Genomic DNA, 115,343 nt, shown 5'->3' on the forward strand with positions numbered 1-115,343 from the left:
CGGCGATGGCGGTGAGGAAAGCGGCGCGCTCGGCCCGGCTCGCGTAGCCATAGGACCAGAACGCCTCCTCCGCCGCCTCCGCCGCCCGCTCGACCAACTCCACCGTCCCCATCGAGAACCGATGCGCAGGACCGAACGCCGGCTCGTTCTCGAAGAACTCCTCGCCGCCGACCCAGTCGCCTGCGATCAGATGCCTGCCATGCGGGGTGAATGTCATGGGATGTCCTTTCAAAGATCAGCCGAAATAGCGCACGCGGAAGGCGTCGATCGCCACGGCGATGAAGATCATCACGCCTCCGATCATGCCGACATAGAAGGACGGCACGTTGATGATGGCGAGGCCGACCTGAATCACCGTCAGCAGCAGCACCCCGCCAAGCACGCCCAGCACGTTGCCCCGGCCGCCGAAGACGCTGACGCCCCCGATGATCGGCGCCGCGATCGCGTAGAGCAGATAGCTCGACCCCTGGTTCGAGGTGATCGCCATCTGCCACGAGGCCAGCAGCACCCCCGCCAGCGCCGCCAGAAAGCCCGAGATGGTATAGGCGATGACCTTGACCCGATCGACCCGGATACCGGCCGAATTCGACGCCACCGGATTGCCGCCCACCGCATAGATCGACCGGCCGAGCACGGTGCGTTGCAGCACCACCCCCATCGCGATCAGCGCGATCAGGAACACCACCGGCATCAGGGGCCAGCCGCCGATCGTCGCCTGCCCGATCCAGACATAGCCGTCGGACAGGTTGGTCAGCGTCTTGCCCTGCGTCAGCGCCAGCAGCGCGCCTTGCAGGATGATCATCATCGCCAGCGTCTCGATCAGCGACACCATCTTGAGCCGGGTGATGCAGATCCCGTTGAAGAAGCCGATGAAGGTCCCCACCGCCAGCCCGACGAGCATCGCGATGAACCACGGCAGGCCGAGGTCGGAATAGGCCAGCGCCCCCACCGCCGCCGAAAACCCGGCATTCGCGGGGATCGACAGGTCGATCTCGGCTACCAGCAGCGGCAGCGCCACCGCAAGGCCGAGCATTCCCAGCACGGTCGCCTGCACCATCACGTTTTGCAGGTTGAACACGGTCAGGAAGAATTCGTTGAAGGCGCCGAACAGGATCACCAGCGCGATCAGCCAGATCCAGACGACGTTGTGCAGCACCCAGCCCAGAATGGCGGTGCCGTTCACCCGGGCCGCGGCCGGGGCGGTTGTGCTGTTGACGGTTGCATTGCTCATGCCCGACTCTCCTGTCTTGTGCGGATGCGTCATGCCTGCACCGAGGCGCGCAGACGCTCGACGGTGATGTCCTCTCCCGTCAGGGTTTCCTTGATGTCGCCCTGCCCGAAGACGCAGACGCGATCGACGGCGCGGACGAGTTCGTCGGTGTCGGTCGACACGATGATGACCGCCACGCCGGTGTTGCTGAGCGCGTCGATGATGCGCAGCACGTCCTGTTTCACGCCGACGTCGATGCCGCGCGTGGGTTCATCGACGATCAGCAGGCGCGGATCGGTGGCCAGCACCCGGCCAAGGCAGACCTTCTGCTGGTTCCCGCCGCTGAGCGTGTCGACGGCATATTCCGGGCCGGGGGATTTGACCCCCATCGCGCCGAAGTAGCGCGAAACGACGGCGGCCTCGGCCGCGCGGTCGATGAAACCGAAGCGCGCCCGCGACGGCAGCGAGGACAGCGCGATGTTCTGCCCGATCGACATCTGCCCCACCGCGCCGTCCCGGCGCCGGTCATCGGACAGAAAGGCGATCCCGGCGTCGAGCGCCATGCGCGGATCGCCCGGCAGGCCGGTTTCCACGCCGTTCATCGTCAGCCGTCCGCGCGCCGGATAAAGGCCGAAGATCGCCCGGGCGAGCTCCTTGGCCCCCGCCCCGGGCAGGCCGGTGAAGCCCACGATCTCCCCCGGTGCGATGTCAAGCGCCGACAGCGCCAGATGCCGCCCCCGCACCTCGCGCAGGCTGATCGCCGGCGCCTTGCCCGCATGGTCGCGCCGCGCGCGCTGGAACAGCGTCAACCCGCGCCCGAGCACGAGTTCGGACAGCTGTTCAGAGGTCATGGCGCGCACATCCTCGGACCCGCCGGCAAGGCTGCCGTCGCGCAGGACGGATACCGCGTCGCAGATCTCCAGAATCTCGTCGTTGTAATGCGAGATGAAGATGAAGGTCACGCCTTCCGCCTTCAGCCGCCGCATGAAGTCGAAAAGCTGGCGACGGTCGGCGACGGTCAGCGCTGCGGTGGGTTCGTCGAGGATGATGACCGTGCCGCCGGAAAACATCGCGCGCAGGATGTTCAGCTTGCGCCGCGCCACCGCGTCGAGCCGCCCCGCCAGCGCCGCCGGATCGATCCCCGATCCGTCGAGCATCCGCGCCGCATCCGCCCGCAGGGCCTTCCAGTCGACAAGCCCGTTGCGCACCGGCCAGATGCCCAGCATCAGGTTTTCCGCCGCCGTCATGTTGTCGATGATCATCGGTTCCTGCGTCACCAGGAACACGCCCGCCTCTTCCATCGCCTTGACGTCCACCCGCTCAAGCGGCCGGCCGTTCATGACGATCCGCCCCGAGGTCGGCGTGCGCTGGCCGGAGATGACCCCCACCAGCGTCGATTTGCCGGCGCCGTTCTCGCCCAGAAGCCCGTGGATCGTGCCGCGGCGGATGTCGAGCGTCACGCCCCGCAGCGCCTTGACCGGGCCGTAGCTTTTGGCCACGTCGTCGATCCGCAGGATCACGTCATCCGTGGCGGTCCAGCCGCCTGTGTCGTGTATCGTCATGTCGGTCCTCCCCTACCGATGGGCGAAACTGCCGGAGCGGTGCCGCTCCGGCGATGCCGATGCGGCGATCAGGTGTAGGGAATGCCCCAGTCCTTTTCCGCGACCGCCCCCCAGTGGCGCGGATCCCCCGCATTGTCGGCATTGATGACGAAGGGCGGGATGATCAGGGTCGGGCCGGTCTTGCCCTCGACGATCTCGCCCCTTTCCCAGAAGTATTTCGGGTTCTCATAGGTGCCGAGCGGCACCGCCTCGCCGTTCAGCGCGTGCTTCACGATCATCTCGACCGCGATCTCGCCATAGGCGATCGGGTCCTGCGACACGCATGCATCCATGAAGCCGTCCTGAATCCATTTCAGCGCGACCGGCTCGCCGTCGATATCGACGAAGATGACATGGCCATCCTCGCCCACCTTCTTCCAGCGGCCGCGCTGCTGAAGCGCCGTGGCGATGCCGCGCGCGGGCGAATCCGAAGGCGCGTGCACCGCGTCGAGATCCGGAAATTCCGACAGGGTGGACAGCGTGACCGACAGCATCTGGTCGAGCTGGCCCTCGGTCGGGCGTTGCAGGTAGCGGATCTCGGGATACTGGGCGAAGACGGAATCCATCCCCTCCTTGCGCAGCCGCCATGCGACCGAGGCGAGCGCGCCATAGCAGTTCAGCACCGTGCCCTTCGGGCTGCCGTATTTCTGCGTCAGGCGATCGACGATCTCCTGCGCCGCCATCACGCCGCCCAGAAAGTTGTCGAAGCTGACGGTGATCGCCACCTCGCCGCCATCGGCCGGGGTGTCGATGATCCCCACCGGGATGTTCTGCTGGTTGTAGCGGCGGATGGCCGAGACGATCGCCTGACTGTCGATCGGGTCCGAGATGATCGCCGAGGGCCGCGACAGCAGCAGGCTCTGCCATTGCTCAAGCTGCCGGGTATTGTCGAAATTGGCGTTGGTCGCCTGAAAGGCGCCCGAATTGGCCTGAACGGCGCGCTTCACCGCCTCTTCCTGAATGACGAAGAAATAGTAGTCGAGGCTCTTGTTCGAATAGGGGATCGACAGGCGAGACTGCGCGAACGCGCCCTGCCCCATCATCACCCCAAGACCAAGCGCCGCGCCCCCTGCCAGCACACCGCGCCGGTTCACTCCCTTACGCATCTCCATGGCATCCTCCCTGATGCGACTGCATATGTAGTAATACTAGATTATAAGTGATTCTGTCAAGAGATTGCGGCGGACCGGCCTGTCTGAAATCGCGGATCTAGTGCGGCGATTTCATCGGGTGACCTGATTTTTATCCCGTAATCATAGCCGATTACGCCGAGATCCTGAGAGGGAGCACGGCCTGACGGCGCAGGCCATGCCCTTACGGAATGAAGTTTTACTATATTATCGCATCCGGACGTAGGACGTGCCGTCGAAACAGCCCACCACCATGCCCGCCGCCTCGCGCGTGAAGAGGCCGTTTTCCACCACGCCCGGAATGCGGTTCAACTCGATCTCCAGCGGTGCGGGATCGGCGATCACCGGGCCGCAATGGCAATCGAGGATGAAGTTCCCGCTATCGGTCACCACCGGCTGGCCGTCGCGCATCCGGCGCTCGATCCGGATGTCGCGGATGCCGTGATCGGCAAGGCATCCGGTCACCATGCGCTCGGTCTGTTTCCAGGCGAACTGCACCACCTCGACCGGCAGTGGAAACCGGCCCAGACAATCGACGATCTTGGTTTCGTCGCAGATGCAGATCATCCGTTTCGAGGCATGGGCGACGATCTTTTCCCACAGGAGGCAGGCGCCCCCGCCCTTGATCATGTTGAAGCGGCGGTCGATTTCATCCGGCCCGTCGATGGTCAGGTCGATCTCGCCGATCTCGTTCGGGTCGGTGATCCCGATCCCCACCTCGCGGGCCACGTCGATGGTGGACCGCGAGGTCGTGGTGCAGGTCAGCTTCAGCCCCTCGGCCACATGCCGGCCCAGTTCGCGCACGAAGAAATGCGACGTCGTGCCCGAGCCGAGCCCGAGCTTCATCCCGTCGCGCACGAAATCCTGAATCACGCGCCGCCCGGCGACCCGTTTGGCCTCGTCTTGCTGGCTCATTCCTTCCTCCTCCCGCGCGGTCCCTGCCGCGCCTCTTCCGGTTTCAGATCTTGTCGGTCTGCCAACTGTCCAGCGCGGGCAGCTGGTCCGGGAACTGGCTGCCGCTTGCGATGGCGATGGCGGTTACCAGCATGTTGGTGACCAGATGGTGGTTCAGCCGCGACGCGAGCGGCGTCATCAGCTCGGTCCGGTCGTAGGGCAGCACCGCGATCACCGCGTCCGACACCTGCGCAAGCGGGCTGTCCCCGGCGGCGACCGACACCACCCGCGCGCCCCCCGCCCGCGCGGCGACGGCGACCTCGACCGTCTGTTTCGTATGCCCCGACTGGGAAAAGATCAGCGCGACCTCCCCCGGACGGGCGCTTTCGGCGTGCATCCATTGCACCTGCCGGCCAAGCAGCGCCTGACAGCGCATCCCCAACCGCTGGAACTTGTGTTCCGCATCCAGCGCGTTGACCTCGGAAATCCCGGTGGCGTAGATCCCGGTCCAGCTTGCCGCCTGCAACAGCCGCGCCCCCTCGGCCACCTGCGCGGGATCCAGATCCTCGGCCAGCCGCTGGATCGCGTTCAGCGAATTGCGGCAGGTCTTGCGCACGATGTTGTCGATGCTGTCCTGCGGCCCGATCTGTTCATAGACGAACGGCGCCGAGGGCACGAGGCTCTGCGCCAGATGCAGCTTGAAATCCTGATAGCCGTCAAAGCCGAACCGGCGGCAGAACCGCATGATCGTCGGATCGCTGACCGAGCAGGTCTCGGACAGGCGCGCCATGCTCATATGGATCACCTTCGAGGGCGCGGAGCCGACGAAATCGGCGACGCGCCGTTCGGCGGGGCGCATGTCCTCGCGCTCCTGAAGGATCCTTTGCAGCAGGCTGGCGGCGGTCATGGTCTCTCCTTGGGCTATTCGGCGGCGCTGGCTTTCCGCCCGTGCTGCAACAGATCGGCCAGACGGGTCAACCGATGACCGGCGGGAACCGCGACTTCGGCGCCGCCGCCCCATGGCACGACGTAGAAAGGCACCCCCGCCGCCGCCGCCGTCGCCTGATCGACGCGGGTGTCGCCGACATAGGCCCATGTGCCCGGAGTCAGGTCCATCGCCGCCGCCACGGCGCGCAGATGCCCGGGGTCCGGCTTGCACGCCGGCACCGCATCGGCGCCGATCGCCGCCTCGAACAGCCCGTCCAGTCCAAGCTGCGACAGCACCTTGCCCGTCACCGCATGGTTCTTGTTGGTGCAGATGCCAAGCCGCACCCCGGCCGCGTGCAGCGCGCCCAGATCCTCGCGCACATGATCGAAGAAGCGCGTCCGCCCGGCCGGATCGTCCAGATAGGCCCGCAGATAGCCGTCGAAGGCCCGCGCCACGGCGGCTTCGTCATGCGCGATGCCCTTGTCGTCGAGGATGTCGCGGATCAGCCGGTGCGGGCCGTTGCCGATGAAACGTTCGACATAGGTGGGATCCAGCTCCGGCCAGCCGTTGCGCGCGAAACCCGCGTTCAGGGCCGCCGCGATATCGGGGGCGCTGTCGATCAGCGTGCCGTCGAGGTCGAAGATCAGGGCTGAATAGGCTGGCATCGGGCGGGCTCCTAATGGTCAAGAACGGGATCGCCGAGCGCGGCGAAGCTGTCGCGCAGCAGCGGATAGAGGCTGCGGTAGATCGGATGGGCACGGGCATAGAGGCGCACGGCCCCGGGCTCCGGGCTTTCGCGGGTCAGGGCGCGGCAGCGCGCGGCGGCGACACCGGCATCGGGCCAGACGCCCACCGCCATCCCGGCCACCAACGCGGCGCCGAAGGCCGCGCCCTCCGCCGCGCCTTCGGTGGTGACCACGTCGCAATCGAAGAGATCGGCCTGCATCTGCCGCCACAGGGGCGCCCGCGCCCCGCCGCCCGAAGCCTTGACGATATGCCCGTCGATCCCCATCGGCCGCATCAGGGCGTGCATGTCGGCAAAGGCATGGACCACGCCCTCCATCAGCGCGCGGGCGGCATCGCCCCGGCCATGCCGCGCGGTCAGCCCGACAAAGGCGCCGCGTGCCTCGGTATCCGGATGCGGGCAGCGCTCGCCGTTCAGATAGGGCAGGAACAGCAGCCCCCGCGCACCCGGCGGGCTTGCCGCCGCCTCGGCGACGATCGCCTCGAAGGACAGCGCGGCACCGTCCGCCCCCCGGCAGAACGTCTCGCGGAACCAGCTCATCGCCCCGCCGGCGTTCAGCGACACGCCCATGCAGTGCCATTTGTCCGGCGCGACATTGCAGAACACCTGCAATCTGCCATCCGGGTTTTCCTGTGGCGCGTCGAGCGCGGCGGCAAGTATCCCCGCCGTGCCGATGGTGGTCTGCAATTCGCCCGGCGCGATCACGCCCGAGCCGATGGTCTGGATCACGCTGTCGCCGCCACCGCCCGCGACGGGTACGCCCTCGGGCAGGCCGAACAGCGCCGCACCGCGGGCCGAGACCCGCCCGGTGACCACCTGCGATTCAAACACCGGCGGCAGAATGTCCGGGTCGATCCCCGCAAGTTCGATCAGCCCCGTCGCCCATCGCCGGGCGCGGACGTCGAACAGCCCGGTGCCCGAGGCGTCCGAGACCTCGGACGCCACCTCCCCCGTCAGGCGCAGGCGCAGATAGTCCTTGGGGTTCAGCATCAGGGCCATGCGCGCGAACAGATCGGGCTCGTGATTGCGCATCCACATGATCTTGCCGCCGGTATAGCCGACCAGCATCCGGTTGTTCGTCAGCGACAGCAGCCCCTCAACCCCGCCCGCCGCCTCGGTCAGGGCGGCGCATTCCGGGCCGTTGCGCTGATCGTTCCACAGGATCGCCGGGCGCAGCACCCGGTGCCCCGCGTCCAGCGGCGTCAGCCCGTGCATCTGCCCCGACAGGCCGATGCACAGGATCTCGACCCCCGGCGCCCGGGCAAGCGCCCCGGCCACCGCCTTGCGCGCGCCGATGACCCACAGTTCGGGGTCCTGTTCCGTCCAGCCGGGATGCGGCTGCGACAGCGGATAGGTCGCGGTATCCGCCGCGATCACCGCGCCATCGGTGCCGATCAGCAGCGCCTTGCACCCCGAGGTGCCGATGTCGATGCCCAGAAGCGCCTGCATGGCTCAGGCTCCGACGCCGTGATGCAGCCGGACATGCTTGAAGTTGAAATACTCAAGCAGCCCCTCGCGCCCGTGTTCATAGCCGATGCCGCTTTGCTTGCGGCCGCCATAGGGGGCGTTCATGATCCCGGCATCGACATTGTTGATCGCCACATTGCCGTAATCGAGGCCCGCCGACAGGCTCTGAATCTCGGTCAGGTCGCGCGCATAGACATAGGAGGCCAGCCCATAGGGCGTATCGTTCGCATGCCGGATCGCCTCAGACAGATCGTCATAGGGGGCGACGCCGACGAGGGGGCCAAAAGTCTCCTCCGTCATCACCAGCATTTCATGCGTGCAATCGGCCAGAACCGTCGGGCGGAAGAAATGCCCGCCCGCATATTCCGCCCCCTCGGGCGCATGACCCCCGGCGATCAGCCGCGCCCCTTTGGCCAGCGCATCCGCCAGATGCGCCCGTGTCTTCGCCAGCGGCTCGGCCAAGGCCATGGCCCCAAGATCGGCATCCGGGTGCGCAAGTCCGTCTTGCACGCTCAGCGCCTCCGCCGCGCGGCCGAGGCCCGCCAGAAATTCCTCATAGACCCCACGCTGCACGTAGATGCGGTTGATCGCGATGCAGATCTGCCCGCAATTGCGAAAGCTGCGCCGGGCCGCGCCCTTGACCGCCGCCGCGATATCGGCGCTTGCGGTCACCACCATCGGGCAATTGCCGCCGAGTTCGAGCGACATCCGCTTCACCTGCGGGCAGCTTTGCTGGATATGCAGGCCGACGGCGCTTGACCCGGTGAAGGCGATCTTGTCGACCTGCGGATGGTCGACCAGCGCCTGCCCGACCTGCGAGCCCCTGCCCGTCAGCACGTTGACGACGCCGGGCGGGATCCCCGCCTCGGCGCATTTCGCGGCGATGGCCAGCGCGGTGAAGGGCGTGATCTCGGCCGGCTTGATGACGATGGCGCAGCCCGCCGCAAGGCTCGCGCAGAGCTTCCAGCCTACCAGTTCCGCCGGATAGTTCCACGGCGTGATCGCGCAGACGACGCCGATCGGTTCGCGCACCACGAGGCTTTGAAATCCCGGCTGATCGTTCGGGATGATCTCGCCATGCACGCGGGTGGCCTCTTCGGCATAGAAATGGCTGGCCTCGGCGAGCTTGAGGATCTCGCCTTTCGCCTCGTTCACGGGCTTGCCCTGCTCCACGGTCATGATCCGCGCCATCTCCGCCGCATCCGCCGCGATCAGGTCGCCCAGCCGGTGCAGCGCCGCCGCCCGCGCCTTGGGCACCTGCGCCGCCCAGGGACGGAACGCGCGGCGGGCGGCGGTGACGGCCTCGTCGACCTCCGCCGGGGTCGCCGCCGCGATATGGCCGATGACCGCGCCGGTCGCCGGGTTCTCGACGGCAAGCCGCGCCCCTTCGCCGGGCCGGAACGCGCCGCCGATGAAAAGCATGCCGTCCATGCGCGCAATCGATTGGAATGGAGTCTGATCTGTCATGAGCCTCGCCGCCTCCCCCTGCGGGTGATCCCTGTGATTCAGGAATATAGCATAACTACATTCTGGCAAGGGGAATTTTCTGGTGCCGCGAGGGAATGCCGATGGGGCGGCGTTCAAGATCAGGCCATATTCACATGATTTCCATCCATAATATCGGAATTCTGGCTGTCACTGTGGAAAAATCACCCCGCGCCATCACCGATCCCGCTTGACCAGAATCAATTGGTATATGTAGTTTTGCTATATACCGAGGAGGAGACCCAAAAATGCTACCCACCACCCCCGACAAGGCAAAGCTCGTCGGCCGCGTCTGGCGTCCGGGCATCGGCCCGTCCGTCGTGATCCTGCGCGACGGCGTGCTGATCGACGTGACCGATTCGGTCACATCCATGGCCGATTTCCTTGACAACGATCCGGCCGGGCGCTTCGACGCGCTGACGGGCGAGGTCGTCGGCACGCCCCAGGACCTCGTGCTGGAGACCGCGGAAATGGGGTATCATTCCGACCGTCCCTGCCTGCTGGCGCCCTGCGATTTTCAGGCGCTGAAGGCCTGCGGCGTGACCTTCGCGCGCAGCATGGTGGAACGGGTGATCGACGAACGCACCTCGGGCGATCCGGCCCGCGCCGACGCGCTGCGCCAGCGCATCGGCACGCTGATCGGCGGCAGCCTGTCGAACATTCAGGCGGGGTCGGAGCGCGCCGCCGGGGTCAAGGCCGCGCTGATCGCCGAGGGGCTGTGGTCGCAATACCTAGAGGTCGGCATCGGCCCCGACGCCGAGGTCTTCACCAAGTCCCAGCCGATGTCCTCGGTGGGACCGGGCGCGCAGATCGGGGTGAACCGGATTTCGTCGTGGAACAACCCCGAGCCCGAGGTCGTGCTGGCCGTCGACAGCCGGGGCACCATCCGCGGCGCCACGCTTGGCAATGACGTCAACCTGCGCGATGTCGAGGGGCGTTCGGCCCTGCTTCTGGGCAAGGCCAAGGACAACAACGCCTCCTGCGCCATCGGGCCGTTCATCCGGCTTTTCGACGAAGGCTTCACGCTGGCCGATGTCGAAACCGCGACGCTGACCATGGCGGTCACCGGGCTGGACGGGTTCCGCATGTCGGGCGAGTCGAACATGGCCGAGATCAGCCGCAAGCCCGCCGATCTGGTCGCGCAGACGATCAACCCCTCGCACCAGTATCCGGACGGTTTCATGCTGTTCCTCGGCACGATGTTCGCGCCCACGCAGGACCGGGAGGAGAAGGGCTCGGGCTTCACCCACAAGCCGGGCGACGTGGTGGAAATCTCCACCCCGCTGCTTGGCACCCTGCGCAATACCGTCGTCACCTCGGACGAGGCCGCGCCCTGGACCTTTGGCACCCGGGCGCTGATGCGCAATCTTGCCGGGCGGGGGCTGCTGTGACCGGATGCCCCTTGAAACTGGTCGTCACCGATCAGGCCTTCGGCAACACCCGCCACGAACGCGCGGCCGCCGAGGCCGTGGGCGCGCGCTTTGCCGAATATCAGTGCCGCAGCGAGGATGAGGCGCTGGCCGCCGTTGCCGGCGCGCAGGCCGTGCTGAACAATTTCGCCCCGATGACCCGCAAGGTGATGGCGGCGATGGCGCCGGGCGCGGTGATCGTGCGCTATGGCGTGGGTGTGGACAATGTGGACCTTGCGGCGGCGCGGGATCTGGGCGTGCGGGTGTGCAACGTGCCCGATTACGGCGTCGATGAGGTGGCGGACCATGCGGCGGCGATGACCCTCGCGCTCGCGCGCAAGCTTGGCCGCTATGACGCGGGTATCCGCGCGAGGGAATGGAAGATCGACCGGATGGTCGACGGGCTGCGCTCGCTCCGCGACACGACGGTGGGGCTGATCGGGCTTGGCCGCATCGCGCGGGCCTATGCGGCGCGGATGGCGGTCTTCGGCTGCCGGATCACCGGGTTCGACCCCTTCGTGACCGAGGATCAGGCCCGCGCCATCGGCATCACGCCCCTGCCCCGCGAAGAGGTGATCGCCAACGCCGATGTCCTGTCGCTGCATGTGCCGCTGACGCCGGAAACGCGCCATCTGCTCGACGCGGACGCCATCGCCCGGATGCCCGCGGGCGCGATCCTGATCAACTGCTCGCGCGGGGGGTTGGTGGATGAAGCAGCGCTCGCCGCGGCGCTGGCCTCGGGGCATCTGTCGGGCGCCGGGCTCGACGTGTTCGAGAAGGAACCCCTGCCCGCCGGCTCGCCCCTGCGGGCCGCGCCGAACATCCTTATGTCGCCGCATGCGGCGTTCTTTTCCGATGCCTCGGTCGATACGCTGCAACGGCTGGCCTCGGAAGAGGCGCTGCGGGCCCTGCGCGGCGAACCGCTGCGCTGTCCGCTGACCTGAAGGAGGAGCAGATGGACTACAGGACGAAACAGGATCTGACGGGCCGGCTCGCGCTGGTCACCGGCGCGGGTCAGGGCATCGGCGCGGCGATCGCCGAGGCCCTTGCCGCGACCGGGGCCGAGGTGATCTGCACCGACATCCTGCGCGAGAGGGCCGAGGCCACGGCCCGCGACCTGACGGACAGGGGCCTGAAGGCACGGGGTGAGGTGCTGGACGTCACCGACAGCGCCGGGATCGACGCGCTGGCCGGGCGGCTGCCGCCGCTCGACGTGCTGGTGTGCAATGCGGGCATCGTCACCAACACCCCGGCCGAGGACATGACCGACGCGGAATGGGACCGGGTCATCGCGGTGAACCTGACCGGCGTGTTCCGCACCTGTCGCGGCTTCGGGCGGCGGATGATCGCGGCGGGGCGCGGGTCGATCGTCAACATCGGCTCGATGTCGGCGCAGATCGTCAACACACCGCAGCCGCAATGCCATTACAACGCCTCCAAGGCCGGGGTGCATCACCTGACGAAATCGTTGGCCGTCGAATGGGCAAAGCACGGCGTGCGGGTGAATGCCGTCGCGCCGACCTATGTGGAAACGCCGCTGCTGCATGGGCTGGAAAGCCAGCCGGGGCTGATCGCGCGCTGGCTCGACCTGACGCCCGCCGGGCGGATGGGCCAACCGCATGAGATCGCCTCGGTCGTGCAGTTCCTCGCTTCGGACGCGGCCAGCCTGCTGACCGGATCCATCGTCACCGCCGACGCGGGCTATACCTGTATCTGAGGGGGTATCACGGCAATCGCGCGGGTTCTGAAATGCCCGCGCGGGATCGACCTGCCCGCACGGCGCGCGCGCCATCGCGTCAGGCCATGCCGGGCGCCCCATTTCTGCGGTTGCAATTCCGCGCCGTCCCATTAGGGTCCGTGGCAGATTGCCGCACCCTTCGCGGGGGCGGGGCCAGCGTTCATGCCGCGCCGGAACAGGATCCGGCCGGACTGCGAGCCTGTTTCCCTTCAGAGCCGGAGCCGATGTTGACCAGTCCTGTTTCCGCCGACCACCATGCCGGGATGATCCGCCGCGTCGCGATGTCCTCCGCTCCGTCGCGGTCGGCGCTGGCGGCCTCGTGGAGCCGTTCCCTGCTGCATCACGGGCTTGAACCCGAATGCCGGCGGAGGCCCGAGCGCCTGTCCTCCGCCGCGCTGCGGGACCGGCGCGAGGCGGCCCGGACGCTTCTGCGGGTGGCGACGCCGATCCTCGACCGGCTGGCGGGCGTAGTGACGGAAACCGGCAGCGCGCTGATGCTGGGCCTTGCCGACGGCCTGATCGTCGAGGAACGCCTGCGCGACGCGGACCGCCCGATGTTCGGCGAGGTCGGCCTGACGACCGGCGCCCGATGGTCCGAGGCGGACGAGGGCACGAACGGCATCGGCACCGCGCTGGCGGAACGTCGCGCGATGGTGATCTGGCGCGACCAGCATTTCCACAACCGCAACCTCGCCCTGACCTGCATGAGCGCTCCGATCGAGGCGCCCGATGGCGGCAACGCGGGCGTGATCGACATTTCCTCTTGCCGCCGCGATCTGAGCGAGGGGCAGGCCCGGCTGATCGCCCTGACCGTGCAGGACGCGGCGATCCGCATCGGCAGCGAGCTGTTCCGCCTCGCGCATCCCGATGCGCGGCTGGTGACGCTGGCGACGGACCCGCATTCCGGCCCCTGCCTGATCGCCGTGGATGACAGCGACCTGATCGTTTCGTGCAACCGCGCCGCGCGCCGGATGCTGCGCCTGTCGGCCGAGGACATCGCCCGCCATCCGCCCTTCGCCGATCTGATGCGCCAGGGCCGCGCCCGTGGCGACATCGCCGGGGCGGTCCGGTCCGAGGTGGTGCGGGCGCTGAAACGGTCCGGCGGCAATGTGACCCTTGCCGCGCGCGATCTGCGGATCGGCCGCTCGACGCTGTATCGCAAGATCAAATCCCTCGGCCTGACCGGGCATCTCAAAAGCTGAGTCTCAGAGTCCCGTTTTCGGGACAAACGGGCTGCGGCACCTTCTCCGCCGGGGTTTCCACGGGTCCCCGTTTGCGCAAGGTTTCGGCATACCACGGTATCCCGAAAGCCGCAGCCGGCCCCGGATACCTCCATGCCACAGGAGGAAACATGCCCGAAGATCAGATCCTCGCGGAAACCGCGTTCAAATCCTCGCCCTTCAAGGCACGCTATGAAAACTACATCGGCGGCAAATGGATGGCGCCGAAATCCGGGCGTTACATGCAGAACATCTCGCCGGTGACGGGCCATGTGGTCTGCGAGGTTCCGCGTTCCGACGCGGCGGATGTCGAGGCCGCGCTGGATGCCGCCCATGCCGCCCGCCGCGCCTGGGGCCGGGCCTCGAACGCCGAACGCGCCGGGATCCTGAACAGGGTGGCCGACCGGCTTGAACAGAACCTGTCCGCCATCGCGCTGGCCGAGACATGGGACAACGGCAAGCCGCTGCGCGAGACGATGAACGCCGACATCCCGCTTGCGATCGACCATTTCCGCTATTTCGCCGGGGTGATCCGCGCCGAGGAAGGCTCGATCGGCGAGATCGACCACGACACGGTGGCCTATCACTACAAGGAACCGCTTGGCGTCGTCGGCCAGATCATCCCGTGGAACTTCCCCATCCTGATGGCCGCGTGGAAGATCGCGCCTGCGCTGGCGGCGGGCAACTGCATCGTGATGAAACCCGCCGAACAGACCCCGGCCTCGATCCTCGTGCTGCTGGAATTCATCGAGGACCTGCTGCCGCCGGGCGTGCTGAACATCGTCAACGGCACCGGGATCGAGGTCGGCGCCCCCCTCGCCTCCAGCAACCGCATCGCCAAGATCGCCTTCACCGGATCGACCCCGGTGGGCAAGTCGATCATGAAGGCGGCCTCCGAGCACGTCACCAACATCACGCTGGAACTGGGCGGCAAGTCGCCCAACATCTTCTTTGCCGATGTGATGGCGGAGGAGGACGATTTCCTCGACAAGGCGCTGGAAGGTTTCAGCTTCTTTGCCCTGAACCAGGGCGAGATCTGCACCTGTCCGAGCCGCGCGCTGGTGCAGGAATCGATCTACGACCGCTTCATGGAAAAGGCGCTCAAGCGGGTCGAGGCGATTCAGGCGGGCGATCCGCGTGCCGCCGGCACGATGATCGGCGCGCAGGCCTCGAAACAGCAGTTCGACAAGATCCTCAGCTACATGGAGATCGGCCTGAACGAGGGCGCCAAAATCCTGACCGGCGGCACGGCGCAGAGCTTTTCCGGCGACATCGAAGGCGGCTATTACATCAAGCCGACGATCTTCGAGGGCAACAACAGGATGCGGGTTTTCCAGGAGGAAATCTTTGGCCCGGTCGTTTCCGTCACCACCTTCAAGACGCTGGAAGACGCGCTCGAGATCGCCAATGACACGGTTTTCGGCCTTGGCGCCGGGGTCTGGTCGCGCGACATGAACACCGCCTATCGTGCCGGCCGGGGGATCGAGGCCGGCCGCGTCTGGACCAACTGCTATCACCTCTACCCCGCCGGGGCGGCCTTCGGCGGCTACAAGCAATCGGGGATCGGGCGTGAGAACCACAAGATGATGCTCGACCACTATCAGGAAACCAAGAACGTGCTGGTCAGCTATTCGCCGAAGAAGCTCGGATTCTTCTGAGGCGGCGCGGGCGCGTCGGCTGCCGATGCGCCCGTTGGACAGCCCTAACGCGGGCTGTCCATGACCTGCAGGAACAACACCTCGCCCCCACCGCCTCATAGGAATGGGGCGCATCGCCAATAGTCCCCGCGCCGATTTCCGCCGTCCCCGGCGGATGCGGATCGAACCATTTCAGGCCAGCCGCGTTGGCAAGGCAGAGTTCAGCCAGTCGGGGGCGATCATGACCGGAACGCCGGATCCGAATTCCCGCGCGGCCTTGCAGGATCGTCGCGCGCGGCACCTGTTGCTGTGGAGCGGCCCCCTCCTCTTCCTGTTCGCTCGGCCGGCCTTCGCTGTCGTCGCGCAGGGACTGGTGGCGGCGATCTGTGCGGCGCGCGGCTCGGCCTCCGCCTGGCAGGACGCGGGGGCGTGGTTTTCGGTCTACGGGACGCTGATCGACGCGGGCTGCCTTGCGCTGCTCTGGTGGCTGACCCGCAAAGAGGGCCTTTCGCTGCGCGATCTGATCGGGTTCGAGCGGCGGAAACTGGGGCGCGATATCCTGCTCGGCTTCGCGCTGATCCCGCCCGGCCTGCTGTTCATTCTCGGGGGCATCGCCGCCAGCAGCCTGTTGATCTTTGGCCGCGTTGAAGGCCCGCAGCTCAGCGAACCCCTGCCGTTCGTCGCCGCGCTTCATGCCGTGCTGGTCTGGCCGCTGATCTGGGGCTTCACCGAGCAGATGGGCTATAACGGCTATCTGGTGCCACGGCTGCAGGTGCTTGCGGGCCGCACATGGGTTGCGGTGGCCGTGGTGGCGTTCGTCTGGTCGTTCCAGCATGCGGTCATGCCGCTGACCTTCGATCCCGCGTTCATGCTGCACCGGGCCCTGTCGTCGATTCCGAATGCGCTGTTCATGATCATGGTCTATCTGCGCCTCCGCCGCCTCCTGCCGCTGGCGATCGCCCATTGGCTGATGGACGGCGCCTCGGCCCTGTCCGCATTCTGACAAACGGCCGGATGGACCTCACGCCAGACTGTCCGCATCCTCGCCATGGTCGAACGCAGGCGCCGCCAGCCGCCGTGCATAGTCCCGCAACTCGGCCGGCCAGGGATCGCTCAGCGCAAGGAAGCGGGCGCGGTCACCGGCGTAAAGCGCGCGCGCCGCCTCTTCGTAGCCCGTCTGGTTTCCCAGCATCGCCATCATGAACCGGTCCGAGGCCTGCTGCGCCTCGCGTGCGACCTGCTTGTGCTCTTCCAGCTTGCGGGCCGTATCCACCAGCCGGCGCAGCGTCGCGGACGCGCCCCCGGACTGACGGGAAAGCCAGTCCCAATGGCGGGGCAGCAAGGTGACCTCGCGCGCGACAACCCCGAGTTTGGGGCGCCCCGGCGATCTGGGGGCGTCTTGCTGCGGCTCCTCCGACTGGCCAAGCCGGGCCGCGATCTCTTCCTCCGTGCCGCGCAGATCGAAATCGACCTGTCGCCCGGTCTGGTCGTCGAAGATCAGGATCGCATCCGGAATACCACGATCCAGAGCCTTCCGGACCGCGATCCCGACGTTGCGCGAAGCACCGGCCATCAGAAGGCGCTGGCCGGCAAAGGCGGTGTATGAATTGGGCATGGGATTCTCGCACAGGATATCTACAGTTGCGCCCCTTTTACCCGGATAAAATGAAATGTCAATAATACCCGGGTAAATTTATGACGCACCGCGGCTGAAGAGCGGCGACAAGAGTTTGCAAAGGGTGTTTTCCCGGGATTTGGCGCGCAGGCGATGCGGTGACCGCGGACCTCAGCCAGACGACAGCGGCGCGGCATGCCCGGCGATGCAAAGCGCGACGGCGATATAGAACAGCACGCAGCCGGCCAGAACGAACACATGCCAGATCGTGTTGTGAAAGCGCAGCCGCTCGGACAGGAAGAAGCCCACACCCACGGTATAAACGACCCCGCCCGCGATCATCAGCGTGATGGTCGGCCCCGACAATGCCGCGAAAACCGGCCCGCCGACGACAAGGACGGCCCAGCCCATCCCCAGATACAGCGCCAGCCCGAGCCACCGGAACCGTTCCGGATTGACCAGCTTCAGGATCGAGCCGATCGCCGCCGACCCCCACAGCCCCGCAAGCATGGCCGAGATCTGCGCCCCGGACATGAGCAGGAAGGGCGTATAGGTCCCGGCGATCTTGATATAGATCGCCGAGTGGTCCAGACGCCGCAGCAGGCCCGCCCATCTTTGCGCGGTGACCATGTTGTTGAGCGCCGAGAAGGTCAGCAGCAGCAGCAACGCCCCGCCGTAGATCGAAACGCCCCAGATCGCGTGACTGCCGGGACGGGACATGGCCGTGGCGATGATCAGGGCGGGCACGGCGGCGACAGCCAGCACCAGACCCAGCACGTGAACGATCCCGTCGCTGACGCGCTCGGCCTTGCTGTAGGAGGGGCGACTCGGCTGAAGCTGCTGCATGCGCGGATGCTAGGTCCGATCGTCCGGCCGCACAACGAAAGACAACGGCAAATCGCGGGACCTCCCGCGATCGTCAGCGGACGGCCATTGACCCGACGGGCTCGGGGTCTGCGTGGATATTCCGGATGTGCCCGGTCATCTGGCTTGCGTCAGCCCGACAGGCGACGGCGCAGGAGGCGTTCGCCCGTTTCGCGGGGCGCAGGATATGGCCGGGCCGTCTGACGCGCCGATGCGAATCCCTGTTCAGGGGCTGAGGGCGCGCAGGAAAATGCGTCGCCACCGTGCATGCCACGGACCCGCTCCATGTGCCCCGATCGGTATGGACTTTATTTTCCATTTTGCGTTAGGTGCGACATTATGTCCGCGGGAGTCGTGCTGGCTCCGGGCAACCGACAAAGGAGCATGACGTGGAAACGAAAGGGTGGCGGCCTTCTCCGGTTGCCAGAATCTGGCTCTGGCTGCTGGCAATCGTGTTGCTGGCGGCGGGGCTGTTTTTCGTGATCGGTGGCGGCAGGCTGATCACGCTTGGCGGCAGCTGGTATTTCCTGATCGCCGGGATCGCGATCCTTGCCGCGGCGGTCCAGATCGCCCGCGGCCGGGTGTCCGGTGTGGTGATCTTCGGCCTCACCTTCGTGGGGACCGCCCTGTGGTCTCTGGCCGAGGTCGGGCTGGACTACTGGGGGCTGGTCTCGCGCCTGCTGGCGCTGACCGTCGGCACCGGCGTCGTGGCGCTTTCGGCGCCGCTGATGCGCGCGGGCGGGCGCGGGGTCCGCGCGCGCTGGCCGGTGGCCGCGGGGATCGTGCTGCTGCTGATCGGCGCTGCGGGCTTCGCCTCGATGTTCCGTCCCCATCCGACGGTGACGGCCGAGGCGCCAGTCGCCGGTCGGGTTCCGGTCGAACCGGGCACCGAGCAGAAGCACTGGGCGCATTACGGCAACGATGCCGGCAGCAACCGCTTTGCCGCGCTCGACCAGATCAACACCGGCAATGTGCAGGATCTTCGGGTCGCATGGACCTATCACACCGGCGATATCCCGATCTCGAACGGCTCGGGGGCGGAAGACCAGCTCACCCCGCTGCAGATCGGCGACCGGGTGTTTCTGTGCACGCCCAAGAACAACGTGATCGCGCTGGATGCCGATACCGGCGAACAGATCTGGCGCCATGACGTGAACGCCAGTGTCGGCGGCGTCTGGGAACGCTGCCGGGGTCTGGCCTATTTCGACATCAACGCACCGCTGGCGCAACCCAGCGTTCCCGGCTCCACCCCGGTCCCGCCCGCCACCCTGCCCGCGGGCGCGACGTGCGAGCGGCGCATCCTGATGAACTCGATCGACGCCAGACTTTTCGCCTTCGACGCCGATACCGGCGAAAGCTGCGGCGAGTTCGGCACCGGCGGCGTGGTCGATCTGAAGGACGGCATCGGCGAGGTGGCGAACCCCGCCTATTACACCCAGACATCGGCCCCGACGGTGGCGGGAACGACGGTGGTGGTGGGCGGCCGCATCGCCGACAATGTGCAGGTCGACATGCCGGGCGGCGTGATGCGCGGCTTCGACGTGATCACCGGACAGTTGCGCTGGTCCTTCGATCCGGGCACCGAGGATCCGAACCGCATCCTTTCCCCGGGCGAGCATTACGCCCGCTCCACCCCCAACGTCTGGGCGGGCATGTCCTACGATCCGGCGATGAACACCGTCTTCATGCCGGTCGGCAGCCCGTCGGTCGATCTCTGGGGCGCCACGCGCTCGACGCTCGACCTGACCTATGGCGCCTCGGTCCTTGCGGTGGATGCCACCACCGGGCAGAGGAAATGGGTCTATCAGACCGTCCACAACGATCTGTGGGATTTCGACGTGCCGATGGCGCCGACGCTGCTCGATTTCCCCACGGCAGACGGCAGCACCGTTCCGGCGCTGGTGGTGGGCACCAAGGCGGGGCAGATCTTCGTGCTCGACCGGCTGACCGGTCAGCCGCTGACCCGGGTCGAGGAACGCCCGGTCAGGCCCGGCACCATCCCCGACGAACCCTATGCGCCCACGCAGCCCTTCTCGGTCGGCATGCCGCAGATCGGCGCTGAGACCCTGACCGAGGCCGACATGTGGGGCGCCACCCCGTTCGACCAGCTCATCTGCCGCATCCAGTTCAGGCAGATGCGCTATGACGGTCTGTTCACCGTGCCCGATACGGATCTGTCGCTCAGCTTTCCCGGCTCGCTCGGTGGGATGAACTGGGGCGGCATATCCGCCGATCCGCACAGCCACGTGATCTTCGTCAACGACATGCGGCTTGGCCTCTGGATCCAGATGTATCCGCAGGAACCGCAGGCCGGTCTCAGCGATGGCGGCGAGGCGCCGAATGCAGGCATGGGTCTGGTCCCGCTGGGGGGCACGCCCTATGCGGTGGTCAAGAACCGCTTCCTCTCGCCGCTCGGCATTCCCTGCCAGAAGCCGCCCTTCGGCACGATGACGGCGATCGATCTCAAGACCCAGCAGATCCTGTGGCAGGTGCCCGTCGGCACGGTCGAGGACACCGGCCCCCTTGGCATCAGGATGGGCCTGCCGATCCCGATCGGCCTGCCGACGCTGGGGGGATCGCTGGCCACGCAGGGCGGGCTGCTGTTCTTCGCCGGCACGCAGGACTATTATCTGCGCGCCTTCGACATGGCGACCGGCAAGGAAATCTGGAAGGAACGCCTGCCGGTCGGCAGCCAGGGGGGACCGATGACCTATCAGTCGCCCAGAACCGGCAAGCAATATGTGGTGATCTCGGCGGGCGGCGCGCGGCAATCGCCGGATCGGGGCGATTATGTCATCGCCTACGCGCTGCCGGACTGACAATCCCGTCAATGTGATACGGAAAAGCCCCGGCCCGCAGGTGCCGGGGCTTTCTTTTCGGTTGCAAGGCCGCGCGAAAACCGCCCCATCTGTGGAAACCCGGACCGAGCGCATAGCCAATGACCCACCAGCCACCGCTAACCTCCCTTGCCGCCCCCACGCCGCAGCCCACCGATACTGATGCCGATGCCGAACTGCGCGACACGCTGCTTGCCGCCGGTCTGGCGGAATTCGCGCGCTACGGGCTGGACGGCGCGCGGCTCGAACGGATCGCCGAGCGGGCGGGCTGTGCGAAGCGCATGGTCTACTACTATTTCGGCGACAAGAAGGCCTTCTACCTCGCCGTGCTGGACGATGCCTATCAGGGGATCCGCGCGTCCGAGGAAAAGCTCAACCTCGACGCGCTGGAACCGCGCGCGGCGCTGCATCTGCTGGCGCGCAACAGCTTTCACTACCACGAGGCGCATGCCGACTTCACCCGTCTGGTGCTGGTCGAGAACCTGCAAGGCGGTGCCATGTTGCAGCGGATGCAGGAAGGCGACCGGCTGCGGCAGGCCGCGCTGGCGCCGCTGGAGCGGCTGTTGCTGCGCGGCGCAGAAACCGGCGCGTTCCGGCAGGGACTGAAGGCCGAGGATGTGCATTACCTCATCAGCGCGCTGTCCGCCTTTCGGGTGGACCATGCCGAGACATGGGAAAAACTGCTGCGGATCAATCTGTTGTCGGAACCGGACCGGACGCGGCATCTGGACCTGCTGCTGCAGACGCTCGACGCTTTCGTCTGCCCTCCCGCCTGACAGGCGCCGCGCGCCCCGGGCGATCCGGGCCTCCTTTCCGGCGCGGCAACCCGGCGGCGCGGAACCGGACCAGAGCTGCAACGTTGATCTGCGGCATATCAGGAGAGATCAGACATGGCCGACATGACCGATGACATTCGCGACGCGCTTGAAAAACAGATCGCCGATCTGAAGACGGAAATGGCCGGGCTCCGCAAATCCGTGGCCTCGCGCGTGAATGATGCCGAAGACACCTTCGTGGAGGTGAAGGACCGCGCCAAAGATGCGGCGCATCACATGCGGCACAAGGCGCATGCCGCCGCCGATACGATCCGCGACAATCCCGGCACCTCGGCAACCGTGCTTTCCGCCACCGTGATCCTCGGCTTTCTGGCCGGGCTGGTGGTCGCGGGGATGAGGGAACCCGGATCGCACCACCGTCGCTGACCGGACCGCAAGGACGCTCCGGCGCGCTGCCGGGGACATTTCGCCAAGACCCACCTCCCCGAACCCACCTCAATGGAAGGCAGGAACGATGGCCGAAAAGACATATCAGACCGAACACGGCGCCGCGGGCGAAACGCAGCAACGGGGTGGCGAGGTTCTGACCACGAACCACGGCATTCCGGTTTCCGACAACCAGAACAGCCTGCGGGCGGGGGCGCGCGGTCCGACATTGCTGGAAGATTTCCTCCTGCGCGAGAAGATCTTTCACTTCGACCATGAACGCATCCCCGAGCGCATCGTCCATGCCCGCGGCTCGGTCGCGCATGGGGTGTTCGAATGCACCGATCCGATCCCCGATCTGTCCCGCGCCGGGCTGTTCGCCGAAAAGGGCAAACAGACGCCGGTCATCGTCCGTTTCTCGACCGTCGCGGGCGGGGCGGGTTCTGTCGACACCCCGCGCGACGTGCGCGGCTTTGCGGTGAAGTTCTACACCGAGGAGGGCAACTGGGATCTGGTCGGCAACAACATCCCCGTCTTCTTCATTCAGGACGCGATCAAGTTTCCCGACCTGATCCATTCGGTGAAGATGGAGGCCGACAAGGGCTATCCGCAGGCGGCCTCGGCCCATGACACGTTCTGGGACTTCGTCTCGCTGATGCCCGAAAGCCTGCATACGGTGATCTGGGCGATGTCCGACCGCGCCATTCCGCGCAGCTACCGGATGATGCAGGGCTTCGGCGTCCATACCTTCAAGCTGGTGAATGACGCAGGGCAGGAGATATTCGTCAAGTTCCACTGGATTCCCCGTCTGGGGATGCAGTCGCTGGTCTGGGACGAAAGCGCCAAGCTGCAGGGGGCCGACAACGACTACCACCGGCGCGACCTGCATGAGGCGATCGCCGCCGGCGATTACCCGGAATGGGATTTCGCCGTGCAGATCTTCGATCAGGATCTGGCCGACAGCCTGCCCTATGACGTGCTCGACGCGACCAAGATCATCCCCGAAGAGGTCGTGCCCCTGCGCGTGATCGGCCGGATGGTGCTGAACCGCAATCCCGACAACCATTTCGCGGAAAACGAGCAGGTGGCCTTCCTGCCCTCGAACGTCGTGCCGGGGATCGACTTTTCCGACGATCCACTGTTGCAGGGCCGGCTGTTCAGCTATCTCGACACGCAGAAATCGCGGCTCGGCACGACGAATTTCCATCAGATCCCGGTGAATGCGCCGAAATGCCCCTATGCGAACATGATGCGCGACGGGCTGATGCAGACGCAGGTGCCGAAGGGCCGGGCGAATTACGAACCGAACAGCCTCGATCAGGCGGGCGAGGATCCCGGTCCGCGCGCCTCGGCCTCGGGGTTCGCCACCGCGAAACAGCCGGTCGCGGGTGAAAAGCTGCGCATCCGGTCCGAAAGTTTCGGCGATCATTACAGCCAGCCGCGGCTGTTCTGGCGCTCGCAGACCGGGAACGAACAGGCGCATATCGCCTCGGCCTTCGTGTTCGAGCTGTCGAAGGTCGGGCTCGACCATGTGCGCACGCGGGTGCTGAGCCATCTGCGCAACATCGACGAGGATCTGGCGCAGCGCGTGGCCGACGGGCTGGCGATCGACCTGCCCGAGGCGGCGGTGCCGTTCCGCGATCCTTTGGACCTCGATCCCTCGGACGCGCTGTCGATCCAGAAGAACTGGCACGAGACGCTGGCGGGCCGCAAGATCGGCATCCTTTTCGCCGAAGGGTCGGACAAGGCCGAGATCGACGCGCTGGTGAAGGCCGTCACCGATGCCGGCGGCACCCCCTTCACCGTCGCGCCGAAGGTGGGCGGCATCAAGCTGAACGGCGGCGAGATGAAGGCCGACGGGCAGCTGGCCGGGTCGCCCTCGGTCATTTTCGACGCGGTGGCGCTGGTGCTGACGGAAGAGGCGGCGAAGAAGCTTGCGAAGGACGGCGCAGCGGTCGGGTTCGTGCTGGATGCCTTCGGCCATCTGAAGGCGATCGGGCATACCGCCGGGGCGCGGCCGCTGCTGGACCGCACGGGTATCCAGCCGGACGACGGGGTCACCGATCTCGCCCATCTGCCCGATGCCGCGATGCGCCGCTACTGGGCGCGCGAGCCATCGGTCCGCGATCTGGCCTGACTGTCCGGAAAGAGAACGGCCCATCCCGCGAGGGGTGGGCCGTGTTTTGTAATCGGGTCCGGGGCGCTGGCGGTGGGGGCGCAGGGGGCCAGCCCCCTCGGCCGTTCCGGCCTCACCCCCGGGATATTTATGGAAACACGAAAGGGGGAAGGGCGCGGGCTGGTCTGGCTGTGCTTTCATCCGTTCCGGAGGCGCGCCGGTGGGTCAGTCGCGGTCGGAGTCCTTCAGGAAGAAGCGCACCATTTCACGTGAGGCGTCCGGTCCTTCGGCATCGGCGAAGGAGCCTGCGGGCGATCCGCCGGACCAGGCGTGCCCGGCGCCTGCAACCGTCCAGACCTCGGACCGCACCGCGCCATCCGGGGTCGCATGGCGCGCCGTGCGATAGGGGCGCCCGCCCGCCGTTCCGTCCTGTTCCTCCGCCACGCGCAGCGCCTCGCCCGAGAGGGCCGCGGCGTTCGACAGATGCACCGTCGTATCCGCGCTGCCGTGGAAGACGATCACCCGCGGTCCGTCTTCCGTCACCGCCGGGCGACCCCGGCCGCCGTGCCCGCCCATCGCCGCGAAGGCCGAGGGCACGTCATGCGCCGCGCCGGCGGGCAGGCCGGAATGGATGCCGATCGCGCCGAACAGGTCCGGATAGCTTTCGCCCAGGATCGCCGCCATCGCGCCCCCCGCCGAAAGCCCGGCGACGAAGGTCCGCTCGGGGCCGAAGCCGAATTCCGAGCCCACCTGCCGCGCGATCGCCGCGAGGATCGCCGGCTCGCCCTGCCCCGCCGCCTGATGCGCCGGCTCGAACCAGTTCCAGCAGCACAGCATGTTCGCGGCGCGCGGCTGTTCGGGCCAGATCACGATCAGGCCGGCCTCGGTGGCGACCTCGTTCATCCGGGTGCCGCGGGCGAAATCCTCGGGCGTCTGCTTGCAGCCGTGCAGCATCATCAGCACGCCCTGACAGGTCCCCGCCGGGATGAAGATCCGGTAGTCGCGGTGCCCCTCGGCCCCGTCATACTGGCGCGCGACCATCCCTTCCATCTGGCGCACGGGGCCATCCGCAAGGCGGCGCAGATCGCCAAGGCCGGGCGGCCGCACGACAAGGCGGGAGAGCAGCCCGTCGCGCGGAGTGGCCTGTGGTTCCGTCCGCGGGGCCGCGTCCTGCGGCGTTCCGGACAGGGCGGCGCGGATCACCCGCGTGGCATCGCCAAGATCGCCACGGCGAACGGCATCGGTCGCGCGACGCATCGCCGCGCGGAAATCATGTTTCATCTGACTGCCTTTCTGTTACCGGATTGCTACGTCATCAGGTCGGCCAGCGCCGCCTTGATCTCGGGAGAGGCCTGAACAGCACCCAGAACCGTCAGCGAGGCGATGACCCTGCGCACCGCCTCGGGCCGCACGTCGGGGGCGAAACGCGCCAACCCCAGCACCTTGACATGCAGCCGTTCCCCCGCCGCCGCGAGCGCATCGAGGTCGGCGGCGGTGAATTCACGCAGCCCGATCTCGAGCGTGTGCCGCTCGATGCTTTGCGCCATTTCCGGCGCATGCGCGGTGAGCTGGTTGCGGATCGCGGTGCGGATGAAATCGGAACGGTTCGAGTAGAACCCCTCCTGCACCAGAAGGTCGATCCGGCCCAGATCCACGTAGCCAAGGTTGATCGTGATCTTTTCGCTGTCGGGAATTCGTTCTCTTGCTGCCATTGCCATCTCCTTACCATCCATATGGATGGTGTATGGCGTATAGTCAAGGGTCATGCCGATTTCCGACGATCTTTCCGGGCGGGAGGCGGAGGCGCAGCACATGCGCGCCGCCATCAAGGGGAACGCGGGCATCCTCCCCACCCCGCTCCGCGCCGTCGAGCAGGATGCGGGGGCCTTCGGCCACCTGTGTCACGCGGATGTCGATCCGGGTGCCCTCCACCCGCAATCTGGCCGAGAATCCGGGCCAGCCGCCGGGCAGGCAGGGATCGACGCGCAGATGGCCCCCCTCGCGCCGCAGGCCCAGAATGCCCTCCACCCCGGCGCGATACATCCACGCCGCCGAACCGGTATACCAGGTCCAGCCACCCCGGCCCGCGTGCGGCGCGACCGAATAGACATCGGCCGCCACGACAAAGGGCTCGACCTTGTAGCGCCGCACGGCGGCGGGCGTCAGGGCGTGATTGATGGGGTTCAGCATCGCGAAGAGCCGCGCGGCCCCGTCGCCATCCCCCATCCGGGTTCGCGCGAGGATCGCCCACATCGCGGCATGGCTGTATTGGCCGCCATTCTCGCGCAGGCCGGGCGGGTAGCCGGCGATATAGCCCGGATCGGGGCCGAACTCCGGGGCCGCATTGTCGAAGGCCGGGGTGAACAGCAGCGCGATCCCCGGTTCGGGGCGGATCAGTTCCCGCGTCATCGAGCGCATCGCCTGTGCGGCGCGGGCGGGATCGGCCTGCCCGGACAGGACGGCCCAGGATTGCGGGATGGAATCGATCCGGCAGGCCTTCCCCGCCGCCGTGCCGAGCCATGTGCTGTCATCGAAGGTCGCGCGGCGATACCAGGCGCCGTCCCAGGCCTCGCGCTCCAGTGCAGCGCGCAGATCCCCGGCCTGCGCCCGCCAGCGCGCGGCGCGGGCGGGATCGCGCGTTTCGGCTAGCGGCGCGAACAGCGCCAGCGTCCGCAGCAGCAGCCAGCCGAGCCAGACGCTTTCGCCCCGACCGCCCTCGCCCACCCGGTTCATCCCGTCGTTCCAGTCGCCGGTGCCGATCAGCGGCAGACCCAGCGGGCCGGTCAGCGCGAGACAGCGATCAAGCCCGCGTGCGCAATGCTCGAACAACGGCGCCTCGCGCCCCGAGGGATCGGGCAGGAAAAAGGCGTCGTGCTGCCCGGGCGCGAGCGGCGGACCTTCGAGGAAGGGCGCGGGTTCGTCCAGCACCGCCGCATCGCCGGTCGCCGCCACGTAATCGGCGACCGCGAAGCCCAGCCAGACGCAATCGTCCGAGATCCGCGTCCGCACTCCCTGCCCGGAATGCGGCAGCCACCAGTGCTGCACGTCGCCTTCGGGGAACTGCCGCCCGGCGGCGCGCAGCAGATGCGCCCGCACCCGGCCCGGCGTGGCCAGCGTCAGCGCCATACCATCCTGCAACTGATCGCGGAAACCATAGGCGCCGCTGGCCTGATAGAACCCGGCCCGCGCCTGCACCCGGCAGGCCAGCGTCTGATATTGCAGCCAGCCGTTCAGCATGATGTCCATGGCGCGGTCGGGCGTCTCGACCTGCACGGTGCCCAGAACCTCTCGCCAATGCGCCCCGACATCAGCGAAGATCCGGTCAAGATCCGCCACCCGCAGCCGCGCGATCAGGGCGCGGGCTGCCCCGGCCGAGGCGGTCTGGCCAAGGAAATGCACGACCTCGATACCGGCGCCCGGCGCCAGCGTGACCGAGCGCGCCAGCACCATGCAGGGATCCAGCCCCGCGCCCGCCTCCCCTTCCGCAGCCAGCCCCGAGGTCAGCGCGAAGGGCGCGGACAGATCGCCGCCATGGCCCAGAAACCCGGTCCGGTCGGTGGTGAACCCGGTCTGCAGGCCGCGCATGTCGGAAAACATCACCCGGTCGGGAAAGGCCATGTTCCACGGATTGCGGGCAAAGATCGCGCCCGTTTCCGCATCCCGTTCGGTGATGACGAAGGGCGCCGAGGCGGCGCGCGACGGCCCCATCACCGGCTCGGCATAGCTCAGCACGGTCAGCCGCCGACGCCGCCCGGACAGGTTGCGTAGCGTCAGGCGCGAGATCTTGACCGGATCGTCCAGAGGCACGTATTGCAGCAGGTCGAAGGCGATCTCGCCCGCCTCGTGTTCGAACCGGCTGTAGCCGAAACCGTGGCGCGCAACATGGCGGCCCCGGCGGCGCAGAGGCCGGGCGGTGGGGGAAAACACCTCGCCGGTCATCTCGTCGCGGATGTAGAACGCCTCGCCCGTCGGATCCGCCACCGGGTCGTTCGACCAGGGCGTCAGCCGGTTGTCCCGGCTGTTTTCGGCCCAGGTGCTGGCGCTGCCGCTGGCCGAGACGTGAAAGCCGAAGCCGTCATTGGCGATCACGTTGACCCAGGGCGCGGGGGTCGAGGTGCCGGGTTCGAGGATCGTGACATATTCCCGCCCGTCGCGGTCGAACCCGCCGGTGCCGTTGAAAAATTCCAGCCGCGGCGGCGCGGGCGGCTCCGGGGTGGCGGACACATGTTGCCGCCACGCGCCCGCCGCGAACGGGGGCGGGCTGCGGTCGGTCTCCGCGGCCAGCATCGCGGTGATCTGCCCCTCCAGCGGCCCGCGCCGCGCCATCAGCACCACACGCGCGCTGGCCACCAGCAAGGCCCGCGTCTGGGGCTGCATCAGATCGGCGCGCAGCGCATGGACCGTGCCGCGGTCCTCGCCCTCGCCCGCACGGCCGCTGCGCACCGCCGCCTCGATCCCGGTCTGAAGGCTCTGGACGTAGGAGGACGGATGTTCGTTCAGCACCACCAGATCGACATCCAACCGCTTCATCCGCCAGTATTCCTGCGCCAGCAGCAGTTCCTGCACCTGCGCCATGTCGGCCTGATCGTCGATGCGCAGCAGCACGATCGGCAGATCGCCCGAAATCGCCAGCGGCCACAGCCCCGACTGCTTGCCCGCGCCATGCGCGATCGCCCCCCGTCCCGCACGGAACCGCGCATCGGGATACAGAAGCGGCGCCGCCAGCCGCTGGAATTCCGCCGCCCGCGCCGCATCGACGCCCAGATGGCGCAACTGCACCTGCGCCTGCGTCCAGGCAAGCGTCTTGGCCCGGTCGAAGGCGCTGCGGTCGTGATGGCGGTCGATCAGGTCCAAAAGCTCTTCGCGCGTCGGCGCGACCACCGTCCAGAACGCCAGTCGGGCCACGCCCCCCGGTGCGATCCGCATCCGCTGGCGCAGGGCGAACACCGGATCCAGCACCGTGCCCACGCTGTCTGTCAGCCGCATGCCGGGGGCAAGGGCGCGGGCCGTCGTGACATCGTTGTCGCGACCCAGAAACGCCGCGCGGTCGGTTTCGTATTCCATCGGGGCCGAGGGCTCGCCCTCCACCACCAGAAAATGCGCGGCCCAGATGCCGGGCTCGTCCGGGCCGCGCCGCCGGCGCGTGGCGATCAGGGCGCCGAATTCCGGCAGATATTCAGTCTGCACGAACATCTTGGCGAAAGCGGGATGGGCCTCGTCGGTGGCGGGCGTGGTCAGCACCAGCTCGGCGAAGGAGGTGATCTCGACCTCGCGCGCCCGACGCGAGGTCGAGGTGACCGAGATCCGGCGCACCTCGGCGTCATCCTCGCCCGAGACCAGCACATCCAGCATCGTCGAGAGCGCGCCGTCGCGCCGCGTGAACGTGGCGCGATCCTCGAAGAACTGCACCTCGCCGTGATCGGTATCCGCGCCGGGCACAGGGTGGAGCACCCCCTCCCGCAGGTCGCGCAGCCAGAACCGCGTGCCACCCGTGTCGCGCGTCGCATCCGCCTGCCAGCGGGTGACCGCGATCCCGTCCCAACGGCTGTAACCGCCGCCGCGCGCCGTCAGCATCACCGAATAGCGCCCGTTCGACAGGATATGCGTGACCGGCGGCCCCTGCGGCACACCCTCGATCAGCACCATGCGCTGCATGTCGACCGCCGAGGGGATGACGGGCGCGGTGATGCCTTCGGCGCGGGGGCTGGCGTTGACGATGTCGCGGGGGATGCGCTCCTGCAACAGGAGTTCGGCCGCGCGGATCATCGGTTCCGCGTGAAAGCGCGCCCGCATCCGCCCGTCCTGCAACGCATTGGCGATGGCGACGATGGTCATGCCCTGATGGTGGGCCATGTAGCTGCGCACCACCGCCACCGTTTCGCCATCGGGCACGCGCGTCGGGGTGAAATCCAGCGCCTCGACAAAGCCGAACCGCCCCAGCCCGCCCAAGGCGGCCAGCGCCGCATAGTTCCGCCGCGCCGCCGCCGGGTCGATCATCGCCGCCAGCCCGGTTGCATAGGGCGCGATCACCAGATCCGCCGCCAGCCCGCGCTTCAGCCCCAGACCGGGGATGCCGAAGGTGGAATACTGGTAGTTCAGCTCGATATCCCGCGCGTTGAAGCCGGATTCCGACACGCCCCAGGGCACGCCCCGCTTGCGGCCATAGGCCTGCTGGCGCGCCACCACCAGACGGTCGGTCTGCGCCAGAAGGCTGTCCTCGGGTTCCGCCATCACCAGCGCGGGCATCAGATATTCGAACATCGAGCCGGACCAAGACACCAGCATCGCCCCGCCCGGACAGGGCATCGCCGTGCGGCCGAGCCGGAACCAGTGACGCGCCGGCGCATCCCCCTTGGCGATGGCAAACAGGCTCGCCAGCCGCGCTTCGGAGGCCAGAAGGTCGTAGCAGCCGGGGTCGAGCGCGTTCTGCGCCACGGAATAGCCGATGGACAGCAGCTTGCGGTCCGGGTCGAGCAGGAAGCCGAAGTCCATCTCCAGCGCCATGGCCCGCGCCTGCGCGGCCAGCGCGGTCAGCCGCCGGGGCAGATCGCGGCGGGCCTCGGGGTCCGCGTCGCGGGCGTGTTCGCCGATCTCGCCGCTCAGGGCGTCGAGCCAGTTCCGCAGATCCGTCCGCTCGCCGGGCGGCAACGCGGCCTCGGCCTTGGCGGCAAGGCGCAGGAGCGCGGGCCATGCCGGATCGCCGGGCAGGGTGATCCCGGCTTCGAGGTCATCGAGCAGGCCGGACGCCTCGGCCCCCTCCGCCGCCAGCCGCGCCAGATGCAGCGTGTCCAGAAGCCCCGCGCGGACGTCGCCGGGTTCGGGATCCGCGGCCCAGCCCTCGCAGGCATTGGCCAGCGCGATCAGATGCCCGGCCAGATTGCCGCTGTCGACCGAGGACACATACATCGGTTCCAGCACCCGGCCGTCCGCCGTGCCATACCAGTTGAAGAAATGCCCGCGCAGTCTGGGCAGCGCCTGCATCGCGGCCAGCGTCGCCTCGATCCTCTCGGTGGTGCGCAGAAGCCCGGCCCAGCCGAAGTCCCGCGCGGCGACGGCGGACAGCAGGTAAAGCCCCATGTTGGTGGGCGAGGTGCGCCGCGCGACCAGAGGCGCCGGGTCTTCCTGATAATTGTCGGGCGGCAGGTGGCTGTCGGCGGCGGTGACGAAGGTCTCGAAATAGCGCCATGTGCGCCGGGCGATCAGCCGCAGGTCGCGGGCCGCATCGGGCGAGAGAGCCGCGCCCCGCGCCGCGCGCTGCGGGCGGCTGATGCGATAGGTGATCAGGGGTGCGGCCAGCCACAACAGCGCGAAGGGCAGGATCAGCGGCACCGCCCCCGGCGCCAGCGCCGCCGCCCCCGCGGCGATGCCCGCGCCCAGAACCACGCCCCCCGCCATGCCGCGCGCCTCGCGGGCCAGACCGGGGCGCGGACCGCCCGCGGATTGCGCGGCCGTCGTCCATTCCAGCAGATGCCGGCGCGAGACGGCAAGCCGCCAGAAGCTGCGCCCGATCGCATCCGCCATCCGCCACGCGGCATCGGCCAGAAGCGTGACCGCCAGAAAGACCTGCACCGCCACCATGCTCAGATCGCGGCCGGACTGGCGCAGGTGGCTGGTCAGGTGCAGGTCCCTGCGCCCCGGGATCAGCCCCGGCAGCGCGGGCAGGACTACCGGCAACGCCACCGCGCCCAGCACCAGCGCCGTCGCGACCGCCGCCCCCTGCCCCGGCATCAGCCAGCCGAGGGCCAGCGCAGCCAGCGTGAACGGCGCCACCAGCGACCGGCGCAGGTTGTCGAGCATCTTGAACCGGCCAAGCACCGGCGTATCACGCCGCCGGATCCACGGCAGCAACTGCCAGTCGCCCCGCGTCCAGCGATGCTGACGGCGGGCGGCGACGTCGTGACGGTCGGGGAAAGCCTCGACCACCTCGACATCCGACACCAGCCCCGCGCGGGCAAAGATCCCCTCCAGCAGGTCATGGCTCAGGAGCGTATTCTCCGGCACCCGGCCGGTCATCGCCGCCTCGAAGGCATCGACATGATAGATGCCCTTGCCGGTAAAGGAGCCTTCGCCGAACAGGTCCTGATAGACATCCGACGACGCCGAGGCATAGGGGTCCATCCCCCCGGGGCCCGAGGTGGCGCGGCGAAACAGCGTGGCGGGATGGCCGCTTTCCAGCGCGGGCGTCACGCGCGGCTGCAAGATGGCATAGCCCTCCGTCACCCGGCCCTGCGCCGGGTCCAGTTCCGGGCGGTTCAGCGGATGGGCGATCTTGCCGATCAGCCGCGCGGCGGTATCGCGCGGCATCCGGGTATCGGCATCGAGCGTGATGACATGGCGCACATCGGCGGGCACCTGCGGCACCTGTCCGTCAGCGGTCACATAGCCGGTATCGCGCGCGCCGCGCAGCAGGCGGTTGAATTCATGCAGCTTGCCGCGCTTGCGTTCCCAGCCCATCCAGACGCCCTCGGCCGGATTGTGGCGCCGGGCGCGGTGCAGATGCAGGAAGCGCGGTCCCGCCAGACCGGGCGGATGGCGGTGGTTCAGGGCCGCGATCTCAGCGTCCACAAGGGCGATCAGCGCGGCATCGCCCGGCATCACCTCGCGCGGGGCGTCCAGCCCGTCGGTCAGCAAGGCAAAGCTCAGATCGCCGCCCGCGCCGGACAGGTGGTGGACCTCCAGCCGCTCGATCAGGCTTCGCATGTCCTCCGCATCGGTCAGCAGCACCGGCACCGCCACGACCGTGCGCAGCGCCGTCGGCACGCCGTCCTTCAGCTCCAGCCCCGGCAGGAGCGACGCCCCCACGATCGCGGTGACGCCCCGGTCGATCACCGTCACGGCCACGGCGCTGGCGGGCAGCAGCGCGACCAGCGCCCAGATCCATGCCCAAGGCCCGGCCGCCGCCGCCATCAGCGCCCCGACCGACAGGGCGGTCAGCACGACCGTCAGGCCAAGGATCGCGCCGCCATATCCGCCAAGTCCCGCCGCGATCCCCCATCGGCTCAGGCGCAGGCGGACCGGAGGGTGAAAGCCGATCTCCGCCTCGAACGCCCGCCGCCCGGCGGCGATCAGGTGCCAGCCCGGATCGCCGCTGCGCGGATCGGGGCTGGCCAGCGCCATCGCCACCGCCCGCGTGGCCACCGCGACCTCGGTCAGGTCCGAGCCGCGCGCCAGATCCTCGACCGCGCTGCGATAGAGGTTCCGGCTGGGGAAATCCATCGCGCCATAGCCCGGATGATCGCGCAGCCGCGCCTCGACCAGACTGACGCTTTCAAAGAGATCGGACCAGTCCGTTTCGGATATGGCGCGCATGCTGGTGATGATGTTGCGCAAGGTGACGTTCGAGGCGCCCTGCCGTTCCTGCGCATGGCGCACCACGCTGTCGATCGAGGCGCCCTGAACGGCCAGCCGTTCCTCAAGCCAGCCGAGCGCGGGATTGGTGCGCGGGTCGCGGTCGCGCAGGCGCTTGGCAAGCTGGGCGGCAAAGACCTCGGACAGCGGCCCGGTCGAGCGGCGCTCGACCTCCGCGAAGAGCGCCACATGCGCCTGACCCGGGGCACAGATGCGGTCGGCCAGCAGGTCGGCCTCAAGCCGCCGGATGCCGCCCAGTGTCATCTGATCGGCCAGCCGGCGCAGGTTTTCCACCAGAACGATGCGCAGGGTGATGGCGACGGCCCACAGCTCGCCGATCGTCAGCGGCTGGACGGTCTGGTAGGCGGTCAGGAAGCGGCGCAGCATGTCAGGGTCGAAATGGCTGTCGGTATGGGCGACGAAGGCCCAGGCGATGCCGAAGACGCGCGGATAGCCGGCGAAAGGCCCGCCATCCAGCTTGGGCAGCAGGCGATAATATCCGGGCGGCAGGTCGATGCGGATCTCGCGGATCTGCGCCTCGACCAGATGGTAGTTGTCCAAGAGCCAGTCCGCCGCCGGGACGATCTGCCGCCCCGCCGCCAGTTCGCGCGCATTCGCCCGATAGGCCAGCAGAAGCTGCGCGGCATTGTCGTCCAGACGGCGTTGCAGGGGTGGCACCCGGCGCGGACGCACCGCGATGGCCTGCGCCGCGGCAAGGGTGACGGCATGCTGTTCAAGCCGCTCGACCCCGAAAAGCTCGGCGCGGACGGGGGTCCTGTCGGACCACGGCAGGTCGTCGGACACGGGCGCGGGGCGCGCCATGCCGAACCCGGAACGCAGGTGCCGCGCGAATGTCATGGGATCCTTTCCGCCCGGCGGGGCCCGGAGGCGATCGCGGCAGCCGCCGAAAGGCATCGCCGCCACGGATCGCGCTGCACGACCGGCGCCGGCCACAAATGTTTCGGAACGCGCCGGAGAAGGATGTTCTCAGGCAAGGGCCAGAGGGCGCCAGACGCCGGACCGGCATCGGACGGCGCCCCCGGCGAAAGGCTCAGCCCTTCTTCTTCGGACTTGTGGAAAAGACGGTCAGCCCCTTTTCAAAGCTCGCCGCCGGCGCGGGCACCGGCTTTTTCTGCTTCGGCTTCTTGATTTCCTTGTTGCTGCGTTTCTGCCCTTTGGCCATGAGATCGTCCCCTGATATGTCCGGACCGGATGGCCGGATCTGGCGTCGTGGATGCGTCGGATCACCACGAGCCGAGGGCACATGCGCGCCTCTCGCCGCGGGAAGCTGCGATACATCGATGTCGTCTGACGATATGGCCGGCGGAGATCCCCTCGACGCCCGGCCGCGGATCGCGTGATGCGTTACCTGAAGATGGGGCGGAGCCGGGAAATTGCAAGCAAAGGCTGAAATCTCCGTCAGGGGGCGCCGGGAACCCGAGGCGATCTTTTCACGGGGCCGGAAACGATCCGGCCTCGACTAACGCCGTCAGGCGGCGCGGGAGCGATGATCCTCCGCGCCGATGAAGGGATTGTAAATCCCTGACAGCGATGGCGATGACCCGGACTGACCGGAATCCGAAATGATAGGCCGCACCCCGGCGGGATGCGGCCCTTTAATGTTCGCGCGTGATGTTCAACCGCGCTCTCGGGAACGTTCCCGGGCGGGCAATTCCCCCGCGTGATCCAGCGCACCCGAGGGCGCGGTGCGGCGCGCGGTCCCGGCGAGGGACGCCTTGCCACGATCCGCCTCGGGGTCCTGCGGATGCAGGGGGCCGCCCTCTTCGAGCATCGGCGAGGCCGCCTGCCCCTGCTCTTTCAGCGCCAGAGCCTTGCGCGCCAGATCGGCCTGATCCTCCTCATCCGCCGATCCGCGCCTGTCGCGTTCGGCAACGGCCCGGTCAAGCGCCTCGTTCAGAAAGTCGAGCTTGCTCCGCATCCCGATATTGCCGGCTGCCGGGGCGGTGCCGGCGGGACCGGCCTTGCCGCGCGCCTCCCGGCCCTGACGGTCGCCGATGTCGCGCGCGCGGTTGCGGCGTTCCCGCAGAAGGGCGACGAGATCGGACAGCGCGCGGTCCGAAAGCGCGCCCAGACCCGGCTGGCGGGCCTGATCGGCCAGCGCCAGCTCGTCCTTGTTCAGGGCACGTTTTTCGTCGTTGCCTGCGGGTGCGTCTTGCCTGCTCATCTCATCCTCCTGTTCCTGCTTGCCCGTTCTCAACCCGCGCGGCGGAGGGAGGTTCCTGACAGACGCGAGGGCGCCCGATCACATTTCATCGGCGGGCCTTACAGTTCCGCGTGCATGTCGCGGAACAGGCGCGGCGCGATGCCGAAGCGGCGCTCGAAGGCCTCCGCCAGCCGCGCGGGCGGAAACAGCCCCACCTGCGCCGCGACCGATTTCAGCGAAAGCCCGCGCGACAGAAGCAGCCGCGCCGCATCCAGCCGGGCGATCTCGACGAACCGGGCCGGCGTCTCGCCCGTCGCCGCGACGAATTTGCGGTGGAAGGTGCGTTCCGTCATCCCCGCCCGCGCCGCCAGCGACGGCACGTCGAGCGCCGCGTCGAGATGCGCCTGCATCCAGCCGATCAGGTCGGCGAAGGGGCTGTCCGCCCTGACTTGCGCCCTCAGGATCGGGCTGAACTGCGACTGGGACCCGGGGCGCCGCGCATAGAGCACCAGCCGCCCCGCGACCTCGCCCGCGATTGCCGCACCGATGTCGCGCGCCACCATCGCCAGCGCCATGTCGATGCCGGTCGTCACCCCCGCCGATGTCCAGAGCCTGCCCTCGACCACATAGAGCGCGTCGGGATCGACGGTGACCTCGGGAAAGGCCGCCGCGAAGGGCTTGCAGGCCTCCCAATGGGTCGCGATGCGGTGCCCGTCGAACAGCCCCAATGCCGCAAGCAAGAAGCCCCCGGAACAGACCGAACCGAACCGCTCCGCCTGCGCCGTCAGTGCCGGCAGGGCGGCGCGCAGCACCGGGTCCGCCATCGCCTGCAAGAGCGGCTCGCGTTCCGCCCCGACCACCAGCACGGTCTGCGCCTCTCCGGGATGCAGCGCGCCGATCGGCCGGGTTTCCAGCGTGACACCGGCGTTGCTCTCGACGCCGCCGCCTTCGGCCGAGGCAAGCACGACCTTGTAGGCGGCAGGCTGGCCGCGCTGGCGCAGGGCGCGATTGGCGCCGTTGAACACCGATGCGGGCCCGGACACGTCCAGCAGTTCAAACCCCGGATAGACGATGAAGACGACGCGATGCATTGGCGGAAATTACCATGTATTTGTCATTCCTGCCATCCGCTCGCGGCTCTATCCTGTCCGTTATCCCAAAGAGGGAACAGCCGACATGAGCGATCCTGCGATACGGCGGCGCCACGGTCGGGCAAGCGGGGGAAGACCCATGAACCGTCGCCACGTCATATGGGGCATTCTGGGGCTGGCGGCCCTTTCCGCGTCGGGCTTCGGCGCGTGGATCGCCACGCTGCCGCCCGCCACGGCGGCGGAGCCACCGCCGGTGCCGCCGCAGGAGGCGGAGGCGATGCTGCGATCGCTCGCGCCACCACGCGAACGGCCGCTGATCGCCATTCCCGGCCTCAACGACGCGACCGAGACGACCGATTACCTGATGCCCGCCGGCATCCTGCGCCGCGCCGATGTGGCGGAGGTGTGGATGCTGGCGACCGGGCCGGGTCCGGTGCGGCTCTATCCCGCGCTGATCGTGGAGCCCGACGCCACCATCGCGGCCTTCGATGCGGCGCATCCCGAAGGCGCGGATTACGTGATCGTGCCCGCCATGCGCCGGGATGACGATCCGGCGGTGCTCGGCTGGCTCAGGGATCAGGCGGCAAAGGGGGCGAGGATCATCGGCATCTGCGCCGGGGCCAAGGTCGTCGCGGCGGCCGGCTTGCTGGACGGCAGGCGCGCGACGACGCATTGGTATTCCCTCGGCCAGATGCTGCGCCGCCATCCGACGATCGAGCATGTCGCGGACCGGCGCATGGTCTCGGACGGCGGCGTGACGACGACGACGGGCATCACCGCCTCCATGCCGATGATGCTGACGCTGATCGAGGCGATCGCCGGACGGCCGAAGGCCGGGGCGGTCGCGCGCGACCTTGGCGTGCCGCGGTGGGACGCTCGGCACGCCAGCGGCGCGTTCCGGATGACCCGGCCCTTCGCGCTGACGGTGCTGGCCAACCGGCTGGCCTTCTGGAAACGCGAGGAGCTTGGCCTTCGCCTCGACCCCGGCATGGATGAGGTCTCGCTTGCCCTCGTGGCCGATGCCTGGTCGCGGACCTTTCGGGCACGGGTGACGACCTGCGCCGTGGCGGGCGCGGTGGAAAGCCGGAACGGCCTGCGTATCCTTGCCGACCGGCCGGGCACCGACTGGCCCGAAGACCGCCGCCTGCCCGCCTGTCCCGACTGCAAGCCGGCCGGAGCGCTCGACCATGCGCTCGCCCGGATCGCGGCGCGCTATGGGGCGCGGACCGCCGATATCGTCGCCATGCAGCTTGAATACCCGATGACGGGGTAGCGCCCTACATCTGACCAAACAGGAGGAGAAGACCATGCCCAACACCATCCACCTTCACCGCGTGATCGCCACCCGCCCGGACAAGATCTATCGCGCCTTTCTGGAAAGCGATGCCGTGGCAAGCTGGCTGCCGCCCTACGGATACCTCTGCACGGTCCATGAACTGGACCCGCGCGTGGGCGGCAGCCACAGGATGTCGTTCCGGAACTTCACCACGGGCAAGAGCGGTGGCTTTGGCGGCACCTATCTCGACCTCGTGCCCGGGGAGCGTCTTGTCTACACCGACAGGCTGGATGATCCGAACCTGCCGGGCGAGATGCGCGTCACCGTGACCCTGAAGGCCGTATCGGTCGGCACCGACGTCACCATCGAACAGGAAGGCGTGCCCGACGCGATCCCGCCCGAGGCGTGTTACCTTGGCTGGCAGGATTCGCTGCGCAAGCTCGCCCTGCTCGTAGAGCCCGAGATCGACCAATAGCCCGCATGCGGCGTCCTTTCGGGCGCAGTCCGGCCTGCACGGATGGCGATCATGTCACCATTCGTGCAGCCTACAGACTTGCGATCGAGGCGTCGCTGGCGGTGTTCACGGCCACGAACGGCTGGGGCGAAGATGGCGCGACGACCTGCCAGGCCCGGTGCGCCGCCAGCACCAGACGCATCTGCGCCTCGTGGCCGGCGACATAGGCGGCGCCCTGCAGGGTTTCATCGGGATATTCCGCCGTCAGCCGCATGGGCGTCGCGCAGTGGTCATCCTCTGTCACGAAACAGGCGAAGCCGTTGAGCCAGAGGCATCCCATGTCTTCGGCATGCACGCGATACCAGCGAAGCTGGGCCTCGTTGAAGGCGACGAGGTCGGGAAACCGTGCAAGTTCCCCCGTCACATGACCGAGCAGGGCCGACGCGGTATAGCCCCAGCCGGCGTGGTGCCGGAGGAGCAGGAAGAGGCCCTTCGGGATCGTCCATTGCGCGAAACCGCGCGGCACATAGCCCGACAGCGGCCTTGTCCATTCATGCGCGGGATAGCCGTGCAGGTCGATATGCAGCCCCGCACCCGTGCGGGCCAGGGCCTGCCGCCGGATGTCCAGCTCCTCGCCGGGGACCGACGCATCCCGATGGGCGAAATCGTCCCCGTGGACGGTATAGCGCGCGGCGTGGTGCATGTGGCGGGGATTTTCCCTGACTAAACGGCCGTGCAGGGCATAGCCGTCGGGGTTTTCGAGGGGCGATATGGTGAAATGCGCCCCCTCCCGGCGCAGCCGCATCGCCGCCCTGAGCGCCCCCATGACCGGCGTCGTTTCGTTCGCGTGCTGCCCGGCCGTGATCATCACCGGCGCGCCGCGCCCCTGCACATGGCGCGCCCGCACGATCCGCCCCGCCCCGGACCGCGCGGTGAACTCATCCCCGCCGATCGCCTCCAGAATGCGCCCGATCCGGGTGACGGACGGGGCGCGGGTGACGGCGGCAAGGGCGGCCTCATCCGTTCCCGCCTGCTGATCGCCCGCATCGTCGCGGTCCCGCCGCGACCATGGCCGCAGGGAAATCTTCAGCCCCGGCTGGCCCCGCCGCAATTCGGGCACGATCTGCCCGGGCCGCAGGCGCCTGTCCCCCGCCGCGCGCCCGGTGAGATGGCCGAAATATTCCAGAAGCGAGAAATAGAGATCCTCGTGCATCGCCTCGGACAGGCTCAGCACCTCATCCCCATGACCCAGAGGCTCGTCCCGCGCGGGCAGGGTGACGGCGAGGTTGAGTTCCTCGAAAAACGGCTCCTGCGCGCCCCAGTCGCGGCGGGCGACGGCATTCAGGGCGGCGTCGAAGATCCGTTCGTAATCGGTCCGCAGCGGGCGGGAGAGGGCCGGATCCTCGCACCGGATCCAGCCGCAGGGCGACCATTGCGGCGCGCCCGTCGCATCCCTGCGCAGGCGGTTGGGGGCAAGGACGCGGTGCTGCTGGATCCGGTCGGGATAGGTCAGGCTGACGGTGTAGTGATCGTCCTGCGGGGCGGGCGCGAAATCGACGGGCACCGGGGACAGGAGCGCGGGCAGCGGATAGGCTTCCAGCAGGAACCGGCGGGGCGATGCCGCCGGATGGACGGGATAGCCGATGCTGACGGCGGTGAATCCGGGGGCCACCTCTTCGCGGAAGAAGGTCACGAGCGGCTTGTAGGCCGAGCGGAACCGCGCCCGGATGCCCCGCGCGGCCAGAAGCGCCTGCGCGGCACGGCGGGCCGCCTGATCGTCAAAGGTCCAGAAGCTCACCTCACCGGCGGGCGGCTGCCGCGTCAGCCGCGCCACGATCCGGTCGAGCGTGCGCGCCGGACGGAAGCTGAAGATCCCCTGCCCCATGCCCGGCGCCCGCGCGGCCCGCTACCGGCCGCGGATCCGCGGGTCCAGCGCATCGCGCAGCCCGTCGCCGATATAGTTGACCGACAGCACCGTCAGCGAGATCGCCACCCCCGGCAGGATCACCCGGATCGGATAAAGCTGGATCTGGTCGACCGCATCGAACAGCAGCCGCCCCCATGTCGGGAAGTCCGGCGGAAAGCCGAGCCCGAGGAACGACAGCGAGCTTTCGGTGATGATCGCGCTGGCGATGCCCAGTGTCGCCGAAACGAGGATCGGCGACAGGACGTTGGGCAGGATATGCCGCCAGACCATCTTGGAGGGCTTGGTCCCGATCGAGCGCGCCGCCAGCATGAATTCCCGCTCCTTCAGCGTCAGCACGTCGCCGCGCACGATCCGCGCCGTGTGCATCCAGCTTGTCACGCCGATGGCGATGACGATCAGGATGAACACGCCGGTTTCCGGCCCGAAGGCGCGCGAGAGCGTTTCGCGGAACAGCATCACCATCACCAGCAGCAGCGGCAGAAGCGGCAACGCAAGGAACAGATCGGTGACCCGCATCAAGAGCCCGTCGAGCCGGCGCGAATAGCCCGCGCAGACGCCGACGAAGGTGCCCAGAACCAGCGACAGCAGCATCGCCAGCATACCGACCGCGAGGGACACCCGCCCCCCGGCCAGAAGCCGCGCCAGCAGGTCGCGCCCCAGTTGGTCGGTGCCGAAGGGATGGGCGGCGGACATGCCCTGATTGCGCATCCGCATGTTCACCTGCGTCGGGTCGATCTGCCACAGATACGGGCCGAAGATCACCGCGAGCAGGATCACCGTAAAGACCACCAGCCCGAACATCGCCCCCTTGTGGTGGCGGAACTGCCGCCAGACGTCGCGCCACTGGCTGGAGGGCGCCTCACTGATTTCGGAAACGGTCACGGTCGCTTCAGTCATAGCGGATCCTCGGGTCGAGGATGCCGTAAAGGACATCCGCGATCAGGTTGAACAGGACGATCAGCACAGCAAAGATGAAGGTCAGCGTCTGCACCATCGGCACGTCATTCGCCTGAATGGCCGAGATCAGCAGTTGCCCGATGCCGTTCACCTTGAACACCTGCTCGGTGATGATGGCGCCGCCGAAGATCGTCGGCACGCCAAGCGCGATGACGGTGATCACCGGGATCATCGAATTGCGCAGCACATGGACCAGCACCACGACCTTTTCCGACAGGCCCTTGGCGCGGGCGGTGCGCACGTAATCCTGCCGCAGGTTGTCGAGCATCGAGGCCCGCATGAACCGGCTGATCTGGCTGGCGTTGAACAGCGCCAGCACCATGACCGGCAGCACCATCTGCCGGATCTGCTTCATCAGGCTGTCCCAGTCGTCGACGACGAGCGTGGTGTCGTAGATCGACGGGAACCATTGCAGCTTGACCGAGAACAGGATGATCAGCACCACGCCGGTGAAGAAGGTCGGCACCGAAAAGCCGATCATCGACACGAAGGTGCCGATCTGGTCGAACCAGCTGTATTGGCGATAGGCGGAAATGATCCCGATCGGCAGCGCGATCAGCACCCCGATGACATAGGCGAGCCCGACCACCCAGAGCGTCTGCGGCAGGCGCTGCGCGATGATGTCGGCCACCGGCGACCGGGTCTGCCATGAGATGATCCGCTGCGCATCACCCACCAGATTCCAGCCGAACAGGCTGTCGAGGACGTTGAGCGGCTCGATCCAGAAGAACTGCTTGATCCAGAGGAAATAGCGCACGAGCAGCGGCTGATCGAGGCCAAGCGCCTGCCGCATCCGTTCCTTGACCTCGGGCGGCACGGTCAGCGGCATCTGCGCCATCGGATCGCCGGGGGCGAGGTCGAGCAGCAGGAAAATGATCAGGCTGATGATCAGCAGCGTCGGGATCGCGATCAGCAGCCTTCGGATTGTGTAGTGGAACATGTCATTCCCGGTTGTGACGGGTGGCCGGCCCCGGCGGATGCCGGAGCCGGTGGATGCTGGCGGGCGGTCTTACTTCTCGCGATACCAGTCGGCGACGTTCCACAGCTGGCTGTCCCAGGCGTTGATGTCGACACCGCCGAGCGTGTTCGAGGCCGCCGACAGCGTGCCGCGATACACCAGCGGCAGGATCGTCATGCTGTCGCGGGTCAGCATGTCGTTCATCTTGCGCGCGATTTCGCCGCGCTTTTCCAGATCGCCCGTCTGGCCGAGCTGGACCGCCAGATCGTCATATTCCGGCACGCAGAAACGGCCGACGTTCTGGCCCTGCCACTGCGTCTGCGGGCTGGGGATCTTGGAACAGATGCGCTCGGCCAGATAGGCCTCGGGGTCGGCGCCGTTGAAGTTGTTCGCATACATCTCGACATCCGCCCAGAACTTGGGGAAGGTGTCGGGCGAACCGGGATCGCTGCCGAAGAAGACCGAGCCGTCGACGTTCTTCAGTTCCGTCTGCACGCCGATCTCGTTCCACCATTCCTTGATGATCGACTGGAAATCCTGACGCACGGCATTGGTCGAGGTCTGGAACAGCAGGCTGAGCTTTTTGCCGTCCTTTTCGCGCACGCCGCCGGCGCCCACGGTCCAGCCGGCTTCCTCGAGCAGCGCCTTCGCCCCCTCGATGTCCTGCGTCAGGCAGCCGGTGTTGGTGTCGTCCGCATAGGCCGCCGGCGCGGGGACGAGGTTGCAGGTCGGCTTGCCGGCATCGCCATAGCCCACCTCGGCCAGCAGCGCCCGGTCGATCGCCATGGACAGCGCCTGACGCACCTTGATGTCGGTCAGGATCGGATGCGGATGCTTCACCGTTCCCCGTTCGTCGGCAGGCAGCGAGGGCGAAGCGTCGGTCAGGTTGATCTCGAGCCGTTCCACCAGCGAGCCGAAGGCAAAGACCATGCGGCCCTTGCCGCCCTTGAGCATCTCGTCCAGCACCTCGGGGGCAAGCTGGGTGTTCCAGGCGTAGTCGAATTCGCCGGTTTCCAGAACCGAACGCGCCGCCGAGGCCGCGTCGCCGCCGCCTTTCAGCGTCATCTTGGCAAAGGCGGGCTTCGCCGGGTCGCGGTAGTTCGGATTGGCCGACAGGGTAATGACGTCGTTCGGGCGGAATTCGTCGACCTTGAACGGGCCGGTGCCGATCGGATTGAAGTTCTGCTGGGTGCAGGTCGGGGCCTTTTCGCCAAGGCAATCGGCGAATTGCTGCTTTTGCAGGATCGGCCCCTGCGCGCCCGCGAACGCCACATAGGGCACGGGCTTCGGCTCGGTGAACAGGATCCTGACGGTCGAGGCATCGACGGCCTCCACCTTGTCGATCCCCTCGTAGATCGAGGCCTGCGCGCAGCCGCCGCCCGGCGCGGTGCAGTATTCATAGGTGAAAACCACGTCCTCGGCGGTGACGGGCGTGCCGTCCGACCATTTCAGATCGGGCTTCAGCTTGTAGGTGATGGACTTCATGTCCTCCGCGACGCCGCCGTTTTCCAGCGTCGGGATCTCGGTCACCAGCCACGGCACCATCTCGCCCGCCGGGTTGAAGCGGATCAGCGGTTCAAGGATGAGCGAGGAAGCTTCTTCGTCCTTGGTGCCCGCCGACAGATAGGGATTGAGGATCGAGGGCGCCTGATAATAGATCACCCGAACCTCGCCGTCGGAGCCGCGCTCGGCTTGCGCAACCTGTGCGAAAGCAAGCGACGCGGTCGCGCCCAACAGAAGTGTCTTCCAGGTCATTCCAGTCTCCTTGTTGAAATAAGGCCGCGCATTCTGTGTGCAACTGACCTGCATCCTGAATGTCCGACCGCATCCACGGTGGATATGATGAATCACCGTCGACACGGTAAATTCCGGGAAAATTCAAACCAAGCGGACAAAAAAGGCAAGCGCCCGAAGATTTGGCGCATGATTAGGCGCACTTTGCCTGATTCATTGGCAGTTGTCCCGCGCGATGTTTGACTTTTGGGCCATATCCTCCTTAGCCTACCCAAAACAGCCCATCCGGATGCGCGCCGGACGGCTTGCGGAAATCCGACGCGCATCAGACAGGAAGACCAGATGTTCGACACGCCGGGCAAACCGCCGACCTCCCCTTCCCCCGCGGCAGGGGATGCGCTGGTTTCGATCGAACATCTGCGGGTGCAGTTCCAGACCCATGACGGGCCGGTCCTTGGGGTCGAGGATGTCAGCTTTTCCATCGCGCCGGGCGAATGCGTCTGCGTGGTCGGGGAAAGCGGCTCGGGCAAGTCGGTGTCGTCGCTGTCGCTGATGCGGCTGGTCGAATTCGGCGGGGGCGAGATCGCCGGCGGCCGGCTGCTGTTCGAGCGCGGCGACGGCAGCGAGATCGACATCGCCAAGGCCGACCAGAACACCATGCGCAGCATCCGCGGCAACGAGATCGGCATGATCTTTCAGGAGCCGATGACCTCGCTCAACCCCGTCTTCACCGTCGGCCGGCAATTGACCGAGGGGCTGCGCGTCCACCGGGGCATGAACCGCGCGCAGGCCGAGGCGCGGGCGCTGGAACTGCTGCGGCTGGTGCGGATCAACGAACCCGAACGCCGGTTGCAGCAATATCCGCATGAACTGTCGGGCGGCATGCGGCAGCGGATCGTCATCGCCATGGCGATGGCCTGCGAACCGCGGCTGCTGATCTGCGACGAGCCGACGACCGCGCTCGACGTCACCATTCAGGCCGAGATCCTGTCGCTGATCGACCAGTTGAAGCGTGAAAAGAACACTGCGGTGATGTTCATCACCCATGACATGGCGGTGGTGGCGCAGATGGCCGATCGCGTCGTCGTCATGTTCCGCGGCAACAAGGTCGAGGAAGGCCCGGTGGCCGAGATCTTCGCCGCGCCGAAGCATCCCTATACCCGCGCCCTTCTGGCCGCCGTCCCCCGTCTGGGCGAGATGAAGGGCAAGGACGCGCCCGAACCGATGCGCCTTCTGGACCGCACCAGCGGCAAGGACATCTCTCCGCCGGCGCGCCCGCGCGATCCGGTGGCCGAGGCGGCGGCGCAGGTCCTGCTCGATGTCAAGCATCTGACCACCCGATTTGCGGTGAAACGCGGGCTGACGCGCAAGACCGTCGCCAATGTCCATGCGGTCGAGGATGTCAGCTTCAGCCTGCGCAAGGGGCAGACGCTCAGCCTCGTCGGGGAATCGGGTTGCGGGAAATCCACCTGCGGGCGATCGCTCATGCGGTTGGTGCCGCCCGAGTCGGGTCAGGTCTGGCTCGACGGCAAGGACGTGCTGATGATGACCGAGGCCGAGGTCCATCACGCCCGCCGCGACATGCAGATGGTGTTTCAGGATCCCTTCGCCAGCCTCAATCCGCAGATGCGGCTGTTCGATCAGGTGGCGGAACCCCTGCGCAACTACGACATCTGTTCGGGCAATGCGCTTCAGACGCGGGTGGCGGAACTGTTCGACCGGGTGGAGCTGCCGCGCGGCTTCATGCGCCGCTATCCGCATGAACTTTCCGGCGGTCAGCGCCAGCGCATCGCCATCGCCCGCGCGCTCGCGCTCAACCCCAAGCTGATCGTCGCGGATGAGGCGGTCTCGGCGCTGGATGTTTCGGTGCAGGCGCAGGTGCTGAACCTGATGATGGAATTGCAGGCGGATCTGGGCCTGTCCTTCCTGTTCATCAGCCATGACATGGCGGTGGTCGAGCGCATCAGCCATCATGTCGCCGTCATGTATCTGGGCCGCATCGTCGAAATCGGGCCGCGCGCCAAGGTGTTCGGGAACCCCCGCCATCCCTATACGCGCGCGCTGCTGTCGGCGGTGCCGATCGCCGATCCGTCCCGCCGCGTGCTGCGCGGCGAGGTCGAATACAAACCCATCCCCTCGCCGATCTATCCGGTCGGCCATGTCCCGCCGATGTCGGTCTACGACGAGGTGGAGCCGGATCATTTCGTATTGAAAGACCTCTGAAGAATGCCCGTGGAACTGTCTCCGAGGGAGATCCTCGAAAAACTCGTGTCCTTTCCCACCGTCAGCCGCGACAGCAACCTGCCGCTGATCGACTGGGTCGAGGACTATCTGACGGGCTGGGGTATCGAATGCCACCGCGTGCCGAATGACGAAGGCGACAAGGCCAGCCTTTATGCCGTGGCGGGACCGGCGGTCGAGGGCGGCATCGCCCTTTCGGGTCATACCGATGTGGTGCCGGTCGACGGGCAGGACTGGACGGTCTGCCCGCCGTTCGAGCTGACGGAACGGGATGGCCGCCTTTACGGGCGTGGCGCGGCGGACATGAAGGGGTTCGACGCCCTTGCCATCGCCGCGACGGTTCTGGCGCACAGATCGGGCGTCAGACGGCCCCTTTATCTGGCGCTGTCCTATGACGAAGAGGTCGGCTGCACCGGCTGCGTGCCGATGGTCGCGGAAATGGCCCGCCTGCTGCCCAAACCCGGGGCGGTGATCGTCGGCGAGCCCAGCCTGTTGCAGGTGATCGACGGGCACAAGGGCGGCAGCTCCTTCCACATCCATGTGAAGGGGGTCGAGGTGCATTCCTCGATCATGCACACGGGCGTCAGCGCGGTGATGGAGGCGGCGAAGATCGTCGACTGGGCGAACCGGATGAACGCGCAGAACAGCGCCCGGCCGCCCGGCCCGCTGTCCGAGGGCTTCGTGCCGCATTGGACGACGGTGCATACCGGCATGATCCGCGGCGGCACCGCCCATAACATCACGGCGGGCGACTGCTGGCTGGATATCAGCTTCCGCGTCGTTCCGGATGAGGATTACCGGGCATGGAACGCCGCCCTGACCGAATTCGTCGATGACCTGCGCACGCAGATGCAGGCCGTGTCCCCCGCCGCCGACATCACGATGGAACAGGTGTTCACCGTGCCGCCCCTTGCGCCGGAACATGGCGGCGCGGCCGAAACCCTCGCCAAGGCCCTGACCGGCCGCAACAGCTGCGAGGTCGTCAGCTATGGCACCGAGGCCGGCCATTTCCAGCACCACGGCTGGTCCGCCATCGTCTGCGGGCCGGGCAATATCGCACAGGCCCACAAGCCCGACGAATATATCGAGATCGCACAATTCAATGCCGGGTGGGACATGCTGCAACGCGCCGTCCGAAGCCTGACCGACTGACCGAAAGACTACCGCCATGCCCGTCAAGAACCGTTTCGCCGAACTGCTGCCCGACATCACCGCATGGCGGCACGATTTCCACGAACATCCCGAACTGCTGTATGAGGTGCACCGGACGGCCGGGACGGTCGCGCGGCTCTTGCGCGAATTCGGCTGCGACGAGGTGGTCGAGGGCATCGGCCGCACCGGCGTCGTCGGTGTGATCCGTGGCCGGCAGACCGGATCGGGCCGGGTGATCGGCCTGCGCGCCGATATGGATGCGCTGCCGATCCTTGAGGCGACGGGGCGCGACTATGCCTCGAAAACCGCGGGGGTGATGCACGCCTGCGGCCATGACGGGCATACCTCGATGCTGCTTGGCGCCGCGCGCTATCTGGCCGAGACCCGCAATTTCGACGGAACTGTGGTGGTCATGTTCCAGCCCGCCGAGGAAGGCGGGCGCGGCGCCAGAGCGATGGTGCAGGACGGCGTGCTGGACCGTTTCGGCGTGCAGGAGGTCTATGGCCTGCACAACATGCCGGGCTATCCGGTCGGCGGTTTCGCGATCCGCGCCGGATCCCTGATGGCCAGCGCCGACAAGTTCGACATCGTGGTGACGGGTCACGGCGGTCATGCGGGCCGCCCGCATCTGACGGTGGATCCGGTGCTGATCGCCTCGCAGATCGTGGTGGGGTTGCAGACGATCGTGGCGCGCAACGTCGATCCGCTGGCGCAGGCGGTCGTTTCGGTCACCAGCTTCCGCACCGACTCGGACGCCCACAACGTCATCCCCGGAACGGTGCGCCTGCGCGGCACGGTGCGCGCGCTCGATACCGAGGTGCAGGACATGATCGAGCGCCGCATCGGCGAGGTCGCGGCCAGCATCGCCGCGGCCCACGGCGGGCAGGCCGAGTTCCTCTACGACCGCGGCTGCCCCGTCACCGTGAACGAGACCGACGCGACCGCCCATGCCGTCGCGGTCGCGCGCGGCATATCCGCCACCGTCGCCGAAGACATCGCGCCGATCATGGCGGCCGAGGATTTCAGCTTCATGCTGAACGAACGGCCCGGCGCCTATATCTTCCTCGGCAACGGCGAATCCGCCCCGCTGCATCACGCCGGTTACGACTTCGACGACGAGGCCATCCCCTTCGGCTGCAGCTGGCTTGCCGGCATGGCCGAAGCCCGCATGCCGGCAGGCTGAGCCGCGTCACCGGCCCCGTCACATCGCCTGACGGGAAAGGATGTCGGTCGCGCGGTGATCGCTCCCGACCCCGTCGATCAGGATGACGTCGCCCTGCGAATTACGGCTGCGCAGCGGCAGGATCGCCTGATAGGCCGGCGAGGCATACCATCGCCCGGCGGCCGCGCGGTCGGGAAAGCCGATGACGATCAGGTCCCCTTCCCACGCGCCTTCCAGATGTTCCTTGTCGCCGCCGTGGATCACGAACCTGCCTCCGAAAGGCGCAAGCGTGGCGTCGATGGCTTCGAGATAGGCAACGATATCGGGCCCCATCCCGACATGGCGCAGAAGCGCGACGGCATAGCTGGTCATGGTGATCCTCCTTGCAAGATCAGATGAAAAACCCCGGTGTCAGATCGGCGCCCGGATTTCCTGCCCCGCTCCGATTTCGAGCCTTGCCTTCAAGGCCATGTTCATCCTGTCGAAATCGGCACGGAACTGCCGCGCGTCGATGAACCAGAGCAACAGGCCCCGGAACCTTTCGCCATGGACAAGGCGGGTGCCGCCGTCGCGCTGTTCGAGCAGGAAATAATGCTCGCCGTCCAGAATGCGCGGCAGCAGCAGGCGGCCGCGCCAGCGCAGCTCCCGTTCCGGCGCGACCTTCAGGACGGTCGGGCGAAAGGTCATCTCGCGGCCCGCCTGCGGCCGCATCGTGGCGGTAAGCCGCGCGCCCTCGGCCAGCTCGCCCTGCAATGAGACGATGAAGGGGTTCCAGTCCCGATAGCTTTCGGGATCGCCGAGCAGCGCCCACGCCTGCGCGGGCGGGGCGTCGATCCCGACCTCGGTGACGATCGCGGCGCGCGGGGCGAAGACGAAGACACAGGCGACGATGACGGTAGCTACAAGCAGGATGCTCATCGGGTTCCCCCCTGGGTGTTTCCTGCGAAAGAGATAGTCCACTGCCGGAAGAACGGAAATTGACGAATATTCTTGCGATGATATACGGAAATGTATGACTGATGCGATGCAAAGCTGGGATCACTGGCGCAGCTTCCTTGCCGTGGTGGCCGAAGGCAGCCTTTCGGGCGCCGCGCGGGCGCTGATGCTGACCCAGCCAACGGTCGGACGCCATGTCGATGCGCTTGAGGCGGGGCTCGGGGCGGCGCTCTTCACCCGGTCGCGGGGCGGTCTCAACCCGACGGAGCTTGCCCTCTCGCTGGTGCCCGAGGCGCAGGCCATGGCGATGGCGGCGGACAATCTGCTGCGCACGGCATCGGGGGAGAGAAACGCGCCGCGCGGCACGGTGCGCCTGACGGCGAATGACATCGTCGGCACCTTCATCCTGCCACCGATGCTGGCCGCCTTCCGCGAAAGCCATCCGGCGATCACGATCGAGCTGTCTCTGTCCACCCGCAACGAAAACCTTCTGCGCCGCGAGGCCGATATCGCGGTGCGCATGGTCCGACCGGCGCAGGAGGCCATCGTCGCGCGTCATCTGGGCGCCGTCCGGATCGGGCTCTTCGCACATCGCCGTTACGCGGCCACCCATGGCCTGCCGCAGAGCGCGGAGGAGCTGTTTTCCCACCCGATCGTCGGCATCGATCAGGAGGAAGCCCTGATCGCCGGCCTGTCCTTCGGCGGGCACGCCCTGTCGCGGGACGATTTCGCCTTTCGCTGCGACAGCGCGGTGGCGCAGCTCATGGCGGTGAAGGCGGGTTTCGGCATCGGCGCCTGCCATCTGGGGCTGGCGGCCGGTGAGCCGGAACTGGTGCGGGTGCTGCCCAAGACCGTGGAATTCGGATATGAGATGTGGCTCGCCATGCACGAGGATCTGCGCGACACCCGCCGGGTGCGGCTGCTGTTCGACCATCTGGCCGAGGGTCTGCGTGCCTATGCCGGACGGCGGTAGGGAGCCCGGGGCCAAAGCCTCCGGCGGCGGTTCGCCGTGCACCGCGATCTCATCGAACGGGTTCATCGACATCTTGCCGTTTGCCAGATCGATCCCCGTTCCATCCGCCTTGACGCGCGCCTTCACATTGTAGTCGGGCACCCGGGGTCAGGCCATGACCCCTGATCGCTGCGGCCGAGGCAACGATCAGCGCCGCCGTGCCGTCATTCACGCCGCTGGCATTGCCCGCAGTGATCGGCCGAAGGCCCGCCAGTTCCGCCAGCGTGGTCGCGCGGGGATGTTCGTCCTGCACGACCTCGGCCGCCCGGCCGCGGCCGAGCGGCACCGTCACCGGCAATATTTCCCCGGCAAGCCGGCCGCTGGCCTGTGCCGCCGCCGACCACGCCTGCGAACGCAGCGCGAAACTGTCCTGATCGGCGCGGCTGATCGCATGCTCGCGGGCCAGAGTCTGCGCCGTCCCGGGCATGGAATCGGTGCCGTAGCGCGTCTGCATCTGTGGATTGATGAAACGCCAGCCGATGGTGGTGTCATGCGGGACCATGCGGCGCCCGTCTTGGGCATCACGAAGGGGGCGCGGGTCATGCTTTCCACTCCGCCCCCGAGGGTCAGATCCATCTCCTCCGCCTGTCGCGGGCGCGGCCACAGCCTCCTTCCCCGAGCCGCACAGCCGGTTCGACACTCCCCAACGATCTGAGCCCGGGTTTGCGACGGTTCAGGCGCCGACCCGGCTGAGACGACCGGGCGGCGCAACGCCTTTTGCCAACAGGATCAACCACATTCGCCCGGAGGCAGGAGGCGCACACCGAGGATATCCGACTTGTGCATCGCCTCGCGGGAAACTCCACCGCGGCCTCGGGCCCGGCAACCGGATTTCAGCCCAGACCCCCGGTTTTCCGTCACTTCCCGGCATTCGCCTATAACCGCCGATTATCGAAGGCGGCACATTTTTATTTTTACCCGGCACCGCCCTGTGATGACCTGATCCTGTTTTCTAACAGCGAGGCAGGCCATGACTTTCTCGATCATCGCGCGGGATACGCGGACCGGCGCCTTTGGCGCGGCGATCACCACCTCCGATCTTGCCGTCGGGTCGCGCTGCGTGCGGCTGTGCCACGGCAAGGGGGCCTTCCTGTCCCAGCACCGCACCGACAGCCGGCTGGGCGATCTCGGGATCAGTCTGCTTGCCGAGGGACGCAGTGCGGAGGAGGCGGTGGCCGAGGTCAGCCGGTCGATCGCCGACATCGGCTGGCGTCAGTTGGGCGCGATCGATGCGGCGGGGCCGGGCGCGGCCTTCCACGGGCAGCGGATGTATTCGATCTACACCCACAGCATCGGCCGGGACTGCCTTGCGCTCGGCAATATCCTCGCCAATGAGAATGTAACCCAGGCGATGGCCGCGGCCTTCGAGGCGGCGCCGGACGCGCCGCTCGCCGAGCGGCTGATGCGCGCGCTGGAGGCAGGCGAGGTCGCCGGTGGCGAAATCCTCGGGCCGTTGCGGTCCGCGGCGCTGCGGGTGACGGGTGAGGCCGGCATCGACGCCTATGACCTGCGCATCGACATTTCCGACGGGCGGGCGATCGCCGACCTGCGGAGGCTGTTCACCGCCTATGGCGACCGGCAGGCGGCGCTGCGCAAGGTGGCGCTGACGCCCGATGACGTGCCGGTGCAGCGCGCGCTCTTCGACGCGAGCCTCGCACGGATCCGCGAACGGGGCCTGACCGACCGCTTCACCTCTCCCCTCCACCCCGGGGACTGGAGCGTCGCTCCCTGATCCGGGACCAATGACCGCAAGACCTGACAATACAAACCAGACGACAGGGAAACAGATGAAAAAACTTCTTCTCTCCACCGGCCTTGCCGTGTTCGCGGCCATCGGTGCGCAGGCCGCCGACCTGCCCAAGGCCATCGCCGAACGCGGCACGCTGCAACTGACGGTCAACGGCACCTACGCGCCGATGGAATATGTCGATGTCGCCACGGGCAAGCTGACCGGCCTCGACATCGAACTGGGCACCGCGATCGCCGACAAGCTCGGGCTGACGGTCGAATGGTCGGATACCGCCTTCGCGCAGCTCATCACCTCGCTGACCACCGGGCGTTCCGACTTCATCATCAGCGGGCTGAGCGATCGTCCCTCGCGCCGCGAGACGATGGATTTCGTCGATTATCTGGCCACCGGGGCACAGTTCCTTGTCAGCGCCGACAGCACCGCCGCGGAGATGACCGACCTGTGCGGCAAGAAGGTGGGGACCACGCGCTCGACCTCCTTCCCCGACGAGATCAAAAAGTGGAGCGAGGCGAACTGCGTCGCCGCCGGCAAGCCCGCCATCGACTATGTGCCGGCCGAGAATTCGATCGACGCGCGCAACCAGTTGAAACAGGGCCGGCTCGACGCGGTGGTGCAGGGCAGCGAGACCCTGCCCTATGCGATGGAGAACGAGCCGGGCCTCTACCGGATGCTGGGCGCGCCCTTCACCGTCGGCTATCAGGGTATCGCCTTCCGCAAGGAGGACACGCAGCTGCGTGAGGCCGTCACCGAGGCGCTGAGCGCGCTCATCGCCGATGGGACCTATGGGGCGATCCTGGCGAAATACGACCTGTCGGCGAATGCCGTCGAGAAACCGCTCCTCAACGCGGCGCCCTGATGACAGATCGCAGCAAACTTGCCCCCGGCTACGACGACCTGCACGGCAAGCCCGTCGCCAAGCGGCTCCATTGGGGCCGCTGGATGGCGGCGGGGATTCTCGTCATCCTGCTGGGCCTTCTGGTCCGGGCCTTCGCACGCGGCCAGATCGAATGGTCCGTGGTGGGCCAGTTCTTCACCGCGCAGGCGATCCTCGCCGGTATCGTCAACACCATGTTCATGGCCGTGCTGGCCATGTTCCTTGGCATCGTGCTGGGCATCATCGTGGCGATCATGCGGCTGTCGTCCAACCCGGTCCTCGTCTCGGTCGCCGCGGGCTATACCTGGCTGTTCCGCGGCACCCCGCTGATCCTGCAACTGCTGTTGTGGTTCAACATCGCGCTGGTCTTTCCGACGATCGGCATTCCCGGGCTGTGGGAAGGGCGCGCGGTCGACATCATGACACCCTTCGTCGCCGCGTTGCTGGGCCTGTCGCTGAATCAGGGGGCCTATACCTCCGAAGTGATCCGCGCGGGCATCATCTCGGTCGACGAGGGCCAGCATGACGCCGCCAGCGCCATCGGCATGAGCAGGATGCGCGCATTGCGCCGGATCGTGCTGCCGCAGGCGATGAAGGTGGTGCTGCCGCCGCTTGGCAACGAGTTCATCTCGATGATCAAGACCACCTCGCTCGCCAGTGTCATCCAGTATCCCGAGGTGCTGCACAGCGCCGAGAACATCTACTTTGCGAATTCGCGGGTGATCGAGCTGCTGATCGTGGCGGGGCTGTGGTATCTGATCGTGGTGTCGGCCCTGACGCCGCTGCAGATGCTGCTGGAACGGCATTTCTCGCGCGGAACGGCAAGGAGGGCGAAATGACGATCCGTCCCATGGTTGCGATCCGCAACGTCGACAAGACCTTCGGCAGCTATCAGGCGCTCGACGGCGTATCGCTCGACGTCATGCCCGGCGAGGTGACCTGCCTGATCGGCGCGTCGGGTTCGGGCAAGACGACGCTGCTGCGCTCGGTCAACCAGCTCCATCCGATCGACGCGGGGGCGATCTGGCTCGACGGCGAGCTTCTGGGCAAGCGTCAGGTCGGACAACACCTGCATCTGCTCAGCGACAGGGAGATCGCCCGCCAGCGCCGCGCCACCGGCATGGTGTTCCAGCGCTTCAACCTGTTCCCGCACATGACCGCGGTGCAGAACATCATGGAAGGCCCGATACAGGTGCAGGGCCGCCCCGCCCGCGAGGTGCGCGCCGAGGCGATGGATCTGCTGGCGCGCGTCGGACTGGCGGACAAGGCGGGCAACTACCCGTCCGAGCTGTCGGGCGGGCAGCAGCAGCGCGTCGCCATCGCCCGGGCGCTGGCGATGAAGCCGAAGCTGATGCTGTTCGACGAACCGACCTCGGCGCTGGACCCGGAACTGGTGGGCGAGGTGCTCGCCGTGATGCAGGAACTTGCGCGCAGCGGCATGACGATGATGGTCGTCACGCACGAGCTGGGCTTCGCGCGCGAAGTGGCCGACACGGTCGTCTACATGGATGCCGGCCGCATCGTCGAGTGCGGCGCCCCGACGCAGGTGCTGGCCGATCCGCGCGAGGAACGCACCCGGAATTTCATCTCCAAGGTCCTCAAGTGATCCTCTCCGGAGGGACGACAGCCCCTCCTCATTTCCCTCTTGCGAAAGTTTCAGACCATGAAAACCTTCCTGACGGCTGCACTGATCTGTGGAACTGCCTTCGGCGCGATGGCCCAGACCCTTCCCGAAACCGTGCAGCAAAGCGGCGTGCTGCGCATCGCCAATACGCCGAATTATCCGCCGCTCGAATTCCGCGATCCGGCGACGAACACGCTGACCGGTTTCGACATCGATCTGGCGACGGCGCTGGCCGAGAAGCTCGGCGTGAAGATCGAATGGCAGGAACTCGCCTTTGCGACGATGCTGCCCGCGCTGGAAACCGGGCGGATCGACGTGATCATGTCGGGGATGAGCGATCTGCCGACGCGGCATGAAACGGCGACCTTCGTCGATTACCTGCGCAGCGGGCCGCAATTCTTCGTCCTTTCCACCAATGCAGACGCCTTTACGGACGAGAAGTCGGTCTGCGGCAAGTCGGTCGGCGCCAGCCGCCGCACCTCCTACCCGCAGGAGATCGCCGCCTGGAGCGAGGCGAATTGCGGCGACAATCCGGTGAAATTCGTCGGCACCGACGGTTCGGCCGACGCGCGCACGCAGCTCAAGCAGGGGCGCATCGACGTCGCCGTGCAGGGCAATGAAACGCTGCCCTATGTGATGGATCAGGAAGAAGGCACCTATCACACGATCGGCAAGCCGATTTCGTTCCAGTTGATGGGCATTGCCGTGCCGGTGAAGGAAACCGCCTTCCAGCAGACGCTGGCAGACGCGCTTGACGCGGTGATCGCCGACGGCACCTACGGCGCGTTGCTGGAAAAATGGCAGTTGCAGGAAAGCGGCGTGGAAAAGGCGACGATCAATGGCGCGCATTGAGTCCTTTGACGACCTGCCCCGGCGGGCGCCCAATGCGGCGCCCCCTGCGCCGCTCTATCCCTGGCCCGAAGGCTATGGCGCAGCGATGTTCCTGTCCTTCGACGTCGATGCGGAATCGGCCTGGACGGCGAAGGATCCGGACAACTTCAACCGTCTGGTGACGATGAGTTATGGCGGCTACGAGGCGCGCGTCGGCACGCCGAAACTGCTTGAGCTGCTCGATCAGCTTGGCCTGAAGGCGACGTTCTTCATCACCGGATGGACGCTCGACGCCCATCCCGCGATGTGTGAGGCGATCCTCAAGGCGGGGCATGAGATCGGCCACCACGGCTATCACCACCTGCTGCCCGATCCCGGCAGCCCGCGGCTGATCGAGGAAGTGGATGCCGGTCTCGACGCGCTGAAACGCCGGCTGGGCGTGGTGCCCAAGGGCTATCGCGCGCCCTCGGGCGAGTTCTGCGAAGAGCTGCGCGTCGCGCTGGCGGAACGGGGTTTCGTCTATACCTCATCCTTCCGCGACGATGTCCGGCCCTATCGTCACATCCTGGACGACGGCCGCCCCGGCACCATCGAACTGCCGCCGACGGCAAGCTACGACGACTGGATGCTGGGTCTTTCGGCGCGGTTCAGCCCCCGGCCGATCTTTCCGAAGGAACATGTGCTTTCGATCTGGAAGGATGAGCTGGACGAGACCCGCGACTGGGGCGCGATGGTGACGACGGTGCTGCATCCGCAATGCTCGGGGCGGCCGATGCGGCTGCGGCTTTTGCGGGAGTTCCTGACCTACGCCCAGTCCTTCCCCGATCTCTGGATCACCACGGGCGAGGAGATCGCCGCGAACTACCTGCGCCACGAACAGGCGGAAGCACGCTGAAACCCAAAAGGCCGCGATTGTGTCGCGGCCTTTTTCATTCATCCGGCCTCAGGGCTCACCTGTTCCGCCCGAAAAATCGCCCGGCACGAGGCCGGGCGCAGGCGGGGGAAGACCTATCGGCAATATTTCCGATACAGGAACTCGGTCAGCACGGCGCAGCCTTCAAGGAAATCGTCGATCTCCATCGCCTCGAGCGGGTTGTGGCTGCCGTTTTCATTGCGGATGAACAGCATCGCCATCGGAACGCCGGCGGCGGCGAAGGCGGCGGCGTCATGCGAGGCGGGCGAGCCGAGATCGATGAACCCCGTGCCAAGCGCCCGCGCCGCAGCGACCAGCCCGCCGCGCAGATCCGGGTCCACCGGGCCGACGGGCGCGCTCTTGCGCGGGCCAAGCTCGACGCGCACGGAATGGTTGGCCTCGGCCCGGGCGACGATGCGCAGGAATTCCTGCTCGATCTCGGCGAGCGTCTTTTCGTCATAGGCCCGCACGTCGATCGAGAAATGGAACAGCCCCGGCACCGTGGTCAGCCCGTGAAAGGCCGCGTCGGTGTGGAAACGGCCGAAGGTGACGGCAAGCGGCGTGCCCTCGGCCTCCCGCGCGGTCCAGAGCTTTTCCATCTCGGTCGCGATCTCGGCCCCGGCGATGGCGGCATCGTGGCGGAAGCGGTGCGGCGTGCCGACATGGCCGTGACGGCCGACGATCTTCGCATCGGGATAGCGGAAGTTGCCGGGAATGCCGGTGCAGATCCCGATCGGCCTGCCTTCCTCGACCAGCGAGGGCGCCTGCTCGATATGCAGTTCGATATAGGCTTCGAGGGTCGCCGGGTCGAGCGGGCGGGCGCCGTTGCGCAGCGCCTCGACATCGCAGCCGCAGGCCGCCATGTGGTCGGCCAGAGTGCGCCCGGTGTCGATCCGGCGGGCGGTGTCGTAGGTTTCCACCGGCAGCGTGCCAAGCGCCGCGCGCGAGCCGACATAGGAGGTCTGGAACCAGACGCTCTCTTCGGCGCGGATCCCCATTGCGCAAAGGTTGATCCGCGGCCGCGCGTCAAGCGCGCGCAAGGCGCGGATCGCGACGAGCCCTGCCAGCGCGCCCGCCGCGCCGTCGAAATTGCCGCCGCGCGGCACACTGTCGAGATGCGAGCCCATCATCACCGTGCGCAGATCGTCCGCGGCGGTCCAGCGCGCATAGGTGTTGCCCGCCGCATCGACCGAGAGGCCAAGACCGCTTGCCTCGGCCGCCCGGGCCATCACCTCGTGACCGCGGTTCTCGCCGGGGCCATAGGTGTCGCGGGTGATCCCGCCGGCGGGATCGGTGCCGATCGCGGCCAGATCGTCGAAGAAGCCAGCCGCAAAGTCGCGCTGGCCGAACACCGCCATGCGAACCGTCTGGGCCATTGTGTCATCCTGTGCGGGGATCATCGTTCGCTGTTTCCTGCTGCGTGCCCGTGAAACGACAGGCTGCCGCGTCCGGGAAGGGTCGAGGCCCGGCCCGGACGATGCGCCGGTCCTGCCGCCGCCGATACTGCGGCCGGTTCCGTTTCCGGACAATGCCATGCGGCCACCCGCGCCTATTGCTTATGCGCCGCCCGTATTTCCGCCGCGAATAGTCCGGGCCATCCTATCCGGCGGGCGAATACTGCCCGCACAATCCGAATACCCCGCACGGCGATTGTGAAGGCGCGGACCTTGCCTTCGGCCGGAGCCGGGCGCCACTATCCCCCGATGTCCCCCAGCAAAGAGCCCTTCGTCCGAACATGATCCGCTATGTGCTGCGCCGGCTTCTGTCGACCATCCCGGTGATGCTGACGGTCGCCCTGATCGTCTTCTCGATCCTCTATTTCTCGCCCGGAGATCCCGCGGCGCTGATCGCGGGCGAGACCGCAACGGCCGAGGATGTGTAGCGCGTGCGTCATGCGCTCGGGCTCGATCGGCCGTTCGCGCTGCAGTTCGGATCCTGGCTCTGGGGGGTGCTGCACTTCGATCTGGGCAATTCACTGTTCAGCAACATGCCTGTCGCCACGATGATCGGGCAGCGGCTGGAACCGACGCTGTCGCTGATGGCGGTGACGCTGGTGTTTTCCGTGCTGATCGCGGTGCCGGTGGGGGTCTGGGCCGCCTGGCGCAAGGGCGGCGGTTTTGACCGGGTGACGACGGTGATCGCCGTGGTCAGCTTCTCGATCCCGGTCTTCGCCTGCGGTTATGCGGGGGCATGGCTGTTCGCGCTCAAGCTCGGCTGGCTGCCGGTGCAGGGCTACACGCCGCTCTCCGAAGGGATCGTGCCGTGGTTCCGGCAGCTCATCCTGCCCGCCGCGTCGCTCGGCACCGCCTATGTCGCGCTGATCGCGCGGATCACCCGGGCCTCGATGCTCGAAACGCTCGATCAGGACTATATCCGCACGGCCCGGGCCAAGGGGCTCGGCGACGGCAGGATCCTGTTCCTGCACGCCCTCAAGAACGCCTCGGTGCCGATCATCACCATCATCGGTATCGGTGTCGCGATGCTGATCGGCGGCGCCGTGGTCACGGAAAGCGTCTTCGTCATCCCCGGGCTGGGCCGGCTGACCGCGGAATCGATCCTGCGGCGGGATTTCCCGGTGATTCAGGGCATCGTGCTGTTCTTCAGCTTTTCCTACGTGCTGGTGAACCTGCTGATCGATCTGGTCTATGCCTTCGTCGATCCCCGGATCCGGTATTGAGGGGAACGCCATGGCAGCCATCACCCTCCCCATGCGCCGTATCGCGCGCCGCCACCCCGGTCTGGCCCTCGGCGCGGCGATCCTTGCGGCGCTCTGCCTGCTCGCGCTGTGCGCGCCGCTGGTCACGCCGGTCGATCCGGGCTTCGTCGACATGAGCCAGCGCGCGAAGGCGCCGTCGTGGGACCATATCTTCGGCACCGACATGCTGGGCCGCGACCTGTTCGCCCGCATCATCTACGGCGGGCGCCTGTCGCTGAGCATCGGCGTCGCGGTGGCGCTGATCGCGACGGTGGCGGGCACGGTGATCGGGCTTGTCGCGGGGTATGTGCGGCTGGCCGACGCGATCCTGATGCGGATCATGGACGGGGTGATGTCGATCCCCTCGGTGCTGCTCGCGGTCGCGCTGATGGCGCTGTCGACCGGCTCGATCGGCAATGTGATCGTGGCGATCTCGATTTCCGGCATCCCGAGGATCGCGCGGCTGGTGCGCGGCTCGGTGCTGTCGCTGCGCGAGGCGGTCTTTGTCGAGGCGGTGATCGGCGGCGGCGTTGGGACCGGACGGATCATCTTTCGCCACATCCTGCCGAATGCCGCCGCACCGATCATCGTCAACGCCACCTATCTGTGCGCCGGCGCCATGCTGTCCGAGGCGGTGCTGTGCTTCATCGGCGCGGGCACGCCGCCCACGGTGCCGTCCTGGGGCAACATCATGGCCGAGGGTCGCACCCTGTGGATGGTCAAGCCGCATATCGTCGCCTTCCCGGCGCTGATACTGTCGATCGCCATCCTCGCGGTGAACATGGTCGGCGACGGGCTGCGCGACATGCTCGACCCGCGTGCCGGGCGGCGGAACTGAGGGGACGGAATGACCGACCAGAACGAACCGCTGCTGTCCGTCCGCAATCTGCGGGTCTCGCTGCCGACCGAGGATGGCGCGGCCGAGATCCTGCACGGCATCGACTTCGACCTGAACCGCAACGAGATCCTCGCGGTGGTGGGGGAGTCGGGTTCGGGCAAGTCCGTCACGGCGCTGACGCTGATGGGGTTGCTGCCCGCGCGGGTGTCGGGCTCGGTGCGCTTTGACGGACGCGAACTGACCGGCCTCACGCGCGAAGAGATGCGCCAGCTCCGCGGCCGGGGCATCGCGATGATCTTTCAGGAACCGATGACCTCGCTGAACCCGCTGCTGAAGGTGGGCTACCAGCTTGAAGAGGCGCTGCGCGCCCATGAACGGATGGACCGCCGCACCGCGCGCGCCCGCGCGCTGGACCTGATGCGCAAGGTGCGGATCCCGGATCCCGAGCGGCGGATGGACAGCTATCCGCATCATTTCTCGGGCGGGATGCGGCAGCGGGTGATGATCGCCATGGCGCTGGCCGGGCGGCCGAAACTGCTGATCGCGGACGAACCGACGACGGCGCTCGACGTCACGATCCAGGCCGAGATCCTTGAGCTGATCCGCGATCTGCAGCGGCTCGAGGGGATGGCCGTGCTGTTCATCACCCATGACATGGGCGTGGTGGCGGAAATCGCCGACCGCACGATGGTGATGTATCACGGCCGCGCCGTCGAGACCGGCCCGACCGACGAGGTCTTCGCCGCGCCGAAGGCCGATTACACCCGCGCATTGCTGGACGCCGTGCCGCGGCTGGGGGAGATGGCCGGCCATGACGGTCCGCAGCGGTTCCGCGGTCTGGCCGGAACCGGAACCCCCGTCGCGCCGCGCTCTGCGGACCTGAAAAAACCGCAAACGGTGCTGGACGTGCGGCACCTGCAGAAACGGTTCGAGATCAAGGGCGGCATCTTCGGTCGCGTCACCGGCCGGGTGCATGCGATCGAGGACGTGTCCTTCAGCCTGATGTCGGGCGAAACGCTGGCACTGGTGGGCGAATCCGGCTGCGGCAAATCGACCACGGGGCGCGCGATCTCGCGGCTGATCGAGGCGGATGGCGGGTCGGTCATGCTTGACGGGTTCGACGCGCTGAACGTGTCCGGCGCGGATCTGCGGAGGATGCGGCGTTCGGTGCAGATGATCTTTCAGGATCCCTACGCCAGCCTCAACCCCCGCATCCGGATCGGCGCCTCGCTGTGCGAGGCCTATCTGGTCAACCGGCTGGGCAGCCCGGCCGAGGCGCAGGACAAGGCCGCGCATCTGCTGACCAAGGTCGGGCTGAACCCCGATGTCGCGCGCCGCTTCCCGCATGAATTCTCGGGCGGGCAGCGGCAGCGCATCGCCATCGCACGGGCGCTGATGCTCGACCCGCGGGTGATCGTCGCGGATGAGGCGGTCTCGGCGCTCGACGTTTCGGTCAAGGCGCAGGTGTCGAACCTGCTGATGGACCTTCAGGAAGAAACCGGCGTCGGCTACCTGTTCATCAGCCATGACATGGCCGTGGTCGAACGGATCGCGCATCGGGTCGCGGTGATGTATTCCGGCCGCATCGTCGAGATCGGCCCCCGCGCGGCCGTCTTCGGCACACCGTCGCATCCCTACACCCGGCGCCTTCTTTCGGCGGTGCCGGTGCCGGATCCGGCGCGGCGCAGGGCCGCACACGCCCCCGCGCCGTTCGAGACGCGAAGCCCGATCCGGCCCCCCGGCCACGTCACCCCGCCGCTCCGCTACCGCGAAGTCGCGCCCGGGCATCTCGTCGAGGAAACCAGCATGTCGGAGTTCGCAAGAACCTGACGCGAGAGGAAAGGCATCTGAGCAATGGCTGAATTCGATACGGTGATCCATTCCGGCACGATCGTGACCTCGGAAGGCAGTTTCGCGGGCGATCTTGCCATCCGCGACGGGCGCATCGCCGCCATCGGCGAAAAGATCGCCGGCGGCGCGCAGCGGATCGACGCGGGCGGGCGGCTGGTCCTGCCCGGCGGGATCGAGAGCCATTGCCACATCGCGCAGGAAAGCTCCTCGGGGATCATGACGGCGGACGACTACCGCAGTGGCTCGGTCTCGGCGGCTTTCGGCGGCAATTCGAGCTTCATCCCCTTCGCCGCGCAGCATCGCGGGCAGAGCATCCGCCATGTGCTCGACACCTACGGGGAACGCGCGAAATCCTCGGTCATCGACTATGGCTGGCATCTGATCGTCTCGGACCCGAGCGACGAGGTGCTGACCAAGGGCCTGCCCGAGGCCTTCGAGGCGGGCGTGACCTCGTTCAAGGTTTTCACCACCTATGATCTGCTGAACCTCGGCGATGCCGAGATGCTCAGGATCCTGTCGGTCGCAAAGAAATACGGCGCCATCACGATGGTGCATTCGGAAAACAACGCGATGATCAAGTGGATGAACGCGCGGCTGGCCGAGGATGGCCATACCGCGCCGCGCTATCACGCGGTCTCGCGCCCCGAACTGGCCGAGGAAGAGGCGATCCACCGGATGATCTCTCTGGCCAAGCTGGTCGACGCGGCGTTGTTCGTGGTGCATGTCTCGACCCGCGGCGGGGCCGAGCTGGTCGCCCGCGCACGGGCCGAGGGGGCCAAGGTATTCGCCGAGACCTGCCCGCAATACCTGTCGCTGACCCGCGATGATCTGGACCGCCCCGGGCAGGAGGGCGCGGCCTATATCTGTTCCCCGCCGGTGCGCGACGCCGACACGCAGGAGGCGCTCTGGAGCCATATCCGGCGCGGCACCTTTGACTGCATCACCTCGGACCATGCGCCCTACCGGATGGATGCGACCGGCAAGTTCGTGAACGGCGCCGATGCACCCTATACCAAGATGGGCTCGGGCATGCCGGGGATCGCGATGCGCCTGCCCTATCTGTTTTCCGAAGGGGTGGTGAAGGGGCGGATCACGCTGAACGATTTCGTGCGCTTCAGCGCGGCCAATCCGGCGCGGCTGTTCGGCATGACGCGCAAGGGGCGGCTGCATCCGGGGCTGGACGCCGATATTGCGATCTGGAATCCCGAACTGACGAAGCGCGCCACGCTGGCCGACATGCACGACAACATGGACTACACGCCTTTCGAGGGGATGGAGATCACCGGCTGGCCCGAATCGGTGCTGACCCGGGGCGCATGGGTGATCCGCGACCGCGCGCTGGTGGCGCAGGAGGGACAGGGCCGGTTCGTCGCCCGCGCCCTGCCCGACCTTGGCGCGGCTCCGGGGTGGAATGCGATCGAAACCGATCCATCGCGCAATTTCGGCGCACGGATCCGCCCTTGAGAGGAGGTCCGACATGCCCCGATTGCTGGTGATCAACCCGAATTCCAACACCACCGTCACGGCGAACATCGATCGCGCGCTTGACCCATGGCGGGTGACGGGCGTGAAGATCGACTGCGTGACCAATGACGCAGGGCCGGACACGATCTCCAGCGACGAGGATGCGCAGCGCGCGGGCCGCGACGTCTGCGCCATCGCCGCAAAAGCGCGGGCGGATGCGATCCTCGTCGCCTGCTTCTCGGATCCGGGTGTCGACATGTTGCGCGGGCAGACCGCACGCCCGGTGTTCGGCATACAGGAATGCGCGATCCTGACGGCGCTTGCCCGCGCGCCGCGCTACGGGATCATCGCGCTGTCCGAACGCGCCGTGCCCCGGCACCGGGCGCGGATCGAAAAGCTTGGCCTGACGGAACGGTTCGCGGGCGAACTGGGCCTGTCGGGCTATTCGGCGCTGGCCGTCGGACAATCCGATGCCGCCTATGCCGAGACACGGACCGCGGCAGACCGATTGCGCGGCCTTGGCGCCGGGGCGGTCGTGCTGGGCTGCGCAGGCTTCGGCCCGAGACGCGCGGCGTTGGAAGCCGATCTCGGCATGCCGGTGATCGACCCCGTTCTTGCCGGGGCGGCCATCGCGGTCGGGGCGCTTCTGGGCTAGCGGACCGGAGCCGGCTCAGGCTGCGCGGCCATGCACCGAGGCAAGCCGCTCCGCCATGTCATTGGCCGAGCGGCGCACCTCCCGCAGGAAGGCCTGCGCGGTATTGTTCAGCAGCCGCTTCTTCGAATAGATCACCGAGGCTTCCAACACCTCGCGCGGTTCAAAGGCGCGCACGATCAGCGTATCGCCCATGGTCGAGGCCGCGCTGAGCGCATCGACCACCGCCACGCCGACCCTGTTCTGCACAAAGATGCACGCCGTGTTGCAGTAGCGCGTCTCGGCCACGAATTCGAGGGGCACCCCCTCCTGCTGGAATACCCGCCGCAGGATCTGCCCCATCCCGGTGCCGCGGTCGAGCGAGATCATCGGCTGCCCGACCAGATCCGCAGGCCGGATCACCGATTTCTTCGCCAGCGGCGAGTCGGGCGGCATCACACAGACCATCGGTTCCGCGAACAGCGTTTCGGCGTGGAACTGGGTTTCATCGACACGCCCCACCACAAAGCCAAGATCCGCCAACCCGAGTTCGACGCTGTGCGTGACTTGCGAGAAGGTTGCGATTTCATAGAAGGCATGCACATCCGAATGCCGTTCGAGGAACCGCCGCATCGCCTGCGGGATCAGCAGATGGCCAAGCGGCGGGCTGGAAAACATCCGCAGGCTTTCGCGGTTCTGAAGCTTCAGATCCTCGAGCCTTTCGGTGAAGACGCGGTAGCTTTCGAACAGGGCCTCGCTTTCGGCGAAAAGCTGGCGCGCCTGCTCGGTGGTGAAGAGCCGGTTGTTCACCCGCTCGAACAGCGGAAAGCCGAGCTGCGATTCCAGATGCTTGATGGCGTTCGACACCGCGGGCTGCGACATGCCCAGCTCGCGCCCGGCCTTCACCGTCGTCTTGCAGGTGATCACGGTGCGCAGAAGTTCGATTTGCTTGAGGTTCATTGGCGGCCCCTGTCCATAACCGCCACTTATTCTATATTCTGCGGCGCGATGCCCGTCATTTCTGATGGAGCATCGGGCATCCGCCAGTGTATGCGCAATTAAATGGCATTCATGGCCGAAAATGCGCGTGAAAGACGCGCGACAGAAGTTTCCGCCGCGCGCAAAGCCATCATTCAATGTTATAGGCTGGCGCGACTCAGGCGCGCCGCACGTTCCAGAACACCGGCGTGCCCTTGAGGATCCCTTCCAGATCGGCACGATAAAGCGTCGGCTGCTTGTATTGCCCGATCGGGTAATAGGGCACGTCGTGGAAGGCCTGCTCCTGCATCTTCACCGCCAGCGCCTTCTGTTCCGCCGCATCCGCGGTCGCCAGCCACTGGTTGCGCAGGGCCTCCATCTCCGGCCCCTGATACCAGCCGGGGAAAGTGCCGTCGCCGCGCAGCGTGTTGTGGGTCAGCGGGCTGAGCCAGTCGATCCCCTGCCAGTTGCCGACAAAGGCGCTCCATCCGCCATTCTCCACCGGCTCCTTCGAGGTCCGCCGTTTCAGCACCGAGGCGAAGTCCATCGCCGCATATTCGACGTTCATCCCCGCCTTCTGCATCACGTCGAAGGCAATGTCGCCAAGCGGCTTCTGCGCAAGCGAGTCGGCCGGCACCAGCAGGACGACCTTTTCGCCGTTGTAGCCCGCGGCCGTCAGCGCCGCCTTCACCGCCGCATAGTCGCGCGGGCCGCGCAGCACGTCGAGCCCGGCCTCCGATGCAAAAGGCGTGCCGGGGGTGAAATAGCCAAGCGGGCTATACATGTAGTCCGGATTGTCCCCCACCACCGCGGTCATGAAGGCCTGCTGATCGATCGCCCCCATCAGCGCGCGGCGCACGTCGGGGTTGTTGAACGGTGCCTGCAGATGGTTCACCCGCATCGCGCAGGTAAAACCGAGATCGTCGAGCACCATCGTCCGCAGATCCGGGAAGGCCTGCACGATCGGCAGCAGGTCATGCGGCATGGTATCCTGCCAGTCCTGCTCGCCCGCCTGCATCGCGGCGGTGCCGGTCGCGGCATCTGGCATCGTCGTCCATTCGACGCGGTCGAAATGCACCACCTTGGGACCCGAGGTCCAGTCGGTGACGCCATCCTCGCGCGGCTTGTAGCCCTCGAACCGCTGATAGACGTTGCGCGCTCCGGGCAGGCGTTCGTCGGCGACATAGCGGTAGGGGCCGGAGCCGATGATTTCCGTGATCTGCTGGAACGGATCCGTGTTGGCGATCCGCTCGGGCATCATGAAGCACACGGGCGAGGACACCTTGCCCAGAACATAGGGCACGTAGGGGAACGGCGCCTTCAGGCGGAAACGGATGGTCTTGTCGTCGGGGGCGGAAAGTTCGTCCGTCGCCTGCATCAGCGCATCGCCCGCCGCGTCCCGTTTCGACCAGCGCAGGATCGAGGCGACGCAGTCGCGCGCGGTGACCTTTTCACCGTCGTGCCACATGAGCCCGTCGCGCAGGGTCAGGGTCCACTCCTTGCCGTCGTCGCTGACGGTGTGATGGTCGACCATCTGCGGATGGACCTGCTGTTTCGTGTCCATGCCATAGAGCGTGTCGAACACCATGAAGCCGTGGGTGCGCGACACCTGCGCCGTCGCCGCGACCGGATCGAGCATGGCAAGGTCGATGACCGGAATGTATTTCAGAACCCGCTGGTTCTGCGCCCGCACCAGCGAAGGCGCGGCAAGCAACGTGACCGTGGCGGCCGAGGAGGCCATGAAGTGACGACGTGAAAGCATCTCTATCCCTGCAGCATGAGGTTGTCCCCCGTTTGGCCGGAGGCTTTCAGCGCATTGCGCGCGCTGATTCCGGGGGAAGTCTCGGGGAAACCGTCTCCAACGGGCAAGGGGGTGACCTATGACAAATCCGCCCGTGGCATTCGGCGCGGTGATAGGCCCCGTCCGAAGGGCTATAATCGGCGGGCATAGTGAGGCGGCGAAGATGATAGCTGGCACGGTTGCGGGATTTTTCACCCCGGCGCTAGGATTTCCATGCGCAACCATGACATCGGGAACCATGATGACGACATCCGATCTTACCGCCGCGCCCGTCCGGGCATCGGGCACGAAGGCCATCCGGGGCGAGCATGTGCTGGCCTTCGTCGAGGGCAGGCCGCAGGTGCTGCGGGACCATTGGGTCGTGACCGAGGGCGACCGGATCGTCGCCGTGACCTCCTCGCTGCCAGCGGGCATCGACGAGGTGCATGACAGGCCCCATCAGTTCGTCGTTCCGGGCTTCCTGAACCTGCACAATCATTGCTTTTCCGAGGCGGTCGCGCGCACCCATGTCGAGGATGGCGCCGGGCGCCGCGCGGGCAAGAGCATCATCTACACCGTCTTGCTGCCGCTGACCAAGATCGGCACCGAGATCCTGAGCCGCGAGGAACGCCTCGCCGTCGCGCGCATGGGTATTCTGCAACTGCTCAAGGGCGGCAGCACCACGGTGATGGAACCCTTCCGCGCCGGCATCCCCGAGATGTTCGACGCCGCGCTGGAAATGGGCATCCGGTTCTACGGCGCGCCCTATCTGTTTTCGACCGACATGCCGGTGGGGCGGGCGGACGGCTCTGTCGACTATGCTGCGTCGGATGACAATCCGCTGCGGGATCTGCAGGTCTGGCAGGGGCTATACGACCGCTGGCAGGGGGCGGACGACGGGCGCATCGGCCTTGCCATGAGCCCGCATGCCACCGACACCTGCAACCCCGATTTCCTGCGCCACATCGTTGGCCGCGCCCGTGAGCTGGGCGTGCCCTCGACCATCCATGCCGCGCAAAGCATCGGCGAGATGGAGACCATCGCCGCCCGCTATAACGGCCGCACGCCGATCGAATATCTGGACTGGCTGGGCGTGATGGACCGCGACCTGACGATCGCGCATTGCATCCGCACGACCGATGCGGACCTCGACCTGATGGCGCGGCGCGACACCACGATCCTGAACTGCCCGCGGGTCTTCGCCCGGGGCGGCACGGTGGGATCCTACGCCCGGTTCCGCAGCCACGGCGTGCGCACAACTGTCGCCACCGATGGCTACAACATGGACCTGCTGGGCGAGGTGAACGCCGCGGCGCTGATTTCCAAGATCACCACCGGCGACGCCACCCAGGCGACCGCGCCCGAACTGATGAACGCGATCACGCTCGACGCCGCCGAAGCGATCCGGCGCGACGATCTGGGTCGCATCGCGGTGGGCGCCAAGGCCGATCTGACGGTGCTCGACTTCAGCCATCCGCATCTGCAACCGATGTATAACCCCCTGCGCGCGGCGGTCTGGCTGGCGAACCGGGCAAACATCGGCATGGTGATGATCGACGGCCGCGTGCTGATCGAGAATGGCCACGCCAGCAACCTCGACGAAGCCGAAGTGACCGAGGCAGGCGCCGCGGCGATCCGCAAGATCTGGGACCTGCCGGAGGCGCGCGCCGCACTGGACGCCTGATCGCCCTGAGCGATCGGGCCTTTCCGCCTGTGGGGCCGGCCCCCGCATCAAGCCTGACCCGACGCAGGCATCAGATGCCTGCCGCGAACTTGTGTCCCGCGATGGGATCGCGGCATAGTCACGCAGTCTCCCCGCGGAGGCGGATCCATCCTCAACAGCCGCGCACCCTCCCTGCCCTGCAAAGAAATCCGGACATGACCACTCAGACCTCGCACGATGCCCTCGACCGCCGATACGGTGGCCTTCAGCCCGCCATCGACCTGCCCCTCACGCCCACGATCGAGCTGATGCTGCGGCACCGCTCGGTGCGCAGCTATCAGGACCGCCCCCTTGCGCCCGGCGCGCTCGAGGCGCTGATCGCGGCGGGCCAGTCGGCGGCGACCTCGTCGAACATGCAGGCGGTCTCGGTGATCGCGGTGCAGGATGCGGAGCGCCGCGGCCGTCTGTCGCGCGCCGCAAGCGGGCAGGCCTTCGTCGCGCAGGCCCCCGTGGTGCTGTGTTTCGTCATCGACCAGTCCCGCCCCGCCCGGATCGGCCGGGCCATCGGGGCCGATCTCTTCGCGCTGCCGATGCTCGACAGTTTCATCGCCGGGATCAGCGATTGCGCGATCTTCGCCCAGACCGTCGCCCTCGCGGCCGAGTCGATGGGGCTTGGAACCTGCTTCGTCGGCAATCTGCGCAACGATCCCGAATTCATCGCGCAGGAGCTGAACCTGCCGCCGCAGGCCTTCGTCGTCTTCGGTCTCTGCATCGGCTATGAGCGCCCGCCCGAAACCGGGATCCGCCCGCGCCTGCCGCAGTCGGTCGTGCTGCATCACGAAACCTATTCCGATGCCGGAGAGGCCGAGGATCTGGCCCGCTACGACGCGGTCTTTTCAGCGCATGAAACGGCCCAGGGCCGCCCCGCCGCAACCTGGACCGGCCGGCACCGCGACCGCTTTGCCTCCACCGTCTATCTTGCGGGGCGCGACCGGCTGCGCCGGATCCTGGCGCAGCTCAGCTTTCCGTTGCAATGACGCCGGGGCGCGTGGGTGCGCGGCTGTAGACCCGGCCGGTTCACGAGGCTTGCGCTCCGCACCCTGCCCGCCTGATCGATCGAACCAGAGGCAGGACCTGCCCCGGTCACCGCGCCGGCAAAGGAGCAGTCTCGCGGAACATCGCGCGCAGGGCCTCGGTGTCGATGCCTTTGCACAGATGTCCCGCGGGTTTCACCGTGGGGACGTCCTCACCGGCGACGAGGGCGTTGACCACCGCTTCCTCCACGGCCTCAACCGCGGCGAGGTAGAGCGGATCGATGCAATCCGGGTTCAGCTCGGTCACGGTCCAGAGCGGCGCCGCCCGTTCCGCCGCGCCCTGCGGGTTGGCGGTGGTGAAGGCAAGGAAGATGTCGCCCGAATTGTTCCCTCCGGGCGTGCCGCCCCGGCCGATGCCGATCGCCGCGCGCTTCGCCACCGCGCGCAGGGACAGTTGGGACAGCGGCGCATCCGTGGCGATCACCACGATGATCGAGCCGGTTTCCCGCTCGCGCAGGCGGCCTTCGGGCATCCGCTGCCCGACCGGCCGGCCAAGGATCGTCAGCCAGGGCCGAATGCCGTGGTTCGCCTGCACCAGCGCGGCGATGGTGTAGGTCTGTCCGCCGATCGGCACCCGGCGCGAGGCGGTGCCCGTGCCGCCCTTGAACTCATAGGCGATCATCCCGTTGCCCCCGCCGGTCGAGCCCTCGGCCACCGCGCCCGGCCCGGCCGAGGCCAGCGCGCTCAGCGCATGGTCCGGGCTCACCGCCAGCGTGGTGATGTCGTTCAGCACGCCGTCGTAGGTTTCGGCCACCACGGGCATCGCCCAGGCGTGCCCGTCGCGGAAATGCGCCGGATATTGCGCGATCATCCAGCGCACGGCGGCGGTGTGACAGGCGCCCACCGCATGGGTGTTGGTGATCAGCACCGGGCCGAGGAAATGCCCGGCATCGTCGATCCAGTGCGTGCCCGTCATCTCGCCGTTGCCGTTGAGCGCATAGTGCCCGGCCCGCACCGGCACCGCCTCGGGCGCATGGCCGCGCGGCAGGATCGCGGTGACGCCGGTGCGCAGGCCGCGCGCGGGATCGGTCAGCGTGCAGAAACCGACCTCGACCCCCGCCACATCGGTGATCGCGTTGAACGGGCCGGGAGTGCCGGGAAAGGGCAGGCCCAGATCTCGGGCGCGGGGTTTCATGGGGGTGGTGTCCTTCACTTTCGGTCTCCTCTCGCGCGCAGCCACAGGCCGAGGCCGGCGATCAGCACGGAGGCAAGGATGATGAGCGTCGCAAGGGCGTTGATCTCGGGCTTCACGCCGCGGCGGATCATGCCGAAGATGTAGATGGGCAGGGTCTGCGAGCCGCTGCCCGAGATGAAATAGGTGATGACCAGATCGTCCATCGAGATGATGAAGGCAAGCAGCGCGCCCCCCAGCAGCCCCGGCGCAAGCTGCGGCAGCGTCACCTTGCGGAACGTCACCCAGTCGGAAGCGCCGAGATCGGCCGAGGCTTCCTCGAGCGCGGGGTCGAGACCGGCCAGCCGCGCCTGCACCACGATGAAGACATAGGAGGTCAGAAAGGTGCATTGCCCGATGATGATCGTCAGCAGCGACAGCCTCATCCCCGCCGAGGTGAAGAAGATCAGCAGCCCGATCCCCAGAACGATGTCCGGCATCATCATCGGCACCATCAGCCCGCCCGACCACAGCGCCTTGCCGCGGAACCTGTAGCGGTTCAGCGCCAGCGCCGCCGTGGTGCCCAGAACGGTGGCGATGCAGGTGGTCGAGACCGCGACGATCAGCGAATTGCGCAAGGCGGCCAGCATCTGCGGCGTGCTTTCCACATAGACCGTGCGGCTTTGCGGATCGAACGAGCGGTCGAGACCGAAAAGCCCGCGATACCAGTCGAGCGTGAAGCCTTCCCAGACCAGCATGTTCACCGGATTGGCGTTGAACGAATAGCCGACGATGACCGCGAGCGGCAGATAGAGGAAGGCGAAGAAGATCAGCGAAAAGACCGTCAGGGGCAGGCGTCTCATGTCCGTCCTCCCGCCCGGCGGGCGCGGTTCGAGAAGACCAGCAGCACACCAAGCACCAGCGCCATGATCACCATCGCCAGCGCCGAGCCGAAGGGCCAGTTGCGCGAGGACAGGAACTGCTGCTCGATCAGGTTGCCGGTCATCAGCCCCTTGGCCCCGCCCAGAACGTCGGGCACGATGAAATTGCCGACCGCCGGGATGAAGACGATGACGCCGCCCGCGACGATGCCGGGCACGGTCATCGGCAGGACGACCTTCAGCAGCGTCTGGACCGGCCGCGCGCCAAGGTCGCCCGACGCCTCGATCAGCGAACGGTCGAGCGTGTCGATCGAGGCGAAGAGCGGCAGGAACATGAAGGGCAGGAAGATGTAGACCATGCCGAGGATCACCGCCACGGGGGTGTAGAGGATGTCCAGAGGCTCGGTGATCACGCCAAGCCCCATCAGCACCGTGTTCAGCAGCCCCGAGGGTTTCAGCAGCAGCAGCCACGCATAAAGCCGCACGATCAGGCTGGCAAAGAACGGCAGCGTGATCAGGAACAGGAACAGCATCCGCCAGCGCGGCGCCAGCCCCGCGACCCAGAAGGCGACCGGGTAGCACAGCACGAGGCAGATCGCCACCGTCGCCGCGGCGAGCCCGAGCGAGCGCAGCAGGATGTGCAGATAGACCGGCTCGAACACCTCGGTGATGCCATCCGCCCAGCCGAAGATGCGCCCGTAATTCCAGTGATAGAAGCTCCATTCCACGCCGCCGTAAAGCCCGGGCGTGAGAAGGGAATAGACGGCGATGGTGCCGAGCGGGATCAGGAAAAACACCCCGAGGAACACCGTCACCGGCGTCAGGAGCAGGAAAAGCTGGACACGCTGGCGATGGGTCATGCGCCCGCCTCCATGACATGCACCCGCGCGGGGTCGTAGCCCAGCACGATCCGTTCGCCCTGCGCGGGCACCCGGCCCGCATCGCGCAGGATGACGCCGATCTCGCCCCCGCCGCCTTCGGGTTCGACGCGCAGATGCAGATCGGCCCCCAGATAGATCACCCGTCGCACGATGCCCGCAAGCCCCTGTTCCGCCGGCGCAAGATCGGTCGGCCGCAGCACGGCCACCACTTTCGCCCCGGGCCGCAGGCTGTCCGCCCGCGCATGCAGCACCTGCCCGCCTTCCAGCGACAGTTCCGCCATTCCCCCGACCGTGGCGCGCACGACCGCCGGCAGCAGGTTCGTCTCGCCGATGAACTCGGCCACGAACCGGCTTTTCGGCGCGCGGAAGATTTCGCGCGGCGGACCGGCCTGTTCGATCCGGCCCGCGCGCATCACCACGATCCTGTCGGACATGGTCAGCGCCTCTTCCTGATCGTGGGTGACGAAGACGAAGGCGATGCCCAGCCGGTTCTGCAGATCCTTGAGCTCGATCTGCATCTGCTGGCGCAGGTTCCGGTCGAGCGCCGAGAGTGGTTCGTCCAGCAAAAGCAGCCGCGGCTGCGCGACGATCGCGCGGGCCAGCGCCACCCGCTGCCGCTGACCGCCCGAAAGCTGCGCGGGCCTGCGCGCCCCGAATTGCGCCAGACCCACCTTGGCCAGCGCCTCGGTCACGGCCGCTTCGCGCGACTTGCGCGCGACGCCGCGCACCTCCAGCGCATATCCCACGTTCCGCGCGACCGACATGTGCGGAAACAGCGCGTAGCTCTGGAACACGGTGTTCACCGGGCGGCGGTGGGGCGGCAGCGGGCCGATATCGGCGCCGTCGAGCCGGATCACCCCGTCGTCGATCTGCTCGAACCCCGCGATCGCGCGCAGCAGCGTGGTCTTGCCGCAGCCGGAAGGACCGAGCAGGGTGACGAACTCGCCATCCTCGACGCGCAGGTCGATGCCGTCGAGGGCCGCGAAATCGCGCCCCTCGGGGGTGGTGAAGCTGCGCCGCGCGGCGCGGATTTCCAGCAGGGGGCCGGGCATCCGGGCCTCACTGCGCGGTGCGGATCGCGTTCCAGGCGCGATCGTAGGCCTTCAGCGCCGGGCCGAGATCTTCAAAGATCTGCAACCGCGCCATCGTATCGCCCTGCACGTTGATGTTCGGGTTCGACTTGATGAAATCCGGCGTCAGCTCGTTCGCCGGGCGGTTCGGCGTGCCGTTGAACTGCTGCGCGACGTTCAGCGCGGCGATCTCGGGCGTCAGGTAGAATTCCATGAACTTCCGCGCCGCCGCCTTGTTCGGCGCGTCCTTCAGCACGCAGATATCCTCCTGATACATCGTCGCGCCTTCCTCGGGGATGATGTATTTGATGTTCGGATGATCGACCGCATACATGTTGCCGCCCACGAAGTAATGCGCCGCGGCGATGTCGCCCGACACCAGCAGTGGCATCGATTCATAGGTGAAGGCGGTCACGTCCTTCTTGTGGGAGATGACATATTGCGCCGCCGCCTGGATCTGTCCCGGATCGGTCGCGTTGACCGGGGCGCCGGTCATGATCAGCCCCATGCCCAGCACTTCGCGCATGTCATCAAGGAGCGTGATCTTCTTGCCGGTCCTGCCCGGGATCGCGAAGAAATCCGCCCATCCCGTGATCGGCCCGGTGACATCCTCATTGTAGAAGATCCCCACCGTGCCCCATGCGTAGGGCAGGCAGTAATGCCCCTCGGGATCGCCCTTGGCGCGCTGGAACTGCGGGTCGATGTTGCCGAAATCCGCGGCCGTGTCGATGTCCGTGCGTTCGAGCAGACCGAGTTTCAGCATGATGTCCTCCATCCACACCGATGGGAACACGATGTCGTAGCCCGTGCCGCCCTGCTGCACCTTGGCCAGCATCTCCTCGTTCGCAGAATAGGTGTCGAGCGTGACCCTGATCCCGGTTTCCTGCGTGAACTTGGTCAGCACCTCGGGATTGATGTAGTCTCCCCAGTTGTAGATCGCCAAAGTCTCCTCGGCATGGGCCGTGGCGGCGCCAAGGATGAAGGGCAATGCGCAGATCAACGTCGTCTTCATGTCATTCTCCCCGTCGGGGCGCGTGGCGCCACTGATGTTTATGACAGATTGCTACCATAATAATAAAATGACACAATACGTATCATGACCGATCCTGTTCCCCCCTCCCCCCTTTCGCTGCGTCTTCAGGCAATCGAGGGCCGGATGACCAAATCCGAGGCGGTCCTTGCGCAATGGCTGCTGCGCAACGCGCCGACTCTGGGCCTCGAAACGGGCGCGACCATCGCGCAGAAGACCGGGGTGAGCGAAATCACCGTCAGCCGGTTCCTGCGCCGGCTTGGCTATCGGGGCATCACCGCGCTGAAACAGGACCTGCGCACCAGCGGCGCGGCGCAGCTTCCGGGCAGCGATCTCTACCTGCGGCTGGAGAATGGCGAGCTTGGCACTCAGATCCGGCGCGACGCCGAAGCGGTGCTGGCGCTGGCGGAACAGATCGCCCGCCCCGAATGGGAAGAGGCGATCGGGGCGATCTTCGCGGCCGACGAGGTGTTCGTGACCGGCTTCCAGTCGGTGAAGGGCGCGGCCGAGGATTTCTGCCGCCGCCTCGCCATCATCCACGACCGGGCGCGCTTTCTTGCCGCGCATGACTCGGGTCTTGCCGAATGGCTGCCCGCGAACGGCGGGCGGCGCTGCCTGATCCTGATCGACACGGTCCCCTATGCGCGCGAGGCCGAGACGATGCTCCGGCTGGCCGTCGCCTCCGGCATGACCGCCGTGGTCGTCACCGAGGAGTTGAACACATGGGCGGCGAAGCACACGCCCTGGGTCTTCTTCGTGGTGAACCGGGTGGAGACCTATATCGAAAGTTCGGGCCCGCTGACCTCGATGCTGAGCCTCATCGTAAGCGCGGTGGCCGCCCGGGACGAGGCAAAGGCGCGGGCGCGGCTGGAAGCCTGGCCGGCGATGCTGCGCGCGCTCGACCTGTTCTGACCGTCAGTGGCGGGCGGCATCAGAGCCACGACCTTGCTGAAAGATCACGGTCCGAGGACAAAGCCCCCGGACCGCCCCCGCCACCTACCCCAGCAGGCCTTTCGCGAACACCGCCCCCATCTGGGGGAAAACATCGGGCCGGTCTTCGCAGATTTCCTTTCCCTGCGTCATCAGGCACAGGATCACCGGCGTCCGGCCCGGCATCGCCACCCGGATCAGATCGTGCTTGTAATAGGACGCGCGGGGATCGCCGGTCCATGAATTGCGGCCGGCCTTGCTCCACAGCGTCGCCTCCTCCGGCATTCCGCCGCCCAGATAGTCGAAGACCTGGAAATGCGGCGAGGCCGCCTTTTCACTGTGGCGATCGCGCAGCAGGATCTGTTGCGCCCTCGCGCGCGGCGCATCGGCCAGCGGCACCTCCCCCGCGAAAAGCTCGTGAAACAGCCGTGCCGCGGCCAGCGGCGTCAGCGCGTTGAGGTATTCCCCGTGACGCCCGGCATATTGCGCCTCGCGCCCGTAGCGGGTGTCGTCCATCAGCTTTTGCGTGATGTTGCAGCCCTCGAACTCAGGCCAGCCGAGGTCGAGGAAGAACCGGTTCAACCCCTCCCGCCGCTGCCGCCATTCGGTGAATTCCGTCCCGTCCAGCAAGGTGTCACCCGTCGTCCCGGTGACAAGATCGATGATGTAGTTGGTGGCGGTGTTCGACGACCAGGTGATCATGTCGTGCATCGCGCGATCAAGATCCTCATGCGGGCGGACCGCTCCGCCCTCGATCCGGTTCAGGACGTGGACCAGATGGAACGCCTTGACCAGACTGCACGGATAGCAGCGCCAGTCACCGCGATAGGCGAAGCCCGCTGGTGTCGCCCCCTCGCGCAGCGCGACGAAGCCGAAATTGTCGGGCGTCAGCCCCTGCCCGGCGAAACGGTCAATCAGCTCTGCCGCGACGGCCTCGCAGCGGCGGGTCCACTCGGGATCGGATGTGAAGAACATGGTCTTGCTTTCAGGTTTCGGGAATTCTCAGGACAGCGTGCCGGAAACGGCCTTCCAGCAGCGCACGGCCCCGCCGGAGGCAAGCGCGTCCAGCGACTGCGGCCGGTGGCAGGCGGTTTCCGCCAGCGGGCATCTGGGGGCGAAGCGGCAGCCTTGCAGAACGGCGAAAGGGTCCGGAATCTCGCCCCGGACGGGCAGGCCTTCGCGGTGCGGATGGTGCACATCCGGCACGGCGCCGATCAGCGCGCGGGTATAGGGATGGCGCGGTTCGGCGAACAGGGCCGCGCTGTCGTTCAGCTCGACCACCTCGCCCAGATACATCACCGCCACCCGGTCGCACAGATAGCGCACCACGTTCATGTCATGGCTGATGAAGACGATCGTCAGGCCCTTTTCCCGGTTCAGCCGCCGCAACAGGTTGATGATCTGCGCCTGAACCGAGGCATCGAGCGCGGAAACCGGCTCATCCGCGATCAGCACCTGCGGATCGGGGCACAGCGCCCGCGCGATCGAGACGCGCTGCCGCTGACCGCCGGACAGCGCATGGGGAAACTTCTGCGCGGTCTCCTGCACCAGCCCGACCTCGTCCAGCATCCGGGCGACGCGGCCCTGCCGCTCGGCCCGCGTCAGGCCGGGGCGGTAATGCGCCACGACCTCTTCAAGCTGCGCGCCGATCGTCATCCGCGGATTGAGCGAGGAATAGGGGTCCTGAAACACCATCTGCAACCGCCCCTTGGGGTCAGGGCCGTTCAGCGGCGCGCCGTCAAAGATCACCGCCCCCGCATCGGCCGGTTGCAGGCCGATGCCGATCCGGGCCAGCGTGCTCTTGCCGCAGCCGGATTCCCCGACGATGCCAAGGATCTCGCCCGGGCGCACCGCCAGATCGACCCCGCGCACGGCATGGAGCCAGACATGTTCGCGGCGCAATAGCGCGTCCAAGAGGCCGCGCCTGACCGGAAAGCGGCGCTCGACTCCCTGAAACTCAAGCAAGGACATCGGGCACCTCCGTCAGGATGCAGGCGTCGAGATGCGCCGTCTCCCCGCGCGGGTGCAGCGCGGGCGGCTGGCCCACCGCACATTCCGGCCGGGCAAACCGGCAGCGCGGCGCGAACCGGCAGCCGGGGGGCGGGGAGATCAGGCCGGGCGGGCTGCCCTCGATCGGGGTCAGGTCGCGTTCGCGGCCGGTCTGACCGGGCAGCGCCGCCAGAAGCGCCCGGGTATAGGGATGCGACGGCGTATCGAGCACCTGCCGCACGCTGCCGGTTTCCACCACGCGGCCCGCATACATCACCGCCATCCGGTCGCAGATCTGCGACACCACGCCCAGATCATGCGTCACGAGGATGATCGACGTGCCCGTGCTGTCGCGCCGTTCGCGCAGCAGACGCAGGATCTGGTCCTGCACCGTCACATCGAGCGCGGTCGTCGGTTCATCCGCGATGATCAGCCGGGGCCGCAGCGCAAGCGCCATGGCGATCACCACCCTTTGCCGCAGCCCGCCCGACAGTTCATGCGGATAGGCGTCCAGCCGCCGCTCGGGCGAGGTGACCTGCACCTCGCGCAACAAATCCAGTGCCGCGGCACGCGCCTCGGTCTTCGAGACCTTGCGATGGCAGCGGATCACCTCGGCGATCTGCTTGCCGATGCGCATGGTCGGGTTGAGTGCGGTCAGCGGGTCCTGAAAGATGAAGGCGACCTCCCGGCCCCTGACGCGGGACAGGTCGCGTTCCGTCATCCTTGCAATGTCGCCGGTGCCCTCCAGCAGGATCTGACCCCCGGCGATGCGGGCGGGGGCACCGCCGAAGAGATGCAGGATGGACCGGCAGGTCGCGGATTTGCCGCAGCCCGATTCCCCGACGATGCCGAAGATCTCGCCCGGTTCCACGTCGAAGCTGACGCCGTCGACCGCGCGGGCGATCCCGGCGGGGCCGGAAAATTCGGTCCGAAGGTCGCGGATGCTCAGAAGGCTCATGGCTTATCCCTTCGGCTTCAGGGCGGTGGACAGGCCCTCGCCCAGCAACGAAAACGCGATGCCGATCCAGACGATGGCAAGGCCGGGGAACAGCGTCATCCACGGCGCCTCGCGCATGTAGTCGATGCTTTCCACGATCAGGATGCCCCATTCGGGCGCGGGCGGCTGCACCCCCAGACCGAAGAACGACATCGCTGCAATGGCCTGCACCGTCAGCACGACATCCGACATCGAATAGACCAGCGCCGGCGTCACGGCATTCGGCAGGACATGCCGCGCCATCACCCGGATCCGGCCGAACCGCAGCACGCGCGTCGCCTCGATATATTCGAGGCGGGAAATCAGCATCGTCTCGCCGCGCACGATGCGGGCATAGCCGATCCAGTTCACAAGGAAGAAGGCGACATACAGGTTCGTCTCGCTCGCGCCCAGAACGCCGACGATGGCCAGCACGAGGACATAGAACGGAAAGGCCCAGACGATGTCGGTCAGCCGCATCAGCGCCGCATCGACCCAGCCGCCGAAGAAGCCCGCGACCATCCCCACGGCGACGCCGAAGGCCATCGGCACGAAGACGCAGATCAGCGCGAGCCGCAGGTCGAACACCGCCCCGGCCATGACGCGGGTAAAGATGTCGCGGCCGAAATTGTCCGTCCCGAACCAGTGGCTGGCCGAGGGCGCCTGCATCGCCGCGCCGAAATCGAGGGCATAGGGATCCCACGGCGAAAGCCACGGTGTCAGGACGGTAGCAAGCAGCGTGACCAGCAGCATCGCCAGCCCGATCGCGCCCGCCGGGCTGCGCGGAAGGTTTTTCAGCACCAGCATCGGCCTACTCCAGACGCACGCGCGGGTCGGCCAGCGCATAACAGATGTCGGTGATCAGGTTCACGATCACGACCATGATGGCGAAGAACACCGTCAGCCCGCGGATCACCGGCAGATCGCGCGACACGATGGCGTCGATCAGCAGGCTGCCGAGCCCGGGCACCGAGAAGATCTTTTCCACCACCACCGTGCCGCCGATGATCCAGCTCACCCGGACGCCGATGATCGAGATGGTCGAGATCAGGCTGTTGGGCAGGATATGGCGCAGGAACACCGCGCGACCGTTCAGCCCCTTGGCCCGGGCGGTATCGACGTAATCGGCCTTCATCGTGTCGATCAGCGCCGAGCGCAGGCTTTGCTGGATCAGCGCGGCGGTCGACAGCCCGACGACGAGCGAGGGCAGGAACAGGCGATAGACGTTCGCGGCGAAACCATCGCCGACGCCCCCCGTCGGAAACCAGCCAAGCCCGAGCGCCAGCCACAAGATCAGCACATAGCACAGCCAGAACGGCGGCATCGCGATCAGCACGACGAACACCTGCCGGATCGCGCTGTCGACAGGGTTGCCCCGGTTCAGCGCCGCCATGATCGCGAAAGGCAATGCCACCAGCAGCGCGATCAGCGTCGAATACAGCACGATCCCCAGCGTGAAGGGCAGCCGCGCCGCCACAAGGTCGATCACCGGCAGCTTGTGAAAGATCGAGACGCCGAAGCTGCCCGTGACGCAATCGCGCAGGAAATACAGATATTGCACCCAGACCGGCTGGTCGAGCCCCCAGAGCCTGCGCATCGCCTCAAGCTCCTCGGGGCTGGCCCGGGTGCCCATGGCGCGCGACGCCGGATCGCCCGGCATGACCTGCAACAGCAGGAAGCCGATCAGCGTGATCCCGATCAGAACCGGGACCAGCATCAGCAGTCTTTTGAGGATTACCTGAAACATCCGTCATCCGCTGGCTGCCCCGCCGCAAGGCGAGGGCTGGCAATCAGGCCCGCCCCTTGCCGGGGCGGGCGGGCTTTCATTTCTCGATCGTCACGTCTTCCAGCCGGAAGTTCGATGTCGGCAGCACCGAGAACCCCTTCACGTAATCTTTCTGCGCCCAGACCGTCGCCGGGTGATACAGATAGATATAGGGGGCGCCGTCATGCAGGATGCGGATCATGTCCTGAAACATCGCGCCGCGCTCCGGCCCGTTCACGGTCTGGCGCTCCTGCGCATACAGATCGTTCAGCCGGTCGCTCTTCCACTCGGTATGATAGGCATTCGCCCGTTCCGGGTTCACCGCGACGAAGCCGATGATCTGGTCCGGGTCGATCGTGTCCGAGGTCGTGTAGCTCAGGGACATCTGGTAGTTGCCGGCCTTGGTGGTTTCCCACTGCGTGCCGCTTTCCAGCATCTGGATCTTCACCCTGACGCCCACCTGCGACAGCATGGCCTGAAGCGCGATGGCGGTGTTGCGCTGCGTCGCGATGCCGGAATCGACCAGCATCTCGGCCTCGAAACCATCGGGATAACCGGCCTCGGCCAGCAGTTCCTTTGCCTTGGCCAGATCATGGGGATAGGGCTTCAGATCCGGATCGGCATAGGCCATCACCGGCATGGCCGAGGCGGCAGGCTTGCCCGCGCCATACAGCACGCCCTTGATCAGCGCGTCCTTGTCGATCGCATAGTTCAGCGCCTGCCGCACCTTTTCGTCGCCAAGCGGCGCATAGCGGGTGTTGAGCTGCACGAAATCGGCGCGATAGGGGATGACCTCGCCGATAACGACGCCCGGTTTCGATTGCAGATCCTTGATCTGGTTCAGCGGCGGGTCGAGTGCGACATCCACCTCGCCCGCCTCCAGCTTGATCGCGCGGGCCGAGGGCTCGGTCACCACTTCCAGCACCGCATCATCCACCGCGGGCTTGCCCGCCTGCCAGTAGTAGGGGTTCTTCGTCAGTTCGAGCGCGGACCCGCGCGTCCATTTCTTCAGCACGAACGGCCCTGACCCGATCGGCGCGTCGAAGAACGCCTGCCCCTTCGCCTCGACCTCGGCCTTGGGCAGGATCGCGGCGGCGAACAGCGCCAGATTGTTGAAGGCCGGCGTGAAGGGTTCGGCCAGATGCATGACGATCTCATGATCGTTCGGAATCTCGAAGCTGGTGATCGGCCGGTAGAAACGGCCCCAGCCCGAATCCTCCGACGCGGCCCGCTCGATCGAGAACTGCACGTCCTGAGGCGTGACCGGCGTTCCGTCCGAGAATTTGGCATCACGCAGCTTGAAACCGATCGTCAGCCCGTCGTCCGACACCGTCCAGCTTTCCGCCAGACCGGGTTCCAGCTTCTCGCCGGTCGCATCGGGCCGCACGAGGGTGTCGTAGATCAGAAGCTGCGTCCAGATCGAGCCGTTGTCGCTGGTCGCGATCGGATCGAGGCTGACGGGATCATATCCCATCGCCATGCGCAGCGTCTCGGCCTGCGCCGCGAGGCCGGCCAGAGACATCGTGGTGGCCAGCAGCACGGCCCGGAAATTCAGTCTGTTCATCATGAGCTAGGTCCATCCTCGCCTGTTGGTGCGATTGGGCCGGTCGGTTCCGACTCGGCGTTTCGCGGACAAGGTTAGACAAGGCGCGAACAAGCTAATAATGATAAATATGCCCTTTACTATCAGGATGCTGATAATGAATCTGCGCGAGATGGAATTGTTCGGCACGCTGATGCGGGTTGGCACGACAACGGAAACGGCTCGACTTCTTGGGATTTCCCAGCCCGGAGTCAGTGCACAGCTCAAGCGGCTCGAGGCGAATCTGGGCATTTCGCTGTTTCACCGGACCGGCAACCGACTGGAACCGACACGGGAGGCGAACGAGATTTTCGCCCTTTCCGCGCCTATTTTCAGCACACATGCCCAAATTCGCGCCAGACTGCCAACGCTCCGCAGTCAGGCCTCGCGGCCGGTGGCGATTTCGGCGACGCCGGCGCTGGTCGAGGGGTTTCTTGGCCCGATCCTGATCCGCGCGGGCTATCAGAACTGGAAGAAGCGCTTGATCCTGCGGGTGAATTCCCCCGAGGAGGATCTGCGCAAGGGCACGGCGGATATCGGGCTGCAAATGGCCTTTCCGCCGAAGGCCGAGTTTCAGGCGCATACGATCGGCCAGAGCACCCTCGTCGCGGTGCTGCGCACCGACCACCCCCTCGCGCGCGAGGACGATCTGTTCTGCGACACGATCGCCGCGCATCCGATGGTCTGCTACAACGCCGACTGGTCGCCGATGGGGGCGACGATCCGCGCCGCGTTCGAGGCGCAGGGGCTGGTCTACGACCCGGCCTGCGTCGTGCCCTTCTGCGCCAATGTCTGCGACATGGTCCGCGCCTGCGGCGGCGTCGGGATCGTGGATGCGATGACCGCCCGGGAATATGCGATGCAGGGGCTGGTGTCGCGGCGCATCGTCGACATGCCGCCTGTCGCCATACTGGCGTTCCATCGCAGGAATGAACCGCTCAGCGCGCCGGTGCAGGACTTCCTGTCGCAACTGATCGGCGCGGCTTGAACCCCCCGCGATCCGAAGGGACCGGTCCGCCGGGGTTCCCCAACGCCGCGCGACAGCCCGGTCGCTGCCCGCAGGAAGAGGCTTCTGCGCGTTCCAGAACGACCAGATCCGCATAATGCCGCATCAACAATGGCGCGCGCGCAGCGGCACGTTTTGCGAGGTGGCGCAACCGCTGCGGATCGGGGGCATGATCCGCAGCCGCGCGGAACCGTTGCCACACGACCACCAGCGCCGCATGTGCCGTCAGCCGCATGAAGGCATCCGCCGCCGGGGCGGGATCCTCAGCCTCCAGCAGGACCGTTCGTGCGCGCTGCCAGACGTCAAGGGCCTCGGGCGCCTCGGCCAGAAATCGCGCGAACGCCGTGGCCGCCGCGCCCCCCGCGTTGCGCAGCAGCCGCCCTGCCAGAGTGGCCGCATGAATACCGTTCGTCCCCTCGTAGATCGCAGCGACACGGGCATCGCGCAGGGTCTGCTCAATCCGGTATTCCCGCAGATAGCCATAGCCGCCCAGGGCCTGCATACCGAGGTTCGCCGCCGTGACACCTGCCTCGGTGCAGGTGAATTTGCAGACGGGGGTCAGGAAATCGACCAGATCCGGATGTTCGCCCCGTTCCATCTCGACCATCGCCAGATGCACCAGCGCCCGGCCGCCCATCGCAAGCGTTTCCGCGTCGTCAAGCATCCGGCGCACATCGGCGTGGGCATCCAGCGTCACCCCGTCCCTGCCCTGCCGCCGCGTGGCGGTATAGGCCCGCGCGATCGCGGTGGCGCGGGCCGCATGGGCCACGCCTTGCAGGGCCACGTCCAGACGCGCGTGGTTCATCATCGTGAACATCGCCCGCAACCCCTCGCCCTCGATACCAAGCAGTTCGGCCGGGGCGGCGTCGAACGTCATCTGGCAGGTGGGCGAGGCATGAAGCCCCATCTTTTCCTCGATCCGCGTGATGGTGACCGGCAACCGGTTGCCGTCATCGTCATGGGACGGCACCAGAAACAGGCTCAGCCCCCGGACGCCGCTGGCCTGATCTCCGCTGCGCGCAAGGACCAGATGCAGGATGCGCGGCGTCATGTCCTGATCGCCGCCCGAGATGAAGATCTTCTCGCCCTCCACCTGCCAGCCCTGCGCTGTCTCGACCGCTCTGGTCGCAGTCCGGACAGATCCGATCCGGCCGGATGCGCTTGCCTGCATCGATATCGCGGCCGGCCGCAGGTGGAGCTATCGGACGCTGGATGCCGATATCCAACGCGCGGTGGGGGTGTTGCAGGATCAGGGTATCCGCAAGGGCGACCGCGTTGCCGCCCTTGCGAAAAACAGCGTGCATCAGATCATCCTGCAACAGGCGCTGATGCGGATCGGCGCGATCTTCGTGCCGCTGAACTGGCGGCTGTCGCTGCCGGAGCTTTCGCGGCTTCTGGTCGATTGCACGCCCACCCTGCTTTACGGCGATCAGCCCCTGCCCGATCTGCCGCAGGGCTGCCGGGGTCTGGCTTTCGCCGATTTCGTCGCGGCGGTGGAGGCCGCTGTGCCCGCCCCCCGCCCGCAACCGCATTCGGGTCACCACACCTGCATCATCCTTTACACCTCGGGCACCTCGGGCGTGCCCAAGGGGGCGCTGCTGACCTCGCAGTTCCTGCTGGCGACGGCGGTGAATTTCAACGTGATGGGCGAGGTGGATACCGGCGCGGTCTTTCTGTGCGACAGCCCGATGTTCCATGTCATCGGCATCGTCACCCAGATCTGGCCGCCGATGCTGCGCGGCGGCACCTTCATCATCTCGCCGAGCTTCGATCCGGAACGCACGAATGACCGGCTGGGCGATCCCGCGCTGCAGGTGACGCATTACTTCTGTGTGCCGCAGATGGCCGATGCGCTGCGCCATGCCCCGAATTTCGCGCCCGACCGATGGACGCGGCTGAAGGCGCTGTTCACCGGCCGCGCCCCGAACCCGCCTGCCAACATCCGCTGGTGGCTGGATCATGGCGTGCGGATGGTCGATGGCTACGGCATGACGGAAACGGGCACCACGCTTGGCATGCCCTTGTCGCACGACCTGCTGCGCGAAAAGGCGGGGGCGGTCGGGCTGTGCGGGCCGCTGACGGCGGTGCGGCTGGTCGATGAACAGGATGAGGATGTCCCGGACGGCGAACCGGGCGAGATCCTGATCTTTGGCCTGAACGTCACGCCCGGCTACTGGAACCGCCCCGAGGAACGCGCCCGCGCCTTTACCCCCGAGGGCTGGATTCGCACCGGCGACGTCGGGCGGCGGGATGCCGACGGCTTCATCTCCATCGTCGACCGGCGCAAGGACATGTTCATCTCGGGCGGGGAAAACGTCTACCCGGTCGAGGTCGAAAGCGCGCTGCGCGAACATCCGGCCGTGCGCGAAGTGGCGGTGATCGGCATTCCGGATCCCCGCTGGGGCGAGGTTGGCCGTGCCTATGTCATCGCCATGCCCGGCCACAGGCCCGACCCCGAGGAACTGGCGCGCCACTGTCAGCGGCTGATCGCGCGCTACAAGATCCCGAAGGAATTCTGCATCGTCACCGATCTGCCGCGCACCGGATCGGGCAAGGTGATGAAGCATGTTCTGCGGCGCGAGGCCCTGCACACCTGAACCGGTCTCCAGTGGCTCTGATGGCCGGGCACACCCGAAACCGTTCAAGGTCTTGGTTCATCCCCGAAGATCCGGACATCAGGCGGCATGTCGTCCGGTGGCCGGATCTGACCCCGGGTCTCAGGGGACCGGCCGCAAGAGCCGGGTGTCTGCCGTCAGGGACGGATCTTTTCAATGTTACCAGGTTCGAAGCTGCCGACGCCCTCGCAAATACCTCCCGTCCTGGCCATCGGCCGAGGCAGGATGGTTCCCGCTGGCGGGGCACTGGCCGATACAACAGATACCCTCATCATGGCCCCCCCTGGTAACGATGAGTGGTAACCGACTCAGTGTAGAGGGCGACGATCCCCGGCGCTTCACCCAATTGGGTGAGATCTCATGCGCGGATGACAAGAAAGTTGTCGAAAAACGCCGCCTGCGCGGCGTTTCAGCCGCTCGTTCGGGCTAGCGGTCAGCCAACGCAATCGGATGAAATCTGCTGGAAAGCCTGCGCGGCAACGGCTTTGGATGTGACGCTACTGACCGCGCGACGCCATCAGCCATCCGCCCGCGGTGCGAGTTCGGCCAACGCGAGACGCACCCAGAGATCCGCTCCGGGGCCGAGGATCGCGTCGTTGAAATCGAACCGCGCGGAATGCAGGCCGGGATTGTCGCCCTCGCGTCCCGCGCCGATCCAGAAATAGCAGCCGGGCACCTCGCCCAGCATGAAGGCGAAATCCTCCGCCGCCATCGAAGGATCGGCGTCGAGGACCGCAAGCCCCGCGCCCGCCGCCACCTCACGCACGATCGCCGCGTTGCGTGCGGTGTTGATCGTGGCGGGGTAGCGGCGCTGATAGTCCACCCCGGCGGTGCAGCCGAACCCCTCGGCAACGGATGAGGCGATCCGGCTCACCCGCTGTTCGATCCTGTCGCCGACCTCAGGCGCGAACCAGCGCGTCGTGCCGCGGATCACGGCGCGGTCGGGCAGGACGTTCCATGCCTTGCCCCCGTGGATCTGCGTCACCGAGACCACCGCGGATTGCAGCGGGCTGACATTGCGCGCGCAGATGGATTGCAGCGCGGTCACGATCTGCGCGCTGGCCAGCAGCGTATCTTCCCCCTCATGCGGCATCGCGCCATGGGCGCCCTTGCCGGTCACGGTGATCTCGAACGTGCCGAAAGCCGCCATCATCGCATCGTCGCGGGCGATGATCTGGCCGGGTTTCGCGCCGGGCCAGTTGTGCGCGCCATAAACGGCATCGACCGAGAAACGGGCAAAGAGCCCCTCTTGCACCATCTCGCGGCCGCCGCCCTCGTTTTCCTCGGCGGGCTGGAAGATGAAGCGGACCGTGCCGTCGAAATCCTGCGCCGCCAGCGCCTTGGCGGCGGCAAGGGCCATGGCCGTATGCCCGTCATGGCCGCAGGCGTGCATCCGCCCCGGCGTGGCCGAGGCCCAGTCGACGCCGCTCTCCTCGGTGATGGGCAGGGCGTCGATATCGGCCCGGATGCCGATCGCGCGGGCAGAATCGCCCTTGCGCAGGCTGGCGACCACGCCGGTCCGCGCAAGGCCGGTTTCGACCTCATATCCCCAGTCCTTCAGCTTTTCCGCGATGAACCCCGCGGTCCGGTGTTCGGCGAAACCAAGCTCGGGGTGGCGGTGGAGGTCGTGCCGCCACGCCTTGGCTTCGGCGACGGCCTGGGGATCGAGAAGATCGGACATGTTCGGGCTTTCGGATCGGGTTGCGTTCGCCCACCGAGCGCGGCGTCACATCGGCGATGATGACCCGGCCGGGGCTGGGCCGATCATCACACAAATGGCGGTGATGACCAGCATTCCGCCGGATTTTTTTGATGTTGAACGGCACCCGCGCGGGCGGCAGGAAGCTGAGCCGCTTCGTGACCAGAACGATCCCGGTTTGCGACCGCGGTCACATCAGACGAGATCACGCGGAATGCGGCGGGAGAATGTCTTGCTGAATACCTCCCGGTCGTTTTCAAACGCATGGACTTCGGCCGTCAGAACCCATTCCGTTTCCGTGCATCGAAGATCGGCAAAGGTGCTGCTGCGGGTCTGCCAGCCTTCTCGCTGCAAGCGGATATCCCAGCGGGACTGGCCGCATACCGACAGGGGATCATCGGGCGCGATAGACCAGACTTCATCGCGAATCTCCTGTGATTGCAGGCCGCTGTCCGGATGCACCTCAAGCCCCGTATCTTCGTGGATCCGGTATTCGGTCACGCCCGTCATCAGGTCCCTGTTCACGGACCGCCGCGTCTGCCCCTCAGACAGCATCCGGTAGCGCGGCAGCGGATCAGGATCAGCGGGCTCAGGGATCGAGATGCGCCGGTGCGCGCCCAGAAGCGGCAGGAAAAGTCTCAGACTTGCGGTATCGATCATAACACCCGGCGCTTTCGGCGAAGGCAGGATCAGCGGCCAATAGGCGGTCGACAGCGCGATCTTGATCCTGTGGCCCGGCGCAAAGCGATAGCCCATCGCATCAAGCCGCAGGCGCACTGGCACGCTTTCGCCATGCGGCATGGGGACCGGCGTTTCGTTTCCGTGGCGATGGGCAAGGTTCAGCACACCGAAACTCGCCCGCGTTTCCATCCCGTCCGGATGCACGTCGATCACCCGCACGGCGATGTTTTCCATATCCTCATCGCAGCGCAGCCGCAGCGTGACCTCCGGCATGCCGAGACAGACCATTTCGGCCGTCAGGGGCGCCGTTTCGAAAAGCAGCGATCCGCCCGCGTCGATGCGCTGATCGCCCGCCATTTCCGCATCCGGCTTGAGCGTGAACCACTCGCCCGAGGAAATGCCGGTATCGAGGGGAGATCGCAGGAAAACCTCCCCCGCGCCGACGAAATCGGGTCCGTCGCACAACCGGCCATCGGCGCCGATCCCCAGAACCCGCATGTCCGGTCCGGTCCAGCTGTCCTTGGCGATCCAGTAGCCGGGATCCGCTTCGCGCCGCAATGCGGGGCGCGGGCCGTCAAGGATATAGGCGCGGACCGCGGGCACATCGCCCTCCGGCGCATCGCCCAGCCAGTGCTTCCACCAGGCGATGGCCTCGGCGTGAAAATCCGTGCGCGGTTTTGGCCAGGCGAAATGCGGGTATTTGTGGATCCACGGGCCGATGATGGCACGGACCGGGCCGGGCATGGCCTCGATGGCCTTCAGGGGGGTGTTCCGGTAACCGTCCGCCCATCCGGCGTAGATCAGCGCCGGAATGTCGAAACCGGCGAAATCCTCGCAGATGGAGCCATGTTTCCAGAAGGCATCGCGGCGCTGATGCGACAGCCATTCCTCAAGGAAATAGGGCTCTTTCTCCAGCCTCTCGCGCCACATGTCGCGCCATGTCTCGCCCACAAGGGCGATGTCGGGCGCGCGCGTCTGATAGGCGAGCATGGTACCCGCCCAGGAAAGCTGTGCCGAAAGATGCGTGCCGTTCTTGTAATGGATATCGTCGTTGTAGCGGTCCGTCGTCGATGCGAGCGAGATCACCGCTTTCAGCGCCGGGGGTTTCAGCGCCGCGACCTGCAGCGAATTGAACCCGCCCCAGGAAATCCCCATCATGCCGACACGGCCATTCGACCAAGGCTGCGCCGCGATCCATTCGATCACCTCGCAGGCATCCGAAAGTTCGCGCGGCGTGTATTCGCCGTCGATGACCCCATCGGATTCGCCCGAGCCGCGGATATCCACGCGCACACCGGCAATGCCTGCGCGGGCAAAGACCGGATAGGTGGATTCGTCGCGCGGATCGGTGCCGCCCCGCTTGCGATAGGGCAGATATTCCAGAACCGCCGGCACCGGCGTGCCAGCCGCATCGTCCGGCATCCATATCCGCGTCGCAAGGCGCGTGCCGTCGCGCAGCGTGATCCATGTATCTTCGGAAACCGTAAAGCCGTCTTGGGTCATGATCTCGTTCGTTTCTTGCAAGTGTCAATCCGGGGAAGCGACGCCAGCCGCCTGACGCGCTATCGCCGCGTCAAGCCAGCCGACCCGCATTTGCGGCACCGAAGCGAGGAGCGTATCGGTATAGGCATCGAAAGGCGGGCGCAGCGCGCTGGAACGGGGGCCGAAGCGCACGAGCCGCCCGCGATGCATCACCGCGACGCTGTCCGCGATCGCCTGCACGATCGCCAGATCATGGGTGATGAACATGTAGGAAAGCTGCCGCTCTTGCTGAAGCCGCAGAAACAGCCGCAGGATGCCCGCCGCGACCAGCGGATCGAGCGCCGAGGTCGGCTCGTCGCAGATCAGCAGGTCGGGTTCCGCCGCAAGGGCGCGGGCGATGGCGACACGCTGTTTCTGACCGCCGGACAGCTCCGCCGGATAGCGGTCGAGGAAGGCGGGTCCAAGGTCGATCTGCTCCAGCAGGTCCGCGACGCGGGCCCGTTTCTGCGCGCCGCGCAGCCCGTGATAGAAGGTCAGCGGACGTCCGATGATATCTTCGACGGTCTGACGCGGATTCATCGCGGTATCCGGGATCTGGTAGATCATCTGGATACGGCGCAGATGCGCCTTGCTGCGGCCGTTCAGACGCGGCGGCAGATCCGCGCCGTCAAGCCGGACCGTGCCCTGACGCGGGGGCAAAAGCCCGGTCGCCACCCGCGCGAGCGTGGATTTCCCCGATCCGGATTCCCCGACCACCGCCAGCGTCTGCCCCTTGGACAGATGCAGCGAGACATCGGACAGCACGGGAACGCTGCCGTAACTGGCGAAGATGCCCGTCATCTCGAAGAAGCGCCCGCTCTGATCCGGAACCTCGTCGTGGCGGATCTCGTGCTGACGGACGAGATCGCGGGTGTAGGCGGCCACTGGCCGCTCGACGATCTGGCGCGCAGGGCCGTATTCGACGGTCTCACCATTGCGCAGAACCATGATGTCATCGGCGATCTGCGCCACCACCGCCAGATCATGCGAGATATAGATCGCCGCCGTTCCGGTCCGGGCGATCGCCGATTTGATCGCCGCCAGCACCCCGATCTGCGTCGTGACATCCAGCGCCGTCGTCGGTTCGTCGAACACGATCAGCTCGGGCCGGGGACAAAGCGCCATTGCCGTCATGGCGCGCTGAAGCTGCCCGCCCGATACTTCATGCGGGAAGCGGCGGCCGAATGTTTCGGGCGCGGGCAAGCCGAGCATGCGGAAAAGCCCGACCGCGCGGACGCGCGCCTCGGCCCGTGTGGCAAGGCCGTGGCGCAGGGTCGCCTCGATCACCTGATCGCCCAGCCGGAAGGCCGGATTGAACGCGGCGGCGGCCGATTGCGCGACATAGCAGACCCGCGCCCCACGGATGCCGCGTTTTCCCGCGTTGTCGAGCGCAAGGATATTCTCGCCGTCAAGCAGCACCTCTCCTCCGGTGATGCGCATCGCACCGCGGGCATGGGCAAGAGCGGCAAGGCCGATCGTCGATTTCCCGGCCCCCGATTCCCCGATCAGCCCCAGCACCCTGCCCTTGCGCAGATCGAAGCTGACGCCGTGGACGATTTCCACGTCTCGCGGGGGTTCACCCGAAGCATGCGCCCTCACACCGAGCCTGAGCCCGCGCACGGAAAGCAGGGGCCTGTCGTGATCCGTGTCAGCCATCGTCACGCCCTCCCCTGAGGCTGGCGGTGCGGCGCAGCAGCCAGTCGACCACCAGATTGATCGAGACCGTCAGCAGCGCGATGGCCGCACCCGGCACCAATGCCGCCGAAACGCCGAAGATGATCCCGTCCTTGTTTTCCTTGACCATGCTGCCCCAGTCCGCCGTCGGCGGCTGGATGCCGAGCCCAAGGAAGGACAGGGTCGAGATGAACAGCACGTTGAACGCAAGCCGCAGGCCGAACTCCGCCAGAAGCGGCGTCATGGTATTGGGCAGGATCTCGCGCCCCAACAGCCAGAGCAGCCCCTCTCCGCGCAGCCGCGCGGCCTCCACGAATTCGACGGCGCCGACATCCATCGCCAGCGCGCGCGCCAGCCGGTAGATCCGCGTCGCGTCCAGCACCGCCATGACCAGGATCAGCACCATGAGGTTTTGCGGCAGCGCCGACAGGACGATGAGCGCAAAGATCAATGTCGGGATCGACATGAGCAGATCGTTGAAGCGCGACAGCACCGCATCGGTCAGCCCGCGCAGGATGGCCGCGGTCAGGCCGAGGAAAACACCGATGACGAAGGCGATGACGGTGGCGGCAAGCGCGACGAAAACGGTCGTTCGCGCCCCGGTGATGAGGCGTGACAGCAGATCCCGGCCCAGATTGTCGAACCCCAGCGGATGCCCCGGTTGCGCCGGACCCCAGGGATCGCCGATCACCGCATTCGGATCGAAAGGCGAAATCCACGGCGCAAACATCGCGCACACGAGCACCACGGCAAGCCCGAGAAGGCCGATCGCGGCCGATGCGGGTATGGGGAAAAGCGCTTTCATCGCGGATGCCTCAGACGCGGATTGACGAGGATCGACAGCACATCGGCGATCATGTTGAGCGCGATGTAGATCGCCGCGAACACAAGGCCGCAGGCCTGAACCACCGGCAGGTCGCGCACCGTCACGGCATCGACCATATATTGGCCCATGCCGGGATAGACGAAGACCACCTCGACGACGACGACACCAACGACCAGATATGCAAGGTTCAGCGCGACGACATTGATGATCGGGGCAAGCGCATTGGGCGTCGCATGGACAAAGATCGCCCGCAACCGCGACAGACCCTTGAGGGTGGCCGTCTCCATATAAGGGGTGGAAAGCACATTCAGCAAAGCCGCGCGGGTCATCCGCATCATATGGGCGATGCAGACCAGCACCAGCGTCGCCACCGGCAGCGCGATGGTATGCAGCTTTTCGAACAGGCTCATGCCGCCGTAGATCGTCGCGGGAAAGGCCGCCACCGGATGCTGCACCACCAGAACAAGGATCAGCAGATAGGCGATGAAGAACTCGGGCAAGGAAACCGCCGCCAGCGAAAGGATATTGATCAGCCGGTCGATGAGGCGGTCCCGGAAAATGACGGCGACAATGCCAAGCCCGACGGCCAGCGGCACGGCGATGACCGCGGCAGCGGCCGCCAGCAGCAGCGAATTCCCCAGCCGGTGCCCAAGCTGTTCCGCGATCGGCTGACCGCTTGCCCATGACCGGCCGAAATCGCCCTGCGCAATTCCGGCCAGCCAGCCCAGATATCGCGTCACGACGGGCCGGTCGAGACCAAGCTCAAGGCGGATATTGGCGATGGCCTGCGGCGTTGCCGACTGGCCCAGATAGGTCGTGGCAAAATCGCCGGGCAGAACCTCGATCCCGCCGAAAATCAGCACGGAGCTGGCCCACAGGAGAACGAAGCTGAGAAGCAGGCGGCCGATGATACGGGCCGGCATCGGGTAACGGGAAAGCAGCGCGGAGACTGCCCGGCGAGGGATCGGGGGATCTGGCTGTGTCATCATGGATCAGAGGCGGCGGCACTGACGCCGCGGCATCCTTTTCAGGTGTCGAACCAGACGCGGCAGGCGACCTGTCCGTTGGACAGATCGTTGCCGATATCGTCCACCCATCCCTTGAGTTTCGTGGACGAGGCGTTGAGGTAATTGTTGAAGACCGGCAGGATCAACCCGCTGGTATCGCGCACCAGAACGGCCATGTCATGATACAGCGCCCTGCGTTTGTCCTCATCGGTTTCCGCCCGGGCCTCGAACAGCATCCGGTCGAAGTCGGCGTTCTTGAAGCGCGTGTCATTCCACGGTCCGCTGGAAAGCTGCGTCGTCGTGTAGCGCAGATCCTGCGTCGGGCGCCCACCCCAGTAGGAGGCGCAGAAAGGCGCAACGTTCCAGACATTCGACCAGTAGCCATCGTCGGGCTCGCGCCTGATCTCCAGCGTGATGCCGGCCCGTTTCGCGCTGGCCTGAAACAGGACGGCGGCATCGACGGCACCGGTGAAGGCCGCCTCCGAGGTGCGCAGCACGATCGGTCCGGAATGGCCCGATTTCTTGTAGTAGAACGCCGCCTGATCGGGGTCGTAGACGCGCTGTTCGATTCCCGTCGGGGCCAGCGCATAGGCCTCATTCACAGGATAATCATTGCCGAGCGTGCCATAACCGCCAAGGATCTTGTCGAGCATCTCCTGCCGGTCGACCGCTAGCTTGAGCGCCATCCGCAAATCGTTGTTGTCGAAGGGCGCCGTGTCACCGTGCATCAGAAAGGAATAGAAGCCCTTGCCCTTGGTGCTGATCGTCTGCACGTTCGGCGCGCGCGACAGCAGGCCCATCGTCTTGGGATCGAGGCTGTTGATGAAATGCACCTTGCCCGACGACAGGGCCGCGATCCGCGCGGTGCTGTCATTCATCACCAGAATCTCGACACTGTCGACATAGCCGCGATCCGGGTTCCAGTCGTGTTCGTTGCGGCTGAAGGCGATGCGCACGCCCGGCTCGTAACTCTCCAGCTTGTAGGGGCCGGTCCCCGTCACATCGGCCGGATCGTCGAGCCCGCCGTTCTTCTGGATCTGCAGGTGATAGTCCGTCAGCAGAAGCGGCAGGTCGGCGCTGGCGTTGCTCAGCGTGATGACAAGATCACCGCCCTGATCCTCGATCCTTTCGATGTCGGACAGCAGGCCGAGCGCCGCGGATTTCGAATTCGCATCGGAATGACGCTTCAGCGTCTGCACCGCATCGGCGACGGTGAAGGCCGAACCGTCATGGAACCGGACATCCTTGCGCAGCCTGAAGGTCCAGACCTTGGCATCCGCGCTCGTGGTCCAGCTTTCTGCAAGGCTCGGCAGGGCCTCGCCCGTCGCCGGATCGGTGGTCACCAGCCGGTCGCCCCAGCAGAACGCCGCGGTGAAAAGCACGCTGCCGGAATAGGTGCCGGGGTCGAGAACGTCCGTGGTCTGGCCGCCGTCGAGGCCAAGCCTCAGCACCCCGCCGCGCTTCGGGGTGTCCTGCGCGGCGGCGGGCGACCACAATCCGGAAGATCCCAGCACGAAGCCCGCGCCGATGGCCGCGCCCAGAAAGGTCCGACGGCTGGTCGCCGGGCCGGAGATGGTCTTGTGTTGCATCCCTGTTTCCTCGTCATTTCTGCTTTGATGCCCGTCCCGGTGTGCCACTTCTGGCTGGCGGCGTTTTCCGGGCAACGGGCAGGTCTGAGCAAAGCCTAAGCCGGCTTGAAAATGCGCCACAACTTCGCGTAATGACGCCATGTGACGCGATATGACGCTATTTCCGGGCCATCGGCCCGTTTCTCGCATCCGAACCGCACCGGAGGGCGCACATGACGGAAAATTACGCCACGAACCTGCGCCGCGCCTGCAATACGCGGCCCTCGGTCGCCCTTATTTGCCGCGAGATCGGTATCAACCGGCAACAATTTAATCGCTATCTGTCGGGGCAGACGATGCCGTCGCGTCACAACGGGGAACGGATCTCGCAGTATTTCGGGGTGCCGGAACCCGTTTTCCATCTGTCGCCGGAACGGTTCGAGCGCGCCCTGACCGAGCAGCGTCGCCCGGTCACGCAGGGTCTGGTCCTGCGCAACGCCTTCCCGGGCGATCTGCGTCGCCTCCGGGATTACATCGGCTATTATGAACTCTACCACAAAAGCCTGTCGTGGCCCGGCATGATCGTCCGCAGCTGCGCCCGGATCTGGCAGAACGACGATGTGATGCTTGTGAAGTCGGTCGAGAAGATGGCGGATGCCCGGGAAGGCATCCGGCAGTTCTCGAAATATCAGGGACAGGTGGCCTATTGGCGCAATCGGCTGTTCATCATCGAATGCGGAATGCACCAGGAATCCTTCATCGCGGAAACGATCCTGATGCCATTCGCCGAACATCAGCGGACCTATCTTTGCGGGATCACCACCGGGGTTTCCTGGCGGAGGGAGAACCTTCCCTACGCGACACGTTCGGTATGGCGCGCGCTCGGCATCGCGCCGGATCTGCGGCGCCTGCTGCGCAACTGCACGGTATTGCCGGAAAACTCCTCGCATATTCCGCCATTCGTGAGCCGTTACATGAACGGCGGGCCTCAGGCGCAGGTGATCAGCGCGGATTGAAACAGGCGGCTTCGGATTCACCGAAATCGGCCGGGATGCATCGCGATCGGATCGCAGGGTTCCGGCCGCCTGCGGTGGTCACATCTCGACATGTCGCGTCACGGCCCTGCGGATGGCCTGCCCGTCGCGGCCGGGCGGCGCGCCGAACAGACGGCGGTATTCGCGGCTGAACTGCGAGGGGCTTTCGTAGCCGATGGCATAGCCGATCCGGGTGATGTCGGCCCCGTCGGACAAAAGCAGGCGGCGGGCCTCTTGCAGGCGCAACTGCTTTTGATACTGCACTGGCGTCATCGCCGTCACCGCCTTGAAGTGGCGGTGGAAGGTGGCCGGGCTCATCCCGGCGATACCCGCCAGCACCCGCACATTCAGGGGGGCGGCGAAGCCCCCGCGGATATGGGCGATGGCCCGGCCGATCCGCGCCATGTGGCTGTCCGCAAGCCCGATCTGGCGCAGCGCCGACCCCATCGGACCGTTGAGCAGCAGCCAGACGATCTCGCGCCGGATCAGGGGCGCCAGCACCGCGATGTCGCGCGGCCGGTCGCACAGCGCGATCAGGCGGGACAGGGGATCGATCAGCTCGGGCGCCAGCGCGTGAACGCCAAGCGCCGGGCCGGTCGCGGCTTCCCCGGTCCCGTCCTGTTCCAGCAGCAGATCGGATATGGTCGCAGGATCAAGCGCGAGGCTGAAGGCCAGATAGGGCCGATCCGCTGTGGCCCCGGTGATCTCGGCGCGGATCGGCACCTCCATCGACGCGATCAGGCATTTTCCCGCATCGTAGCGAAAGGCGCGGTCGCCAAGCATGCTGGTCTTGGCGCCCTGCACCACCACGCAGAGCGAGGGGCGGTAAACCGCATGGATCGGCCCGGCTGGCGCCGTCGCCGCGGTCAGATACAGCCCGTCGATCGGGCTTTCGCGGCCATGCGCCTGCCACTGGCGCAGGACAAGGGCCTTGAGCGGAGCGAGGAGATCGTTTTCCATGACCTCCACCCTAGAGCCAGTGCGCAGGGTATGCAGCCTGCAATCGGCACCGATGAGAGGATCGGGCAGGAATTTGCGAGGATCGGCGTGGCGGGGGCTGCCTTGTCGGCCCTACCTTTGCCCCAGCCCGGCGGCATCCCGCCCCGGCGTTCCCTCCGAACAAAGGAACATCCCATGCGTTATCGCACTCTCGGCCCGAGCGGCCTTCTGGTTTCCGAACTCTGCCTCGGCACGATGACCTTCGGCGGCTCGGACGGCATGTGGGGCCAGATCGGCCAGTTGCGTCAGGACGAGGCCGACACTCTGGTCAAGACCGCCGTCGACGCGGGCATCAACTTCATCGACACCGCCAATGTCTATGCGGGCGGCGAGAGCGAGCGGATCCTCGGTCAGGCGATCCGCAACCTTGGCATCCCGCGCGACGATGTGGTGATCGCAACCAAGGTGCTGGGCGCGATGGGCGAAGGCCCGAACGCCCGCGGCGCCTCGCGCGCCCATATCATGGCGCAGGCGAAGGCCAGCCTTTCGCGGCTGCAAATGGACCATATCGACCTCTACCAGATCCACGGCTTCGACCCGCTGACCCCGATCACCGAAACGCTGGAGGCGCTCGACACGCTCGTCCGCCACGGTCACGTGCGCTATATCGGCCTGTCGAACTGGGCGGCATGGCAGATCGTCAAGGCGGTGGGCATCGCCGAGGCCCGCAGACTTGCCCCGATCCTGTCCCTGCAGGCCTATTACACGCTGGTCGGGCGCGATCTGGAACGCGAGATCGTGCCGATGCTGCAAGCCGAAGGCATCGGCCTGATGGTCTGGAGCCCGCTGGCCGGGGGCTTCCTTTCGGGCAAATACAGCGACGGCAACACCGCGAACGATGGCCGCCGGGCGAGTTTCAACTTCCCGCCGGTCGATCTGGAACGCGGCGATGCGGCCATTGGCGTGATGCGCGGGATCGCCGAGGCGAAAGGCTGCACCGTGGCGCAGGTGGCGCTTGCATGGCTGCTGCACCAGCCGGTGGTGACCAGCGTTATCGTGGGCGCCAAGCGAGTCGAGCAGTTGCAGGACAACATCCGCTCGACCGAAGTGGCATTGTCTGCGGATGATCTGGCGGAGCTGGATGCGGTGACGAAGCTCCCCCCGGAATACCCCGGCTGGATGCTGGAACGTCAGGCACAATACCGCGCGCCGTTCGTCCCGCAGAAGGTCTGACAGCCTCCCCTGAGCCTACGCGCCCCATGCCAAAGGCATGGGTGCGAACAGGTCGCCACAGCGGGCCGTATGATATTGCACCGGATATGGGCGGGCTGATCAGATCGCCATCGGCTGGCGACGGCAACGGCAGGTCACGCATCACCAGCCCGGACCCGTCGCACAGCGAAATCGTGGGCCGCGCATGAGGGCGGCGACATCATGCTTTTGCAGAACGGCCTTGCACCCAAACAGCGGCACGAAACAGGCGATCTCGCCGCTGCCCACTGCGGCGCGGATAGTCATCGATGCAGTCCTGCCGTCCCCGACAGATGCAAACGGGAAATTCGCGTCAGATCTTGCAGGCTCAGGGGTCCGTAGGCGCCCGCTACACCTTGACGATGGACGGCCAGAAAGCTGTCTCACGTCAACGCGGCTCTCCCGGCCGGCCTAGAAAAGATCGAGTTCCGATGCGTCGATCATCTCGTCGGGATTGATGGTGCCGCCGGGAAACGTGGCCCCGGGCGCGACAGCGGCGGCGATGGTCGTGGCCCCGCTCGTCCTCCCGGCAGGGCAACATGCTCCATCCTGCCTCTTGCTGACAGACCGTGATTAGTATACCGGTGCATACAATAGGCTTGCCACCGTTCGCCAGCAGCCCTTGCGATCCGGTGTTCCAGCTTAATCCGGCATAATATCGTAGGGATTGTCATGAGCCTGTACACCGACTACCTAACCGAAATCGAAACCCGCAAAGGCCAGGGACTGCATCCCAAGCCCATCGACGACAGCGCGCTGGTGGAAGAGCTTATCGCGCAGATCGAGGATACCGGGAACCCGTACAGGGACGACTCGCTGAACTTCTTCATCTACAACACCCTGCCCGGCACCACGAGCGCCGCGGGCGCCAAGGCGAAGTTCCTGAAGAAGATTATCCTTGGCGCGGCTCTTGTGCCCGAGATCACGCCGGCCTTCGCGTTCGAGCTGCTGTCGCATATGAAGGGCGGGCCGTCCATCGAGGTCCTGCTCGACCTCGCGCTTGGCGACGATGCCGCGATCGCAGAGCAGGCGGCCGACGTGCTCAAGACGCAGGTGTTCCTTTACGATGCGGACATGGCCCGGCTGGGCACGGCCTACAAGGCCGGCAATGCCGTCGCGAAGGACATTCTGGAAAGCTATGCGAAGGCCGAGTTCTTCACCAAGCTCCCGGATGTCGAGCCGGAAATCGAGGTCGTGACCTATATCGCCGCCGAAGGCGACATTTCCACCGACCTGCTGTCGCCGGGCAATCAGGCGCATTCGCGCTCCGACCGGGAACTGCATGGCCTGTGCATGATCTCGCCCGAGGCGCAGAAGGAAATCGTCGCGCTCAAGGCGCAGCATCCCGACAAGCGCGTGATGCTGATCGCGGAAAAGGGCACGATGGGCGTGGGTTCGTCGCGGATGTCGGGCGTGAACAACGTCGCCCTCTGGGCCGGCAGGAAGGCCAGCCCCTATGTGCCCTTCGTCAACATCGCCCCGGTCGTCGGCGGCACCAACGGCATCTCGCCGATCTTCGCCACCACGGTCGACGTGACCGGCGGCATCGGCATCAACCTTAAGAACTGGGTCAAGAAGACCGGCGAGGACGGCAAGCCGATCCTGAACAACGACGGGAACCCGATCCTCGAGCAGAAATACTCGGTCGAAACCGGCACCGTCCTGAAGATCGACACCAAGAGCAAGAAGCTCTGCGACGAGAACGGCAAGGAGCTGGTCGACGTCTCGGCGGCCTTCACGCCCCAGAAGATGGAATTCATGAAGGCGGGCAGTTCCTACGCCATCGTCTTCGGCAAGAAGCTGCAGACCTTCGCGGCCGAAACGCTCGGCGTCGAGCCGGTGCCGGTCTTTGCCCCGAACAAGGAAATCTCGATCGAGGGTCAGGGCCTGACCGCGGTCGAGAAGATCTTCAACCGCAATGCCGTCGGTGTGACGCCGGGCAAGGTCCTGCATGCCGGGTCCGACGTGCGGGTGCGGGTGAATATCGTCGGCTCGCAGGACACCACCGGCCTGATGACCGCGCAGGAGCTGGAGGCGATGGCGGCGACCGTCATTTCTCCCATCGTCGACGGTGCCTATCAGTCGGGCTGCCACACGGCATCCGTGTGGGACAAGAAGGCGCAGGCGAATATCCCGAAGCTCATGGCCTTCATGAACAACTTCGGCCTGATCACCGCGCGCGACCCGAAGGGCGTCTATCATTCCATGACAGACGTGATCCACAAGGTGCTGAACGACATCACCGTGGATGACTGGGCGATCATCATCGGCGGCGACAGCCATACCCGCATGTCCAAGGGCGTGGCCTTCGGCGCGGATTCGGGCACCGTGGCGCTGGCGCTGGCGACGGGCGAAGCGACGATGCCGATCCCGCAATCGGTCAAGGTCAGCTTCACCGGCAAGATGAAGCCCTGGATGGATTTCCGCGACGTGGTGCATGCGACGCAGGCGCAGATGCTGAAGCAATGCGGCGACAACGTCTTCCAGGGGCGGATCATCGAGGTCCATATCGGCACGCTGCTGGCTGACCAAGCCTTCACCTTCACCGACTGGACCGCGGAAATGAAGGCCAAGGCCTCGATCTGCATCTCGCAGGACGAAACGCTGATCGAGTCGCTGGAAATCGCCAAGGCGCGCATCCAGATCATGATCGACAAGGGGATGGAGAATGCGGCGCAGACCCTGCATGGCCTGATCGCCAAGGCGGACAAGCGCATCGCGGAAATCCGCTCGGGCGAGAAACCCGCGCTCGCGCCCGACGACAATGCGAAATATTTCGCCGAGGTCGTCGTCGATCTGGATCTGATCGACGAGCCGATGATCGCCGACCCCGATGTGAACAACGCCGATGTGTCGAAGCGCTACACCCATGACACGATCCGGCCGGTCTCCTATTACGGCGGCACGAAAAAGGTCGATCTGGGCTTTGTCGGGTCCTGCATGGTGCACAAGGGCGACATGAAGATCGTCGCGCAGATGCTGAAGAACCTTGAGAAATCGCAGGGTAAGGTCGAGTTCAAGGCGCCTCTGGTCGTCGCTGCGCCGACCTACAACATCATCGACGAGCTGAAGGCCGAGGGCGACTGGGAGATCTTGCAGAAATACTCGGGCTTCGAGTTCGACGACCTGTTCCCCAAGAACACCGCCCGCACCGAGTATGAGAATATCCTCTACCTCGAACGGCCGGGCTGCAACCTGTGCATGGGGAACCAGGAAAAGGCCGAAAAGGGCGATACGGTTCTGGCGACCTCGACCCGCCTGTTCCAGGGGCGCGTCGTCGAGGATACGGCGCAGAAGAAGGGCGAATCCCTGCTGGCATCCACCCCGGTGGTCGTGCTGTCCGCGATCCTCGGGCGCACGCCGAGCGCGGAGGAATACAAGGCCGCGGTCGAGGGGATCGACCTGACCAAGTTCACCCCGCCGCTGGAAAAGCCGGCGGCATCGCATTCGGTCCATTTCTGAGCGGCTGAACAGCGCGTTTCAGAATTGATGGCGGGACGTCGGGCAGATACGCAGGTATCTGCCCGACGTTCATTCTGAAGGGCGAAACCTTTCGGCAGAGAAGCGCCATCTGGCACAGGCGTTTCACGGCGCGCGGAATACCGTGGCATCAGTCTGGCCGGGGGGAAACCCCGCCTGTCAGACGATCCGCATACAGAGCCCGGAACAAAGCAAATTCCCTATCGGGCGAATGTCAGGCCACTGGCCTGACAGCAAGATGAACCCCCTTTCAAAGAACCGGCCGGCTGGCGTTTTCAGGCCCTTTCCATAGCCGGATCGCCCGCCTTTCGCATGCCCGGCAGATTCCCCCGAAGCCATGGTCGAGGGCTAGCGGGAAGAAAGAAGAATTGGCCTGTCCGGTTCCCCGGTTTTGGATTCCGGTTTGCGGCGACCGCAGGATCTTTGGAAACAATAACTTTCGCATACAGCTATATTTCCAATGAAGCAGCGCCGATACGCGGCGCTCTGGCGTGGTTCCGACGGTTCGGGACCCGCGGCCCTTGCAAGCTTGGGCTTTCAGCATTCAGACGAGGCATGATGTCTTTCAGTTCGACAACGGATCACCGTCCCGGCCCGCCTCCGGGCGCTGTGGACAGTCTCCTCGAGGTCCGCAACCTCTCGAAATCCTATGGGCCGATCCGGGTGATCTCGGATGTTTCCTTCGATGTGCCACGGCGCAGCGTCGTGACGCTGGTGGGCGAAAACGGCGCCGGAAAGTCGACGATCTTCAATATCCTGAGCGGGCTGACGGCGCAGGATTCCGGAACGGTGCGGCTTGATGGCCAGGACTTCACGCCGGGTTCGCATCGCAAGGCGGTCGCGCGTGGCATCACCAGGGTCTTTCAGGAACAGTCGCTGGTGCAGAATGTGCCGGTCTATGAAAACCTGCTTCTGGGCGAAGAGGCGCGCTTCACGCGGTTCGGCCAATGGATCGACCGCAACGCGATGATTCGCGCCGCGCGGCAGATCATTGAAGAGGCCGGCCTTGACGTCGATGTGCGCCGTAAGACCGGCGATTACGATTTCTCGACCCGACAGTCGATCGAGATCGCCCGCGCCTGCCTGACGCCGACCATCCTGCGCGGCGTGGCCGAGCCGCTGGTCCTGCTGGACGAGCCGACATCCGCTCTGGACCGGCGCGACGAAGAGGCGTTCTTCACGCTCGTCAACAAGATCCGCCGCTATGGTTCGCTGCTGTTCGTGTCGCATCGTTTGACCGAGGTGCTCGACATATCGGACGTGATCTACGTGCTGAAAGACGGCGCGATGGTCACTCGCGTCACGCCCGACGAAACCGATGAACACCGACTGCACGGGTTCATGGTCGGCCGCGAGCGTGCGGCGGACTACTATTATGAAAACCGCCAGCAGCCGCCCGGCACCGCCGCGCCCGCCATTCGCGCCGAAGGGGTGCAGGTATTGCCTGACGGACCCAAGGTCACGCTCGAGGTCCGCCCGGGCGAGATCCTTGGCATCGGCGGGCTGCTCGATTCCGGAAAATCGCGGCTCGGCAAGGCGATTGCCGGAGTGATCCGGCCTCTCGCGGGCCGGGTCGCCATCGGTGACGGGCCTTTGCGCCATCCCGAGATCGGTCATTCCACCCGCAAGGGGCTGGGCTACATTCCGGCCGAGCGGCTGACCGAAGGCATCATCGCGGGCTTTCCCACCGCGTGGAACTTCTCGACCGGCAGCGGCGGCGATCTGTTCTCGAACCGTTTCGGTCTCTGGCGCGGCCGCAAGGAGCGCAGCGCGACGCTTGCCCATATCGACGCGCTGGCCATCCGTTCGGCGACGCCGGATCTGACAATGGCGCGCCTTTCAGGTGGCAATCAGCAGAAAGTGGTGCTGGCGCGCTGGCTGGAACGCAAGCCGGATGTGCTGATCTTGGACAATCCGACGCGGGGCGTCGACGCGGGCGCCAAGCAGGAAATCTATCGGGTGCTGCGCGATCTGACCGATCAGGGCGTCGCGATCATTCTGATCACCGATGAACTGCTGGAACTGATCGGCCTCTCGAACCGGATCCTGATCCTGCAGCACGGCGGCGTGGTCGCCGAAGTGCCCGCCCCGCCGGACGCCAAGCCCGAAGAGCAACGCCTTGTCGCGCTGATGCTCAGCGGCCCCGGCCGGCCCGGGGCTGCATCCCCCCCTTCCCCTGCCCCGGCGGCCGATGTTCCGGCCGAGGCAAAACCCGCAATTCTGGAAGCCGCCCAATGACCACCACCATCCGCCCCGAGCCAAGCTCGCCTCTCGCGCCGATCACCCGCCTGTTCGGCCGGGTCGAGACCGGCCTCTGGTTCCCGATCGGCGTCGTCCTGTCGCTGTTCATCTTCTTCAGCCTCATGACCGATTCCTTTGCCACGCTCAGAAATTTCTCGGCGGTCAGCGGTCAGGCCGCAACGCTGCTGATCGTTTGTCTTGGCGCCACATTCATCGTGCTGATGGGCAGCATCGACCTTTCCGTCGGCGCCATCGTCCTGCTGGTCGGCGCGGTTTCCGTCACGGTGCTGAACGCCTTCAGCATCGGCTGGCTGGTGATCCCGTTTGCCGCGCTGGTGGGTGCGGGACTGGGGCTGGTGAACGGGTTGATCTATACCAAGGGCAAGATCCCCTCATTCATCGTGACGCTCGGCACGCTTTCGGTCTTTTCCGGGATCGCGCTGACGCTGCTTGACGGGCGGGCGATCCAGTTCAATGCGCCGGGGCTGGAAAACATTTCCATCGGACAGTGGATCCCGCGCCTGCCGAACATCGCGCTTTGGGCAATCCTCGCCTGGGCGGTGCTGGTGTTCATCGGGCAACGCACGCGCTTTGGCCGCTACATGTATCTGATCGGAGGCGGCGAACAGGTGGCGCGCACCGCAGGCGTCCCGGTCGAACGCTACAAGCTTTACGCATTCGCGCTTTCGGGCCTGCTCGCCGGCTTCGGCGCCGTTCTTGCGGTGGCACGGCTTGGCGCGGCGGGGCCGTCGCTGGGGTCGGATCTGCTGCTGAACAGCCTTGCGGCCATCGTTGTGGGCGGAACCTCGCTGGCGGGTGGCGTCGGCGGCGTCCACCGCACGCTGATCGGCGTGCTGATCATCGCCATTCTCGACAACGGGCTCAACCTGATGGGCGTCTCGCAGTTCCTGCAGATGATCATCAAGGGCCTTGTCGTCATCGCGGCCGTTCTGGTGAGCCGCAAATCCGGCGCCGATCAGGTCATCAAATAAGGACAAGGAACAATGACCAAACGTCTGATCCTCAACGGGTTCGTGATGAATTCCGTTTCGCATATCCACCACGGTCTGTGGCGGCGCGACGATACGCTGCAAACCGAATTCAACGATCTGACGACCTGGACCACGCTTGCCCGGGCGCTGGAGGCCGCCAAGTTCGATGCGCTGTTCTCGGCGGATATCATCGGCGTCGATCCCGCCTATAAAGGCGGCTGGGAGACCTATATCGAAGAGGCGGTGCAGATCCCGATCAATGATTCCGGCGCGCTCATCGCCGCGCTGATCGGATCGACCGAACAATTGGGCCTGACGCTGACCTCCTCGATCCTGCAGGAACATCCCTTCAACTTTGCCCGCAAGATCTCGACGCTTGATCACCTGTCGAAAGGGCGGATCGGGTGGAACCTCGTCACCTCGGTCAGCCACAACGCGGCGCAGAACTTCGGCTTTGACCGCATCGTGCCGCATGACGAGCGTTACGCCTGGGCCGATGAATATGTCGAAGTGGTCTACAAGTTGTGGGAAGGGTCGTGGGATGAAGGCGCGGTGCTGGTCGACAAGGCCGGAAACCGCTATGCCGATCCGGAAAAGGTCCACCGCATCCACCATCAGGGCAAACGCTACAGGGTGCTGGGTCCGCATCTGTCGCAACCCTCGCCGCAGCGGGTGCCGCTGCTGTTTCAGGCCGGATCCTCCACCGCGGGCCGCGCCTTCGCCGCGCGCAACGCCGAGGGCACCTATATCGTCGCGCAGAAACCCGAAGGCGCCCGCCGCCAGATCGAGGAAACCAACCGCTATCTGGTCGAGGCCGGCCGCAAGCCCGGCGATCTGAAGTTCATCCAGGGCATGAGCTTCATCATCGGCTCGACCGAGGAGGAGGCTGCACGCAAGGCGCGCGACATCGCCGAAGATATCAGCATCGACGGATATCTCGCCCATCTCAGCCGCGATCTGGGCATCGATCTGGGCGTGCTGGACCCCGACCGTCCGGTGGCCGAGCTGGAGATCGAGGGCGTGCAGGGTGTCGTCCGCGCCTTCGAGGATTCCAATCCCGGCGTCACCCCGAAAGTGCGCGATCTGGGACAGGTCTATGCGAAGGCGGGCAACATCACCGGCACGCCGGAAACCATCGCCGACGCGCTGGAGGTCTGGCAAGAAGCCGGGATCGACGGGGTCAATGTCAGCTATCACCGGCTGCCCGCCTCGTTCCTCGAATTCGCCGAGCATGTGGTGCCGGTCCTGCAAAAGCGCGGGCTCGCTCAGCGCGATTACGCCCCCGGCACCTATCGGGAGAAACTGTTCGGCGAGGGGGCCCGCGTCAATGCCCGCCATCCGGCCGCGCGGTTCCGGGGTGCCTTTGCCAAGGCGCCGGCCACCCCGATTTCCGAACCTGCCGAATAGTCCGGGTGCCGCCTGCGCCGCGCCCCCTCAAACCCCAAACTTGCCAGAGCAACATGATGAATTTCAAAGATTTCGCACACCGCCTGCCGGACTTCACCAATCGCAAGTTGATTGACGCCCATATGGAACGGCTGGACACCAGCGGTGTGTCGCGCCGTGACTTCCTGTCATTCGCCTCGGCCGGGGCGGCGGCAAGCCTTGGCGCGGCCTATCTGGGCCTGCCCGCCACCGCCATCGCATCCCAGACCGGCAAATTCGCCTATCTGACCGGCTTCATGTTCAACGAATGGAACACCGTCTTTGACCGCACCGCCAAAAAGGCGGCCGAGACGCTGGGGCTGGCCTACACGTCCCTGGACAGCAAGCTGGATGGTGAAAAGCAATACAATCAGTTCGAGCAGCAGGTCTCGGGCAGCGCCAGCGGCGTGATCTTCAATCTGGCCGACGGCAGCGCGATCCGGGGGATTTCGCGGGTCGCATCGCAGAACAGGATCTACGTCGCCAATGTCTGGGACAGCCTGCCGTGGTTCACCCCGTTCGACGCCGACGAATATTACACCCTCTTCGCCGTCTCCGAGGAAGTGACCGCCCACCGCGAGGTCACCGAGGTCCTTCTGAACGAGGTGACCGAGAAATTCGGCGGCGGCAACGTGATCGGCGTCACCGGGTCCAAGGGCAGCCTGCTTGAGCTGCAAAGGAACCGGGGCCGCGACGAGGCCTTTCTGAAATATCCGAAGACCCGGCTTGTGGATGAACTTCCCGGCCTGTGGAACCGCGAGGATGCGCTGAAGGCGACCGAGGATCTGCTGACGCGCAACCCGGATGTCGTGGGTATCGTGACGCAGGATGACGACATCGCGCTTGGGGCCATCGCCGCGCTGAGGGCTGCGGGCCTGCGCCCCGGCGAGGACGTGCTGGTGGTCGGCACCTCCGGCACGGGGCTTGGCGCAAAGGCGGTCAGGGACGGCCAGATCCTTGCCACCAAGGGAAATTCGCCGGCCTTCGCGGCGGCGCTGTTCACCACGCGGCTTTACGATGTCAGCAATGGCTGGGTGCCGCGCGCGCCCGAGCGCATGCTGAACTGGAACACGCTGACGCTGACGAAAGACAATATCGGCGGCTGGATCGATCGCTATGTCGACAACGGCGATGTCGAGCCTTTCGATTACAGGAAAATGTCGAAGGTCCTGCACCCGGACGACTGGGATCCCCAGGCCGAGGTCTATCCGCTGGATATCGACAACAACTTCGGCGGCATCCCCAAGCCCGAGGGCTGGACCTACCCCGCCGAATATGCCGAGGCGCAAAAGAACGGCGAGCGGGAAGCCGTCGCCCAGGAATATGCCGCGCATTACAAGATCAGATACGACGGCCCCTCGCCGAACAAGAAAGCCTGACCTGCGCGGGGCGGGAAACCAGCCACGCGCAACCCTATCCCTGCCCGGGCAGTTCAGCCGGTTTCCGGATCGCGCCGATGCGCGATCCGTCCGGACACTTGTTGCCGATACTGCCCCCAACCCATCCTGGAGCCCAAAATGGCAAGAAAGCGTTTCGATCCACGACATCTGCCCGATTTCACGCAAAAGAGGGTCATTGACAGCCATATGGACCGGCTGGACACCACCGGCGTGTCGCGCCGCGACTTTCTCGCGCTTGCCTCTGCCGGGGTTGCGGCCGGCGCGGCGGCTTCGGCGCTTGGCATGCCCAATGTCGCGGTGGCCTCCGGCTCGAAGAAGGTGGCCTACCTCGCCTGGAGCGCCAGCACCGAATACAATCAATTGGTCAGTCAGGGGGCAGAAAGCGCCGCGAGGGCGCTTGGCCTGAACTATTCCTTCTTTGACGGCCAGATCGATTCCGGCCGGCAATTGTCGCAATTCGAACAGCTGGGCACCGAACGGGCGATCGGCGGCTTTTTCAACATCCTCGATGGCAGCGCCCTGCGGCGCGCCGGTCAGCTCGCACAGGACAACCAGACCTATTTCGCGGCGATCTGGGACAGCGTGCCGTGGTTCACCCCCTTTGATGTCGGTGACTATTTCACGCTCTACCTCAACCCGCATGAGGACGAAGCCCATCGTGGCGTCAGCCGGGCCGTCTATCAGGCCGTCACCGACAGGTTCGGCGAGGGCGAGGTCGCCGCGCTTACCGGCACGCCGGGCAACTGGTGCGAGATTTCCCGCAACGCGGGCCGCGACCTTGCACTGGCCGAGTTTCCGAACATCCGCCAGACGGCTTCCCTGCCCGGGAAATGGCTGCGCGAGGAATCCCTGCGGGCGACCGAAGACCTTCTGACCCGCAACGGCAAACTGGTCGGCCTTGTCGCGCAAAATGATGACGAGGCTCAGGGTGCACTGACGGCGCTGCGCAACGTCGGGCTACAGCCGGGCAAGGACTTTTTCGTCGGCGGGGCGGATGGCACGTCGCTGGGGGCGCGCGCGATTCAGGACGGGATCCAGACATCCACCAGCGGCAACAGCCCGGTCTTCACCGGCGCGTTCCTGACCAGTTGGCTCTATGACGTCGCCAATGGCTGGAAACCGCGCGTGGCCGAGCGGCAGCTTTTCTGGAAGCCTACCGTCGTGACCAGAGAAAACGTCGACGCCTATGTCGCGCGCTATGTCGACAATGATGGCGTGGAACCGTTTGATTTCCGCAAGTTTTCACGGGTGCTGAACCCGGACGACTGGGATCCGCAGGCCTATGTCTATCCGGCGGAAACCGAGGAGATCTGGAAAGGCTATCCCAGACCCGAAGGCTGGACCCTGCCCGCGCCTCTGGCCGAAGCCAAGGCAAAAGGCGAATTCGAACAGGTGCGCGAGGAATATGCGGCCCATAACAAGATCCTGTTCGATGGACCTTCGCCGAACCTGAAAACCTGACTTCCATGCGGGGCCGCTGCTGCGGCCCCGCATCCGCCGGCGCAGATCACTCGGCGGCGTTCCGGGCGGCGGCCTCGGCCTGTTTCAGGGCCGGGAGATCGCGGTATCTTTCGGCCGGATGGTCTTTCGGCAGATACGGGCCTTCACCGAAAAGCTTTTCGCGGAGCGTGCCGGGGCGGTATGCGGTCGGATAGGCACCACGTTTCTGCAACTCGGGGACGATCAGATCGACCACATCCTCGAAACTGCCGGGCGTGATCGCATAGGCGATGTTGAACCCGTCGACGCCGGTTTCCTCGGCCCAGTCCTGCAACGTGTCGGCGATCTGCGCGGGCGAGCCGGTAAAGACCGGCCCAAGCCCGCCGATGCCGCCGAACTGTGCCAGTTCATCGACCGTCCAGACCTTGTCCTTGCCGGCAAGGTTTTCAAGCATGGAATGGATGGCGTTGGTCTCGACCTTCTTGATCACGTCACCAGGGGAATATTGGCCGAAATCCAGCCCGCTCCACCCGGACATGAAGACCAGCGACCCTTCGTAGGACGCATAGCCGCTGTATTCCTTCAGCTTGGCCTCGGCCTTCTCCTCGGTCTCGGCGGTGATGATGGTGATCAGCGTATAGATGTAGATCTTGGCGGGATCGCGCCCTTCGGCCGCGGCGCGGGCACGGATATCCCCGACATAGGCCTTCAGCACCGATTTGGTCGGTGCCGCGACAAAGACGCATTCCGCATGTCGGGCGGCGAAGGCCTTGCCCGCACCCGACGCCCCCGCCTGATAGATCAGCGGCGTGCGCTGCGGCGAGGGTTCGGTGAGCCCATATCCCGGAACGTCGAAGAATTTCCCCTTGTGGCCGATTTCATGCACCTTCGCCGGATCGGCAAAGACGCCGCCCGCGCGGTCACGCAGGACGGCGCCTTCCTCCCAGCTGCCTTCCAGAAGCTTGTAGATGACTTCCAGATATTCCTCGGCAATCTCATAGCGGTTGTCGTGGCGTTGCAGCCCGGCCTGACCCACGTTTTTCGCCCCGCTTTCCAGATAGGAGGTCACGATGTTCCAGCCCACCCGCCCCTTTGAATGATGGTCGGCCGTGGCGATGCGGCGCGCGAAGGTATAGGGGTGCTCGAAACTGGTCGAAGCGGTGATGCCGATCCCCAGATGCTCCGTCGCAAGCGCGATGGGCGCGGCCAGTTGCAGCGGATCGTTGACCGGGATCTGCGCGCCGGTCCGGATCGCACCTTCGTTCGAGCCCCGGTAGACATCATAATAGCCGATCACATCGGCAATGAAGATCCCGTCGAAAATACCGCGCTCCAGCGTGCGGGCCAGATCCTGCCAATAGTCCAGATCCTTGTATTTCCAGGACCTGTCCGAAGGATGCGCCCAGAGGCCGGGCGACTGATGGCCCACACAGTTCATGTCGAAAGCGTTGAAGCGGATCTGGCGGGTCATTCTTGCGGTCTCTTTCCCTTGATCTGATTTCCGGATGTGTCTGGCCGGTCACGGCCGAACGTGAGTGCCCCGGCGGGCGAAGTCGGACGCCCCGGGGCCCGTGCCCCGGGGCGCCCGATGCCAGCCTCAGTTCCAGGCGTGGCGCGGCGGATCGATGCCGTTCAGGTAGAAATTTCCGACATGGTAGAATTTCCAGCGCACCGGGTCGTGCAGCGTATGGGTGCGGGCATTTCTCCAGTGCCGGTCAAGCGCGTGCTGCGCGAGCGTCGAGCGTGTGCCCCCAAGCTCGAACAGCCTGTTGGTCGCATCGATCGCGATCTGGGTGGTCAGCACCTTGGCCTCGGCGGTCTTGATCGTCGCATCCGAGACATTCTCACGCGTCGGTTCGGCCAGCCCCCTGTCGATGGCGCGGCCCGCGATTTCCAGCAAAGCCTCGGCGGCATGAAGACGGATCTTGAGATCGCCGATCGCGGCGATCGTATAGGGGTCCTCGCCTGCCGTGTCCTTGCCGCTGTCCACCCAGGGGCGGCTTTGGGTGGTGACGAACCGGATGGTTTCGTCGATGGCATTGCGGGCGATCCCGGCGTCGATCGCGGCCTGGATGATCTGCGAAATCGGGCCCTGGACGGTGGGCACCTCCGTCACGTCCTGCAGCTTGACCGCCCGCGCCTTCGGCACCCGCACATCGATCGCGCGGACCGAGCCCGAGGCGGTCGTCCGCTGACCAAAGCTCGACCAGTTGTTGGTGATGGTCAGGCCGGGCGTCTCGCGGTCGGTAAAAACCAGATATACCCCGTCATCTCCGACAGCGACGATCGGCACGATATGGGACAAGAGCGCGCCGGTCGTGTAGAATTTCTCGCCGTTGACCACCGCATCATCGCCCTCGAAAACGACGCGGGTCTGGAAATCGACGACAGTCTTGCCGCCGAATTCCGAAAATGCGTTGCCGAACCGCAGCCCATCAAGCGCCCAGCCGAAGATCTGCCGCTTTTCCTCGTCGGTGGCGTCGATGCCGATCAGCCCGAGGATCGCGATATGGTTCTGCGCGATCTGCGCCACGGCAGGGTCGCCCGAGGCCACGATACCTATCACCCTGGCCAGCGTCGCATAGGACAGGCCCGGACCGCCGTATTCCCTTGGCACGTTGATCGACCAGATGCCGCTTTGCGAATACAGATCCACCTCGCGCAGCGGCAAAAGCCCTTCGCGGTCGCGCAGCGCGGCATCCCTCGCCAGTTCCGCCGCAAGCTCCGTCGCCGCGCGGATCGCATCGGCATCGTCTTTCAGCAGATGCGGGCGGGAGGCGGGGCGCGGACGCGGCGGCACCGGGTCGTCCGAGTTGACGCGCGGATGCAGATTGAAGTCGATCGGGGTTTCGGGAAGAGATCCCATGGCAGTTCCTCTCTCAGCCCAAGGCAACCCTCGGAAAATGTCCCGAAGATCAAGCCGCTGTTTCAAAACGGATATATGATTTCACGGCGGCAAGCCTCGCAGAGATGCCGCTTTCAGGGAAGCCGTGGCCCTTCTCTTCGCAAAGGCGCGGCGAACGGTTTGTTCCCTGTTGCGTGACGCGGGCGGTGCAGTTCTTCCCCACCACCCCGCCGCAATGCGGATGCCGTGATGATAGGGGATTTCAACACTGCGGCGGAGCGCATCTTGCCCGGCCTCGTGAAGCGGCTGCTTACCCCGAGGAAGTGCAAGAGCGACGCACTGATGGCGAGGACGCCGTCAGCCGACAGTGCCCGAGCCGCCGGTGACGCCATAGACTTCGCCGGTGATATAGCTGGCCTCGGGGCTTGCGAGCAGGACGTAGACCGGCGCAAGCTCCACCGGCTGTCCCGGACGACCGAATGGCGTCTGGGAGCCGAAGCGCGTGACCGCCTCGGAGGGCTGACCGCCCGAGGGTTGCAGCGCGGTCCAGAACGGCCCGGGCGCGACGACATTGGCGCGGATCCCCTTGTCGATGAGCTGCGCGGCCAGCGCCTTGGTATAGGCGACGATCCCCGCCTTGGTCATCGCGTAATCCAGCAGGATCGCCGAGGAATCATAGGCCTGCACCGACGAGGTGGTGATGATGCTCGCCCCCGGCGGCAGATGAGGCACCGCCGTCTGGATGATCCAGTGCATCGCGTAAAGGTTGGTTTTCACCGTCTTGTCGAAATCCTCTGAACTCAGTTCGGCGATATCCTCGCGGAACTGCTGACGCGCCGCATTGACCACGAGAATGTCGAGCCCGCCGAACGCCGCGACGGTCCGCCCGACGATCTCGCGCGCCCAGTTTTCCTGCCGCAGATTGCCCGCGAGGGCGAGCGCGTTGCGCCCCTCGGCCTCGATCAGGGTGATCACCTCGCTGGCGTCGGCTTCCTCGTCGGGCAGGTAGGCGATGGCGACATCGGCACCCTCGCGCGCAAAGGCGATGGCCGCGGCGCGACCGATGCCGCTGTCGCCGCCGGTGATCAGCGCCTTGCGTCCGGTCAGCTTGCCGCTGCCCACGTAGCTTGTCTCGCCGTGATCGGCCGGTGGGTTCAGCCGGCGCGCCTCGCCGGGGGCGGGCTGCGGTTGGGCCGGAAACGGCGGCCGGGGATACAGGCTGCGGGGATCTTGCAGCCTCGATTGTTCGGTCATGGCTTGTCCTCTCCTGTCGTCGGTGTCGTGGTCGGAACGGGCGTCGCCCGTTGCTGGAAACGGGCACTGTCACATGCGCCGGACGTGCAAGGCAGCCGCTGCCGGGGGCGGTCCTCTCCGTCAGGATGCCGATACCGCGTGAAAGGGCGGCCACCGCCCCCTGGCAGGGCGGGGTGCCCACGCCGGTCATCAGCGAAGAAGCGTCCCTCCCCGGACCCTTGCAGCAGCCCGCAATCCAGCGGCCGTCGATAGATGAAGAATTAACGAGTCTCGGGCGAAACCGTTCCGAACCTTTCCCCGGTTCTTTCACTCACGCCTCGGCGCGGGCGGGATCAGTTCGCCCACCTGCATCAGGCCAAGCCGATCGGGAGTCCGGTTCTCGGCGCGCCGAACTGGCGCCCGATCCTTGCAATCAGGCCTGACGGGCGGAGTGCTGGCCGGAGGGGCAAGTCCGCGGCTATGCGCGCGCCGCGATCCGTTGCGCCAGCACGGCCAGCAGCCCGAATGCCAGCATCGTCACCGGGATCGACCAGCTTGCCGCCGTTGGTATCGCGGTCACGATTGCCGCCCCCGCCGCCCCCATTGTCATGTGGATCGCCCCCAGAACGGCGCTTGCCGTTCCGACGGATCGGTCAAGAGCGACAAGCGCGGCCCCGATCGCGACGCCGATCATGATCCCCATGCCGATCTGCGAAACGACTATCAGGCCCAGCATGATCGCGGGATGGTTGGCACCGGCGCCGCGCAGCACCAGCAGGACGATCGGCGCCGCAACGATCAGCCCGACCCCGATACGCACCCGATGGCTGGCGCGGATATATCGGGACAGGATGCCGCCGCAGAACGCGGCGGCGGCATAGCAGGCCGTGGCGAGGCTGAGCCTTGCTGGCGTCCAGCCGAATTCGCCGGTGTAGAACTGTTGCGCCCCCGAGACCTCGGAATAGGCCCCGCCGATCGCCGCACCGGACATCAGCGCATAGGCCAGAAACACGCGGTTCCGCAGCACATGGGCATAGGCGGACAGCATGGCGCGAGGGCCGCCGTTCTCCGTCCGCTGATGGTGCGTTTCGGGTAGCGAGACTGTCACCGCAGCCAGCGCCACGGCCCCCGCGAGGATGGTGCTCGCCAGCGCAATTCGCCAGTTCGCCAGATCGGCGATCAGACCGCCGAACACCGGCGCCAGACCGGGCGTCACCGCCATCGCCATGGTCAGAAGCGACATGGTGCGCATGAACTCGGGCCCGGTATAGCGATCCCTTGCGATGGCGCGCGGCAGCGCGAGGCTCGCGCTCGCCCCCAGCCCCTGCACCAGCCGCGCGGCCAGAAGCAGCAGACCGTCACTGGCGAAGGTCGCGCCGATGCTGCCCAGCAGATAGATCGCCAGCCCGCCGATCAGCACCGGCCGCCGCCCGATCCGGTCGGAAAGCGGCCCGACGACAAGCTGCCCGACCGCAAGGCCCAGAAGCACCATCGACAGGATCAGCCCGACCGATTCATCCGGCAAAGCCACCCCGCGGGCGATGTCGCGCAGCGAGGGCACGACGATATTCGTGGCAAGCTGACCCAATGCGGTCAGCGCCATCAGCAGCGCGAGGACGCCCGCCGTCGCGCGTTCGGTCGCCGGGGTATCGGGGAAAGTTTCAGTGGGCATCTGGCCTGCCTGACGTTGCGGTCATCGCCTTTGACTGGACGGGCCTTATCCCGTCAACTAATGAATAGCGCATGGCTTATAGGTATGAATGATAAGGCGTCGCATGAAGGATGTGGAACTGCGCCACCTGCGCTGTCTGGTGGCGGTGGCGGAGGAACGCAGCTTCAGCCGGGCGGCCATGCGCCTCGGCACGACGCAGCCTTCGGTGAGCCAGTTGCTCAAGCGGCTCGAAGATGTTCTGGGCCACCGGCTTGTCGAGCGGGACCGCACCTCGGTCGCGCTAATCCCTTTGGGCGAGGCGGTGCTGCCGATAATGCGGCAGGCTCTGGCGTCGGTCGATCTGGCGATGGAGGAAACCCGGCGCTGCCTGCGCGGTGAGGTCGGACGGCTGCGGATCGGGGTGGCGACACTGGCCCTTTACGGAAAGGCGCCGTCCCTGATCCGCCGGTTCCGCGCGATGTATCCCGAGGTCGAGGTGACGATGACCGTCATCCGCGGCAACGACCGGATCAGGCTCCTGCTGGAGGGCGAGATCGACATCGCGTTTGTCGCCGCGGCACCGTCCCATCCGACACTGACGCAGATCCCGCTGTCCGAAGAGGTGCTCTGCGCCGTCCTTCCGGACAGCCACAGGCTGGCGAGGGCAGAGGCGATCGGCCTCGCCGATCTGGCCGACAACGACTGGATCATGCCCCCGGCCGGCATGCCCCTGCACAATGATATCGTGCGGGAATGCCACCGCGCCGGATTCGAGCCCCGCATCACGGCTGAGAGCGACGATTTCTCGACCGCCTTCGGCCTTGTCCTCGCCGGAACCGGGATCGCCCTAGCCGGAGAGAGCTTTCGCGATTTCACGGGGCCGCACCTTGTCCTGCGGCCGATCCGGGATCTGCCCTTGCGGCTCAGGCATGTCCTGCTGCACCGGCAATCGCAGATGTCGCCGACCACTCTGGCCTTCATCGCGACACTGGCGCCCTGCCCCGGCTAGAGCGTCATCACACGTCCTTCGTTGTCCGAGAGGATGTTCCCCCGCACAGGGGCCGGGCGCGGGGTCTTTGGACGCAGCCGCCGTTGCCCCCCGAT

The 115,343-nt window shown here is 66.4% G+C and carries 90 protein-coding genes and 3 pseudogenes; 42 read left to right on the forward strand and 51 right to left on the reverse strand.

What is annotated here, in order from left to right; translation table 11 throughout:
* The 9 genes and pseudogenes from D2T30_RS08540 to D2T30_RS08580 form a co-directional block, all read right to left on the reverse strand.
* Positions 1-217: pseudogene (locus tag D2T30_RS08540) on the reverse strand (aldehyde dehydrogenase (NADP(+))); the annotation flags it as partial.
* 18 nt (positions 218-235) lie between these two features.
* Positions 236-1,231 carry an ABC transporter permease gene (locus tag D2T30_RS08545; protein WP_128208522.1) on the reverse strand — a complete coding sequence of 332 codons (996 nt, stop codon included), beginning with the start codon at positions 1,229-1,231 and terminating at the stop codon, positions 236-238.
* A gap of 29 nt (positions 1,232-1,260) precedes the next feature.
* Entirely contained in the window at positions 1,261-2,772 is a 1,512-nt protein-coding gene (locus D2T30_RS08550; protein ID WP_128208523.1) for a sugar ABC transporter ATP-binding protein, read from the reverse strand.
* Between the two features lie 68 nt (positions 2,773-2,840).
* Positions 2,841-3,923, reverse strand: coding sequence for a sugar ABC transporter substrate-binding protein (locus tag D2T30_RS08555; RefSeq protein WP_206612614.1), 1,083 nt, complete (start codon positions 3,921-3,923; stop codon positions 2,841-2,843).
* 225 nt (positions 3,924-4,148) lie between these two features.
* The gene (gene rpiA, locus D2T30_RS08560) at positions 4,149-4,856 is read right to left on the reverse strand and encodes a ribose 5-phosphate isomerase A (protein WP_128208524.1); all 708 of its coding nucleotides are present in this window, start codon (positions 4,854-4,856) and stop codon (positions 4,149-4,151) included.
* Positions 4,857-4,899: 43 nt separating this feature from the next.
* Positions 4,900-5,742 (reverse strand): MurR/RpiR family transcriptional regulator, encoded by an 843-nt coding sequence (locus tag D2T30_RS08565; RefSeq protein ID WP_128184630.1) that lies wholly within the window; start codon positions 5,740-5,742, stop codon positions 4,900-4,902.
* Between the two features lie 14 nt (positions 5,743-5,756).
* On the reverse strand, positions 5,757-6,428 hold the full coding sequence (locus D2T30_RS08570) for an HAD family hydrolase (RefSeq protein ID WP_128208525.1): 672 nt from the start codon (positions 6,426-6,428) through the stop codon (positions 5,757-5,759).
* 11 nt (positions 6,429-6,439) lie between these two features.
* Entirely contained in the window at positions 6,440-7,957 is a 1,518-nt protein-coding gene (xylB, locus tag D2T30_RS08575; RefSeq protein WP_128208526.1) for a xylulokinase, read from the reverse strand.
* A gap of 3 nt (positions 7,958-7,960) precedes the next feature.
* Positions 7,961-9,406 (reverse strand): aldehyde dehydrogenase family protein, encoded by a 1,446-nt coding sequence (locus D2T30_RS08580; protein ID WP_241651224.1) that lies wholly within the window; start codon positions 9,404-9,406, stop codon positions 7,961-7,963.
* A 302-nt stretch (positions 9,407-9,708) separates the two neighbouring features.
* Here D2T30_RS08580 and D2T30_RS08585 point away from each other — a divergent pair, with 302 nt between their 5' ends.
* The 6 genes from D2T30_RS08585 to D2T30_RS08610 all read left to right on the forward strand — a co-directional run bounded on the left by D2T30_RS08585 (position 9,709) and on the right by D2T30_RS08610 (position 16,467).
* Positions 9,709-10,851: a fumarylacetoacetate hydrolase family protein gene (locus D2T30_RS08585; protein WP_128208528.1), complete on the forward strand. Its 1,143-nt coding sequence runs from the start codon at positions 9,709-9,711 to the stop codon at positions 10,849-10,851.
* Between the two features lie 11 nt (positions 10,852-10,862).
* The gene (locus D2T30_RS08590) at positions 10,863-11,813 is read left to right on the forward strand and encodes a C-terminal binding protein (RefSeq protein WP_164884256.1); all 951 of its coding nucleotides are present in this window, start codon (positions 10,863-10,865) and stop codon (positions 11,811-11,813) included.
* 11 nt (positions 11,814-11,824) lie between these two features.
* On the forward strand, positions 11,825-12,586 hold the full coding sequence (locus D2T30_RS08595) for an SDR family NAD(P)-dependent oxidoreductase (protein WP_128208530.1): 762 nt from the start codon (positions 11,825-11,827) through the stop codon (positions 12,584-12,586).
* A 248-nt stretch (positions 12,587-12,834) separates the two neighbouring features.
* Positions 12,835-13,809, forward strand: coding sequence for a GAF domain-containing protein (locus D2T30_RS08600; protein ID WP_241649127.1), 975 nt, complete (start codon positions 12,835-12,837; stop codon positions 13,807-13,809).
* A gap of 149 nt (positions 13,810-13,958) precedes the next feature.
* Positions 13,959-15,485 carry an acetaldehyde dehydrogenase ExaC gene (gene exaC / locus D2T30_RS08605; protein WP_128208531.1) on the forward strand — a complete coding sequence of 509 codons (1,527 nt, stop codon included), beginning with the start codon at positions 13,959-13,961 and terminating at the stop codon, positions 15,483-15,485.
* A gap of 220 nt (positions 15,486-15,705) precedes the next feature.
* A complete protein-coding gene (locus tag D2T30_RS08610; protein ID WP_128208532.1) occupies positions 15,706-16,467 on the forward strand; it encodes a CPBP family glutamic-type intramembrane protease in 762 nt (253 codons plus the stop codon).
* Between the two features lie 18 nt (positions 16,468-16,485).
* Here the strand turns inward: D2T30_RS08610 and D2T30_RS08615 are convergent, their stop codons facing one another.
* Positions 16,486-17,079, reverse strand: a complete 594-nt coding sequence (locus D2T30_RS08615) for a DUF2239 family protein (RefSeq protein ID WP_128208533.1) — start codon at positions 17,077-17,079, stop codon at positions 16,486-16,488.
* Positions 17,080-17,250: 171 nt separating this feature from the next.
* Positions 17,251-17,925, reverse strand: coding sequence for a PAQR family membrane homeostasis protein TrhA (gene trhA, locus D2T30_RS08620; RefSeq protein ID WP_128208534.1), 675 nt, complete (start codon positions 17,923-17,925; stop codon positions 17,251-17,253).
* A gap of 407 nt (positions 17,926-18,332) precedes the next feature.
* Between trhA and D2T30_RS08625 the strand changes: the two genes are divergently transcribed.
* The 4 genes from D2T30_RS08625 (at position 18,333) to D2T30_RS08640 (ending at position 24,119) form a co-directional block, all read left to right on the forward strand.
* Entirely contained in the window at positions 18,333-20,762 is a 2,430-nt protein-coding gene (locus D2T30_RS08625) for a membrane-bound PQQ-dependent dehydrogenase, glucose/quinate/shikimate family (protein ID WP_206612891.1), read from the forward strand.
* Positions 20,763-20,881: 119 nt separating this feature from the next.
* Positions 20,882-21,556 (forward strand): TetR family transcriptional regulator, encoded by a 675-nt coding sequence (locus tag D2T30_RS08630; protein WP_128208535.1) that lies wholly within the window; start codon positions 20,882-20,884, stop codon positions 21,554-21,556.
* Positions 21,557-21,670: 114 nt separating this feature from the next.
* A complete protein-coding gene (locus D2T30_RS08635) occupies positions 21,671-21,982 on the forward strand; it encodes a hypothetical protein (RefSeq protein WP_128208536.1) in 312 nt (103 codons plus the stop codon).
* Between the two features lie 88 nt (positions 21,983-22,070).
* Positions 22,071-24,119, forward strand: a complete 2,049-nt coding sequence (locus D2T30_RS08640; RefSeq protein WP_128208537.1) for a catalase — start codon at positions 22,071-22,073, stop codon at positions 24,117-24,119.
* A 204-nt stretch (positions 24,120-24,323) separates the two neighbouring features.
* Here the strand turns inward: D2T30_RS08640 and D2T30_RS08645 are convergent, their stop codons facing one another.
* The 6 genes from D2T30_RS08645 to D2T30_RS08665 all read right to left on the reverse strand — a co-directional run bounded on the left by D2T30_RS08645 (position 24,324) and on the right by D2T30_RS08665 (position 36,701).
* Positions 24,324-25,379 (reverse strand): extracellular catalytic domain type 1 short-chain-length polyhydroxyalkanoate depolymerase, encoded by a 1,056-nt coding sequence (locus tag D2T30_RS08645; protein ID WP_128208538.1) that lies wholly within the window; start codon positions 25,377-25,379, stop codon positions 24,324-24,326.
* 26 nt (positions 25,380-25,405) lie between these two features.
* On the reverse strand, positions 25,406-25,816 hold the full coding sequence (locus D2T30_RS08650) for a CopG family transcriptional regulator (protein ID WP_128208632.1): 411 nt from the start codon (positions 25,814-25,816) through the stop codon (positions 25,406-25,408).
* 37 nt (positions 25,817-25,853) lie between these two features.
* Positions 25,854-34,304 carry a GH36-type glycosyl hydrolase domain-containing protein gene (locus tag D2T30_RS08655; protein ID WP_128208539.1) on the reverse strand — a complete coding sequence of 2,817 codons (8,451 nt, stop codon included), beginning with the start codon at positions 34,302-34,304 and terminating at the stop codon, positions 25,854-25,856.
* 193 nt (positions 34,305-34,497) lie between these two features.
* On the reverse strand, positions 34,498-34,629 hold the full coding sequence (locus D2T30_RS23920) for a hypothetical protein (protein ID WP_277749193.1): 132 nt from the start codon (positions 34,627-34,629) through the stop codon (positions 34,498-34,500).
* 453 nt (positions 34,630-35,082) lie between these two features.
* Complete coding sequence (locus D2T30_RS08660) at positions 35,083-35,631, reverse strand: hypothetical protein (protein WP_128208540.1); 549 nt, start codon at positions 35,629-35,631, stop codon at positions 35,083-35,085.
* 98 nt (positions 35,632-35,729) lie between these two features.
* On the reverse strand, positions 35,730-36,701 hold the full coding sequence (locus D2T30_RS08665) for a GlxA family transcriptional regulator (RefSeq protein WP_128208541.1): 972 nt from the start codon (positions 36,699-36,701) through the stop codon (positions 35,730-35,732).
* Positions 36,702-36,840: 139 nt separating this feature from the next.
* Between D2T30_RS08665 and D2T30_RS08670 the strand changes: the two genes are divergently transcribed.
* Complete coding sequence (locus tag D2T30_RS08670; RefSeq protein WP_128208542.1) at positions 36,841-37,974, forward strand: DJ-1/PfpI family protein; 1,134 nt, start codon at positions 36,841-36,843, stop codon at positions 37,972-37,974.
* A 34-nt stretch (positions 37,975-38,008) separates the two neighbouring features.
* A complete protein-coding gene (locus tag D2T30_RS08675; protein ID WP_128208543.1) occupies positions 38,009-38,452 on the forward strand; it encodes an SRPBCC family protein in 444 nt (147 codons plus the stop codon).
* A 70-nt stretch (positions 38,453-38,522) separates the two neighbouring features.
* Here D2T30_RS08675 and D2T30_RS08680 read toward each other — a convergent pair whose 3' ends face one another.
* The 4 genes from D2T30_RS08680 to D2T30_RS08695 all read right to left on the reverse strand — a co-directional run bounded on the left by D2T30_RS08680 (position 38,523) and on the right by D2T30_RS08695 (position 44,028).
* The gene (locus D2T30_RS08680; RefSeq protein WP_206612892.1) at positions 38,523-40,316 is read right to left on the reverse strand and encodes a M14 family metallopeptidase; all 1,794 of its coding nucleotides are present in this window, start codon (positions 40,314-40,316) and stop codon (positions 38,523-38,525) included.
* Between the two features lie 21 nt (positions 40,317-40,337).
* Positions 40,338-41,255, reverse strand: coding sequence for an ABC transporter permease (locus D2T30_RS08685; RefSeq protein ID WP_241560654.1), 918 nt, complete (start codon positions 41,253-41,255; stop codon positions 40,338-40,340).
* A complete protein-coding gene (locus D2T30_RS08690; protein WP_128184687.1) occupies positions 41,248-42,255 on the reverse strand; it encodes an ABC transporter permease in 1,008 nt (335 codons plus the stop codon). Before D2T30_RS08690 ends, D2T30_RS08685 begins: the two co-directional genes overlap by 8 nt.
* Positions 42,256-42,324: 69 nt before the next feature.
* Positions 42,325-44,028: a peptide ABC transporter substrate-binding protein gene (locus D2T30_RS08695; protein WP_128184689.1), complete on the reverse strand. Its 1,704-nt coding sequence runs from the start codon at positions 44,026-44,028 to the stop codon at positions 42,325-42,327.
* Positions 44,029-44,349: 321 nt separating this feature from the next.
* Between D2T30_RS08695 and D2T30_RS08700 the strand changes: the two genes are divergently transcribed.
* From D2T30_RS08700 to D2T30_RS08710, 3 genes are read left to right on the forward strand one after another with little or no spacing between them, the layout of a single operon-like run.
* Complete coding sequence (locus D2T30_RS08700; RefSeq protein WP_128208544.1) at positions 44,350-46,230, forward strand: ABC transporter ATP-binding protein; 1,881 nt, start codon at positions 44,350-44,352, stop codon at positions 46,228-46,230.
* Positions 46,231-46,233: 3 nt separating this feature from the next.
* Positions 46,234-47,400 carry an acetylornithine deacetylase gene (argE, locus tag D2T30_RS08705; protein ID WP_128208545.1) on the forward strand — a complete coding sequence of 389 codons (1,167 nt, stop codon included), beginning with the start codon at positions 46,234-46,236 and terminating at the stop codon, positions 47,398-47,400.
* A gap of 16 nt (positions 47,401-47,416) precedes the next feature.
* Positions 47,417-48,583, forward strand: coding sequence for a M20 aminoacylase family protein (locus D2T30_RS08710; protein ID WP_128208546.1), 1,167 nt, complete (start codon positions 47,417-47,419; stop codon positions 48,581-48,583).
* An 18-nt stretch (positions 48,584-48,601) separates the two neighbouring features.
* Here D2T30_RS08710 and D2T30_RS08715 read toward each other — a convergent pair whose 3' ends face one another.
* Positions 48,602-48,934, reverse strand: coding sequence for a DUF1330 domain-containing protein (locus D2T30_RS08715; protein WP_128208547.1), 333 nt, complete (start codon positions 48,932-48,934; stop codon positions 48,602-48,604).
* Positions 48,935-48,973: 39 nt separating this feature from the next.
* Complete coding sequence (locus D2T30_RS08720) at positions 48,974-49,480, reverse strand: SRPBCC domain-containing protein (RefSeq protein WP_128208548.1); 507 nt, start codon at positions 49,478-49,480, stop codon at positions 48,974-48,976.
* A 94-nt stretch (positions 49,481-49,574) separates the two neighbouring features.
* Here D2T30_RS08720 and D2T30_RS08725 point away from each other — a divergent pair, with 94 nt between their 5' ends.
* Complete coding sequence (locus tag D2T30_RS08725; RefSeq protein ID WP_128208549.1) at positions 49,575-50,471, forward strand: LysR family transcriptional regulator; 897 nt, start codon at positions 49,575-49,577, stop codon at positions 50,469-50,471.
* Between the two features lie 39 nt (positions 50,472-50,510).
* Here the strand turns inward: D2T30_RS08725 and D2T30_RS23575 are convergent.
* Positions 50,511-50,612 (reverse strand): annotated as a pseudogene (locus tag D2T30_RS23575) (electron transfer flavoprotein subunit beta/FixA family protein); the annotation flags it as partial.
* Positions 50,602-51,144: pseudogene (locus D2T30_RS08730) on the reverse strand (thiolase family protein); the annotation flags it as partial. The pseudogenes D2T30_RS23575 and D2T30_RS08730, both read right to left, overlap by 11 nt.
* 336 nt (positions 51,145-51,480) lie before the next feature.
* Between D2T30_RS08730 and D2T30_RS08735 the strand changes: the two are divergent.
* The 6 genes from D2T30_RS08735 to D2T30_RS08760 are packed head-to-tail and all read left to right on the forward strand — an operon-like array spanning position 51,481 to position 56,484.
* On the forward strand, positions 51,481-52,242 hold the full coding sequence (locus D2T30_RS08735; RefSeq protein ID WP_128208550.1) for a DUF1028 domain-containing protein: 762 nt from the start codon (positions 51,481-51,483) through the stop codon (positions 52,240-52,242).
* A 55-nt stretch (positions 52,243-52,297) separates the two neighbouring features.
* A complete protein-coding gene (locus tag D2T30_RS08740) occupies positions 52,298-53,116 on the forward strand; it encodes an ABC transporter substrate-binding protein (protein ID WP_128208551.1) in 819 nt (272 codons plus the stop codon).
* Positions 53,116-53,973 (forward strand): amino acid ABC transporter permease, encoded by an 858-nt coding sequence (locus D2T30_RS08745; RefSeq protein ID WP_128208552.1) that lies wholly within the window; start codon positions 53,116-53,118, stop codon positions 53,971-53,973. Before D2T30_RS08740 ends, D2T30_RS08745 begins: the two co-directional genes overlap by 1 nt.
* Entirely contained in the window at positions 53,970-54,740 is a 771-nt protein-coding gene (locus tag D2T30_RS08750; protein ID WP_128208553.1) for an amino acid ABC transporter ATP-binding protein, read from the forward strand. Before D2T30_RS08745 ends, D2T30_RS08750 begins: the two co-directional genes overlap by 4 nt.
* Before the next feature lie 57 nt (positions 54,741-54,797).
* Complete coding sequence (locus tag D2T30_RS08755; protein ID WP_128208554.1) at positions 54,798-55,610, forward strand: ABC transporter substrate-binding protein; 813 nt, start codon at positions 54,798-54,800, stop codon at positions 55,608-55,610.
* Entirely contained in the window at positions 55,597-56,484 is an 888-nt protein-coding gene (locus D2T30_RS08760; RefSeq protein ID WP_128208555.1) for a polysaccharide deacetylase family protein, read from the forward strand. The genes D2T30_RS08755 and D2T30_RS08760 overlap by 14 nt, the downstream gene beginning before the upstream one ends.
* Positions 56,485-56,597: 113 nt before the next feature.
* On the opposite strand, the gene D2T30_RS08765 is transcribed toward D2T30_RS08760, so the two are convergent.
* On the reverse strand, positions 56,598-57,878 hold the full coding sequence (locus D2T30_RS08765; RefSeq protein ID WP_164884257.1) for a Zn-dependent hydrolase: 1,281 nt from the start codon (positions 57,876-57,878) through the stop codon (positions 56,598-56,600).
* Between the two features lie 359 nt (positions 57,879-58,237).
* On the opposite strand from D2T30_RS08765, the gene D2T30_RS24010 reads away from it, so the two are divergent.
* The 6 genes from D2T30_RS24010 to D2T30_RS08790 are packed head-to-tail and all read left to right on the forward strand — an operon-like array spanning position 58,238 to position 64,005.
* Positions 58,238-58,384, forward strand: coding sequence for a hypothetical protein (locus D2T30_RS24010; RefSeq protein ID WP_338325437.1), 147 nt, complete (start codon positions 58,238-58,240; stop codon positions 58,382-58,384).
* A 3-nt stretch (positions 58,385-58,387) separates the two neighbouring features.
* On the forward strand, positions 58,388-59,179 hold the full coding sequence (locus tag D2T30_RS08770) for an ABC transporter permease (protein WP_338325438.1): 792 nt from the start codon (positions 58,388-58,390) through the stop codon (positions 59,177-59,179).
* Positions 59,180-59,189: 10 nt separating this feature from the next.
* Complete coding sequence (locus tag D2T30_RS08775) at positions 59,190-60,035, forward strand: ABC transporter permease (RefSeq protein ID WP_241651225.1); 846 nt, start codon at positions 59,190-59,192, stop codon at positions 60,033-60,035.
* A 9-nt stretch (positions 60,036-60,044) separates the two neighbouring features.
* Positions 60,045-61,865 (forward strand): ABC transporter ATP-binding protein, encoded by a 1,821-nt coding sequence (locus tag D2T30_RS08780; protein WP_128208558.1) that lies wholly within the window; start codon positions 60,045-60,047, stop codon positions 61,863-61,865.
* Positions 61,866-61,889: 24 nt separating this feature from the next.
* Positions 61,890-63,350 (forward strand): dihydropyrimidinase, encoded by a 1,461-nt coding sequence (hydA, locus tag D2T30_RS08785; protein WP_128208559.1) that lies wholly within the window; start codon positions 61,890-61,892, stop codon positions 63,348-63,350.
* Positions 63,351-63,363: 13 nt separating this feature from the next.
* The gene (locus D2T30_RS08790; RefSeq protein WP_128208560.1) at positions 63,364-64,005 is read left to right on the forward strand and encodes an aspartate/glutamate racemase family protein; all 642 of its coding nucleotides are present in this window, start codon (positions 63,364-63,366) and stop codon (positions 64,003-64,005) included.
* 15 nt (positions 64,006-64,020) lie between these two features.
* Here the strand turns inward: D2T30_RS08790 and D2T30_RS08795 are convergent, their stop codons facing one another.
* Together D2T30_RS08795 and D2T30_RS08800 are read right to left on the reverse strand one after the other, a co-directional pair.
* Positions 64,021-64,941 (reverse strand): LysR family transcriptional regulator, encoded by a 921-nt coding sequence (locus D2T30_RS08795; protein ID WP_128184727.1) that lies wholly within the window; start codon positions 64,939-64,941, stop codon positions 64,021-64,023.
* Between the two features lie 196 nt (positions 64,942-65,137).
* A complete protein-coding gene (locus tag D2T30_RS08800; protein WP_128208561.1) occupies positions 65,138-66,721 on the reverse strand; it encodes an ABC transporter substrate-binding protein in 1,584 nt (527 codons plus the stop codon).
* Between the two features lie 280 nt (positions 66,722-67,001).
* Here D2T30_RS08800 and D2T30_RS08805 point away from each other — a divergent pair, with 280 nt between their 5' ends.
* Both D2T30_RS08805 and D2T30_RS08810 read left to right on the forward strand, forming a co-directional pair.
* The gene (locus D2T30_RS08805) at positions 67,002-68,423 is read left to right on the forward strand and encodes an amidohydrolase family protein (protein WP_128208562.1); all 1,422 of its coding nucleotides are present in this window, start codon (positions 67,002-67,004) and stop codon (positions 68,421-68,423) included.
* A gap of 194 nt (positions 68,424-68,617) precedes the next feature.
* Complete coding sequence (locus D2T30_RS08810) at positions 68,618-69,439, forward strand: NADPH-dependent oxidoreductase (protein ID WP_164884258.1); 822 nt, start codon at positions 68,618-68,620, stop codon at positions 69,437-69,439.
* A 106-nt stretch (positions 69,440-69,545) separates the two neighbouring features.
* Here the strand turns inward: D2T30_RS08810 and D2T30_RS08815 are convergent, their stop codons facing one another.
* From D2T30_RS08815 to D2T30_RS08835, 5 genes are read right to left on the reverse strand one after another with little or no spacing between them, the layout of a single operon-like run.
* Entirely contained in the window at positions 69,546-70,649 is a 1,104-nt protein-coding gene (locus D2T30_RS08815; protein WP_241651226.1) for a P1 family peptidase, read from the reverse strand.
* Positions 70,646-71,470: an ABC transporter permease gene (locus tag D2T30_RS08820; RefSeq protein ID WP_128208564.1), complete on the reverse strand. Its 825-nt coding sequence runs from the start codon at positions 71,468-71,470 to the stop codon at positions 70,646-70,648. The genes D2T30_RS08815 and D2T30_RS08820 overlap by 4 nt, the downstream gene beginning before the upstream one ends.
* Complete coding sequence (locus tag D2T30_RS08825; protein ID WP_128208565.1) at positions 71,467-72,348, reverse strand: ABC transporter permease; 882 nt, start codon at positions 72,346-72,348, stop codon at positions 71,467-71,469. The genes D2T30_RS08820 and D2T30_RS08825 overlap by 4 nt, the downstream gene beginning before the upstream one ends.
* Positions 72,345-73,421, reverse strand: a complete 1,077-nt coding sequence (locus tag D2T30_RS08830) for an ABC transporter ATP-binding protein (protein WP_128208566.1) — start codon at positions 73,419-73,421, stop codon at positions 72,345-72,347. The genes D2T30_RS08825 and D2T30_RS08830 overlap by 4 nt, the downstream gene beginning before the upstream one ends.
* Before the next feature lie 7 nt (positions 73,422-73,428).
* Positions 73,429-74,451, reverse strand: coding sequence for a polyamine ABC transporter substrate-binding protein (locus tag D2T30_RS08835; protein ID WP_128208567.1), 1,023 nt, complete (start codon positions 74,449-74,451; stop codon positions 73,429-73,431).
* A gap of 84 nt (positions 74,452-74,535) precedes the next feature.
* Between D2T30_RS08835 and D2T30_RS08840 the strand changes: the two genes are divergently transcribed.
* Complete coding sequence (locus tag D2T30_RS08840) at positions 74,536-75,381, forward strand: MurR/RpiR family transcriptional regulator (RefSeq protein WP_128208568.1); 846 nt, start codon at positions 74,536-74,538, stop codon at positions 75,379-75,381.
* Positions 75,382-75,465: 84 nt separating this feature from the next.
* Here D2T30_RS08840 and D2T30_RS08845 read toward each other — a convergent pair whose 3' ends face one another.
* From D2T30_RS08845 to D2T30_RS08870, 6 genes are all read right to left on the reverse strand, one after another.
* Positions 75,466-76,374: a serine hydrolase gene (locus D2T30_RS08845; protein WP_128208569.1), complete on the reverse strand. Its 909-nt coding sequence runs from the start codon at positions 76,372-76,374 to the stop codon at positions 75,466-75,468.
* A gap of 27 nt (positions 76,375-76,401) precedes the next feature.
* Entirely contained in the window at positions 76,402-77,370 is a 969-nt protein-coding gene (locus tag D2T30_RS08850; protein ID WP_128208570.1) for an ABC transporter ATP-binding protein, read from the reverse strand.
* Positions 77,357-78,346, reverse strand: coding sequence for an ABC transporter ATP-binding protein (locus D2T30_RS08855; RefSeq protein ID WP_128208571.1), 990 nt, complete (start codon positions 78,344-78,346; stop codon positions 77,357-77,359). The genes D2T30_RS08850 and D2T30_RS08855 overlap by 14 nt, the downstream gene beginning before the upstream one ends.
* A gap of 3 nt (positions 78,347-78,349) precedes the next feature.
* A complete protein-coding gene (locus D2T30_RS08860) occupies positions 78,350-79,171 on the reverse strand; it encodes an ABC transporter permease (protein WP_128184753.1) in 822 nt (273 codons plus the stop codon).
* Between the two features lie 4 nt (positions 79,172-79,175).
* Positions 79,176-80,111, reverse strand: a complete 936-nt coding sequence (locus D2T30_RS08865; RefSeq protein WP_128208572.1) for an ABC transporter permease — start codon at positions 80,109-80,111, stop codon at positions 79,176-79,178.
* A 76-nt stretch (positions 80,112-80,187) separates the two neighbouring features.
* Positions 80,188-81,696, reverse strand: a complete 1,509-nt coding sequence (locus tag D2T30_RS08870) for an ABC transporter substrate-binding protein (RefSeq protein WP_128208573.1) — start codon at positions 81,694-81,696, stop codon at positions 80,188-80,190.
* Between the two features lie 133 nt (positions 81,697-81,829).
* Between D2T30_RS08870 and D2T30_RS08875 the strand changes: the two genes are divergently transcribed.
* Positions 81,830-82,699 (forward strand): LysR family transcriptional regulator, encoded by an 870-nt coding sequence (locus D2T30_RS08875; protein ID WP_128208574.1) that lies wholly within the window; start codon positions 81,830-81,832, stop codon positions 82,697-82,699.
* Here D2T30_RS08875 and D2T30_RS08880 read toward each other — a convergent pair.
* Positions 82,650-83,810 (reverse strand): acyl-CoA dehydrogenase family protein, encoded by a 1,161-nt coding sequence (locus D2T30_RS08880; protein WP_241651227.1) that lies wholly within the window; start codon positions 83,808-83,810, stop codon positions 82,650-82,652. The genes D2T30_RS08875 and D2T30_RS08880 overlap by 50 nt on opposite strands.
* On the opposite strand from D2T30_RS08880, the gene D2T30_RS08885 reads away from it, so the two are divergent.
* On the forward strand, positions 83,788-85,314 hold the full coding sequence (locus D2T30_RS08885) for an AMP-binding protein (RefSeq protein WP_128208576.1): 1,527 nt from the start codon (positions 83,788-83,790) through the stop codon (positions 85,312-85,314). The genes D2T30_RS08880 and D2T30_RS08885 overlap by 23 nt on opposite strands.
* 535 nt (positions 85,315-85,849) lie before the next feature.
* Here the strand turns inward: D2T30_RS08885 and D2T30_RS08890 are convergent.
* The 6 genes from D2T30_RS08890 to D2T30_RS08915 all read right to left on the reverse strand — a co-directional run bounded on the left by D2T30_RS08890 (position 85,850) and on the right by D2T30_RS08915 (position 94,329).
* A complete protein-coding gene (locus tag D2T30_RS08890; protein WP_128208577.1) occupies positions 85,850-87,013 on the reverse strand; it encodes a M20 aminoacylase family protein in 1,164 nt (387 codons plus the stop codon).
* Positions 87,014-87,226: 213 nt separating this feature from the next.
* A complete protein-coding gene (locus tag D2T30_RS08895; RefSeq protein ID WP_128208634.1) occupies positions 87,227-89,215 on the reverse strand; it encodes a CocE/NonD family hydrolase in 1,989 nt (662 codons plus the stop codon).
* Positions 89,216-89,239: 24 nt separating this feature from the next.
* Entirely contained in the window at positions 89,240-90,889 is a 1,650-nt protein-coding gene (locus D2T30_RS08900; protein WP_128208578.1) for an ABC transporter ATP-binding protein, read from the reverse strand.
* Entirely contained in the window at positions 90,882-91,712 is an 831-nt protein-coding gene (locus D2T30_RS08905) for an ABC transporter permease (RefSeq protein WP_128208579.1), read from the reverse strand. Before D2T30_RS08905 ends, D2T30_RS08900 begins: the two co-directional genes overlap by 8 nt.
* Complete coding sequence (locus D2T30_RS08910; RefSeq protein WP_206612893.1) at positions 91,709-92,656, reverse strand: ABC transporter permease; 948 nt, start codon at positions 92,654-92,656, stop codon at positions 91,709-91,711. Before D2T30_RS08910 ends, D2T30_RS08905 begins: the two co-directional genes overlap by 4 nt.
* 104 nt (positions 92,657-92,760) lie before the next feature.
* Positions 92,761-94,329: an ABC transporter substrate-binding protein gene (locus D2T30_RS08915; RefSeq protein ID WP_128208581.1), complete on the reverse strand. Its 1,569-nt coding sequence runs from the start codon at positions 94,327-94,329 to the stop codon at positions 92,761-92,763.
* A gap of 212 nt (positions 94,330-94,541) precedes the next feature.
* Here D2T30_RS08915 and D2T30_RS08920 point away from each other — a divergent pair, with 212 nt between their 5' ends.
* Complete coding sequence (locus D2T30_RS08920) at positions 94,542-95,324, forward strand: helix-turn-helix domain-containing protein (RefSeq protein WP_128208582.1); 783 nt, start codon at positions 94,542-94,544, stop codon at positions 95,322-95,324.
* Positions 95,325-95,402: 78 nt separating this feature from the next.
* On the opposite strand, the gene D2T30_RS08925 is transcribed toward D2T30_RS08920, so the two are convergent.
* On the reverse strand, positions 95,403-96,302 hold the full coding sequence (locus tag D2T30_RS08925; protein WP_128208583.1) for an AraC family transcriptional regulator: 900 nt from the start codon (positions 96,300-96,302) through the stop codon (positions 95,403-95,405).
* A gap of 174 nt (positions 96,303-96,476) precedes the next feature.
* On the opposite strand from D2T30_RS08925, the gene D2T30_RS08930 reads away from it, so the two are divergent.
* The 7 genes from D2T30_RS08930 (at position 96,477) to D2T30_RS08960 (ending at position 108,531) form a co-directional block, all read left to right on the forward strand.
* Positions 96,477-97,514, forward strand: coding sequence for an aldo/keto reductase (locus tag D2T30_RS08930; protein ID WP_128208584.1), 1,038 nt, complete (start codon positions 96,477-96,479; stop codon positions 97,512-97,514).
* Between the two features lie 690 nt (positions 97,515-98,204).
* Complete coding sequence (locus D2T30_RS08935; protein WP_128208585.1) at positions 98,205-100,994, forward strand: bifunctional aconitate hydratase 2/2-methylisocitrate dehydratase; 2,790 nt, start codon at positions 98,205-98,207, stop codon at positions 100,992-100,994.
* A gap of 576 nt (positions 100,995-101,570) precedes the next feature.
* A complete protein-coding gene (locus tag D2T30_RS08940; protein WP_206612894.1) occupies positions 101,571-103,250 on the forward strand; it encodes a sugar ABC transporter ATP-binding protein in 1,680 nt (559 codons plus the stop codon).
* Positions 103,247-104,245 carry an ABC transporter permease gene (locus tag D2T30_RS08945; RefSeq protein ID WP_128208587.1) on the forward strand — a complete coding sequence of 333 codons (999 nt, stop codon included), beginning with the start codon at positions 103,247-103,249 and terminating at the stop codon, positions 104,243-104,245. The genes D2T30_RS08940 and D2T30_RS08945 overlap by 4 nt, the downstream gene beginning before the upstream one ends.
* Before the next feature lie 12 nt (positions 104,246-104,257).
* The gene (locus D2T30_RS08950; RefSeq protein WP_128208588.1) at positions 104,258-105,652 is read left to right on the forward strand and encodes an NtaA/DmoA family FMN-dependent monooxygenase; all 1,395 of its coding nucleotides are present in this window, start codon (positions 104,258-104,260) and stop codon (positions 105,650-105,652) included.
* A gap of 56 nt (positions 105,653-105,708) precedes the next feature.
* Positions 105,709-107,049, forward strand: coding sequence for a sugar ABC transporter substrate-binding protein (locus D2T30_RS08955; protein ID WP_206612895.1), 1,341 nt, complete (start codon positions 105,709-105,711; stop codon positions 107,047-107,049).
* 138 nt (positions 107,050-107,187) lie between these two features.
* On the forward strand, positions 107,188-108,531 hold the full coding sequence (locus D2T30_RS08960; RefSeq protein ID WP_128208590.1) for a sugar ABC transporter substrate-binding protein: 1,344 nt from the start codon (positions 107,188-107,190) through the stop codon (positions 108,529-108,531).
* 46 nt (positions 108,532-108,577) lie between these two features.
* Here the strand turns inward: D2T30_RS08960 and D2T30_RS08965 are convergent, their stop codons facing one another.
* The 4 genes from D2T30_RS08965 to D2T30_RS08980 all read right to left on the reverse strand — a co-directional run bounded on the left by D2T30_RS08965 (position 108,578) and on the right by D2T30_RS08980 (position 114,260).
* Positions 108,578-109,981 carry an LLM class flavin-dependent oxidoreductase gene (locus D2T30_RS08965; protein ID WP_128208591.1) on the reverse strand — a complete coding sequence of 468 codons (1,404 nt, stop codon included), beginning with the start codon at positions 109,979-109,981 and terminating at the stop codon, positions 108,578-108,580.
* A gap of 126 nt (positions 109,982-110,107) precedes the next feature.
* Positions 110,108-111,376, reverse strand: a complete 1,269-nt coding sequence (locus tag D2T30_RS08970; protein WP_128208592.1) for an SfnB family sulfur acquisition oxidoreductase — start codon at positions 111,374-111,376, stop codon at positions 110,108-110,110.
* A 336-nt stretch (positions 111,377-111,712) separates the two neighbouring features.
* Positions 111,713-112,609 carry an SDR family oxidoreductase gene (locus D2T30_RS08975; protein WP_128208593.1) on the reverse strand — a complete coding sequence of 299 codons (897 nt, stop codon included), beginning with the start codon at positions 112,607-112,609 and terminating at the stop codon, positions 111,713-111,715.
* Between the two features lie 457 nt (positions 112,610-113,066).
* Positions 113,067-114,260, reverse strand: coding sequence for a multidrug effflux MFS transporter (locus tag D2T30_RS08980; RefSeq protein WP_128208594.1), 1,194 nt, complete (start codon positions 114,258-114,260; stop codon positions 113,067-113,069).
* Positions 114,261-114,363: 103 nt separating this feature from the next.
* On the opposite strand from D2T30_RS08980, the gene D2T30_RS08985 reads away from it, so the two are divergent.
* The gene (locus tag D2T30_RS08985) at positions 114,364-115,248 is read left to right on the forward strand and encodes a LysR family transcriptional regulator (protein ID WP_128208595.1); all 885 of its coding nucleotides are present in this window, start codon (positions 114,364-114,366) and stop codon (positions 115,246-115,248) included.
* Positions 115,249-115,343: the final 95 nt, after the last annotated feature.

It is taken from the genome of Paenirhodobacter populi (assembly GCF_004022215.1).
In the GTDB taxonomy this organism is placed as follows: Bacteria; Pseudomonadota; Alphaproteobacteria; order Rhodobacterales; family Rhodobacteraceae; genus Rhodobacter; species Rhodobacter populi.

Coding starts and splice junctions, on each gene's coding strand:
- D2T30_RS08765 (WP_164884257.1), bottom strand. CDS start 57,878: ATGGCCCAGACGGTTCGCATGGCGGTGTTCGGCCAGCGCGACTTTGCG.
- D2T30_RS08835 (WP_128208567.1), bottom strand. CDS start 74,451: ATGAAGACGACGTTGATCTGCGCATTGCCCTTCATCCTTGGCGCCGCC.
- D2T30_RS08650 (WP_128208632.1), bottom strand. CDS start 25,816: ATGGCAATGGCAGCAAGAGAACGAATTCCCGACAGCGAAAAGATCACG.
- D2T30_RS08735 (WP_128208550.1), top strand. CDS start 51,481: ATGACTTTCTCGATCATCGCGCGGGATACGCGGACCGGCGCCTTTGGC.
- D2T30_RS08925 (WP_128208583.1), bottom strand. CDS start 96,302: ATGGAAAACGATCTCCTCGCTCCGCTCAAGGCCCTTGTCCTGCGCCAG.
- D2T30_RS08635 (WP_128208536.1), top strand. CDS start 21,671: ATGGCCGACATGACCGATGACATTCGCGACGCGCTTGAAAAACAGATC.
- D2T30_RS08685 (WP_241560654.1), bottom strand. CDS start 41,255: ATGACTGAAGCGACCGTGACCGTTTCCGAAATCAGTGAGGCGCCCTCC.
- D2T30_RS08820 (WP_128208564.1), bottom strand. CDS start 71,470: ATGAGACGCCTGCCCCTGACGGTCTTTTCGCTGATCTTCTTCGCCTTC.
- D2T30_RS08970 (WP_128208592.1), bottom strand. CDS start 111,376: ATGGGATCTCTTCCCGAAACCCCGATCGACTTCAATCTGCATCCGCGC.
- D2T30_RS08755 (WP_128208554.1), top strand. CDS start 54,798: ATGAAAACCTTCCTGACGGCTGCACTGATCTGTGGAACTGCCTTCGGC.
- D2T30_RS08905 (WP_128208579.1), bottom strand. CDS start 91,712: ATGAAAGCGCTTTTCCCCATACCCGCATCGGCCGCGATCGGCCTTCTC.
- D2T30_RS08830 (WP_128208566.1), bottom strand. CDS start 73,421: ATGCCCGGCCCCCTGCTGGAAATCCGCGCCGCGCGGCGCAGCTTCACC.
- D2T30_RS08750 (WP_128208553.1), top strand. CDS start 53,970: ATGACGATCCGTCCCATGGTTGCGATCCGCAACGTCGACAAGACCTTC.
- D2T30_RS08680 (WP_206612892.1), bottom strand. CDS start 40,316: ATGGGGCAGGGGATCTTCAGCTTCCGTCCGGCGCGCACGCTCGACCGG.
- D2T30_RS08850 (WP_128208570.1), bottom strand. CDS start 77,370: ATGTCCTTGCTTGAGTTTCAGGGAGTCGAGCGCCGCTTTCCGGTCAGG.
- D2T30_RS08615 (WP_128208533.1), bottom strand. CDS start 17,079: ATGCCCAATTCATACACCGCCTTTGCCGGCCAGCGCCTTCTGATGGCC.
- D2T30_RS08700 (WP_128208544.1), top strand. CDS start 44,350: ATGTTCGACACGCCGGGCAAACCGCCGACCTCCCCTTCCCCCGCGGCA.
- D2T30_RS08870 (WP_128208573.1), bottom strand. CDS start 81,696: ATGATGAACAGACTGAATTTCCGGGCCGTGCTGCTGGCCACCACGATG.
- D2T30_RS08980 (WP_128208594.1), bottom strand. CDS start 114,260: ATGCCCACTGAAACTTTCCCCGATACCCCGGCGACCGAACGCGCGACG.
- D2T30_RS08670 (WP_128208542.1), top strand. CDS start 36,841: ATGAACCGTCGCCACGTCATATGGGGCATTCTGGGGCTGGCGGCCCTT.
- D2T30_RS08895 (WP_128208634.1), bottom strand. CDS start 89,215: ATGACCCAAGACGGCTTTACGGTTTCCGAAGATACATGGATCACGCTG.
- D2T30_RS08950 (WP_128208588.1), top strand. CDS start 104,258: ATGACCAAACGTCTGATCCTCAACGGGTTCGTGATGAATTCCGTTTCG.
- D2T30_RS08935 (WP_128208585.1), top strand. CDS start 98,205: ATGAGCCTGTACACCGACTACCTAACCGAAATCGAAACCCGCAAAGGC.
- D2T30_RS08825 (WP_128208565.1), bottom strand. CDS start 72,348: ATGACCCATCGCCAGCGTGTCCAGCTTTTCCTGCTCCTGACGCCGGTG.
- xylB (WP_128208526.1), bottom strand. CDS start 7,957: ATGCAGGCGCTTCTGGGCATCGACATCGGCACCTCGGGGTGCAAGGCG.
- D2T30_RS08810 (WP_164884258.1), top strand. CDS start 68,618: ATGACCACTCAGACCTCGCACGATGCCCTCGACCGCCGATACGGTGGC.
- D2T30_RS08740 (WP_128208551.1), top strand. CDS start 52,298: ATGAAAAAACTTCTTCTCTCCACCGGCCTTGCCGTGTTCGCGGCCATC.
- trhA (WP_128208534.1), bottom strand. CDS start 17,925: ATGCAGCAGCTTCAGCCGAGTCGCCCCTCCTACAGCAAGGCCGAGCGC.
- D2T30_RS08555 (WP_206612614.1), bottom strand. CDS start 3,923: ATGGAGATGCGTAAGGGAGTGAACCGGCGCGGTGTGCTGGCAGGGGGC.
- exaC (WP_128208531.1), top strand. CDS start 13,959: ATGCCCGAAGATCAGATCCTCGCGGAAACCGCGTTCAAATCCTCGCCC.
- D2T30_RS08720 (WP_128208548.1), bottom strand. CDS start 49,480: ATGAGCATCCTGCTTGTAGCTACCGTCATCGTCGCCTGTGTCTTCGTC.
- D2T30_RS08860 (WP_128184753.1), bottom strand. CDS start 79,171: ATGCTGGTGCTGAAAAACCTTCCGCGCAGCCCGGCGGGCGCGATCGGG.
- D2T30_RS08900 (WP_128208578.1), bottom strand. CDS start 90,889: ATGGCTGACACGGATCACGACAGGCCCCTGCTTTCCGTGCGCGGGCTC.
- D2T30_RS08665 (WP_128208541.1), bottom strand. CDS start 36,701: ATGCATCGCGTCGTCTTCATCGTCTATCCGGGGTTTGAACTGCTGGAC.
- D2T30_RS08855 (WP_128208571.1), bottom strand. CDS start 78,346: ATGAGCCTTCTGAGCATCCGCGACCTTCGGACCGAATTTTCCGGCCCC.
- D2T30_RS08660 (WP_128208540.1), bottom strand. CDS start 35,631: ATGAGCAGGCAAGACGCACCCGCAGGCAACGACGAAAAACGTGCCCTG.
- D2T30_RS08845 (WP_128208569.1), bottom strand. CDS start 76,374: ATGTTCTTCACATCCGATCCCGAGTGGACCCGCCGCTGCGAGGCCGTC.
- D2T30_RS08695 (WP_128184689.1), bottom strand. CDS start 44,028: ATGACCTGGAAGACACTTCTGTTGGGCGCGACCGCGTCGCTTGCTTTC.
- D2T30_RS08805 (WP_128208562.1), top strand. CDS start 67,002: ATGACGACATCCGATCTTACCGCCGCGCCCGTCCGGGCATCGGGCACG.
- D2T30_RS08545 (WP_128208522.1), bottom strand. CDS start 1,231: ATGAGCAATGCAACCGTCAACAGCACAACCGCCCCGGCCGCGGCCCGG.
- D2T30_RS08920 (WP_128208582.1), top strand. CDS start 94,542: ATGACGGAAAATTACGCCACGAACCTGCGCCGCGCCTGCAATACGCGG.
- D2T30_RS08965 (WP_128208591.1), bottom strand. CDS start 109,981: ATGACCCGCCAGATCCGCTTCAACGCTTTCGACATGAACTGTGTGGGC.
- D2T30_RS08580 (WP_241651224.1), bottom strand. CDS start 9,406: ATGGACGGCATGCTTTTCATCGGCGGCGCGTTCCGGCCCGGCGAAGGG.
- D2T30_RS08645 (WP_128208538.1), bottom strand. CDS start 25,379: ATGAAACATGATTTCCGCGCGGCGATGCGTCGCGCGACCGATGCCGTT.
- D2T30_RS08890 (WP_128208577.1), bottom strand. CDS start 87,013: ATGTCCGATCTTCTCGATCCCCAGGCCGTCGCCGAAGCCAAGGCGTGG.
- D2T30_RS08690 (WP_128184687.1), bottom strand. CDS start 42,255: ATGTTCCACTACACAATCCGAAGGCTGCTGATCGCGATCCCGACGCTG.
- D2T30_RS08975 (WP_128208593.1), bottom strand. CDS start 112,609: ATGACCGAACAATCGAGGCTGCAAGATCCCCGCAGCCTGTATCCCCGG.
- D2T30_RS08945 (WP_128208587.1), top strand. CDS start 103,247: ATGACCACCACCATCCGCCCCGAGCCAAGCTCGCCTCTCGCGCCGATC.
- D2T30_RS08610 (WP_128208532.1), top strand. CDS start 15,706: ATGACCGGAACGCCGGATCCGAATTCCCGCGCGGCCTTGCAGGATCGT.
- D2T30_RS08915 (WP_128208581.1), bottom strand. CDS start 94,329: ATGCAACACAAGACCATCTCCGGCCCGGCGACCAGCCGTCGGACCTTT.
- D2T30_RS08875 (WP_128208574.1), top strand. CDS start 81,830: ATGAATCTGCGCGAGATGGAATTGTTCGGCACGCTGATGCGGGTTGGC.
- D2T30_RS08840 (WP_128208568.1), top strand. CDS start 74,536: ATGACCGATCCTGTTCCCCCCTCCCCCCTTTCGCTGCGTCTTCAGGCA.
- D2T30_RS08780 (WP_128208558.1), top strand. CDS start 60,045: ATGACCGACCAGAACGAACCGCTGCTGTCCGTCCGCAATCTGCGGGTC.
- D2T30_RS08775 (WP_241651225.1), top strand. CDS start 59,190: ATGGCAGCCATCACCCTCCCCATGCGCCGTATCGCGCGCCGCCACCCC.
- D2T30_RS08985 (WP_128208595.1), top strand. CDS start 114,364: ATGAAGGATGTGGAACTGCGCCACCTGCGCTGTCTGGTGGCGGTGGCG.
- D2T30_RS08885 (WP_128208576.1), top strand. CDS start 83,788: ATGAAGATCTTCTCGCCCTCCACCTGCCAGCCCTGCGCTGTCTCGACC.
- D2T30_RS23920 (WP_277749193.1), bottom strand. CDS start 34,629: ATGGCCAAAGGGCAGAAACGCAGCAACAAGGAAATCAAGAAGCCGAAG.
- D2T30_RS08725 (WP_128208549.1), top strand. CDS start 49,575: ATGACTGATGCGATGCAAAGCTGGGATCACTGGCGCAGCTTCCTTGCC.
- D2T30_RS08710 (WP_128208546.1), top strand. CDS start 47,417: ATGCCCGTCAAGAACCGTTTCGCCGAACTGCTGCCCGACATCACCGCA.
- argE (WP_128208545.1), top strand. CDS start 46,234: ATGCCCGTGGAACTGTCTCCGAGGGAGATCCTCGAAAAACTCGTGTCC.
- D2T30_RS08960 (WP_128208590.1), top strand. CDS start 107,188: ATGGCAAGAAAGCGTTTCGATCCACGACATCTGCCCGATTTCACGCAA.
- D2T30_RS08930 (WP_128208584.1), top strand. CDS start 96,477: ATGCGTTATCGCACTCTCGGCCCGAGCGGCCTTCTGGTTTCCGAACTC.
- D2T30_RS08550 (WP_128208523.1), bottom strand. CDS start 2,772: ATGACGATACACGACACAGGCGGCTGGACCGCCACGGATGACGTGATC.
- D2T30_RS08640 (WP_128208537.1), top strand. CDS start 22,071: ATGGCCGAAAAGACATATCAGACCGAACACGGCGCCGCGGGCGAAACG.
- D2T30_RS08570 (WP_128208525.1), bottom strand. CDS start 6,428: ATGCCAGCCTATTCAGCCCTGATCTTCGACCTCGACGGCACGCTGATC.
- D2T30_RS08675 (WP_128208543.1), top strand. CDS start 38,009: ATGCCCAACACCATCCACCTTCACCGCGTGATCGCCACCCGCCCGGAC.
- D2T30_RS08715 (WP_128208547.1), bottom strand. CDS start 48,934: ATGACCAGCTATGCCGTCGCGCTTCTGCGCCATGTCGGGATGGGGCCC.
- D2T30_RS08790 (WP_128208560.1), top strand. CDS start 63,364: ATGCCCCGATTGCTGGTGATCAACCCGAATTCCAACACCACCGTCACG.
- D2T30_RS08595 (WP_128208530.1), top strand. CDS start 11,825: ATGGACTACAGGACGAAACAGGATCTGACGGGCCGGCTCGCGCTGGTC.
- D2T30_RS08865 (WP_128208572.1), bottom strand. CDS start 80,111: ATGTTTCAGGTAATCCTCAAAAGACTGCTGATGCTGGTCCCGGTTCTG.
- D2T30_RS24010 (WP_338325437.1), top strand. CDS start 58,238: ATGATCCGCTATGTGCTGCGCCGGCTTCTGTCGACCATCCCGGTGATG.
- hydA (WP_128208559.1), top strand. CDS start 61,890: ATGGCTGAATTCGATACGGTGATCCATTCCGGCACGATCGTGACCTCG.
- D2T30_RS08565 (WP_128184630.1), bottom strand. CDS start 5,742: ATGACCGCCGCCAGCCTGCTGCAAAGGATCCTTCAGGAGCGCGAGGAC.
- D2T30_RS08910 (WP_206612893.1), bottom strand. CDS start 92,656: ATGCCGGCCCGTATCATCGGCCGCCTGCTTCTCAGCTTCGTTCTCCTG.
- D2T30_RS08760 (WP_128208555.1), top strand. CDS start 55,597: ATGGCGCGCATTGAGTCCTTTGACGACCTGCCCCGGCGGGCGCCCAAT.
- D2T30_RS08940 (WP_206612894.1), top strand. CDS start 101,571: ATGTCTTTCAGTTCGACAACGGATCACCGTCCCGGCCCGCCTCCGGGC.
- rpiA (WP_128208524.1), bottom strand. CDS start 4,856: ATGAGCCAGCAAGACGAGGCCAAACGGGTCGCCGGGCGGCGCGTGATT.
- D2T30_RS08655 (WP_128208539.1), bottom strand. CDS start 34,304: ATGACATTCGCGCGGCACCTGCGTTCCGGGTTCGGCATGGCGCGCCCC.
- D2T30_RS08630 (WP_128208535.1), top strand. CDS start 20,882: ATGACCCACCAGCCACCGCTAACCTCCCTTGCCGCCCCCACGCCGCAG.
- D2T30_RS08585 (WP_128208528.1), top strand. CDS start 9,709: ATGCTACCCACCACCCCCGACAAGGCAAAGCTCGTCGGCCGCGTCTGG.
- D2T30_RS08745 (WP_128208552.1), top strand. CDS start 53,116: ATGACAGATCGCAGCAAACTTGCCCCCGGCTACGACGACCTGCACGGC.
- D2T30_RS08800 (WP_128208561.1), bottom strand. CDS start 66,721: ATGCTTTCACGTCGTCACTTCATGGCCTCCTCGGCCGCCACGGTCACG.
- D2T30_RS08955 (WP_206612895.1), top strand. CDS start 105,709: ATGAATTTCAAAGATTTCGCACACCGCCTGCCGGACTTCACCAATCGC.
- D2T30_RS08795 (WP_128184727.1), bottom strand. CDS start 64,941: ATGAACCTCAAGCAAATCGAACTTCTGCGCACCGTGATCACCTGCAAG.